Origin of the sequence: Actinoplanes auranticolor (assembly GCF_018332655.1) — a bacterium.
Classification (GTDB): domain Bacteria; phylum Actinomycetota; class Actinomycetes; order Mycobacteriales; family Micromonosporaceae; genus Actinoplanes; species Actinoplanes auranticolor.
The window spans coordinates 168,807-284,149 of the sequence record NZ_BOQL01000026.1 but is presented as its reverse complement, the minus strand read 5'-3'; the positions used below and the strand labels follow the sequence as shown (position 1 = coordinate 284,149).

Annotated in this window: 95 protein-coding genes and 1 pseudogene (1 of these 96 only partly in view); 34 read left to right on the top strand and 62 right to left on the bottom strand. The window is 72.1% G+C overall.

Annotation, left to right across the window (positions count from 1 at the left end):
• The 3 genes in view from Aau02nite_RS17055 to Aau02nite_RS17045 are tightly spaced (each overlapping or abutting the next) and all read right to left on the bottom strand, a layout consistent with a single transcriptional unit that may run on beyond the window.
• On the bottom strand, positions 1 to 1,526 hold the 5' portion of the coding sequence (locus tag Aau02nite_RS17055; RefSeq protein WP_212989400.1) for an HAD-IIIA family hydrolase. It extends 67 nt beyond the left edge of the window; 1,526 of the gene's 1,593 nt are visible here — the first part of the coding sequence; its start codon is at positions 1,524 to 1,526; the stop codon falls past the left edge of the window.
• The gene (locus Aau02nite_RS17050; RefSeq protein WP_212989399.1) at positions 1,490 to 2,488 is read right to left on the bottom strand and encodes a glycosyltransferase family 2 protein; all 999 of its coding nucleotides are present in this window, start codon (positions 2,486 to 2,488) and stop codon (positions 1,490 to 1,492) included. The genes Aau02nite_RS17055 and Aau02nite_RS17050 overlap by 37 nt, the downstream gene beginning before the upstream one ends.
• The gene (locus Aau02nite_RS17045) at positions 2,485 to 4,128 is read right to left on the bottom strand and encodes a carbamoyltransferase family protein (RefSeq protein WP_212989398.1); all 1,644 of its coding nucleotides are present in this window, start codon (positions 4,126 to 4,128) and stop codon (positions 2,485 to 2,487) included. The genes Aau02nite_RS17050 and Aau02nite_RS17045 overlap by 4 nt, the downstream gene beginning before the upstream one ends.
• Before the next feature lie 151 nt (positions 4,129 to 4,279).
• Between Aau02nite_RS17045 and Aau02nite_RS17040 the strand changes: the two genes are divergently transcribed.
• Positions 4,280 to 5,686, top strand: a complete 1,407-nt coding sequence (locus Aau02nite_RS17040) for an aldehyde dehydrogenase family protein (protein ID WP_212989397.1) — start codon at positions 4,280 to 4,282, stop codon at positions 5,684 to 5,686.
• Positions 5,687 to 5,706: 20 nt separating this feature from the next.
• Here the strand turns inward: Aau02nite_RS17040 and Aau02nite_RS17035 are convergent, their stop codons facing one another.
• From Aau02nite_RS17035 to Aau02nite_RS17015, 5 genes are all read right to left on the bottom strand, one after another.
• Complete coding sequence (locus tag Aau02nite_RS17035) at positions 5,707 to 6,537, bottom strand: glycosyltransferase family 2 protein (RefSeq protein WP_212989396.1); 831 nt, start codon at positions 6,535 to 6,537, stop codon at positions 5,707 to 5,709.
• A gap of 43 nt (positions 6,538 to 6,580) precedes the next feature.
• Positions 6,581 to 7,537, bottom strand: coding sequence for a TIGR03557 family F420-dependent LLM class oxidoreductase (locus Aau02nite_RS17030; protein ID WP_212989557.1), 957 nt, complete (start codon positions 7,535 to 7,537; stop codon positions 6,581 to 6,583).
• An 85-nt stretch (positions 7,538 to 7,622) separates the two neighbouring features.
• Entirely contained in the window at positions 7,623 to 8,294 is a 672-nt protein-coding gene (locus tag Aau02nite_RS17025; protein WP_212989395.1) for a DUF3618 domain-containing protein, read from the bottom strand.
• Positions 8,270 to 8,698, bottom strand: coding sequence for a phage holin family protein (locus tag Aau02nite_RS17020; RefSeq protein WP_212989394.1), 429 nt, complete (start codon positions 8,696 to 8,698; stop codon positions 8,270 to 8,272). Before Aau02nite_RS17020 ends, Aau02nite_RS17025 begins: the two co-directional genes overlap by 25 nt.
• Positions 8,695 to 9,549: a hypothetical protein gene (locus Aau02nite_RS17015; RefSeq protein WP_212989393.1), complete on the bottom strand. Its 855-nt coding sequence runs from the start codon at positions 9,547 to 9,549 to the stop codon at positions 8,695 to 8,697. The genes Aau02nite_RS17020 and Aau02nite_RS17015 overlap by 4 nt, the downstream gene beginning before the upstream one ends.
• A 222-nt stretch (positions 9,550 to 9,771) precedes the next feature.
• Between Aau02nite_RS17015 and Aau02nite_RS17010 the strand changes: the two genes are divergently transcribed.
• Positions 9,772 to 11,013: a sulfite oxidase gene (locus Aau02nite_RS17010; RefSeq protein WP_212989392.1), complete on the top strand. Its 1,242-nt coding sequence runs from the start codon at positions 9,772 to 9,774 to the stop codon at positions 11,011 to 11,013.
• Between the two features lie 4 nt (positions 11,014 to 11,017).
• Here the strand turns inward: Aau02nite_RS17010 and Aau02nite_RS17005 are convergent, their stop codons facing one another.
• Both Aau02nite_RS17005 and Aau02nite_RS17000 read right to left on the bottom strand, forming a co-directional pair.
• The gene (locus tag Aau02nite_RS17005) at positions 11,018 to 12,751 is read right to left on the bottom strand and encodes an ABC transporter ATP-binding protein (RefSeq protein WP_246595209.1); all 1,734 of its coding nucleotides are present in this window, start codon (positions 12,749 to 12,751) and stop codon (positions 11,018 to 11,020) included.
• Complete coding sequence (locus Aau02nite_RS17000) at positions 12,748 to 14,367, bottom strand: ABC transporter transmembrane domain-containing protein (protein WP_212989555.1); 1,620 nt, start codon at positions 14,365 to 14,367, stop codon at positions 12,748 to 12,750. The genes Aau02nite_RS17005 and Aau02nite_RS17000 overlap by 4 nt, the downstream gene beginning before the upstream one ends.
• A gap of 248 nt (positions 14,368 to 14,615) precedes the next feature.
• On the opposite strand from Aau02nite_RS17000, the gene folP reads away from it, so the two are divergent.
• Positions 14,616 to 15,413, top strand: coding sequence for a dihydropteroate synthase (gene folP, locus Aau02nite_RS16995; RefSeq protein WP_212989554.1), 798 nt, complete (start codon positions 14,616 to 14,618; stop codon positions 15,411 to 15,413).
• A 77-nt stretch (positions 15,414 to 15,490) separates the two neighbouring features.
• Here folP and Aau02nite_RS16990 read toward each other — a convergent pair whose 3' ends face one another.
• The 3 genes from Aau02nite_RS16990 to Aau02nite_RS16980 are packed head-to-tail and all read right to left on the bottom strand — an operon-like array spanning position 15,491 to position 17,525.
• Positions 15,491 to 16,396: an LLM class flavin-dependent oxidoreductase gene (locus Aau02nite_RS16990; RefSeq protein ID WP_212989391.1), complete on the bottom strand. Its 906-nt coding sequence runs from the start codon at positions 16,394 to 16,396 to the stop codon at positions 15,491 to 15,493.
• A 44-nt stretch (positions 16,397 to 16,440) separates the two neighbouring features.
• The gene (locus Aau02nite_RS16985) at positions 16,441 to 16,917 is read right to left on the bottom strand and encodes a MarR family winged helix-turn-helix transcriptional regulator (protein ID WP_212989390.1); all 477 of its coding nucleotides are present in this window, start codon (positions 16,915 to 16,917) and stop codon (positions 16,441 to 16,443) included.
• 35 nt (positions 16,918 to 16,952) lie between these two features.
• The gene (locus tag Aau02nite_RS16980) at positions 16,953 to 17,525 is read right to left on the bottom strand and encodes a TetR/AcrR family transcriptional regulator (protein WP_212989389.1); all 573 of its coding nucleotides are present in this window, start codon (positions 17,523 to 17,525) and stop codon (positions 16,953 to 16,955) included.
• 72 nt (positions 17,526 to 17,597) lie between these two features.
• Between Aau02nite_RS16980 and Aau02nite_RS16975 the strand changes: the two genes are divergently transcribed.
• Positions 17,598 to 19,043: an MFS transporter gene (locus tag Aau02nite_RS16975; protein WP_212989388.1), complete on the top strand. Its 1,446-nt coding sequence runs from the start codon at positions 17,598 to 17,600 to the stop codon at positions 19,041 to 19,043.
• Between the two features lie 188 nt (positions 19,044 to 19,231).
• Positions 19,232 to 20,905 carry a glycoside hydrolase family 99 protein gene (locus Aau02nite_RS16970; RefSeq protein ID WP_246595207.1) on the top strand — a complete coding sequence of 558 codons (1,674 nt, stop codon included), beginning with the start codon at positions 19,232 to 19,234 and terminating at the stop codon, positions 20,903 to 20,905.
• Positions 20,906 to 21,000: 95 nt separating this feature from the next.
• On the opposite strand, the gene Aau02nite_RS16965 is transcribed toward Aau02nite_RS16970, so the two are convergent.
• From Aau02nite_RS16965 to Aau02nite_RS16950, 5 genes and pseudogenes are all read right to left on the bottom strand, one after another.
• On the bottom strand, positions 21,001 to 21,864 hold the full coding sequence (locus Aau02nite_RS16965; RefSeq protein WP_212989387.1) for an MBL fold metallo-hydrolase: 864 nt from the start codon (positions 21,862 to 21,864) through the stop codon (positions 21,001 to 21,003).
• Positions 21,865 to 21,935: 71 nt separating this feature from the next.
• Positions 21,936 to 22,811 carry a helix-turn-helix domain-containing protein gene (locus Aau02nite_RS16960; RefSeq protein ID WP_212989386.1) on the bottom strand — a complete coding sequence of 292 codons (876 nt, stop codon included), beginning with the start codon at positions 22,809 to 22,811 and terminating at the stop codon, positions 21,936 to 21,938.
• A gap of 92 nt (positions 22,812 to 22,903) precedes the next feature.
• Complete coding sequence (locus Aau02nite_RS16955; protein ID WP_212989385.1) at positions 22,904 to 24,712, bottom strand: LamG domain-containing protein; 1,809 nt, start codon at positions 24,710 to 24,712, stop codon at positions 22,904 to 22,906.
• 122 nt (positions 24,713 to 24,834) lie between these two features.
• Positions 24,835 to 25,410: a neutral/alkaline non-lysosomal ceramidase C-terminal domain-containing protein gene (locus Aau02nite_RS46475; RefSeq protein WP_281420994.1), complete on the bottom strand. Its 576-nt coding sequence runs from the start codon at positions 25,408 to 25,410 to the stop codon at positions 24,835 to 24,837.
• Positions 25,384 to 26,681: pseudogene (locus Aau02nite_RS16950) on the bottom strand (neutral/alkaline non-lysosomal ceramidase N-terminal domain-containing protein); the annotation flags it as partial. The pseudogene Aau02nite_RS16950 and the gene Aau02nite_RS46475, both read right to left, overlap by 27 nt.
• 282 nt (positions 26,682 to 26,963) lie before the next feature.
• Here Aau02nite_RS16950 and Aau02nite_RS16945 point away from each other — a divergent pair.
• The 9 genes from Aau02nite_RS16945 (at position 26,964) to Aau02nite_RS16905 (ending at position 38,682) form a co-directional block, all read left to right on the top strand.
• On the top strand, positions 26,964 to 27,971 hold the full coding sequence (locus tag Aau02nite_RS16945) for a LacI family DNA-binding transcriptional regulator (RefSeq protein ID WP_246595206.1): 1,008 nt from the start codon (positions 26,964 to 26,966) through the stop codon (positions 27,969 to 27,971).
• A gap of 20 nt (positions 27,972 to 27,991) precedes the next feature.
• The gene (locus Aau02nite_RS16940; protein WP_212989382.1) at positions 27,992 to 29,737 is read left to right on the top strand and encodes an acyl-CoA dehydrogenase; all 1,746 of its coding nucleotides are present in this window, start codon (positions 27,992 to 27,994) and stop codon (positions 29,735 to 29,737) included.
• Positions 29,728 to 30,501, top strand: a complete 774-nt coding sequence (locus Aau02nite_RS16935; RefSeq protein WP_212989381.1) for a glycerophosphodiester phosphodiesterase family protein — start codon at positions 29,728 to 29,730, stop codon at positions 30,499 to 30,501. The genes Aau02nite_RS16940 and Aau02nite_RS16935 overlap by 10 nt, the downstream gene beginning before the upstream one ends.
• A gap of 89 nt (positions 30,502 to 30,590) precedes the next feature.
• A complete protein-coding gene (locus Aau02nite_RS16930; protein WP_212989380.1) occupies positions 30,591 to 33,134 on the top strand; it encodes an alpha-L-arabinofuranosidase family protein in 2,544 nt (847 codons plus the stop codon).
• Entirely contained in the window at positions 33,131 to 34,528 is a 1,398-nt protein-coding gene (locus Aau02nite_RS16925) for a family 43 glycosylhydrolase (RefSeq protein ID WP_246595205.1), read from the top strand. The genes Aau02nite_RS16930 and Aau02nite_RS16925 overlap by 4 nt, the downstream gene beginning before the upstream one ends.
• A gap of 14 nt (positions 34,529 to 34,542) precedes the next feature.
• The gene (gene lpdA, locus Aau02nite_RS16920) at positions 34,543 to 35,943 is read left to right on the top strand and encodes a dihydrolipoyl dehydrogenase (RefSeq protein WP_212989379.1); all 1,401 of its coding nucleotides are present in this window, start codon (positions 34,543 to 34,545) and stop codon (positions 35,941 to 35,943) included.
• A gap of 215 nt (positions 35,944 to 36,158) precedes the next feature.
• A complete protein-coding gene (locus Aau02nite_RS16915; RefSeq protein ID WP_212989378.1) occupies positions 36,159 to 36,728 on the top strand; it encodes a TetR/AcrR family transcriptional regulator in 570 nt (189 codons plus the stop codon).
• 15 nt (positions 36,729 to 36,743) lie between these two features.
• Positions 36,744 to 37,538 carry a DUF6807 domain-containing protein gene (locus tag Aau02nite_RS16910; protein ID WP_212989377.1) on the top strand — a complete coding sequence of 265 codons (795 nt, stop codon included), beginning with the start codon at positions 36,744 to 36,746 and terminating at the stop codon, positions 37,536 to 37,538.
• Between the two features lie 253 nt (positions 37,539 to 37,791).
• A complete protein-coding gene (locus Aau02nite_RS16905; RefSeq protein ID WP_212989376.1) occupies positions 37,792 to 38,682 on the top strand; it encodes a nitroreductase/quinone reductase family protein in 891 nt (296 codons plus the stop codon).
• Between the two features lie 31 nt (positions 38,683 to 38,713).
• Here Aau02nite_RS16905 and Aau02nite_RS16900 read toward each other — a convergent pair whose 3' ends face one another.
• The 8 genes from Aau02nite_RS16900 to Aau02nite_RS16865 all read right to left on the bottom strand — a co-directional run bounded on the left by Aau02nite_RS16900 (position 38,714) and on the right by Aau02nite_RS16865 (position 47,264).
• The gene (locus tag Aau02nite_RS16900) at positions 38,714 to 39,064 is read right to left on the bottom strand and encodes an immunity protein TriTu family protein (protein ID WP_212989375.1); all 351 of its coding nucleotides are present in this window, start codon (positions 39,062 to 39,064) and stop codon (positions 38,714 to 38,716) included.
• Between the two features lie 14 nt (positions 39,065 to 39,078).
• Positions 39,079 to 40,050 (bottom strand): hypothetical protein, encoded by a 972-nt coding sequence (locus tag Aau02nite_RS16895; protein WP_212989374.1) that lies wholly within the window; start codon positions 40,048 to 40,050, stop codon positions 39,079 to 39,081.
• Positions 40,051 to 40,166: 116 nt separating this feature from the next.
• Entirely contained in the window at positions 40,167 to 40,514 is a 348-nt protein-coding gene (locus Aau02nite_RS16890; RefSeq protein ID WP_212989373.1) for a DUF1330 domain-containing protein, read from the bottom strand.
• A gap of 59 nt (positions 40,515 to 40,573) precedes the next feature.
• The gene (locus Aau02nite_RS16885; RefSeq protein WP_212989372.1) at positions 40,574 to 41,728 is read right to left on the bottom strand and encodes a Gfo/Idh/MocA family protein; all 1,155 of its coding nucleotides are present in this window, start codon (positions 41,726 to 41,728) and stop codon (positions 40,574 to 40,576) included.
• On the bottom strand, positions 41,725 to 43,212 hold the full coding sequence (locus Aau02nite_RS16880) for a mannitol dehydrogenase family protein (protein ID WP_212989371.1): 1,488 nt from the start codon (positions 43,210 to 43,212) through the stop codon (positions 41,725 to 41,727). The genes Aau02nite_RS16885 and Aau02nite_RS16880 overlap by 4 nt, the downstream gene beginning before the upstream one ends.
• Positions 43,203 to 44,504: an enolase C-terminal domain-like protein gene (locus Aau02nite_RS16875; protein WP_212989370.1), complete on the bottom strand. Its 1,302-nt coding sequence runs from the start codon at positions 44,502 to 44,504 to the stop codon at positions 43,203 to 43,205. Before Aau02nite_RS16875 ends, Aau02nite_RS16880 begins: the two co-directional genes overlap by 10 nt.
• Positions 44,501 to 45,904 (bottom strand): glucuronate isomerase, encoded by a 1,404-nt coding sequence (uxaC, locus tag Aau02nite_RS16870; protein ID WP_212989369.1) that lies wholly within the window; start codon positions 45,902 to 45,904, stop codon positions 44,501 to 44,503. Before uxaC ends, Aau02nite_RS16875 begins: the two co-directional genes overlap by 4 nt.
• Before the next feature lie 40 nt (positions 45,905 to 45,944).
• Positions 45,945 to 47,264: a Gfo/Idh/MocA family protein gene (locus tag Aau02nite_RS16865; protein ID WP_281420993.1), complete on the bottom strand. Its 1,320-nt coding sequence runs from the start codon at positions 47,262 to 47,264 to the stop codon at positions 45,945 to 45,947.
• Positions 47,265 to 47,503: 239 nt separating this feature from the next.
• Between Aau02nite_RS16865 and Aau02nite_RS16860 the strand changes: the two genes are divergently transcribed.
• The 5 genes from Aau02nite_RS16860 to Aau02nite_RS16840 are packed head-to-tail and all read left to right on the top strand — an operon-like array spanning position 47,504 to position 52,305.
• On the top strand, positions 47,504 to 48,556 hold the full coding sequence (locus Aau02nite_RS16860; RefSeq protein ID WP_212989368.1) for a LacI family DNA-binding transcriptional regulator: 1,053 nt from the start codon (positions 47,504 to 47,506) through the stop codon (positions 48,554 to 48,556).
• Between the two features lie 5 nt (positions 48,557 to 48,561).
• The gene (locus Aau02nite_RS16855; protein WP_212989367.1) at positions 48,562 to 49,899 is read left to right on the top strand and encodes an ABC transporter substrate-binding protein; all 1,338 of its coding nucleotides are present in this window, start codon (positions 48,562 to 48,564) and stop codon (positions 49,897 to 49,899) included.
• A 38-nt stretch (positions 49,900 to 49,937) separates the two neighbouring features.
• Entirely contained in the window at positions 49,938 to 50,894 is a 957-nt protein-coding gene (locus Aau02nite_RS16850) for a carbohydrate ABC transporter permease (RefSeq protein WP_438841144.1), read from the top strand.
• Positions 50,894 to 51,724 carry a carbohydrate ABC transporter permease gene (locus tag Aau02nite_RS16845; protein WP_212989366.1) on the top strand — a complete coding sequence of 277 codons (831 nt, stop codon included), beginning with the start codon at positions 50,894 to 50,896 and terminating at the stop codon, positions 51,722 to 51,724. Before Aau02nite_RS16850 ends, Aau02nite_RS16845 begins: the two co-directional genes overlap by 1 nt.
• On the top strand, positions 51,721 to 52,305 hold the full coding sequence (locus tag Aau02nite_RS16840) for a DUF624 domain-containing protein (protein ID WP_212989365.1): 585 nt from the start codon (positions 51,721 to 51,723) through the stop codon (positions 52,303 to 52,305). The genes Aau02nite_RS16845 and Aau02nite_RS16840 overlap by 4 nt, the downstream gene beginning before the upstream one ends.
• Before the next feature lie 44 nt (positions 52,306 to 52,349).
• Here Aau02nite_RS16840 and Aau02nite_RS16835 read toward each other — a convergent pair whose 3' ends face one another.
• The 8 genes from Aau02nite_RS16835 to Aau02nite_RS16800 all read right to left on the bottom strand — a co-directional run bounded on the left by Aau02nite_RS16835 (position 52,350) and on the right by Aau02nite_RS16800 (position 61,546).
• The gene (locus Aau02nite_RS16835; protein ID WP_212989364.1) at positions 52,350 to 53,177 is read right to left on the bottom strand and encodes a carbon-nitrogen hydrolase family protein; all 828 of its coding nucleotides are present in this window, start codon (positions 53,175 to 53,177) and stop codon (positions 52,350 to 52,352) included.
• 36 nt (positions 53,178 to 53,213) lie between these two features.
• Positions 53,214 to 54,491, bottom strand: coding sequence for an alpha/beta fold hydrolase (locus tag Aau02nite_RS16830; protein ID WP_212989363.1), 1,278 nt, complete (start codon positions 54,489 to 54,491; stop codon positions 53,214 to 53,216).
• 75 nt (positions 54,492 to 54,566) lie between these two features.
• Positions 54,567 to 55,217: a response regulator gene (locus Aau02nite_RS16825; RefSeq protein ID WP_212989362.1), complete on the bottom strand. Its 651-nt coding sequence runs from the start codon at positions 55,215 to 55,217 to the stop codon at positions 54,567 to 54,569.
• Between the two features lie 8 nt (positions 55,218 to 55,225).
• Positions 55,226 to 56,377, bottom strand: a complete 1,152-nt coding sequence (locus tag Aau02nite_RS16820; protein ID WP_212989361.1) for a sensor histidine kinase — start codon at positions 56,375 to 56,377, stop codon at positions 55,226 to 55,228.
• A gap of 35 nt (positions 56,378 to 56,412) precedes the next feature.
• Positions 56,413 to 56,850: a CBS domain-containing protein gene (locus tag Aau02nite_RS16815; RefSeq protein ID WP_212989360.1), complete on the bottom strand. Its 438-nt coding sequence runs from the start codon at positions 56,848 to 56,850 to the stop codon at positions 56,413 to 56,415.
• Positions 56,851 to 56,924: 74 nt separating this feature from the next.
• Positions 56,925 to 58,703: an FAD-dependent oxidoreductase gene (locus Aau02nite_RS16810; RefSeq protein ID WP_212989359.1), complete on the bottom strand. Its 1,779-nt coding sequence runs from the start codon at positions 58,701 to 58,703 to the stop codon at positions 56,925 to 56,927.
• Positions 58,700 to 60,589 carry a maleylacetate reductase and hydroxyquinol 1,2-dioxygenase domain-containing protein gene (locus tag Aau02nite_RS16805; protein WP_212989358.1) on the bottom strand — a complete coding sequence of 630 codons (1,890 nt, stop codon included), beginning with the start codon at positions 60,587 to 60,589 and terminating at the stop codon, positions 58,700 to 58,702. Before Aau02nite_RS16805 ends, Aau02nite_RS16810 begins: the two co-directional genes overlap by 4 nt.
• 75 nt (positions 60,590 to 60,664) lie before the next feature.
• Entirely contained in the window at positions 60,665 to 61,546 is an 882-nt protein-coding gene (locus Aau02nite_RS16800; RefSeq protein WP_212989357.1) for a helix-turn-helix domain-containing protein, read from the bottom strand.
• A 60-nt stretch (positions 61,547 to 61,606) separates the two neighbouring features.
• Here Aau02nite_RS16800 and Aau02nite_RS16795 point away from each other — a divergent pair, with 60 nt between their 5' ends.
• Positions 61,607 to 63,679: a serine/threonine-protein kinase gene (locus Aau02nite_RS16795; RefSeq protein ID WP_212989356.1), complete on the top strand. Its 2,073-nt coding sequence runs from the start codon at positions 61,607 to 61,609 to the stop codon at positions 63,677 to 63,679.
• Here the strand turns inward: Aau02nite_RS16795 and Aau02nite_RS16790 are convergent.
• From Aau02nite_RS16790 to Aau02nite_RS16780, 3 genes are all read right to left on the bottom strand, one after another.
• On the bottom strand, positions 63,676 to 64,686 hold the full coding sequence (locus Aau02nite_RS16790; RefSeq protein WP_212989355.1) for an aldo/keto reductase: 1,011 nt from the start codon (positions 64,684 to 64,686) through the stop codon (positions 63,676 to 63,678). The genes Aau02nite_RS16795 and Aau02nite_RS16790 overlap by 4 nt on opposite strands.
• Positions 64,687 to 64,750: 64 nt before the next feature.
• Positions 64,751 to 65,983 carry a glycoside hydrolase family 3 N-terminal domain-containing protein gene (locus Aau02nite_RS16785; RefSeq protein ID WP_246595204.1) on the bottom strand — a complete coding sequence of 411 codons (1,233 nt, stop codon included), beginning with the start codon at positions 65,981 to 65,983 and terminating at the stop codon, positions 64,751 to 64,753.
• Between the two features lie 51 nt (positions 65,984 to 66,034).
• Positions 66,035 to 66,955: a lytic polysaccharide monooxygenase auxiliary activity family 9 protein gene (locus Aau02nite_RS16780; RefSeq protein WP_212989354.1), complete on the bottom strand. Its 921-nt coding sequence runs from the start codon at positions 66,953 to 66,955 to the stop codon at positions 66,035 to 66,037.
• A 157-nt stretch (positions 66,956 to 67,112) separates the two neighbouring features.
• Between Aau02nite_RS16780 and Aau02nite_RS16775 the strand changes: the two genes are divergently transcribed.
• Positions 67,113 to 67,481 (top strand): FKBP-type peptidyl-prolyl cis-trans isomerase, encoded by a 369-nt coding sequence (locus tag Aau02nite_RS16775; RefSeq protein WP_212989353.1) that lies wholly within the window; start codon positions 67,113 to 67,115, stop codon positions 67,479 to 67,481.
• Between the two features lie 120 nt (positions 67,482 to 67,601).
• On the opposite strand, the gene Aau02nite_RS16770 is transcribed toward Aau02nite_RS16775, so the two are convergent.
• From Aau02nite_RS16770 to Aau02nite_RS16750, 5 genes are all read right to left on the bottom strand, one after another.
• Positions 67,602 to 68,480 carry a hypothetical protein gene (locus Aau02nite_RS16770; protein WP_246595203.1) on the bottom strand — a complete coding sequence of 293 codons (879 nt, stop codon included), beginning with the start codon at positions 68,478 to 68,480 and terminating at the stop codon, positions 67,602 to 67,604.
• A gap of 152 nt (positions 68,481 to 68,632) precedes the next feature.
• Complete coding sequence (locus Aau02nite_RS16765) at positions 68,633 to 69,502, bottom strand: carbohydrate ABC transporter permease (RefSeq protein ID WP_212989351.1); 870 nt, start codon at positions 69,500 to 69,502, stop codon at positions 68,633 to 68,635.
• Entirely contained in the window at positions 69,499 to 70,458 is a 960-nt protein-coding gene (locus Aau02nite_RS16760) for a carbohydrate ABC transporter permease (RefSeq protein WP_212989350.1), read from the bottom strand. The genes Aau02nite_RS16765 and Aau02nite_RS16760 overlap by 4 nt, the downstream gene beginning before the upstream one ends.
• 14 nt (positions 70,459 to 70,472) lie before the next feature.
• The gene (locus Aau02nite_RS16755; protein ID WP_212989349.1) at positions 70,473 to 71,846 is read right to left on the bottom strand and encodes an ABC transporter substrate-binding protein; all 1,374 of its coding nucleotides are present in this window, start codon (positions 71,844 to 71,846) and stop codon (positions 70,473 to 70,475) included.
• A gap of 143 nt (positions 71,847 to 71,989) precedes the next feature.
• Complete coding sequence (locus tag Aau02nite_RS16750; protein ID WP_212989348.1) at positions 71,990 to 72,196, bottom strand: RNA-binding S4 domain-containing protein; 207 nt, start codon at positions 72,194 to 72,196, stop codon at positions 71,990 to 71,992.
• An 81-nt stretch (positions 72,197 to 72,277) separates the two neighbouring features.
• Between Aau02nite_RS16750 and Aau02nite_RS16745 the strand changes: the two genes are divergently transcribed.
• On the top strand, positions 72,278 to 73,108 hold the full coding sequence (locus tag Aau02nite_RS16745; protein ID WP_212989347.1) for a DUF1775 domain-containing protein: 831 nt from the start codon (positions 72,278 to 72,280) through the stop codon (positions 73,106 to 73,108).
• Positions 73,109 to 73,331: 223 nt separating this feature from the next.
• On the opposite strand, the gene Aau02nite_RS16740 is transcribed toward Aau02nite_RS16745, so the two are convergent.
• Complete coding sequence (locus Aau02nite_RS16740; RefSeq protein WP_212989346.1) at positions 73,332 to 74,270, bottom strand: exopolyphosphatase; 939 nt, start codon at positions 74,268 to 74,270, stop codon at positions 73,332 to 73,334.
• A gap of 159 nt (positions 74,271 to 74,429) precedes the next feature.
• On the opposite strand from Aau02nite_RS16740, the gene zwf reads away from it, so the two are divergent.
• Positions 74,430 to 75,926 carry a glucose-6-phosphate dehydrogenase gene (zwf, locus tag Aau02nite_RS16735; protein WP_212989345.1) on the top strand — a complete coding sequence of 499 codons (1,497 nt, stop codon included), beginning with the start codon at positions 74,430 to 74,432 and terminating at the stop codon, positions 75,924 to 75,926.
• Positions 75,927 to 75,969: 43 nt separating this feature from the next.
• Here zwf and Aau02nite_RS16730 read toward each other — a convergent pair whose 3' ends face one another.
• Entirely contained in the window at positions 75,970 to 76,440 is a 471-nt protein-coding gene (locus tag Aau02nite_RS16730; RefSeq protein WP_246595202.1) for a peroxiredoxin, read from the bottom strand.
• 137 nt (positions 76,441 to 76,577) lie between these two features.
• On the opposite strand from Aau02nite_RS16730, the gene Aau02nite_RS16725 reads away from it, so the two are divergent.
• On the top strand, positions 76,578 to 76,910 hold the full coding sequence (locus tag Aau02nite_RS16725; protein WP_212989343.1) for an STAS domain-containing protein: 333 nt from the start codon (positions 76,578 to 76,580) through the stop codon (positions 76,908 to 76,910).
• Between the two features lie 57 nt (positions 76,911 to 76,967).
• On the opposite strand, the gene Aau02nite_RS16720 is transcribed toward Aau02nite_RS16725, so the two are convergent.
• Both Aau02nite_RS16720 and Aau02nite_RS16715 read right to left on the bottom strand, forming a co-directional pair.
• Entirely contained in the window at positions 76,968 to 78,926 is a 1,959-nt protein-coding gene (locus Aau02nite_RS16720) for a PPC domain-containing protein (RefSeq protein WP_212989342.1), read from the bottom strand.
• Between the two features lie 155 nt (positions 78,927 to 79,081).
• A complete protein-coding gene (locus tag Aau02nite_RS16715) occupies positions 79,082 to 80,128 on the bottom strand; it encodes an ROK family protein (protein ID WP_212989341.1) in 1,047 nt (348 codons plus the stop codon).
• Positions 80,129 to 80,242: 114 nt separating this feature from the next.
• Here Aau02nite_RS16715 and Aau02nite_RS16710 point away from each other — a divergent pair, with 114 nt between their 5' ends.
• Genes Aau02nite_RS16710 through Aau02nite_RS16700 form a run of 3 tightly spaced genes read left to right on the top strand, consistent with a single transcriptional unit; the run spans position 80,243 to position 83,426 of the window.
• Positions 80,243 to 81,781: a DUF1800 domain-containing protein gene (locus Aau02nite_RS16710; RefSeq protein WP_212989340.1), complete on the top strand. Its 1,539-nt coding sequence runs from the start codon at positions 80,243 to 80,245 to the stop codon at positions 81,779 to 81,781.
• A 5-nt stretch (positions 81,782 to 81,786) separates the two neighbouring features.
• Complete coding sequence (locus Aau02nite_RS16705) at positions 81,787 to 83,058, top strand: DUF1501 domain-containing protein (protein WP_212989339.1); 1,272 nt, start codon at positions 81,787 to 81,789, stop codon at positions 83,056 to 83,058.
• 23 nt (positions 83,059 to 83,081) lie between these two features.
• Positions 83,082 to 83,426 carry a hypothetical protein gene (locus tag Aau02nite_RS16700; protein ID WP_212989338.1) on the top strand — a complete coding sequence of 115 codons (345 nt, stop codon included), beginning with the start codon at positions 83,082 to 83,084 and terminating at the stop codon, positions 83,424 to 83,426.
• A gap of 63 nt (positions 83,427 to 83,489) precedes the next feature.
• On the opposite strand, the gene Aau02nite_RS16695 is transcribed toward Aau02nite_RS16700, so the two are convergent.
• The 8 genes from Aau02nite_RS16695 to Aau02nite_RS16660 form a co-directional block, all read right to left on the bottom strand.
• A complete protein-coding gene (locus Aau02nite_RS16695; RefSeq protein ID WP_212989337.1) occupies positions 83,490 to 84,968 on the bottom strand; it encodes an endo-1,4-beta-xylanase in 1,479 nt (492 codons plus the stop codon).
• Between the two features lie 261 nt (positions 84,969 to 85,229).
• Positions 85,230 to 86,468, bottom strand: a complete 1,239-nt coding sequence (locus Aau02nite_RS16690) for an MFS transporter (RefSeq protein WP_212989336.1) — start codon at positions 86,466 to 86,468, stop codon at positions 85,230 to 85,232.
• Positions 86,469 to 86,591: 123 nt separating this feature from the next.
• Entirely contained in the window at positions 86,592 to 87,848 is a 1,257-nt protein-coding gene (gene mmsB, locus Aau02nite_RS16685; RefSeq protein ID WP_212989335.1) for a multiple monosaccharide ABC transporter permease, read from the bottom strand.
• Between the two features lie 5 nt (positions 87,849 to 87,853).
• On the bottom strand, positions 87,854 to 89,383 hold the full coding sequence (mmsA, locus tag Aau02nite_RS16680; protein WP_212989334.1) for a multiple monosaccharide ABC transporter ATP-binding protein: 1,530 nt from the start codon (positions 89,381 to 89,383) through the stop codon (positions 87,854 to 87,856).
• Between the two features lie 75 nt (positions 89,384 to 89,458).
• Positions 89,459 to 90,592 carry a multiple monosaccharide ABC transporter substrate-binding protein gene (gene chvE, locus Aau02nite_RS16675; RefSeq protein WP_212989333.1) on the bottom strand — a complete coding sequence of 378 codons (1,134 nt, stop codon included), beginning with the start codon at positions 90,590 to 90,592 and terminating at the stop codon, positions 89,459 to 89,461.
• A gap of 103 nt (positions 90,593 to 90,695) precedes the next feature.
• Positions 90,696 to 92,186, bottom strand: a complete 1,491-nt coding sequence (gene araA, locus Aau02nite_RS16670) for an L-arabinose isomerase (protein WP_212989332.1) — start codon at positions 92,184 to 92,186, stop codon at positions 90,696 to 90,698.
• Positions 92,187 to 92,232: 46 nt separating this feature from the next.
• Positions 92,233 to 93,867 (bottom strand): ribulokinase, encoded by a 1,635-nt coding sequence (gene araB / locus Aau02nite_RS16665; protein WP_212989331.1) that lies wholly within the window; start codon positions 93,865 to 93,867, stop codon positions 92,233 to 92,235.
• A gap of 146 nt (positions 93,868 to 94,013) precedes the next feature.
• Positions 94,014 to 95,027 (bottom strand): LacI family DNA-binding transcriptional regulator, encoded by a 1,014-nt coding sequence (locus Aau02nite_RS16660; protein WP_246595201.1) that lies wholly within the window; start codon positions 95,025 to 95,027, stop codon positions 94,014 to 94,016.
• A gap of 140 nt (positions 95,028 to 95,167) precedes the next feature.
• On the opposite strand from Aau02nite_RS16660, the gene Aau02nite_RS16655 reads away from it, so the two are divergent.
• On the top strand, positions 95,168 to 96,598 hold the full coding sequence (locus Aau02nite_RS16655; RefSeq protein ID WP_212989330.1) for a DUF2252 domain-containing protein: 1,431 nt from the start codon (positions 95,168 to 95,170) through the stop codon (positions 96,596 to 96,598).
• Positions 96,599 to 96,671: 73 nt separating this feature from the next.
• A complete protein-coding gene (locus tag Aau02nite_RS16650; protein WP_212989329.1) occupies positions 96,672 to 97,106 on the top strand; it encodes a pyridoxamine 5'-phosphate oxidase family protein in 435 nt (144 codons plus the stop codon).
• On the opposite strand, the gene Aau02nite_RS16645 is transcribed toward Aau02nite_RS16650, so the two are convergent.
• Positions 97,072 to 98,031, bottom strand: coding sequence for a hypothetical protein (locus Aau02nite_RS16645; RefSeq protein WP_212989328.1), 960 nt, complete (start codon positions 98,029 to 98,031; stop codon positions 97,072 to 97,074). The two genes, Aau02nite_RS16650 and Aau02nite_RS16645, sit on opposite strands and share 35 nt — an antisense overlap.
• Positions 98,032 to 98,161: 130 nt before the next feature.
• Between Aau02nite_RS16645 and Aau02nite_RS16640 the strand changes: the two genes are divergently transcribed.
• The 4 genes from Aau02nite_RS16640 (at position 98,162) to Aau02nite_RS16625 (ending at position 107,640) form a co-directional block, all read left to right on the top strand.
• Positions 98,162 to 99,526, top strand: a complete 1,365-nt coding sequence (locus Aau02nite_RS16640; RefSeq protein WP_212989327.1) for an acyltransferase family protein — start codon at positions 98,162 to 98,164, stop codon at positions 99,524 to 99,526.
• Complete coding sequence (locus Aau02nite_RS16635) at positions 99,513 to 100,457, top strand: pirin family protein (protein WP_246595200.1); 945 nt, start codon at positions 99,513 to 99,515, stop codon at positions 100,455 to 100,457. Before Aau02nite_RS16640 ends, Aau02nite_RS16635 begins: the two co-directional genes overlap by 14 nt.
• 108 nt (positions 100,458 to 100,565) lie before the next feature.
• Positions 100,566 to 101,000, top strand: coding sequence for a hypothetical protein (locus Aau02nite_RS16630; protein WP_212989326.1), 435 nt, complete (start codon positions 100,566 to 100,568; stop codon positions 100,998 to 101,000).
• Positions 101,001 to 102,078: 1,078 nt separating this feature from the next.
• Positions 102,079 to 107,640 carry a tetratricopeptide repeat protein gene (locus Aau02nite_RS16625; RefSeq protein WP_212989325.1) on the top strand — a complete coding sequence of 1,854 codons (5,562 nt, stop codon included), beginning with the start codon at positions 102,079 to 102,081 and terminating at the stop codon, positions 107,638 to 107,640.
• Here the strand turns inward: Aau02nite_RS16625 and Aau02nite_RS16620 are convergent.
• The 5 genes from Aau02nite_RS16620 to Aau02nite_RS16600 are packed head-to-tail and all read right to left on the bottom strand — an operon-like array spanning position 107,612 to position 112,851.
• Complete coding sequence (locus Aau02nite_RS16620) at positions 107,612 to 108,685, bottom strand: GGDEF domain-containing protein (protein WP_212989324.1); 1,074 nt, start codon at positions 108,683 to 108,685, stop codon at positions 107,612 to 107,614. The genes Aau02nite_RS16625 and Aau02nite_RS16620 overlap by 29 nt on opposite strands.
• 50 nt (positions 108,686 to 108,735) lie before the next feature.
• Complete coding sequence (locus Aau02nite_RS16615) at positions 108,736 to 109,617, bottom strand: EamA family transporter (protein ID WP_212989323.1); 882 nt, start codon at positions 109,615 to 109,617, stop codon at positions 108,736 to 108,738.
• Positions 109,614 to 110,798 carry an ABC transporter permease gene (locus Aau02nite_RS16610; RefSeq protein ID WP_212989322.1) on the bottom strand — a complete coding sequence of 395 codons (1,185 nt, stop codon included), beginning with the start codon at positions 110,796 to 110,798 and terminating at the stop codon, positions 109,614 to 109,616. Before Aau02nite_RS16610 ends, Aau02nite_RS16615 begins: the two co-directional genes overlap by 4 nt.
• Entirely contained in the window at positions 110,795 to 111,511 is a 717-nt protein-coding gene (locus Aau02nite_RS16605; RefSeq protein ID WP_438841141.1) for an ABC transporter ATP-binding protein, read from the bottom strand. Before Aau02nite_RS16605 ends, Aau02nite_RS16610 begins: the two co-directional genes overlap by 4 nt.
• The gene (locus Aau02nite_RS16600) at positions 111,508 to 112,851 is read right to left on the bottom strand and encodes an efflux RND transporter periplasmic adaptor subunit (protein ID WP_246595199.1); all 1,344 of its coding nucleotides are present in this window, start codon (positions 112,849 to 112,851) and stop codon (positions 111,508 to 111,510) included. The genes Aau02nite_RS16605 and Aau02nite_RS16600 overlap by 4 nt, the downstream gene beginning before the upstream one ends.
• Before the next feature lie 279 nt (positions 112,852 to 113,130).
• Between Aau02nite_RS16600 and Aau02nite_RS16595 the strand changes: the two genes are divergently transcribed.
• Positions 113,131 to 113,319, top strand: coding sequence for a hypothetical protein (locus Aau02nite_RS16595; RefSeq protein WP_212989320.1), 189 nt, complete (start codon positions 113,131 to 113,133; stop codon positions 113,317 to 113,319).
• Between the two features lie 68 nt (positions 113,320 to 113,387).
• On the opposite strand, the gene Aau02nite_RS16590 is transcribed toward Aau02nite_RS16595, so the two are convergent.
• Positions 113,388 to 114,143, bottom strand: coding sequence for a L,D-transpeptidase family protein (locus Aau02nite_RS16590; RefSeq protein ID WP_246595198.1), 756 nt, complete (start codon positions 114,141 to 114,143; stop codon positions 113,388 to 113,390).
• Positions 114,144 to 114,278: 135 nt separating this feature from the next.
• Positions 114,279 to 115,196 (bottom strand): CAP domain-containing protein, encoded by a 918-nt coding sequence (locus Aau02nite_RS16585; RefSeq protein ID WP_212989319.1) that lies wholly within the window; start codon positions 115,194 to 115,196, stop codon positions 114,279 to 114,281.
• Between the last annotated feature and the right edge of the window lie 147 nt (positions 115,197 to 115,343).

Sequence of the window (115,343 nt, the reverse complement as noted above, 5' to 3'; positions counted from 1 at the left end):
GCCGGGTCGATCCGGGTCAGGCACGGGTGGCCGGGCACGGGGCAGACGGCGGCGCGGGTGTCGCGGCAGGCGGCGGCGGGATCGCCGAGGCGGACGCAGGGCACCCGGTACGGGCCCCACTGGCCGAAGGGGACGGTCGGGGCGTACAGGCTGACGACGGGTGTGCCGACGGCCGCGGCGAGGTGGGCCGGGCCGGTGTTGCCGACCACCACGCAGGAGGCCCCGACGATGATCCGGGTCAGCTCGGCGAGGCTGGTCGCGCCGGCGGGCGTCCCGACGGCGGCGGCCAGCTCCTGCTCGTCCGGGCCACCGGTCACGACCACCCGGTGACCCGCACGCTCCAGCGCGACGACGATCGCCCGCATGGTCTCCGGCGGGCAGGCCCGCGCGTCCACCGAGGCGCCGGGGTGCACGACCACGTAGTCACCGGCGGTGTCCGGCGCGTCCACCCGGACCCGCAGGGCGCCGTCGTCGCCGTCCGGCAGGGCGAAACCGGCGGCGGCGGCGACCGAGCGGGCCCGCTCGGCCTCGGGCACCCCCACCGGTACGCGGTGCCGCACGTCCAGCAGCGAGCCGGGATAGTCGTCACTGATCGCCGTGATCCGCGCGACCCCGGCCGTGCGCAGCAGCAACGCCAGCGGCAGCGCCGACTGGTGGAAGGACGTGAACACGACGGCCTCGTCGGCACCGACGGCGGCGAGCCGGGCGACCAGCTCACCGGCGAAGTCCGGGCCGACCGGCGCCGGCTGCGGGTCGATCCACGGCAGCCGGGCCTCGATGATCTCGTCGACGCCGGGCAGCAGCTCGGCGGCGGCCCGCCCGCGCGGCCCGCAGAGCAGCACGACCCGGTCGGCCCCGGCTGCGACGGCCCGGATGCCGGGCCCGGTGAGCAGCACGTCCCCGGCCGAGTCGGACCGCACGACCAGCACGGTGCCACCGGGGCGGCGCGGCTCGCGCGGGGTGACCAGCGCCTGACGCTCGAGGATCAGATCGACGGCACCGGTCAGGTCGGCGGCTCGGGCGGGCGCCGCGGCGACCTCGGGACTCAGCGTCACGGCGGTCGGCACGATGATGCCGGTGGCGCCGGCCGCCCCGGCCGCGACCATGTCCCGGCCGATGTCGCCGACGACGACGCAGCGGGCCGGGGTCGTACCCAGTGCTTCGGCGGCACCGAGCACGAGGCCGGGGGCGGGCTTGCGGCAGGCGCAGCCCGCGGTGTCGTCGTGCGGGCACACCTGCCAGGTGTCGAACGGGCCGAGCAGCTCCTCGACCCGGGCGTTCACGGCGGTGAGCTGCTCCGCGGTGAAATAGCCCCGGGCCAGGCCGGACTGGTTGGTCACCACGCCCAGGCGCAGCCCGGCGGCCCGCAGCCGGTCACACGCGGCGCGGGCGCCCGGCATCGGCTCCACCAGCGCCGGGTCGCCGTTGTAGGGAACGTCGGCAATGAGAGTGCCGTCCCGGTCGAACAGGACGGCATCGAAGAGAGCAGTCACAGCGCGGTCTCCAGCGGCCGCGCGCCCCGCCATCGCCACCAGCCGCGCAACCAGTGCGCGACCGCGGCGGGCGGGATCGCGGCACTGGTGACGAGCATCGTGGCCACCTCGCGGCGGTCCCGCGGACCGGGCTTGATCCGGGCGGCGGCGAACTCGGCGGTGCCGGCGCTCCAGGCGGTTGCCGCGGCGGCGGCCACGGTCAGCGCACCGCGGCGCCGGGTGAGCAATGCGGTGGCCAGCGCCCCGGCGGCGAGGGTGCCGGCGGCGGTGACCGCCAGGTGCCGGGGGCGGCGACCGGGCGGGATGTCGAGCTTGCTGCGCCAGTCCGGGCCGTACAGGCGGCGCAGGAGCGCGTCGTCGGCGTTGCCGCGCTGGGTGCGCACGCTGACCCAGCGGTCCTCGGGACGCACCGGGTGGGTGACCGTACGCGAGCCCCGGACCAGGTCCCAGCCTGCCGCCCGCACCCGGTACGCCAGCTCCGCGTCCTCCCGGAAGGCGCGTGGCAACCGCTCGTCGAAGCCACCGGTCGCCTCCAGCGCCGACCGCCGGTACGCCATGTCGGCGGTGATCCACGCGCCGTCGGAGAGCGCGGCGGTGACCCGTTCCCAGTCGGTGGGCCGCCGGCCGTCCGGCAGCGGCACGCGCAGCCGGCCCTGCACTCCCCCGGCCGACGCGACGGCGCCGGTGAGGTCGGCGGCCAGCCGGACGAACCAGTCCGGATCGGGCAGCACGTCGTCGTCGAGGAACGCCACCCACTCGTGGCTCGCGGCGCGCCAGCCGATGTTGCGGGCGGCGGCCGGACCGGCGGCCCGGCCGGTGAGGATCTTCGCGTCGACGCCCGGCGGGAGCTCGAGCTCGCCGGCCGGGGCGGGACGGTCGTCGACCAGCAGCAGCTCCACCGGCAGCGGGGCCGGGGCGCCGGCGGCCAGGGCGCTCAGCAGGGCGGTGAGGCTGGGCCGGCCGAGGGTCGGGACGACGACGGAGACTCCGGTCATCGGCCGCCCCCGAAGGCCGTGGCGCGGTGCACCGCGAACGGCCCGAGGGCGAGCAGGTCCACCGGGGCCGAGCCGAACAGCTCCATCGCCTCGCGCGGAGTGTCCACCATGGGCCGCCCGGCGGTGTTCAGCGACGTGTTGACCACCACCGGCAGGCCGGAGAGCCGCTCGAACTCGGCCAGCATCTCGGCCACCAGCGGCTCGGTCCCGGTGTGCACGGTCTGCACCCGGGCGGTGCCATCGACGTGCACGACCGCCGGGATCCGGTCCCGCCACTCGGGCTTCACCTGGTGCACGAAGAGCATGTACGGGCTCGGGTAGACCCCGTCGAAGATGTCGGCGAAGCGCTCGGCGCGGACCATCGGCGCGATCGGACGGAACTGCTCGCGGCCCTTGACGTTGTTCATCCGGGTCTGCGTGTCCGGGTCACCGGGATGGGCGAGCAGCGAGCGGTGCCCCAGGGCGCGCGGGCCGTACTCGCTGCGGCCCTGGTACCAGGCCACGATGCCGTTGTCCGCGAGCACGCGGGCGGCCTCGGCGGCGATGGACTCCGGCCGGGTGTACGGCAGAGCGGCCCGCTGCAGCTCCGCCTCGAGCTCCTCGTCGCTCCAGCCCCGGCCCAGGTCGGCACCGGTGAACGGGACGACCGGACCGGCCTCGCGGGAGACACTGAGCGCGGCGCCCAGGGCGGTGCCGGAGTCACCGGCGGCCGGCTGGACCCACACCCGCTCGTACGGGCCCTGCGCCGCGATCCGCGCGTTGGCCACGCAGTTGAGCGCGGTGCCACCGGCCATGGTCAGCGTCTTCGGGCCACCGGCGGCGTCGTACGTCCAGCGGGCCAGGTCGAGCATGACCTCCTCGAGCCGGGCCTGGACGCTGGAGGCCAGGTCGGCGTGCGCGTCGGTCATCTCGCCCTCGGCGCTGCGGGCCTTGGCCAGCGCGGACCAGTCGATGCGCTCGACGGTGAAGCCGCCGTCGTCGTTGGCGTGCACCAGCTCGCGCAGCAGCGGCAGGAACTTCGGCGTGCCGAAGGAGGCCAGCGCCATCACCTTGTACTCGTCGCTGGAGTGCAGGAAGCCCAGGTGCCGGGTCAGGTCCTCGTAGAGCAGGCCGAGCGAGTGCGGCAGTCCCTGTCCGGCGAGGACGGTCAGCTCACCGTCGCGGTAGACGCCGGAGAGGTGGCTGGCGACCTCCCCGCGCCCGTCGAGGACCAGCACGGCGCTGTCCTCCTCGACGGCGAGGCCGGCCGAGGCGGCGTGGGCCACGTGGTGCGGGACGAAGCGGACCTGCTCCGGGTCCAGCCCGGGCAGCGCGGCGGCCAGGAACTGCGGCGCCCGCCGGGCGTAGTCGACGCGCAGGTGGTCCCACGGGTCGGCCAGGCCGAGCTCGGCGGCGTCCCGGGTCAGGCCGGGGTCGAACGAGTAGGCGACCGCGTCCAGGTCACCGGGCTTGAGCCCGGCGCTCTCCAGACACCAGGCGGCGGCCAGCTCGGGCAGCTCCCAGGCCGAGAACGGCACCGGTCGCTTGCCGTGCTTGCGGCGGCTGAACCGCTCCTCCTCCGCGGCGGCGACCACCTGGCCGTCGACGACCAGGGCGGCAGCCGGATCGTGGAAGATCGCATTGATACCGAGGACACGCATGGTCGGCCGGGTACCCGCGGTCTTTTGAGTTATTCGCTAGATCACCGACTTCTTCACATCTTCTTCAGTACTTCTTCAGCGGCCCGCGACCTGCACTGATAAAGAAGGACGCCGCGGTTTGCGAGGCCGCCGCGGGGGCAACCGGCGAGGTATGTATGACGTCGGACAACTCATCGGTGGAACCTGGACACCCGGCAGTGGCAGCGCCCGGCTGACCGTGCTGAACCCCGCGGACAGCACCCCCGTCACGACGCTCGCGGTCGCCACGGAGGCCGACGCCGCCGCCGCGGTGAAGGCCGCGCGGGACGCCGCCCCGCTCTGGAGCCGGACCCCGGCCGGTGCCCGGGCGGCTGCCCTGCACGCGGCGGCGGACGCGGTCGAGGCCGCGGCGGACGAGCTCGCCGGGATCATGAACGCGGAGATGGGCAAGCCCGTCGACGGGGCGAAGGACTCGATCGGCGCGGGCGTCGGCACACTGCGGCAGTACGCCGAGCTCGGTCCCACCCACCGGGGCCGGACGCTGGCGGGCGACGACGAGGCGATCGACCTGATGGCGTACGGGCCGCGCGGAGTGGTCGCGGTGGTGACGCCGTGGAACGACCCGGTCGCCGTGTCGTGCGGCCTGCTCGGTGCGGCCCTGGTGACGGGCAACACCGTCGTGTACAAGCCCAGTGAGCGCACCCCGGCCACCGGCTGGCGCCTCGCGCAGCTGCTCGCCCCGCACTTCCCGGACGGGGTGTTCTCGCTGCTCAGCGGCGACGGCACGGTCGGGGCGGCGCTGGCCTCGGCGGAGGTCGACGTGGTCGCGCACGTCGGCTCGACCGCGACCGGCCGGGCCATCGCGGCCGCCTGCGCCTCGACCGGCGCCAAGGCGCTGCTGGAGAACGGCGGCAGTGACCCGCTGATCGTCGACGCGGACGTCGACCCGGCGTGGGCGGCGCAGCAGGCGGCGCTGGGCTCGTTCGCCAACTCGGGGCAGATCTGCGTCGCCGTGGAACGGATCTACGCGCACCGCGACATCGCGGACGCGTTCCTGCGCGAGCTGGCCGAGCAGGCGAAGACCTGGGCCGGCGACATCGGGCCGCTGGTCGACACCCGGCTCCGCGAGGCGGTGCACGCGCAGGTCAGTGCGGCGGTGCAGGACGGCGCGCGGGTGCTCTCCGGCGGCGAGGTGCCGGACGGGCCGGGCGCGTACTACCCGCCGACCGTGCTGGCCGACTGCACCGACGACATGGCGGTGCTGCGGGAGGAGACCTTCGGCCCGGTCGCGCCGGTCGTCGTCGTCGACTCGTTCGGCGAGGCGCTGGCCCGGGCCGCGGAGTCACCGTACGGGCTGGCCGCGACGGTGCTGACCGGCTCGATGAGCCACGCCCAGCAGGCGTGGCGCGAGCTGCCGGTCGGCACCGTCAAGGTCAACGCGGTCTTCGGCGGCGCCCCCGGCGGTGCGGCACATCCGCGCGGCGGCAGCGGTCAGGGCTTCGGGTACGGCCCCGAACTGCTCGACGAGATGACCGTCATGAAGGCGGTCCACCTGGAGGCCCCGCCCACCGGGTGGTGAGACCTACCGGGTGGTGAGACCTACTGGTTGGTGAGGACGCGCAGGGCGTCCTCCACAGTGTCCGGGAGGGGCCGGCGCCGGCGCAGCGCCCACGGGAGCAGGCGCGCGGCGTCGGCCACACCCCGCCGATCGTCCCGCCAGGCCGCCACGGCCGTCCGCGCGACCACGGCCGGCGGGCGGCGCAGCAGGGCGGTGAGCACCCGGTTGCGGGCCTCGATGCGGTGCCGGGCGCCGTTGTCGCGGCCGGCGGGCAGCGGCAGGTGGCGCACGGTGAGCTCCGGCGCGTAGGTCTGCAGCCAGCCGGCGGCGGCCAGGTCCATGGCCAGCAGCGCTTCCTCGCCGTACACGTGCAGCTTGGGGTTGAAGCCACCCACCTGCCGGAACGCCTCGCGCCGGACCGCGACCGAGCAGGCCAGGAAGCCCAGCACGGCCGGTCCGGGCGCGCCCTCGGGGATCCCGAGCGGCGCTGCGGCCATGGCCTCGGACACCGGATCGACCCGGGCCTGCGGTCCGACCAGGACCCGGGCGCTGAGCAACCCGACCCGCGGGTGGTCGCGCAGCAGCGCGGCGGCGCCGGCGAGCGAGCCGGGCTCCCAGTACGAGTCGTCGTCCGCGAACGCGACATACGGGGTACGAGCCAGCTCCACGCCGGCGTTGCGGGCCGCGGCGCCCCGGTTCTCCCCCAGCCGCACCACGGTGACCTGCGGGAAAGCGGCCTCGATGGCCTCGGGGCTGCCGTCGTCGGAACCGTTGTCGACCAGGATGACCGGGCCCTCGTGGTGCGGGATGGTCTCGAACAGCCGGGCGCGCCGGTTACGGGTGGCCACCACGACGGTGACTTCGCTGATCATCGCAGCGGCCTACCCCACCGGCCCGGGGACGAAACGGGAACCTTCACCGGCGCTGGAGCTTGTCGTGCAGCTCCTTGGCGAAGAAGTCGATGAAGCCGTCCGGGTCGGGGCCGGCGTTCTGCAGGACAATGTGGTCGAAGCCCGCCTCGGTGTACTTGCGCACCGCCGCCACGTACGGCTCGGCGTCCGGGCCGAGCGCGAACTGGCCGCGGACGTCCTCCTCGCGCACCGTCTGTGACGCCGCGTCGAAGTTCACCGGGTTCGGCAGCTCGCTCATCACCTTCCACCCGGTCAGCGCCCAGCGGGTGGTCCTGAGCACCTCCTGCACCCCGGCCTCCTCGGTGGGGGCCCAGGCCATCGGCACCTCGGCATAGCGGGGACCGGAGCCGCCGGCGCCGGTGTAGCTCTCGACCAGGTCGGTCCGCGGCTCGGTGGCGAACAGCCCGTCACCGAGCTCGGCGGCCATCGTGGCCGCGCTCTTGCCGCCGGCCGCGACGGCGATCACCGGGAGCTCGTCCGGCAGGTCGAAGACGCGGGCGTCCTCCAGCTGCAGGTGCTTGCCCTCGTACGACTGGTAGCCGCCCTGCCAGAGCAGTTTGATGATCTCCAGCGCCTCGCGCAGCCGCTCGTGCCGGCCCCGCACGCTCGGGAAGCCCTGCCCGACGACGTGCTCGTTGAGCCGCTCCCCGGCGCCGATGCCGAGGGTGAACCGGTTGTCCGACACGATCGCCAGCGTCGCGGCCGCCTGGGCGATGATCGCCGGGTGGTACCGCACGGTCGGGCAGGTCACGCCGGTGGCCAGGCCGATCCGCTCGGTACGCGCGGCGATGGCGCCGAGCACGGTCCAGGCGAACGGCGAGTGGCCCTGCACGTCCAGCCACGGGTGGTAGTGGTCGCTGATCTCGACGAAGTCGAAGCCGGCCTGCTCGGCCCGCACCGCCTGCGCGATGAGCTCCTTGGGGCCGAAGCCCTCGGCGGACAGCTTGTATCCGAACTTCAAAGTCATGCGATTCCTGTGCCCGGGCGCGGAACCGACAAACGCCGGGCTTGCCCCCTTCGGGGCAGCCCGGCGTCGGTCGTACGGGTCAGGACCGCGCGTCGCTGACCGCCTGCTTGCTCTGGTCCTTGGCGTCCTGCGCCGAGGACTGGGCCTGCTGCTTGGTGGTCTGCGCGGCGTCGGCGGCGGTCTCCTTGACCTGGCCGACCGCCTGCTGCACCGTGCCCGAGACGTCGTCCTTCATCTCGGCCGCGACGTCCTTGACCTTGTCGGTCAGGTCGCCGCTGTGCTCCTTCAGCTGCTGGCCGGCCCGCTTCTCCGCGTCGGTGACGGGGATCAGCGTGGCGGCGAGCATGCCGACACCGAAGGCGATGATGCCCGCGGCGAGCGGGTTGCCCTGCGTCTGCTGGGCCACCGCCTGCGGCGCGCCCCGCACCGCGTCGGCGGCGCTGTGGGCCTTGTCGCCGGCGGCGTCGGTCAGGTTCGACGCCTTGTCCTGCACCGTGCCCAGGGCCGAGGAGGCCTTGTCCTGCACGGTACCGGCGGCCGACGAGGCCTTGTCCTGCACGGTGCCCGCGGCGTTGCCCGCCGAGTGCCTCGCGTGCTCCGAGCTACCCATGACCTTCTCCTTCACGGCGCTCCAGCGACGCTGGGCGGCCTTGGTAGGGCTGGTCTTCTCCGCCAGCAGATCCACGTGGCGGGTCATGGAGGCGCGCGTCGCCTCGATGTCCTGCCTCAACCGGTCGGGTTCTTCAGCCATTGCGCGTCCTCCTTGAGGGTGTCGACGGTGCGCCGCGGGGTCGGGTCCACGGTCTTGAGCTTCTTGCGGCCGTTGCTGTAGAGCACCGCGCCGACGATCCCCCAGAGCACCGCGACGATCAGTGCGGCCCAGCCGGGATCCATGACGTTGCTGAGGGCGGCCACCAGCGCGAAGCTGAGCAGCACCAGCACCAGGTAACCGGCGAAGGCGGCGGCGCCGAGCATCCCGGCGGCCTTGCCGGCCTTGCCGGCCTCCTCCTTCAGCTCGACCTTGGCCAGCTCCACCTCCTGGCGGAACAGCGTGGACAGGTCGTTGCTGATGTTGCCGATCAGCTCACCGACGGAGGTCTCGCCGACCTCTTCGGCGTGGTCACGTGAGTGACCGGTGGGGTAGGGCGCGGTCATCGCGTGCCGCCCGGGTAATCCCGTGTGGTCCCGGCGACGTACTCCTCCTCGACGACGACCGGCGTGCCGGTGCCCGTCGAGGCGTACTCGGTGGTGGCCGCCGGGTAGCCGGTGGTCGTGTTGACCGCAGGGTCCACGTAGCCGGTCGTCCCGGTCGTGTAACCGGTCGTGGCCGGGGTGGTGTAGCCGGTGTCGTAGGTGCCGGGGTTGGACACGAACGAGTCGCTGGCGGGCTTGTCCGACGACAGGTCGTCGGCCTTGGCCACGCCCTTGCCGAGCCGGGCCACCACGAAGCCGGCGGCCAGCGCACCCGCCAGGAACGCGCCGGGACGACGCCGGGCGAAGTCCTGGACCTCACGCAGCACGCCCTCGGGCCCGTTGGTCTCCAGGTAACCGGCGAGCTGCCGGCCGCTGTCGGCGACGCGGGAGACGATCTGGGTCGCGGGCGAGTCGGAACGGTCGCCGCGCATCTCCTCGAGGTGGTCCGCCATCTCGCGGATGCTGCCGACGAGCTTGTCGTTCTGCGTACGGGCCTGCTCGCTGACCTTGCCGCGGACCTCGGAGGCCACGTTGCGGACCTGGGTCTTGGCCTCGGAGCCGACCCGCTGGGCCTGCTGCGTGGCGGTGTCCTTGACGTCGCTGGCGGCCTGACCTGCGGCCTGGGCGCTCTGACCGGCGGCCTGCTTCACCGCCGACTGGTCGCCGCCCGAGGAGTCCTGACCGGTCGCCGGGTACGTCTCGGCGGGGTAGGTCGTCTCGGGATATGTCGTCGCCGCGTAGGTCTCGGTGACCGGGGCGTCGGCGAGGGGGGTGGTGTCCGGCGCGCGGGCGCCCGCAGACGGGTCACTCATTGCTGCCTCCATCGTGGTTCGTTCGTCCGTTGGTGCTTCGCGATATTGGTTACCCGCAGTCGCCTCGGCTAACGCGTAAAAATGCCAGACAATGAGCTGAATTCTTTCCGCATAGATCCGTTTCCAGCGGGTACTCACCTAGACCCCCTTTTCCTACAGCGCCCATCGGTTTACCATGCTGTGGACGATCGAGACCGGTCAGTGCCGCAGAGGAGCACCCTGATGGACGACATGCTGGACGAGGCCACCTACGACCGGCGCCGGCTGGCCCAGTGGCGGGCCGGTGAGGCAGCCGGCTTCTCCCGCCGGGACCTGCTCAAACTCACCGCCGCGGCGGGCGCGGGCCTGGCCGGGGTGACGGCCACCGGCACCGCCGCCGCCGCTGCGGCACCCGGGCCGATCCGCAAGCCACTGCCCCCGGAGCTGTTCACCGTGCTGGGCACCAACGCCGAGACGCGCTGGTCCGCGCTGGCCGATCAGGGCTATCTGGTGCCCATCGACCGTTTTTTCGTCCGCAACCACACCAGCACGCCGATCATCGATGCAGCGGATTGGCAGCTGCGCGTCTTCGGCGCCGGACTACGGCACGGACCGGTCACATTAAGGTATGACGAATTGCGCCGGCTGCCGAGCGAAACGGTCACCGTAACGGTGGAATGCGCCGGCAACGGCCGCAGCTACTTCACCACCCAGCAGGGTCAGTCGGTCTCGGGCACGGCTTGGAAGCTCGGCGGCGTCGGCGTAGCCCGCTGGCGCGGCGTACGGCTGTCCACCGTGCTGCGCCGCGCCGGCCTGAGCCGCCACGCGGTGGACGTGCTGCCGGCCGGGCTCGATGCGAACTTCGTCAGTGGCGGAGTGGACCTCGGCCCGGTCCGCCGGCCGCTGCCGGTGCGCAAGGCACTGCACGACGTGCTGCTGGCGTACGAGATGAACGGCGAACCGCTGCCGGCCGACCACGGCCACCCGGTACGCCTGATCGTGCCGGGCTGGATCGGCATCGCCTCGATCAAGTGGCTGGGCAGCATCGAGGTCAGCGACGTCCCGCTGTTCTCACCCTGGAACACCCGGTTCTACCGGCTGTTCGGCCCGGACCACCCGACCGAGGGCGAGCCCTTCGACCGCCAGGTGGTCAAGAGCGCCTTCGAGCTCGACCCGGGCGCGCAGGTGCCCGCGGGCCGGCACGTGCGGCTGCGCGGCCGCTCGTGGTCGGCGGCCGGGGCGATCCGGCACGTGGACGTCAGCACGGACGGCGGCGGGACCTGGCGCCGCGCGCGCCGGGTCGGCGGCAGTGAGGGCGCGGCCTGGCAGCGCTGGGAGCTGGACTGGCGGCCGGCCGCGGGCGCGCACGAACTGCTGGCCCGGGCGACCGACGTCCGCGGCAACACCCAGCCGGACGTGGCGGAGTACAACGAACTGGGCTACCTGTTCGACGCCGTGGTCCGGCACCCCGTGGTGGCCGCCTGACCGCTCAGCCGTGCCAGGTGCGCCACAGGGCCGCGTACGTGCCGTCCGCCGCGACCAGTTCGTCGTGCGTGCCCAGCTCCACCAGCCGTCCACCGTCCATGACCGCCACCCGGTCGGCGTCGTGCGCGGTCTGCAACCGGTGGGCGATGGCGATCACCGTACGGTCGTGCAGCACCGCGGCCAGGGACCGTTCCGCGTCCCGGGCCGTCGTCGGGTCGAGCAGCGCCGTCGCCTCGTCCAGCACCACCGTGTGCGGGTCGGCCAGCACCACCCGGGCCAGCGCCAGCTGCTGGGCCTGCGCCCCGTCGAGGACGAAGCCGTCCCCGCCGAGGCGGGTGTCCAGGCCGTCGGGCAGGTCGCGGACCCAGTCCGCGCCGACGATGGCCAGGGCCGAGCGCAGGTCGTCGTCGGACGCGTCGGGGGCGGCCAGGGTCAGGTTGTCGCGGACCGCGTCGCGGAACACGTGGTGCTCCTGGGTGACCAGTACGACCTGGCGGCGCAGCAGGCTCGGCGGCAGCTCGGCGATCGGCACCCCGCCGACCGTCAGCGTGCCGGACCGGGGGCGGTCGACGCCGGCGAGCAGCCGGCCGAGGGTGGACTTGCCGGCGCCGGACCGGCCGACCAGGGCGAGCCGCTCCCCCGGGCGCACGGTCAGGTCCACGCCGCGCAGCACGTCGCGGCCGCCGTCGTAGGCGTACCGCACGCCGCGCGCCTCGATCCGGTCCCCGGCGGGGGCGCGGCGTTCGGTGACCACCGCCCGCGGGATCACCGCCAGCCCCTCGACCCGCGCGAACGACGCCCCGCTGCTCTGCAGCTGCTCCAGCCAGATGAGGATCGCGTCCAGCGGCACGGCGAGCTGGCGCAGATAGAGCGCGGTCGCCGCGACGGCACCCAGTGACAGCAGCCCGTTGACGTACAGGGTGCCGCCGACGAGCAGCACGGCCACCACCGGCACCACGTACGAGACGTCCACCGCGGGGAACAGCACGCTGCGCAGGAACAGGGTGCGCAGCCGGGTCCGCCGGGCCCGGGTGATCGCGGCGTCGCCCACCGCCCGGCGGCGTTGCTGCAGGCTCAGGGCCTCGACGGTACGGGTGCCGGCGATCGTCGAGGCCAGTTCGTCGGCCAGCGCGGAACCGGCCGCCCCCTCGTCCAGGTAGGCCGCCGGGGCCCGGCGCAGGTACCACCGGGTCGCCAGCGGGATGGCCGACAGCCCGGCCAGCGCCACCACACCGAGCAACGGGTCGAGCAGGAAGACGGCGACGATGACGAACAGGGCCTGCGCGGAGGCGATGAGCACCTCGGGGATCGCGTCGCGCAGCGTCACGGCGACCGTGCTGACATCGCCGGTTCCCCGGGCGGCGAGGTCGCCGGTGGGCACCCGTTCCACCACGGAGGCGGGCAGGGCCAGGGCCCGGTCGACGAACCGTTCGCGGACCCGGGCCGCGGTGCGCTCGCCGAAGCGGTAACCGACGGCCAGCGCCGAGCGGGCCAGCAGGGTCTGCGCGACCGTGCACAGCAGGATCGCGCCGGCCAGGCGGTCGACGGCGTGCACGGAGGCGTGGCCGGTCAGCACCGTGTCGACGATGCGGCCCAGCAGCCACGGGCCGGCCAGCCCGGCGATCGCCGCGAGGGCGTTGAGCGCGACCATCAGCACGACGGCCCGCCGGTCGTCGCGGATCAGCCGGATCGCGGCCCGGCGGACGTGGGCCCCGCCGGCGACCGGCAGGGTGGTCACCGCACGACCTCCGGCGTCGCGGCCTCCCCCGCCACCCGGGTGACCAGCGCGCGGTAGCCCGGCTCGGTGTCCAGCAGGGCGCGGTGCGTCCCGGTGGCCGCCAGCCGGCCGTCGACCAGGTAGTGCACGATGTCGGCCCGGTCCAGCAGCGCCGGCGAGGTCGTCGCCACCAGCGTGGTCCGGCCGGCCCGGGCGAAGGTCAGGCGTTGCGCGATGGCGGCCTCGGTGTGGGCGTCCACGGCCGAGGTGGGCTCCACGGCGAGCAGGATCTCCGGGTCGGCGTACAGGGCGCGGGCGAGCCGGATGCGCTGGCGCTGGCCGCCGGAGAGGTTGCGGCCCTGGGTGTCGACGATCGACGCGGTGCCCTCGCCGAGACCGTCCACGATGTCACTCGCCACGGCCGCGGTCAGCGCCCGGATCACGGCCGCGTCGTCCACCGGCGACCGGCCCGCGACGATCTCCCCCAACGTGCCGGTGAACAGGTACGCCTCGTTGTCCGCGACCAGGATCCGGTCCCGGACCGCGATCCCGTCGACCCGCATCGCGTCCCAGGTCGCCCGGGTCGGCCCGTAGCGGCCGAGCCGGTCCACCACGGCGGCGGCGTCGGCGGGCCGGGCGCTGGCCAGCACGGTGAACCGGCCCGGCACCAGCACCACACCGGACTCGGGATCGCGCAGCACCGCCGGGCCGTCGGGGCCGGGCCGGGCCGGTTCCGGATCGGCCGGCAGGCGCAGGAAACCGACCACCCGGCCCCCGGCGACCAGCGCGCGGCTGATGTCGAACCCGCCCTCGATGAAGAAGGCGACCGGCACGACGAGCACGGCCGCGTACCCCCAGACCGCGACCAGTTCCCCCACGGTGATCTGGCCCAGGGCGGCCATCCGCGCGGCCAGCCAGATCACCACGGCCAGGAACAGCGCCGGCAGGCCGACGCCGAGCGCCTGGATCCAGCTGGTCACCGCGCCGACCAGGTAGCCCTCCTCGGCGACCCGCTGCGAGTCGCGCCGGTAGCGGCGGGCGTAGGCCTCCTTGCCGCCGAGGCCGTTGAGGATGCGCAGGCCGGACATGATGTCGACGAGCCGGTCGGCGAGCGCGCCCTGGTGATCCCGGTAGCGGGCGCCGGCCCGCTGCAGCCGGCTGAGCATCGGGCCGACCACGATGGCCAGCACCGGCACGCCCGCGAGCACCACGACCGCCAGCAGCGGCGAGATCTTCAGCAGCAGCACGGCCACCACGACGTAGGCGACCACGGCGCCGAGGCCGGGCCCGGTCACCGTGAGGGCCTGGGCCAGCACCCAGACGTCGGCGATGCCGATGGTGACGATCTCGCCGGCGCCGATGCGCCGCGGCAGCGCGGCGCCGAGCCGGGTGGCGTGCGCGATGACGGCCCGCACGGTGCGGAAACCGCCGTCGAGCCGGATCTTGGTCATGGTGCGGTGCCGCAGGATGGCCAGCAGCGCGTTGACCGCGCCGACCACGAAGAGCACGGCCACCCAGCCGGCCAGCGCGGGCAGATCGCGCCGCTGCAGGCCGCGGTCGATGGCCTGGGAGAGCAGGTACGGCGGGAGCGTCAGCCCCACCATCCACAGCGACCCGAGCACCGCGCCGGCGGTGATCCGCAGCTTCTGGCGCCGTACGAGCCACCACAGGTACGGCAGCGGACCACGCACGTCGGCAACCGCGTGTCCTGCTTCCGTCACACGTTGCACCTTAGAGCAGCAGCGATCATCGGCGGGAGCCCGAATTCGGGCGATGTTCACGGCCCGGTTAGTCTCCGGGCGTGACTGCCTTCGCACCCCCGCTGATCTGCGCCGAACGCGTCATCGGGGGCCGCCCGCACGACTTCTCGCGCCGGGTGACGGTGATGGCGATCGTGAACCGCACCCCGGACTCGTTCCACGACCGGGGCCGCACGTTCGCCCTGGAGAAGGCGGCCGAGGCGGTGCGCACCGCGGCGGACGCGGGGGCGGACTGGATCGACATCGGCGGGGTGCCGTTCGCGCCCGGGCCCGAGGTCAGCGCGGCCGAGGAACTCAACCGGGTGCTGCCGGTCGTCGAGGCGGCGCGCGGGCTGGCCGTGGTCTCGGTCGACACGTACCGGCCGGAGGTGGCCCGGGAGGTCATCGCCGCGGGCGCGGGCGTCATCAACGACACCTCGGGCCTGCGCGACCCGGCGATGGCCGACGCGGTGGCGGGCACGGCCGCGTCCCTGGTGATCACCCACAGCCTGGCGGCGCCGCGCACCCTGCACCCGAGCCCGCAGTACGCCGACGTGACCGCGGAGGTGTCCGGCTTCCTGCGCGAGCGGGTGGCCCTGGCCCTGTCCCGCGGTGTCCGCCCGGACCAGATCATCATCGACCCGGGCCACGACCTGAACAAGAACACCCACCACTCCCTGGAGCTGACCCGGCGGCTCAGCGAGATCACGGCGATCGGCTACCCGACCCTGGCGGCGCTGAGCAACAAGGACTTCATCGGCGAGACCCTGGACCGCCCGCAGCAGGACCGCCTGGTGGGCACGGTCGCGGCGGTGACCTTCTGCGTGACACAGGGCGCCCGGATCGTCCGGGTCCACGACGTACGCGCGGCGGTGGACGCGGTCCGGATGACCGAGGCGATGCTCGGATTGCGCGCCCCGGCCTACGTCCGCCACAACATCTAGCGTCCTCCAGAGCTCGAGTCTGGTCGAGACCGATCCGGTGAGCGGCTCGACGCGCTGGCATCCGTTCCCGCCGGACACTAACCGGCGACCGCCGCCCGGACCGCCGGGGCGATCTCCTCGGCCCAGCGGCCCAGGGACATCTCGTCGGCCGGGCCGTGGCCGGCCGCGAAGAGGGTGAAGCCCGACGCGCCGTGCTCCAGCACCGCCCCGGTGAGCTCGTCGATCCACTGTTGCACCGAGCCGCCCAGCCAGCGCCCGGCGTCGTCGCGGGTGGCCCGCAGCGGGTGGTCGGTGATGGCCCCGGGCAGGTTGAAGACCGTGCGGATCTCGCGCGGATCGCGGCCCGCCGCGGCCGCGGCCTCGTCGATGACCGGGCGTGAGCTCCGGTAGCGGCCGCTGAGCCAGTCCGCCGCGTGCCCGGGGATCCAGCCGTCGGCGACCCGCCCGGTCGCGGCCAGTGACTTCGGGCCGACCGAACCGGTCCACACCGGTGGGGCGGGCACCGGTGCCGGTTCCAGCTCGTGCACCCGGTAGTGCGGGCCGTCGTGGGTGACCGGCGGACCGCCGCCGGAGAGCTTCCTGATCAGGACGATCGCCTCCTCGAACGCGTCGACGGCGGCCCCCGGGGACAGCGGTGGCACGCCGAGCTGCGTGATCCGGTCCCACAGGCCGCCGGCGCCGATGCCGAGTACGACGCGCCCTTCGGAGAGCGCCGCCAGCGACGTCACCGTGCGGGCCAGCATGGGAGCCGGCCGGGTCGGCAGGTTGGTCACGTTGGCCAGGGCGGCGAGCCGCTCGGTGCGACCGAGGATGAAGCCGACCGCGGCGTACGCGTCCAGGCGGGCGCCGAAGTAGGGGTGGTCGGACAGTGAGACGAGGTCGAGCCCGGCCCGGTCGGCCTGCCGGGCCGCCCGCACCAGGGCGGGTCCGTCGTGGATGCCGTGGTGGGCGCCGAAACCGAAGACGACCCGGGGTACGGACATGGCCCTGCCTCCCCAACCGACAATAGTTCGTGTGACGAACTGTATTAGTTCGTGTAACGAACTGCAATCTCCGGCTCCAGGAAGATCTCGGGCACCCGGTTGTCCCGCACGACCGCGCCGAGCAGACCGGCCAGGGCGTCGCGTTCGGCCGCGCCCAGCCCGGCGGCCAGCTGCTCCACCCGGCGACAGGTCTCGGCATAGAAATCCGCCGCCAGCCGGCTGCCGTGCGGGGTCAGCGCGACCCGCACCGCCCTCGTGTCGCGCGGGTCCGGCTCGCGCCTGACCAGGCCGTTGCGTTCGGTGCGGTCGACCAGGCCGGTGAGGCTCGACTTGGCCAGCGCCAGCATCGCGGTCAGCTCGCCCATCCCGCGCGGGCCGGCCATCAGCACACACAGCAGCTGCCCCTGCTGCGGGGTGAGGCCGTGCTCGCGCCCCGATTCGGCGTACACCGCATTGACCAGGAACGTGGCGCGCACCAGGGCGGTCACCACCGACATCCGGCCGTCGTCCGTACTGTCCACCGCACCAGTGTAGGACTGGTAATTCGTGGGACGAACTATTCGGGCGCCGGCCCGAGCCAGTCCTTCTTCTCGTTGTGGACGCCGATCAGCTCGGTCATCCACGGCTCGCGGGCCACGGCGTCCGGCCCGATGATCTGCAGCACCCCCAGCACGGTGAGCAGCATGCCGGACGCCAGGAAGCCGCGGGCCTCATCCTCGTCCGCGCCGGTCAGCTCCCGGACCGTGCGGTAGATCCGGCCGAAGCAGGCGCGCACCGTGGGCCCGAGCGCCGGATCGGCCCCGGCGGCGAAGGCGTGCAACAGCATCGTGAGCAGGTCCCGCTCGGCCAGCAGATCGTCGTAGGCGATGCCCAGGCTCTCCAGATCGGCCTGCTCGGCGGCGGCCCGGCGGAAGCGCTGCTCGACGCGGCCGGTGGCGTGCTCGGCGGCGGCCAGGAACAGCGCCTGCTTCGTGCCGAAGAGCCGGATCACGTACGGCTGCGAGACGCCGGCCAGCCGGGCCACCTGGTCGGTGGTGGTGCCGGCGTAGCCGCCGCGGGCGAAGGCGGTGACTGCAGCGGCCACCAGCTGCTCGTGGCGTTCCTCGGCAGTGAGACGGGTCCTGGTCACGTTGACAGGTTATCAGTTGATAACTACGGTGGCCTCAGCTAGTTATCAGTGAATAACAACTAGGGAGATCCGATGTCCACCCAAGCGGCTGCACCCGGCCGGTCCCGCCCTCTCGCCGCGGTCCTGGCCGCCGTCGGCATCCCGGTTTTCATGGTCACGCTGGACAACCTGGTGGTCACCACGGCCCTGCCGGTGATCCGCGCGGATCTGGGCGCCTCCGTCACCGACCTGCAGTGGTTCGTCAACGCGTACACGCTGCCGTTCGCCGCCTTCCTGCTCACCGCCGCCGCCATCGGCGACCGGATCGGCCGCCGCCGGATGTTCGTGGGCGGCATCGTGCTGTTCACGCTCGCGTCGGCCGCCGCGGCGCTGAGCACCGAGTCGTGGATGCTGACCGCGTCCCGCGCGGTGCAGGGACTGGGCGGCGCCGCAGTCGCCCCGCTGTCGCTGACCCTGCTGGCCCAGGCGGTCCCGGACCGGCTGCGCAGCGCGGCGGTCGGGATCTGGGGTGGCATCAGCGGCCTCGGGGTCGCGGTCGGCCCGGTGGTCGGCGGCGCGGTGGTCGAGGGCCTCGACTGGTCCTGGATCTTCTGGCTGAACGTGCCGGTCGGCGTCGTGGCCGTGGTGCTGGCCACCACCGTGCTGCGTGAGTCGCGCGGCGGGGCGGTCCGGCTCGACCCGCTCGGCCTGCTGCTCTCCGCCACCGGCATGCTGCTGCTGGTCTGGGGCGTGGTGGACGGCCCGGATCACGGCTGGTCCTCGGTCCGCGTGCTGTCCATGCTGGGCGGTGGGGCCGTGCTGCTCACCGCGTTCGTCGCCTGGCAGCGCCGCAACAGCGCGCCGATGCTGCCGCTGTCACTGTTCCGCTCGCGCGGTTTCACGCTGGTCAACATCGTCACGCTGACCTTCTCGGCCGGCACCTTCGGCGCGGTCTTCCTGCTGGCCCAGTTCTTCCAGGTGGTGCAGGGCCTCAGCCCGCTGGACGCGGGCATCCGCACGCTGCCCTGGACGATGGCGCCGATGGTGGTGGCCCCGCTGGCCGGCATCTTCGCCGACCGCCTCGGCGTCCGGAACCTGATCGTGGCGGGGCAGGCGCTGCTGGCCGCGGGCATCCTGTGGATCGCGCTGGCCAGCACGACCGACGTGAGCTACGGCGACCTGGTGATCGCGTTCGCGCTCAGCGGTGTCGGGATGGGACTGACCTTCGCACCGATCAGCACCATGGCGCTGGCCAGCGTCACCGCCCGCGAGCGCGGCGTCGCCTCGGGAGCGAACAACACCATCCGCGAGCTCGGGGTGGCCGTCGGCATCGCGGTGCTGGCCTCCATCTTCAGCTCCACCGGCGACTACACCAGCCGCCAGGCCTTCGTCGACGGGCTGGTTCCCGCGGTCGTCGTCGGCGCCTGCATCGTCGCGGTCGGTGCCATCGTCGCGCTGTGGCTGCCCAGCCGCCCGGCACCCGTGGCCGACGAGGTGCCGCCGAGCGTGCCGGAGGCCGTCCCGGCGCTTCAGCACTGACCGCTCCGCCGGCTGCGCCGGGGTCCGATCGTGGGCTCCGGCGCAGCCACGCGTCTTCTTGCGGTGCGAAATCGCGAATGTTTCAGAATTCGGTCCAACTATTGCGGGAGTGTGTCGTGCGCTGTCACGATGACCGTCGATCCGACATCCCCCTCCACCCCTAGGTCGGATCGGATCGGAGCATCCCCGTGCCCGTCTCCCGCCGTACCCTGCTGTCCACGATGGCCGCCGGCTCCGCCGCGGCCGCCTCCCCCGCCCTGTTCACCCGCCCGGCCGGCGCCGCCTCCCCGCCGGGCGACGTCGTCGGCAAGATCACCGTCGGCTACCAGGGCTGGTTCTCCTGCCCCGGCGACGGTGCCCCGATCGGTGGCTGGTGGCACTGGAGCCGCGACCGCTTCCAGCCCCCGTCGCCCGCCAACACCACGATCGTGTCCTGGCCGGACCTCACCGACCTCCGGCACAGCTACCCCACGGCGTACCCGGAGCTGGGCAACGGCCAGAGCGCCCGGCTGTTCTCGTCCTACGACCAGCAGACGGTCGACACGCATTTCCGCTGGATGCGTGACTACGACATCGACACGGCGGCGCTGCAGCGCTTCAACCCGACCGGGGACGAGGGGCCGACCCGCGACGCCATGACGGTCAAGGTCCGCGGCGCGGCCGAGGCGACCGGCCGCAAGTTCTACATCATGTACGACGTCACCGGCTGGACCGCGATGCAGCAGGAGATCAAGAACGACTGGCTGACGAAGATGGCGGCCCACACGGCGTCGCCCGCGTACGCCCGCCAGAACGGCAAGCCGGTCGTCTGCATCTGGGGCTTCGGCTTCGACGACCCCGGCCGTCCGTTCACCCCCGCCCCCTGCCTGGACGTCATCAACTGGTTCAAGGCGCAGGGCTGTTACGTCATCGGCGGGGTGCCGACGTGGTGGCGCCAGGGCATCAACGACTCGCGCCCGGGCTTCGCCGAGGTCTACCACGCCTTCCACATGATCTCGCCGTGGATGGTGGGCCGGGCGGCGACCCCGGCCGACCTGGACTCCTACTACGCCAACGCCAACGTCGGGGACTACGCCGACTGCCAGGCGCACGGGATCGACTACCAGCCCTGCGTGCTGCCGGGCGACCTGTCGTCCGGGCACCGCCGGCACGGCGACTACTACTGGCGCAGTCTCTACAACATGATCCGGCTCGGCTCCCAGGGCCTGTACGTGTCCATGTTCGACGAGTTCAACGAGGGCAACCAGATCGCCAAGACGGCCCCCACGGCGGCGTTCGTGCCGGCCGGTTCGGGCATCCGCGCCCTCGACGAGGACGGCACCGCCTGCTCGGCCGACTACTACCTGCGGATCACCGCCGACGGCGGCCGGATGCTCAAGGGCCGGCTCGCCCTGACCGCGACCCGGCCGACCCCACCGGTCGTCGGCGGCGGGCCGGGCCCCGGCCCGGCGCGCGACCTGGCGGCGGGCCGGCCGACCGCGGCCAGCAGCCACACCCAGGTGTACGGCCCGGGCCACGCCGTCGACGGCAACCCGGACTCCTACTGGGAGAGCGCGAACAACGCCTTCCCGCAGTGGCTGCAAGTCGACCTCGGCGCCGCCACGGCGGTGTCCCGGCTGGTCCTGCGCCTGCCGCCGGGCTGGGAGACGCGCGCCCAGACCGTCGCCGTGCAGGGCAGCACCGACGGCGGCGCGTTCACCACGCTGTCCGCCGCGACGGGGCGTACGTTCAACCCGGCCAGCGGCAACCAGGTGACCGTGACCTTCCCCGGCGCCCCCGTGCGCTACGTCCGCGTCACCGTCACCGGCAACACGGGATGGCCGGCCGGTCAGCTGTCCACGCTGGAGGCGTACGCGGAATAGCCAGGTCCCTGCGGCTTCCATCCTCAGCCGCAGGGGCCGGGGTGGAGGACCGGCGCGCGCTGGCGCCGGCCTCCCACCCTCCCCGGCGATCGACGTCAGTACCGGGGGAAGGACGCCCACTGCTTGACGGCGAAAGCCGCGCCACGGTGGGTCACCTCGAAGGCGCTGTGCCCGCTGATGTGCGCCGGCAGCACCAGCGCGCCGGAGTCGGCGGCCCACCCCAGCAGCCGGCGGCGGCTGGCCCGGGCCTCGGCGGGGTCCTCGCAGAAGCAGCTGTTGTGCTCCGGGTGCAGCAGCTGCAACGGCGTGTGCAGCAGGTCGCCGGCGAACAAGGCCCGGTCACCGCCCGAGCTGAGCTTGATGACGCCGGAGCCGGGAGTGTGCCCGGGCGCCGCCTCCAGACGCAGGTTCGCGTCGATCACGTACGTGTCCTCCCAGAACTGTGCCTGGCCGGACTCGTGGACCGGGACGACGCTGTCGGAGAAGGCGTCGCCGGGCGTCCGGGGCTGGTAGTCGGCGCGGGGCATCACGTAGGTGGCGTTCGGGAACGTCGGCACCCACTGCCCGTCCACCAGCCGGGTGTTCCAGCCGACGTGGTCGGCGTGCAGGTGGGTGTTGACGACGAGGTCGACGTCCTCCGGGCGTACGCCGGCCGCCGCCAGCCGGTCCAGGAAGTCCCGGTCCAGGTGGTCCCACATCGGCACCGACGGGCGGGTCTTGTCGTTGCCGACGCCGGTGTCGACCAGGATCGTGCGGCCCTCGCTGCGCAGCACCCAGGTCTGCATCGCCGCGTGCACCCGGTCGTCGTCGGCCCCGAGGTGGTCGGGCACCAGCAGGTCGCGGTGCTCCTGCCAGGCGTCGGCCGGCAGCTCGGGGAAGAAGGCACTGGGCGCCATGATCGGGCCGTGCATCTCCTCGACGCGGGTCACGATGACGTCGCCGAGTTTGATCTCGTGCATGGTCGCTCCTGAGGGGTTGAGGGCGTGCGGGGTCCGGCGCTCTCGTCGGAGCACCCGCGGGGAGGGGAAAGTCAGTCGTTGACCCGCTCGGCCGGCGCGCTGCGGCTCGTCGCCGTGCTGTGCGCCAGTAACGTCAGCGCCGCCCGGGACGGCGACCCGGGCTCGGTGGTTGCGATCACCAGGGCCTGGTCGTTCTCCGTGCGCAGGGTCTGCTGGGTGACGGTCAGGGCCCCGACCAGCGGGTGGCGCATCTCGTAGACCGCGTCGCCGAGGGCCTTGACCCGGTGGTCGGCCCACATCGCGGCGAAGCGTGCGCTCTTCATCGACAGCTCGCCGACCAGTCCGGCGAACAGCGGGTCGTCCGGGAAGCAGCCGGAGGCCATCCGCAGCGTCCCGACCACGGCGCGGGCCTTGGCCGGCCAGTCGGCGTACAGCTCGCGGGTGTGCTCGTCGAGGAAGACGAGCCGGGCCAGGTTGGGTCGCTGCCGACTGTCGGGGGCGGCGATGTCCAGGTGCCCGGCGAACAGCGCGTGCCCGGCGGCGTTCCACGCCAGCACGTCACTGTGCCGGCCCATCACCACCACCGGTACGTCGCCGAGCGCGGTCACCAGCTGCCGCACCGCGGGCGTGACCCGTTCCGGGGGCCGGCGCCGGGTCGTGCCACCACGGGTTCCGGCGGCCAGTTCCCGCAGGTGCTTGCGTTCGGCGTCGTCGAGCCGCAGGGCCCGGGCGATCGCGTCCAGCACCTCCGGTGAGGCGTTGGACGACTGGCCCTGCTCCAGGCGGGAGTAGTAGGACGCGCTGACCCCCGCCAGCAGTGCCAGCTCCTCGCGGCGCAGGCCCGGCACGCGGCGCCGGTCGCCGTACGTGGCCAGCCCCACGTCCTGCGGCCGGAGCTGCGAGCGGCGGGTCTGCAGGAACTCGCCGAGCTGTCGTTTCGCGTCCATGGCACCGAGTATGGGCAGCGCTCCGGGGGCGCAGCCACACCCTGCCGGTGGGAGGCACGGCGGTGGGATCCGCCGTGCCTCCCGCGCGGACGTCAGCCGACGCTGATCCAGACGTCGTCGAGGCTGCCGTGGAACTGGTCGTTGTTGACGCCCGTGCCCTTGCCGCCGATGCTCAGCGGCTGCGGGGTGACGACCTCCAGCGTCGCCGGCACCGTCGCGCTCGCGCTCTCCTTGTCGTCGACCAGGATGCTCAGCGTGGTGCCGGTCCGCCGGCACTCGATGGTGTGCCAGTCGCCGTCCGCGACGGACGTCTGGCTCTTGGCGACGTGGATGGCCGGGTCGGTCTTGTCGCTCATCACGCAGCTGGGCTTGCCGGAGATGCCGTCGACCTGCAGCTTGTACTGGCCGCCGGCGGTGGAGTAGCCCTTCTGCATGATGTTCTCGCCCGAGGAGGTCTCGGCCGGTGAGAGCAGCACGTCGGCGCCGTACCGCAGGTTCTTGGCCCCGGGGTTCAGGTCCGGCACGTCGGTGGCCTGCAGGACGACCCGGGCGCACGCGGTGCCGGCGCACTTGGCCGGGAAGGCGATGCCCTGGCCGGCGCCGTGCGGGACGGTCCTGACCGCGCCGCCGTTGACCGCCAGCGCCTTGAGCAGGTGACCGTTGCCGGAGCCGTCGTCGAACGTGCCGTCGGTGACGGTGGAGTCGAAGTTGTACGACGCCACGTACGGCGATTCCGGCGCGACCGGCCCCGCCTCGGGCGAGTTCGGGCCCCCGAAGGCGGCGTAACGCTTCTGCGCGGAACCGGCCAGCGTGGTGAAGTCGCCGCCGACGCTGAGCAGCCCGAGCGCCGGGTTCGCGGCCAGGGTCCGGACCCCCACCACCCCGTTGCCCTGCGGCGCCCAGTCGGTCAGGTTGCCCGCGCCGTCCACGGCGGCGAGCTTGACCCGCGGCACGGAACCGTCGGTGCACACGCCCTTGACCCCGTTGTTGGTCGTCGTGCACGCCTTGTCGAAGTGCCCGCCGACGTACGTGGTGCCGTCCAGGGTGGCGATCGCCTGCGCGTCGCCGTCGAAGACCCGAGTCCAGCGGGCCGCGCCGCCGAACGTGTACGCGATGGCCCGGCCGCCCTGGCCGCCGAGCGCGGCGTACACGCCGTTGGCGTCGGCGGTCAGCGCGAACACCTGGGAGACCGGCTTGGGCAGGAAGCTCTTGTCCAGCACCGCGGTGGTGCCGTCGACCGCGGTGAGCCGCAGCGTCGAGCTGACCCCGTTGGTCTTGTGGAACCCGCCGCCGAGGTAGACCCGGTTGCCGTACACGGCCAGCGCGTTGACGGTGTTGTCGGTGGTCGGCGCCCAGCCGTCCAGCGCACCGGTGGCCAGCGAGAACGCCGCCAGGTTGGTCCGCGGCGCCCCGTCGACGGCGGTGAGCCGGCCGGCCACGTAGAGCCGGCCGTTGCCGACCGCGAGGGCGTTGGGCTGGCCCAGCACGCTGTGCTTGAGGGTGGTCGGTTTGCCGGTGCTCGCGTCGACCCCGGCGACGGCGTCGCGGGCCATACCGGCGACCCGGTCGAAGTCGCCGGCGGCGTAGACGGTGGCGCCGTCGACGGCGAGGGCCCGCACGGTGGCGTCGGCCCCGGGGTTCCAGGCCAGCAGGGCACCGGTCCGTGCGTTGTAGGCGGCGAGCCGGGGCCGGGCGACGGACTTGCCACCGACCAGGGCACTGGTGAAGTTGCCGCCGACGTAGACCACGTCGCCGCGGTGGGCGATCGCGTACACCGGGCCGTTGAACGACGGCGACGGCGTCGGTCTGCCCGACACCACCTCGGCGAGGGCGGCGCCGCCCACGGCGACGACGACGGTGGAGACGCCGACGAGGGCGAGCCGGCGTACTACAGATTTCATGCCAATTCGGTTATTACGCACAACGAAAGCTAACGGCGCCCGCGCCCAAAGGACGCGAGCGCCGATCCGGCGATCGGCTCAGATAACCGGCCGAAAGGCTGCAAAAGGTACGGTAATCACCTCTACGGAGTGACGGTGAACGTCCGGCTCGCTCCGGTGAAGGGCCGGATCGCCCCGGTCAGGCTCCGGGCGTCGCCGTGATGCACGATCCGGTACGTGCCCGCGGTCGCGTCCCCCGGCACGGTCCAGGTGATCTGCGCCGTCGAGACGCCGAGGTATTCCCGCTTCCAGCGGTACAGCGTCTGCCACTGCGAGTCGGTGGCCACCGTCTGCCAGGCCCCGCCGACCTGCCGCTGGACCTCGACGTAGGTGCCCCCCGTGCGCACGTTGTTGTTCGGGTGCCCGGTCACGAAGTCGGCCCGCACCGCGGCGCCGCGGGCGTACGCGGCCGCGGGCTGGGTCAGCACGCTGCCGAAGGACCTGCCCAGCGGCGGGGAGTCCAGGACGACGCCCGGCCGCACGCTGATCCTGTTCTGCGGCAGCGCGGGCGGCCGCACAGCGCTGGGCGTGGCCTGCCCGTCGCGCAACGCCGCCGCCAGCCTGGCCAGCTCCTGCGCGTACGCGGACTGCGTGTAGCGGCCGAAGTGGGTCGCCGCGCCCTCGTAGTGCTGCAGGTCGTACTCCTCCGGCGTGGTCACGTAGCCCGCGTACGCGTTGGCGTAGCCGGCCAGGATGTGGCGCGTCGCCACGCCGGTGAGCTGCGCGGCGACCGCGTCCCGGACCCGCTGGCCGGCGACGATGGTGAACTCGCCGGGCGCGGTGGTGACCGCGAGCTGGCCGATCCGCAGCACCTGCAACGGCATGACCTGCGGGGTCCACGGCGGCTGCTGGCTGCCGGTACCCAGGAACACGTCCTTGGGTGCCTGGCAGGCGCGGACCGCGGCCGGCGTCGGGTTGACCACGATGCCGGCCACCAGCAGCAATGGGTTGGTGCTGAGGTCGCCCTCGTCGACGATGTCCGGGCCGGGACCGTCTTCCGCCCCGGCGGTGAAGTTCTGCCCGAGCGCGCCCGGGCAGGTGCGATGAGCCTGCCCGTCCGGGGTGTACGCGCCTGCCACCGGCACGGCGGAGAAGTCGACGTACCGGCCGCGGGCGTCGATCGGGCCGCTCAGCACCTCGGTGGCCCCGTCGAAAAGCTGCCGCGCCTTGTCGGCCTGCAGCTTGCCGATGATCCGGGTGTTGGCGAACTCGTCATCCGTCGGGCCCTGAGCGCCACCGTTGCGCAGGTTGGGTGACATGTCCCCGGCGCTGGTCTGCGCGAAGGCGGCCACGAAGTCGTCGCCGTACCCGCCCCGCTCGATCAGGTGCGCCGCGTAGCCCTTGTTGTCGGCGCTGATCAGATGGTTGTGCTGGGTCATCGAGGTGCCGTGGGTGGCGAAGAAGTTCAGCAGCCCGATCGGCCGGCCTGCTCGAAGCGCAACACCGTCATCCGCGTGTCCACCGCGTCCGGGAACCGCGCCCGGTCGGCGGCGGGGTTGGCCCGGAACGGCTCGATCGAGCGGTTGACGTTCGCCCCGCTCAGGGTGCCCTCGGCGATCTTCACGGTGCCGGGGGCCAGGTCGGCGTGGGCCGCGTCGACCGAGCGGACGATGCCGGCCACGATCGCCTCGAACACCGGGGCCTCGAAGCCGAGGGTGGTCAGGTTGTAGAGGACGTGCTCGTCGAAGCCGCCCGGCCCGGAGTGGGTGTGGGTGGCGGTCAGCACCAGGTTCTGATCGGTGTACGCGGTGCCGTACCGGGCCTGGAGGCGCTTGAGCACCTCCACCTGCACGGCCTGGGTGATGAAGTCGACCTCGGCACTGACGAGAGCGACCCGCTTGCCGGCGCCGTCGGCGACGACGAAGGCCCGGGACCACAGCCGCGACGCGAGGCCCGCGGTGGTCTGGGCGGGGTCGGCGTAACCGAGCATGCCGACCTCGGCGACACCGGCGGTGATGTCGGCGATCCCGGCTCCGACCCGGTAGCCGGCGGGTGCGGGAGCGGCGGCTGCGACGGGCCGGGCGGCGGCGGGCTGGGCCGGGATGAGCAGGAGCAGGACGGCGGCGAGGGCGGTGAACGGACGGGACATGGGCACCTCCGGGGGGACACCGAGGCCGATCGATATTCGCAGATGTTAATCCCTTTCATGTTTTCCGCCGAGGACTGTGGAATACTTCCGAAAACTGCATCCGAAACTTACGAGGAGACGCCAGTGGCCCGCGTGACCATCGCCGCGATCGCCCGCGAAGCCGGAGTCTCGGTACCCACGGTCTCCCGCGTGCTCAACGGCCGCGCCGACGTGTCGCCGCAGACCCGCGAGACCGTGGAGAACCTGCTCAAGCAGCACGGATACCGGCGGCGGGCCTCCCGCCAGCAGGCCGGCAAGGCGGCTCTGGTCGACCTGGTCTTCAACGACCTGGACAGTCCGTGGGCGGTCGAGCTCATCCGCGGCGTCGAGGACGTCATGCACACCTCCGGGGTCGGCACGGTGGTCTCGGCGGTCCACCGCCGCAGCACCGCGACCCGGCAATGGCTGCAGAACCTCTACGCGCGGGCCTCCGACGGCGTGATTTTCGTAACATCCGACGTGAGCACGCCGGTCTACGCGGAGCTGCAGCGGCTGAACATCCCGGTCGTGGTGATCGACCCGGCCGGCGGCGCCATGGTCGACGTGCCCACCATCGGGGCGACCAACTGGGCCGGTGGCCTGTCGGCGACCCAGCACCTGGTGCAGCTCGGCCACCGCCGGGTCGGCTTCGTCGCCGGCCCGAAGAACCTGCTGTGCAGCCGGGCCCGGCTGGACGGCTACCGGGCCGGCCTGGAGGCCGCCGGGCTCACCCCGGACGAGAGCCTGATCCGCCAGGGCGACTTCCTCTACGACTCGGGCTTCGCCGGGGGCGCGTCGCTGCTGGCCATGGCCGACCCGCCGACCGCGATCTTCGCCTCCAGCGACACCATGGCGCTGGGCGTGCACGAGGCGGCCCGGCAGCGCGGCATGCGGGTGCCGGATGACCTGAGCGTGGTCGGCTTCGACGACCTGCCGGAGGCGCGCTGGGCGTCCCCGCCGCTGACCACGGTCCGCCAGCCGCTGGCCGAGATGGGCGGGCTCGCCGCCCGCAGCATCCTGCGGCTGGCCCGCGGCGAGGAGATCCAGGCGCCCCGCATCGAGCTGGCCACCGAGCTCATCGTCCGCGACAGCACCCGCCCGCCGCGCGGTTGACCGGCCGTTAGGGTGGGCTGATGGCGTCCAGCATCCTCTCGCAGCGCGACCTCGAGTTCCTGCTCTACGAGTGGCTCGACGTGGCCGCCCTGACCACCCGGCCCCGTTTCGCCGAGCACTCCCGCGAGACGTTCGACGCCTTCCTGCAGGTCTCGGCGCAGATCGCCGAGCGCGAGTTCGCGACCCACAACCGGCGCAACGACGCCGAGGAGCCGCGCTTCGACGGCGGCCGGGTGCACATCATCCCCGAGGTCAAGGCCGCATTGACCGCGTTCAACGACACCGGGCTGCTGGCCGGCTCGATGGATGAGGCGGTCGGCGGGCTGCAGCTGCCGCACGTGGTGGCCCGGGCCTGCTTCGCCTGGTTCCAGGCCGCGAACATCGCCACCTCGGCGTACCCGCTGCTGACCATGGCGAACGCCAACCTGCTGCTCACCCACGCCGCCGAGGAGCACGTCGCGCGGTTCGTCGAGCCGATGCTCGAAGGGCGGTTCACCGGCACGATGTGCCTGTCCGAGCCGCAGGCCGGCTCGTCACTGAGTGACGTCACCACCCGCGCCGTGCCGGCCGGCGACGGCAGCTACCGGGTCACCGGCAGCAAGATGTGGATCTCCGGCGGCGACCACGAGCTCAGCGAGACGATCGTGCACCTGGTGCTGGCCCGGGTCACCGGGGCACCGGCCGGGGTGAAGGGCCTGTCGCTGTTCATCGTGGGAAAGCACCTGGTGGGCGGCGACGGCCGGGTGGGCGAGCGCAACGGCGTGGAGCTGGCCGGGCTCAACCACAAGATGGGCTTCCGGGGCACGACCAACGCGGTGCTGTCGTTCACCGACAGCGAGGCGTACCTGGTCGGCGAGGAGGGCCGCGGCCTGGCCTACATGTTCCAGATGATGAACGAGGCGCGCATCGGCGTGGGAGCCGGCGCGGTGGCGCTGGGCTACACGGGCTATCTGCACGCGCTGGCGTACGCCCGGGAGCGCCTGCAGGGCCGCCCGGTGGCCGGCAAGGACCCGGTGGCCCCGCCGGTGCCGATCATCCGGCACCCGGACGTGCGCCGGATGCTGCTGGCGTCCAAGACCTACGTCGAGGGCGGCCTGGCCCTGGTCCTGTACGCGGCCAAGCTCGTCGACGAGCAGGAGACCGGCGACGCGGCGGAGGCGGCGCTGCTGCTGGACGTGCTGACGCCGATCGTCAAGGCCTGGCCGGCGCAGTGGTGCCTGCTGGCCAACGACCACGCCATCCAGGTGCACGGCGGCTACGGCTACACCCGGGAGTATCCGGTCGAGCAGTTCTACCGCGACAACCGGCTCAACCCCATCCACGAGGGCACCGACGGCATCCAGGGCCTGGACCTGCTGGGCCGCAAGGTGGTCATGCGCGACGGGGCCGGCCTCAAGCTGCTGGTCCGCACGATCCGCGAGGCCGCCGGGCGCGCCCCGGCCGAGTTCGCCGGCTACGCACGGCTGCTGGAGGCGGGCTGCGAGCGGCTGGCCGAGGTCACCGCCAAGCTGTGGTCGGACGGCGACCCGGAACGCGCCCTGGCCAACTCCACCGCCTACCTGAACGCGGCCGGCCACCTCGTGATCGCGTGGATGTGGCTGGAGCAGGCGACGGCCGCGGCCGGTAAGCCGGGCCCGTTCTACGACGGCAAGCGCCTGGCCGCCCGCTACTTCTTCACCCACGAGCTGCCCCGCACCACGGCCTGGTTCGAGCTGCTGGAGAGCGGGGACACGCTGCTGGCCGACCTGGACGACGCGTGTCTGTAAGGGCCCGGCTGCCCTTTCTGGACTCCCCCACCCCGCTCGCGTTCGCCCATCGCGGCGGGGCCGCCGCCGGTGACGAGAACACAGCCGAGGCGTTCGCCCGCGCGATAGCCCTGGGCTACCGGTACGTCGAGACGGACGTGCACACCACCGCGGACGGCGTGCCGGTGGTCTTCCACGACGCCTCGCTGGACCGGCTCACCGGCACCGCCGGCCGGATCGAGGACCTGCGCTGGGCCGACCTGACGACGCTGCGGATCGGCGGGGCGGGTGCGGTGCCGCGGCTCGACGAGGTGCTGGCCGCCTGGCCGCAGGTGCGGTTCAACATCGACGTCAAGGCCGACGCCGCGACCGGGCCCACGGTGGAGCTGATCCGGCACAGCCACGCCGAGGACCGGGTGCTGCTGGCCTCGTTCAGCGACGCGCGGCTGGCCCGGGTACGGGCGCTGGCCGGTCCGCGGGTGGCCACCTCGCTGGGCCGCAGCCAGGTCGCGCAGCTGCGGATGTCGTCCTGGGTGGGCATCCCGCTGCGCCTGGCCCCCTCCGCGGTGGCCGCTCAGGTCCCGGTCCGCCACGGCCGGGTGCCGATCGTGGACCGGCGGTTCGTCTCCCGGGCGCACCGGCTGGGCCTGCACGTGCACGTCTGGACGATCGACGACCCGGTGGAGATGGGCCGGCTGCTCGACCTGGGCGTGGACGGCATCATGACCGACCGCCCCGAGGTGCTGCGCGACGTGTACGCGACTCGCGGGCTCCCGCTCTCATAACAACAAGTCCGGTAACGAAGGCATTGACGGCGTGTTATGCGTCGATGATAATCGGCCTGCGTTGTTAACGTTCACATTGGAGGACGCAGATGTCCCCGTACCGTGCGCTCCTCGGTCTCGCCACCGTGACCGTGCTGCTCACCACCGTCGGTGGGGCGGCGCCGGGCCTGGCCCAGGCGCCGGCCGCCGCACCCGACTACACGATCGCCGTCGATCCGGCGGCCACCGGCCCGGAGATCGCCGACTCCATGTACGGCGTGTTCTTCGAGGACATCAACTTCGCGGCCGACGGCGGCCTGTACGCCGAGCTCGTCCGCAACCGCTCCTTCGAGTTCCTGCCCGCGGACAACGCCTCCTACAACGGGCTGACCGCGTGGACCCCGGGCGCGGAGGCCGGTGGCGCGGGCACGGCGAGCACCGCCGACGACGCGGCCCGGCTCAACGAGCGCAACCGCACCTACCTCAAGCTCGCCCTGACCAACCCGGCCGGCGGGCGCTACGGCGTCACCAACTCCGGATACAACACCGGTTTCGCGGTGAAGCGCGGGGCCACGTACGACTTCTCGGTCTGGGCCCGCAGTGACGCCCCCGGCGGCACGCCGCTCTCGGTGAACCTGCGCGACACCGCCGGCCGGCCGCTCGCCGCCCCCGTCTCGCTCACCGTCCGCGGCGACGCGTGGAAGCGTTACTCAGCCACGATCCGGGCGACCGCCGGCACCGACGCCGGCCGGCTGGCCGTGCTCGCCGGCGGCACCGGCACCCTGCGCCTGGACATGGTCTCGCTGTTCCCCCGCGACACCTACAAAGCCCGCCCCAACGGTCTGCGCAAGGACCTCGCCGACAAGATCGCCGCGCTGCGCCCCGGCTTCGTCCGCTTCCCCGGCGGCTGCCTGGTCAACACCGGCAGCATGGCCGGCTACGACGCGGCGGCCAACTACGAGCGGGCGCGCTCGTACCAGTGGAAGGACACCGTCGGGCCGGTCGAGACGCGGGCCACCAACGCCAACTTCTGGGGCTACAACCAGACCTACGGACTGGGCTACTACGAGTACTTCCAGTTCTCCGAGGACATCGGCGCGATGCCGCTGCCGGTGGTGCCGGCCCTGGTCACCGGATGCGGGCAGAACCGGGCGACCGACGACCCGGCGCTGCTGCAACGCCACATCCAGGACACCCTCGACCTGATCGAGTTCGCCAACGGCCCGGTCACCTCGACGTGGGGCAAGCTGCGCGCGGACATGGGCCACCCGAAGCCGTTCGGGCTGACCCACGTGGCCGTGGGCAACGAGGAGAACCTGCCGGACGAGTACTTCGCCAACTTCCTGAAGTTCCGCGAGGCCATCGCGGCCGAGTACCCGCAGATCGTCGTGGTGAGCAACTCCGGGCCGGACGATCAGGGGGCGACGTTCGACAACCTGTGGGCCAAGAACAAGGCCGCGAACGTGGCAATGGTCGACGAGCACTACTACAACAGCCCGGCCTGGTTCCTGGGCAACAACAAGCGCTACGACTCGTACGACCGCAACGGGCCCAAGGTCTTCCTCGGCGAGTACGCCTCCCTGGACAACAAGCTGTTCAACTCGCTGGCCGAGGCGTCGTACATGACCGGGCTGGAACGCAACGCCGACGTGGTCAAGCTGGCCTCGTACGCGCCGCTGCTGGCCAACATCGACCACGTCCAGTGGAAGCCGGACATGATCTGGTTCGACAACGACGAGTCCTGGGGCTCGACCAGCTACCAGGTGCAGAAGCTGTTCATGAACAACGTGGGTGACCGCGTCGTGCCCAGCAAATCGACCGGCAAGGTGATCCAGCCCAAGCCGATCACCGGCGCCGTCGGCCTGTCCACCTGGGCCACCGCCGCCACCTACGACGACGTCAAGGTGACCACCCCGGACGGCGCCGTGCTGTTCAGCGACGACTTCTCCGGCGGCGCCGGGCAGTGGACGCCGGTGGAGCCGCGCGGATCCTGGTCGGTCGTCGACGGCGCCTACCGGCAGAGCGACGCGGCCGCCCAGGACACCCTGGTCAAGGCGGGCAACATCACCGCCACCGAGTACGACCTGACGCTCAAGGCCACCAAGCAGGCCGGCGCCGAGGGCTTCCTGGTCGCGTTCGGCGTGCAGGAGTCGGGCGAGCTCTACTGGTGGAACCTGGGCGGCTGGAACAACACCCAGGGCGCGGTCCAGAAGGGCGCCGGCGGCGGCAAGGAGATCGTGCTGGCCAAGCCGAACACGATCGACACCGGGACCACGTACGACATCCGGATCGAGGTCCGGGGCACCCAGGTCACGCTCTTTCTCGATGGGACAGAGTGGGGCAGCTTCACCGACGACCAGGTGACCGAGCCGTTCGCCCAGGTCGTCACCCAGGACGACAAGACCGGCGAGCTCATCGTCAAGGTGGTCAACGCCCAGGACGAGCCGGCCGTGACCACGGTGGACCTCGGCGGGCGCAAGGTTGCCAAGCAGGCTCGGATGACCGTCATCACCGGCGACCCGCAGGAGCAGAACACCCGCTCGGCCGAACCCATCCAGCCGGTCACCACGACCGTCAACGGCATCTCCGCGAAGTTCACGCGCACCTTCGCACCCAACTCCGTGACCTTCCTGCGCATCCGGGAGACCTCGTGAACGACATCAGCCGCCGTACCCTGCTGCTGGGAGGGGTGGGCGCGGGCGTCGTCCTGGCCGCCTCCCCGGCGCAGGCCCGCAAGGCCCGTACCGACGCCCAGATCTACGGCGTGACCACCCGCAACCCGCTCATCGAGCAGCGCGCCGACCCGTTCATCACCCCGCGGCACCGGGGCCGTTACTACTTCACCGGCTCGGTCCCCGAGTACGACCGGATCATCGTCCGCGGCGCCACCACCATCGACGGGCTGGCCACCGCGGCCGAGTCGGTGGTCTGGCGCCGCCCGGCGACCGGGAAGATGGGCGGGCACATCTGGGCCCCGGAGCTGCACCGCATCGACGGCAAGTGGTACATCTACTTCGCTGCCGGCGACTCCGACGACGTCTTCCGGATCCGGATGTACGTGCTCGAGTCGGCGAAGGCCGATCCCACCGATCCGGCCGGCTGGACGTTGAAGGGCCAGATCGCCACCGAGTGGGAGAGCTTCTCGCTGGACGCCACCACCTTCGCCCACCGCGGGCGGCGCTACCTGGTGTGGGCCCAGAGCGAGCCGGAGATCGCGGTCAACACCAGCCTCTACATCGCCGAGATGAGCTCACCCTGGGCGCTGAAGACCAAGCCCACCCGGATCGCCACTCCCACGAAGAGCTGGGAGATCCAGGGCTTCAAGGTCAACGAGGGCCCCGCGGTGCTGATCCGCAACGGCCGCGTCTTCATGACCTTCTCGGCCAGCGCCACCGACGCCCGCTACTGCCTGGGCCTGCTGACCGCGGACGCCCGTGCGGACCTGCTGGCCAACGCGTCCTGGACCAAGACCCCGGACCCGGTCTTCGTGACCAGCACCGAGACCGGGCAGTACGGGCCCGGGCACAACAGCTTCACGGTGGCCGAGGACGGCCGGACCGACGTCATGGTCTACCACGCCCGCGACTACCGGGACATCACCGGCGACCCGCTCTACGACCCCAACCGGCACACCCGGGTCCAGCGCGTCTACTGGCATCCGGACGGCACCCCGCTGTTCGGCGTCCCGGTCGGTGCGGGTGGCCCGATCGTGCGCCTGTCCCCCGCCGACGCGCCGCGGCAGTTCGTCACCCGCCACGACACCGCGCTGGTGGTCCGTCCGCCGGATCACGCGCTCGCCACGACCCAGTTCCGCTTCGTCGCCGGCACCGGCGGCGTCGAGCACCTGCAGTCGGTGGACTTCCCCGACCGGCACGTGCGGGTCGTGGACGGCGTGGTCCGGATCGAGGCGGGCACCCCGACCGGGTTCCGCCGGGTGCCGCGGGGCCGCGGCGTCCACCTCCAGCTGGCCGACGACCCCGCCCGCTACCTGCGCCACCGCAACGGGGTGGTGACGACCGGCGCGGCGGCGGTCTTCCTGCTGGGCTGAGCGATACTCGACGCATGAGTGAGCACTACGACCTGATCGTCCTCGGCGCGGGTCCCGGCGGCTACGTCGCCGCGATCCGCGCCGCCCAGCTCGGCCTGCGGACCGCCGTGGTGGAGGAGAAGTACTGGGGCGGCGTCTGCCTCAACGTCGGCTGCATCCCGTCGAAGGCGCTGCTGCGCAACGCCGAGCTGGCGCACATCTTCCACACCCAGGCCAAGACCTTCGGCATGAGCGGGGACGTGAGCTTCGACTTCGGCGTGGCCTTCGACCGCAGCCGTACGGTCGCCGACGGCCGGGTCAAGGGCGTGCACTACCTGATGAAGAAGAACAAGATCACGGAGTACGACGGCCGGGGCGTGTTCCGCGACGCCAACTCCGTCGACGTGACGCTGAGCTCCGGCGGCACCGAGACGCTGACCTTCGACAACGCGATCATCGCCACCGGCTCGACGGTGCGGCTGCTGCCCGGCGTCGAGCTCAGCGACAACGTGGTCACGTACGAGACCCAGATCATGGACCGCGACCTGCCGTCCTCGATCGTCATCGTCGGGGCCGGCGCGATCGGCATGGAGTTCGGCTACGTCCTGAAGAACTACGGCGTGGACGTCACCATCATCGAGTACCTCGACCGGGCCCTGCCCAACGAGGACGCGGACGTCTCCAAGGAGATCGCCAAGCAGTACCGCAAGCTCGGCATCCCGATCCTGACCTCGGCCAAGGTCGAGACGGTGACCGACAAGGGCGCGTCGGTCGTGGTCGCCTACACGGCCAAGAACGGCAAGCAGGAGACCATCGAAGCGGACCGGGTGATGATGTCGGTCGGCTTCGCGCCCCGGGTCGAGGGCTACGGCCTGGAGAACACCGGGGTCAAGCTCACCGACCGCGGCGCGATCGAGATCGACGACCACATGCGGACGAACATCCCGCACCTGTACGCGATCGGCGACGTGACCGCGAAGCTCCAGCTCGCGCACGTCGCGGAGGCGCAGGGCGTGGTGGCCGCGGAGACGATCGCCGGCGCGGAGACGATGACGCTGGGCGACTACCGGATGATGCCGCGGGCGACGTTCTGCCAGCCGCAGGTGGCCAGCTTCGGCCTGACCGAGCAGCAGGCCCGCGACGAGGGCTACGACGTGAAGGTGTCGACGTTCCCGTTCACCGCGAACGGCAAGGCGCACGGCCTGGCCGAGCCGACCGGTTTCGTCAAGCTGGTCGCCGACGCGAAGTACAACGAGCTGCTGGGCGGCCACCTGATCGGCCCGGACGTCTCCGAGCTGCTGCCGGAGCTGACGCTGGCCCAGAAGTGGGACCTGACGGCGAACGAGCTGGCCCGCAACGTGCACACCCACCCGACCCTGAGCGAGGCCCTGCAGGAGGCGTTCCACGGCCTGACCGGTCACATGATCAACCTCTGATCCGCGACGAGGCCGGCTCCCCCACCGGGCCGGCCTCTCCCCGGCCGCAGCATGTATCTCTGGGCCCGCCGCAGGCCCGTGACCCCGGCCCCGGGCGACCAGGCGTTCAGCTATCCCGGCGTGGTCGCCGTCGAGCAAGTCGGTGCAGGTCGAGCCGGACGCCTTCGTCCGGGCCTGCCGGCAGGCCACCGGCGCCGAGCATGCGACCATGCGCCATGCCCAAGAAGGTTGATCCCGAGGAACGTCGCCGGCTGATCGCCGACGCGCTGATGCGCGTGGCCGCGGAGCAGGGCCTCGAATCGGTGAGCCTGCGCCACGTGGCCGCCCGGGCCGGCGTCTCGGCCGGGATGGTCCAGCACTACTTCAGCAGCCGGGACGAGATGATGTCGTTCGCGCTGACCGTCGTCCGCGAACGCAGCCAGCTCAGGGTCACCGAGGCGCTGGCCGGGCTGGGCGCCGACCCGCCACCGCGGCTGCTGCTGCGCACGATGATCGCGGCGCTGCTGCCGCTGGACGACGCGACGCGCGACAACGGCCGGGTGGCGCTGGCGTTCCTGGCGTACACGGCGGTCCGCCCGGCCGCTGCGGCCGAACTGCACGACGACACCGCCCAGATGGTCGACTTCGTGGCGGGCCTGCTGAAGGTCCCGGACCCGGTCGGCGCCGCGGCGAGCCTGCTGGCCCTGATGGAAGGGCTGGGCATCTACCTGCTCGGCGGCCAGTACACGGCCCAGCGGGCGCTGCAGGCCCTCGACGCCCACCTGGACCTGCTGTTCCCGTCCTGAGGTAACGTCCGGGGCATGCGCCTGGCAGTGGGGGACGTCGATGTCGCCGAGTACGTCACCGAGCCGGAGGTCGACCCGCTGAACGGTCCGCGGCCGTACCTGCATCCGGTGCGGACGCTGGCCGGCGTACCGGTGACCGATGTCCTGCCGGAGGACCACCGCTGGCACCTGGGCGTCTCGGTCGCGATGCAGGACGTCAACGGCGTCAACCTGTGGGGCGGCCGCACCTACGTGCGCGACCAGGGCTACACCTGGCTCGACGACCACGGCCGGATCATCCACGCGCAGTGGCTGGCCCAGGCGGCCGGCGGTTTCAGCGAGCGGCTGCGCTGGCTGGGCACGCAGGACGAGACCCTGCTGACCGAGACCCGGACGGTGGCGGCCCGGGCGGTCCCGCTGGGCTGGGAGCTCTCCTTCTCGTACGCCCTCAGCGCCGCCGGCTCGGTCACCCTGGGCAGTCCCGCCACCAACGGCCGCCCCGGCGGTGCCGGCTACGGCGGTTTCTTCTGGCGGGCCGCCCCCGGTCCGGCCACCGCCTTCACGGCGTCCCGCGACGGCGAGGAGGCGGTCAACGGCAGCGACGAGCCGTGGGTGGCGATCACCGGGCCGGGACCGTACACCCTGGTCTTCCGCGGCCTGCGCGGCGACGACCGCTGGTTCGTCCGCACCGGCGCCGGCGGGTACAACGGGGTGTGCGCCGCCCTGGCCTTCGACAAGACGATCGCCGTGACGCCCGGTGCCCCAGTGGAACGGGACCTGACCGTGCTGGTGGCCGACGGCGCCCTGACCCGGGAGCAGATCACCGGTTGAGGTGGTCATTGCGGAACCCGTCCGGAGCTGGTTAAGGTCTTCGGGTGCCCCGTATGGGCCTACACCGGAGGTAGTGGCTCAGCCATAGAGAGATCGGCGCAGTTCCGTCTCTTGTACCGCCCAATGCTCACCATGACCGCGTAATCGCGGCGCATTGTGGCGTCCCTCCGGTGTTGAGTCACCGGCATACGGATCACTGTGCCCGTCCCTCGTGCTGCCGCCCTCCGGAACCACCACCGGACGGAAGGACCGCATGACCGAGACAGGTTTCGACTTCAACGCTTTCCAGCGACAGGTGATCGAGGAGTTCCGGGCCAACGGCGGACGCGTCGGCGGCCCGTTCGAGGGCACGGAGCTGGCGCTGCTGACCACCATCGGCGCCCGCACCGGCAAGCTCCGGACCACCCCGCTGGCCTACCTGACGATCGACGGGCAGCCCGCGGTGGTCGCCTCGGCGATGGGCGCCGACAAGAACCCGGACTGGTACCACAACATCCTGCGGAACCCGGCCGTCACCCTGGAGACCGGCACGGAGACCTACGAGGCGATCGCCGCCGCCCCGGCCGGTCCCGCCCGGGACGCGCTGTTCGCCGCGGTGGTGGCCGCCGACGCCGGATTCGGCGACTACCAGCGCAGGACCTCCCGGCCGATCCCGGTCGTCACTCTGACCCGGATCGACACCTCGGGGGTGACCTGGACCCGCGGACTCGGCGACTTCCTGGTCGAGGCCCACGACTGGCTCCGCGCGGAACTCGGCACGCTGCGCCGGCACGCCGACGAACTCGTCGCCGGCGGTGACCGGGCGCCGGAGACCGACCTGCGACGGCACTGCCGGGAATTCTGCGCCGCGCTGCGGCAGCATCACACCGGCGAGGACCGAGGCGCCTTCCCGATACTGGCGCAACGCTTTCCCGGGCTGGCGCCCGTCCTGCACCGCCTCGGCGAGGAGCACCGGGAGGTTGTCCGGCTCCAGGCCGAGCTCCAGGTCCTGATCGACGGGTACGAGCCCGGCCAGGACGATGCCGTCCGGCTCCGCCGCGACCTGGAGAGCCTGGCCACCCGGCTGGAGGAGCACTACCGCTACGAGGAACGGACCATCGTGGGGGCGCTCAACTCCGTGGGGCCGGCCCCCGAGATCGGCTGATGACCGCCGGGCAGCATGGTCTCCGCCGGCCTCAGACCGGGTGGCTCGGGTATCGGCTGACCATCGCGGCGTCCGGCACGGTGCCGTCGGTCAGGAGCAGCACCAGCTCGTCGAGCAGGACCCCGAGGTCGTCGACCGTGGTCAGGTCGTAGTGCTTGTTGACGACCCGGTCGTCGGTGAGCCGGATCGTGCTGAGCTCCGCCTCGCCGCTGACCCAGATCATGAGGTCACCAACCAGCCCGGCCGACTCGAACTCCGCCTTCACCACCGGCTTGTCCCCGTTCGCCCGCACCGGCCCGATGGTCCAGGCGAACCCGAGCACCTGCCAGGTCCGGGCCCTGGCCGTCAGGGCCGGAGCCAGCTCCCGCAGCGGAAAGTCCACGCCAGCACTATTGGTCAGGGCCGGTTCCACCGCAACTGTTCGCAGGCCAGGGCCACCGCCGTGCCCGTGGTGGGGACCCGGGTCAGGCCGGAGTTCAGCTCGGTCTCGCTGCGGGCGTCGAGGTCGGCCGCGAAGGTCTGGTCGATGTCGTACAGGCAGGCGGCGTACGTGAAGCTCGACTCCTGGCCGTTGTCGCTGCCCACGTGGACCTTGCCCGACCAGCGGCTGCCACTCACCAGGCCCTTCGAGCCCGGGTAGTGCCGCCCGTCCGGCGCCTGGACGAACAGCATGAGCTGATGGCCGCCGGCCGGCGCACCGTTGAACGCGCCGCCCAGCGCCATGATCTTCTCCGACGTCTCGCACGACGACGGGGTGCAGTTCATCGACGCGGACACCGCCGCCTTCCTGGCGGGTGCCTTGGTCGACGGCCGGGAGGTGGGCCTGGAGGTGGTCGTGCGCACCGTCGGCTGTTCTGGTGGGGTCACCGGCTCGACCACGGGGTCGACGGTCACGGCGGTGGGCTTCACCGACTTACCAGAGGCGGCCGGGACCGACCGGCTCGCCGGCAGTCCGGAGGAGGACGACGGTCCCGGCGCGGCGGCCCCGGCCGATGCGGGTTCGCCCTTCAGCCGGTCGGAGAGCCCGACCCCGGCGAGCGTGCCGCAGACGATGACGGCACACGTCGCGGCGATCACCCGTGGGATCGACTGCCGGTACTTCGCCTGTCCCGGCCCGAACAGGGCGATCAGGCCGAGGACGACGATGACGATGTTGACCACGAAGAGCAGGTCGCTGCGGGCCAGGGTGGCGACCTGGGCGACGTTGGCGAACACGCCCAGCAGCTGCGGGACCGCGGTCGCCCCCGCGGCCGTGGCCACCACCCCGGCGATGGCGGTGCTGGCCGGCGCGGCTCCCGCACGCCCGGACCGCTGACCGTCGGGCCCGGCCCGGTCCTCGACGTCGACTGCCCTTCTCACGATGCGCACGCCCTCTCCGCGGTGGCCGTCGTACCCGGATGGCCACCGGGTGTGCCGGGGCCATCAACTGGTACGTCCGTACCGGCCGTCCGGTCGAAGATCACCTGGTGGAGCAGCGATCCGGACTATCGGACATCCGACAGAGCGCGCAGCTTCGCGGCGGTCGTCCGCGGGTGGTAGTCCGGGCCCACCCCGTCGACGACGATGACATCGCCGGGGACGTTCGCGGTCCGGAGCGGGAGGATCTTCTGGTACGGCGCCGACGCATACCAGTCCTGGATCACCGTCAGGTCGGGAAACTCGATGATGACCACCGTGCCGGGCCAGTTTCCCTCCATGACCTCGACCTCCGCGCCGTGCACGAGGAAGCGGCCGCCGTAGGGATCCATGGTCTCCTGGATGGCTTCGATGTAGTCCAGTACCTCGTCGTTGACGGTGGAGGGGCGCAGGTGGGCGAGTGCGTAAGCAGCCATGCCCCCACCCTGGCCCAGCGACCGCCGGCAGGCGATTACCTCACGGGTAACCAGCCGGGCTATCCGTGGCCCGGCACGTCCACCGTGTACGCCGGCACCGCCCACGCCACCCCCGACTCCGACGGCAGCTTCAAGGACTCGGCCGCTTCCCGCAGCACCGCGTTGATCCCGCGGATCACCTGCACCCGCTCCGGCCCGGCTCCCACCGGCTCCACGAACGAGTCGTCGAGCAACGCCGGCGGCGCCGCCCCCGGGCCGGTCAGCGCCTGCACCACCGCGGTGAAGGCGGCGGTCCGTTCCAGCGGCGCGACCAGCGCGACCCCGGCCCGGTCCCGGCGGTGCGCGACCAGATTCTCCAGCAGATCGATGCGTCCCGGCGGTCCGGTGATGCCCGGCAGGTCGAGTCGGTCGGTCGGGTATTCGAGCACCCCCCGCCCCTGCGAACCGGTGACGATCACCTCGCCGGCGATGAAGTCCTCCCCCGCCAGCGTCGCCGCGGCCAGCAGCCGCAACCCGCCGCTGAACGTGATCCGGGCGAACGCCGTGTCGTCCACCTCGATGTCGCGCGTGCGGTACCGCTCGGCCTCCAGCAGCACCGGCTCGCCCGCCCCCGCGGCAGCCGCGACCGCGAGGCTCTGCATGACCGCGTGGGCCAGCGGGTTGACCAGCGCGCCGTCCAGCACCGGCCGGCCGTCGACGATGCGGCGGCCGGACCACGGCGCGCGGGCGTAGTAGGCGTCGTCGCGCCGCCAGGACGCGACCGTCGCCACGTTCCCGATCGTGCCGAGCCGGCCCGCGCGCACCGCGTCGAACAGGGTCTGGGCGGCCAGCGAGCCGAGCGCCTGGAAACCGACCTGGCACGACCGGCCCGAGGACCGCACGGCCGCCTGCAGCGTCACGTGCGCCTCGACCGTGGGCACCGGCGGCTTCTCCAGCAGCACGTCGCAGCCCGCCGCCAGGGCGTCCAGGGCGATCGGCAGGTGGGTGTGCGGCGGCGTGCAGATCACCACCACGTCGGGGGTCGCGGCCGCGAGCAGCTCGCGGTGGCCGGTGAAGACCGCCGCGCCGGGCGGGACCGGCGGGTCCGGGTCTATCGCCTGTACGTCGGCCAGCGCCACCAACCGCACCGACCCGGTCCGCTCCAGCTCAGCGATCCGCCGCCGGTGCGACCGCCCGTGCCCGTTGGCCCCGATCAACGCCACTTTCACTGTCATGCCACCCCTGCCAAAGTCGCCTCGACGCCGTGCCGGTCCAGCGCGGTCAGCCATTCGACCACCAGCGCCCGTACCGTGTCGTCGGCGGCCAACTCGGCCGGGAACACCGCGTCCAGCCCGAACAACGCCTCGGCCACGCCGGCCGGTGCGGACCCCGCGTCGGCCAGCCGTTCGCGGATCAGGCCGGCCAGCGGGTCGTCGAGCGGCAGCGCCTGCCCGTCGTCCGCCCGACCCTGCACGTAGCGCATCCACGCCGCGACGACCAGGGCCGCCCAGCGTGGTGACGCACCGGCTGCGCGCCGGTCGGCGATCGTGTGCAGCACCCGCTGCGGCAGCTTCTGCGTGCCGTCCATCGCCACCTGCCGGGTGCGGTGCGCGATCGCCGGGTCCGCGAACCGGTCCAGCACCGAGGCACCGTAACCGACGACCGAGACGCCGGGCGGCGGCTCGAGACTGCCGGCCACATCCTCCGCGACGAAGCGGGTCATCGCCGCGCGCATCCCGGGGATCTCCAGGGCCGCCGCGATGGTCTCGCGCCCGGCCACCGCCCCGAGGTACGCGATCGCCGAGTGCACCCCGTTGAGCGTACGCAGCTTGAGCCGCTCCCACGGTCCCGCATCATCGGTCAGCACCGCACCGGCGAGCTCCCAGGCCGGCCGCCCACCGGGGAACTGATCCTCGATCACCCACTGCCGGTACGGCTCCCCGTGCACCGCTGCCAGGTCCCGCGTACCGAGCGCCGCAGCGGCCCGGTCCAGGGTCGCCGGTGTGCTCGCGGGCACGATCCGGTCCACCATGGACCCGGGGAACGTCACGCTCGCGCCCAGCCACTCGTCGAAGCCCGCCTTCCCCGGCACCAGCGCCCGGGCCTGGGCCACCAGGCTCCGCACCCGGCGCCCGTTCGAGGGCAGGTTGTCGCAGCTGAGCACCGTGAGCGGGCCGGCGTCAGCACGGCAGCGCGCGAGCAGGCCACGCAGCAGCAGTCCGGGGATCGTCACCGGCGGCCGGTCCAGGCCCAGGTCGGCCCGCAGCTCCGCGTCGAGCATCAGCCGGCCGGTGGACGGGTCGAGCCGGTAGCCCTTCTCGGTGATCGTCAGCGTCACCACCCGTACCGCCGGATCGGCCAGCAGGGCGACCACCGCCTCGGGATCCGCGGCGGCGTGGCGGACTCCCGCCAGGGCCCCGACCACCCGGGTGCCGGCGGTCGCGCCGGACATCGTCGTGACGCTGAACAGCCGGTCCTGGGCCGTGAGGTCGGCGACGACCTGCGCGGAACGCGGCGCCACGCCGACGATGCCCCAGTCGCCACCGGCGGCGGCGATCGCCTCCTCGGTGTAGACGGCCTGGTGGGCCCGGTGGAAGGCGCCGAGGCCCAGGTGCACGATCCCGGCCGGGACAGCACCGGGGCGCACCAGCGGACGGCTCTGTTCCGGCAGCCGGCTCAGGGTGTCCAGCCCGAGCAGCGGCGTGGTCGTCACCGCCATGCCGGTCCGTCGGGGAAGGAGAACTCCGCGATCGAGGCCGGGTGCATGGTGGCGCTGTAACCCGGCTGGTCCGGCAGCAGGTAGCGGCCCTCGCGGGTGCGTACCGGATCCTCGAAGTGCTCGTGCAGGTGGTCCACGTACTCCACCATCCGGCCCTCCAGGGCCGTGCCGACCCGCAGATAGTCGAAGATCGCCACGTGCTGGACCAGCTCGCACAGCCCGACCCCGCCCGCGTGCGGGCAGACCGGCACGCCGAACTTGGCCGCCAGCAGCAGCTCCGCCAACACCTCGTTGACCCCGGCGACCCGGCACGCGTCGACCTGCATGACCCCGATCGCCTGGGCCTGGAGCAGCTGCTTAAAGATCACCCGGTTGGCCGCGACCTCACCGGTCGCCACCCGGCAGGCGCCGCCGGTGAGCTCGTCGACGGCGCGCCGGATCCGGGCGTGGCCGAGGACGTCGTCGGCGTGCGTCGGCTCCTCGATCCAGTACGGGCCGAAGGTGGCGAGCCGGGCCATCGCCGCGATCGCCTCATCCACGTCCCAGACCTGGTTGGCGTCCATCATCAGCAATGCGTCCGGGCCGATCTCCTCGCGGATGATGGCCGCGCGGCGTACGTCGTCCTCGAGGTCACCGCCCACCTTCATCTTCATGGCCCGCCAGCCCTCGTCGTAGGCCGCCCGGGCCAGCGCGCGCACCTTGTCGTCCGGATAGCCCAGCCAGCCCACCGAGGTCGTGTACGACGGGAAGCCGTCGCGGGCCACCTCGGCCAGGCGCTCGGTCAGGCCGACCCGGCCCTTGTCGAGGATCGCCGCCGCCTCGGCCGGGGTGAGCGCGTCGCTGATGTGGTGGAAGTCGACGCAGGCGACGAGCTCCTCGGTGGACATCTCGGCGAGCAGCTGCCACAGCGGCGCCCCGGCGGACTTGGCCCGCAGGTCCCACACCGCGTTGACCAGCGCCCCGGTGGCCAGCTGGATGACACCCTTCTCCGGGCCGAGCCAGCGCAGTTGCGGGTCCGCGGTGAGGCTCCGGACGAACGCGGCCGGCCCGGCGGCCAGCTCGCTCAGCGTCCGCCCGACCACGTGGTGGCTCAGCGCCCGGACCGCCGCGCAGGTCAGCTCGTTGCCGCGGCCGTTGGTGAAGGTGAAGCCGGCGCCCACGTGCGGCCCGTCGGTGCGCAGCTCCACGTACGTGGCCGAGTAGTCGCCGCGGTTGATGGCGTCGGAGCCGTCGCCGGTCCTCGAGGTCGGGAACCGGACGTCGTGCACCTCGACCTCGACGATCCGGGTCACAGCCGGAACACCTTCTTCGGCAGGTGGTAGGCGAGGTCGGCGATGGTCTCGGCGGCCTCGTCGAGCGGCAGCCGCTCCTCGGCGACCAACCGGGCCAGGTACGCCGCGTCGGCCCGCCGGGCCACCTCGTGCCGGACCGGGATGGAGCAGAAGGCCCTCGTGTCGTCGGTGAAGCCCGCCGTGTTGTAGAAGCCGGCGGTCTCGGTGACCGCGTCGCGGAACCGGCGCAGCCCGTCCGGGGAGTCCAGGAACCACCAGGGCGCGCCGAGGTAGAGCGCGGCGTACCCACCGGCCAGCGGGGCCAGCTCCCGGGTGAAGGTGTCCTCGTCCAGGGTGAAGAGCACCACCCGCAGCCGCGGATCGTTGCCGTACGCGTCCAGCAGCGGCGTCAGGGCGTGCACGAAGTCGGTCGCCTGCGGGATGTCGCCGCCGACGTCGCGGCCGTGCACGGTGTACAGGCTCTTGTTGTGGTTGCGGACCGCGCCGGGGTGCAGCTGCATGACCAGCCCGTCCTCGATCGACATCCGGGCGAACTCCACCAGCATGTGCGCGCGGAACTCCTCGGCGTCGGCCGCCGAGGCGCTGCCGCGCAGACCGCGCTCGTACAGGCGGGCTGCTTCGGCGGCGGGCAGTTGCACCGTACGGGCGGTCGGGTGCCCGTGGTCGGAGGACGTCGCACCGGCGGCCTTGAACGCCTGCCGCCGCGACCACAGCGCGGCCAGGTAGCCACGGTAGGTCGTGGTGTCCTCGCCGGTCAGCTCGCCCAGCCGGGCGATCCGCCCGGCCCAGCCCTCGAACTCCATGTCCACCACGTCGTCGGGGCGGAACGTGGTGATCACCCGGCCGCCGGGGCCGCCCCAGCCGTCGGCTTCCAGCTTGGCGTGCCGGCTCAGCTCGTCCAGCGGCGACTCGGTGGTGGCCAGTACCTCGATGCCGAACTTCTCGAACAGCGCCCGCGGCCGGAAGCCCGGCTCGGCGAGCCGGGCGGCGATCTCGTCGTAGATGGCGTCGCCGGTCGCCGGGCCGAACCGGGTGGTGACCCCGAAGACCGAGGCGAACGTGCGTTCCAGCCAGAGCCGCGACGGCGTGCCGCGGAACAGGTGCCAGTTGTCCGCGAGCAGCCGCCAGATCGCCCGCGGGTCGGTCTCCACCGGGGCACCGGTGCGGCTGGGCACGCCGAGGCGGGCTACCGGGATGCCCTGGCTGAGCAGCATCCGGGTGATGTAGTGGTCCGGCACGATGAGCAGCCGGGCCGGGTCGGGGAACGGCTCGTCGTCGGCGAGCAGGCCGGGATCGACGTGGCCGTGCGGCGAGATCAGCGGCAGGCCGGCCGCGAAGGTGTAGAGCTCGCGGGCGATGTCTCGCTGGCGGGGTTCGGCCGCGAACAGCAGGTCTGACATGGACACCTCGTCAGAAGGGGACGGGTCAGGGCAGGGCGGGTCAGGGCAGGTCGAGCAGGTCGGCCACGCGTACCGGGGCCCCGGTCTCGATGGAGCGGTTGGCGGCGAGACCGGTGAGCAGGGCGAGCGCGCCGTCGCGGGCGGTGGCGGAGCGCTCGAGGGGGTCCTTGGCCGCGCCGAACAGCACGTCGGTCATCCGCGAGTCGGCACCGCCGTGACCGGTACGGGAGTACCCCGCCGGCAACGGCAGCTCACGCGGCGGGGCCCAGAAAGGCCGCAGGGTCAGCGTGGCCCTGCCGTGTTCCTCGGCCTCGGTCACGCCGTGGATGGCGGCGCCCTTGACCTCGCCCGCACCCGCCGGGCTGACGTGGTCGCTCTCGACCACCTCCAGCTCCAGCCGGCCCCGGCTGCCGTTGACCATCAGCCGGTAGCCCTCCCAGGGCGCGTACGCGGTCAGGTGGTACGTCATCGTGGCGCCGGTGTCGTAGCGCACCAGCACCGCCATGTCGTCCTCGATCGTCACCCCGGGCGCGAAGACGTTCTGGTCCCGCCGGTAGCCGTCGTCGGCCTCCGCCTCGAGGTAGAGCTCGCGCATCCGCGGGTTGTCCTGCAGGCGCAGGGCGAACGGGTCGCCCTCGGCCGCCGGGTCGCCGTGGGCCCGCTCGTAGTCGCGGGCGTAGCCGTGCCGGTGCCCGGTCTCGCCGTAGAAGAAGAGCCGGCCGTCCGCGTACACCTGGGCCGGCTCGGCGCCGAGCCACCAGTTGACCAGGTCGAAGTGGTGGCCGGACTTGTGCACGAGCAGGCCGCCGGAGTTGGCCTTGTCGCGGTGCCAGCGCCGGAAGTAGTCGGCGCCGTGCCGCACGTCGAGCAGCCATTCGAAGTGCACCGACCCGATCTCACCGATCTCACCGGCGGCCAGCACCTCGCGGACGGCCTCGTGCAGCGGGTTGAAGCGGTAGTTGAAGGCCACCTGCACCCGCTTGCCGGTGCGCTCGACCGCGTCCAGGATGCGCCGGCAGCCCTCGGCGTCGACGGTCATCGGCTTCTCGGTGATGACGTCGCAGCCCGCCTCCAGCGCGGCCACCACATAGTCGGCGTGCGTCCGGTCGACGCTGGTGACCAGCACCTCGTCGACCCGTTCGGCGGCCAGCATGGTGGTGAACGCCGCCGCCGGGTACGTGGGCACCGCCGGCACCCCCAGCCCGGTCAGCCAGCGATTGTGCGCCGCCATCCGGCTCGGGTTGACGTCGGCCAGGGCGACCAGTTCCGCCGTCCCGGCGTGGTCGACGGCCAGGGCGCGCAGGAACATCTCGGCCCGGGCCCCGGTACCGACGAGTGCGTAGCGCCGTCGTGCGTCCACCGCGTCTCCTCACTGCAAACGTTTGCAGCAGAACTAAACACGTCGATCGCCCGCCGTCAAGAATTCAGGGCGCGTACGTCCGGTTTTACGCTAATTAGCGACCCCGACTCGCGCAGCCAATGCGGACAGCCGTCATGAACCTGCAACAAAAGGCCGTTGACACAGCTACAACCGTTTGCATTAATTGGCCCCCAGAGTGACCCCGACCACAGGGTTATCCGATCGAGGGAAGGGCCGGCGTGCCAGCCACGATTCGCGACGTCGCACGGGAGTCCGGAGTCCACATCTCCACGGTCTCCCGCACGTTCTCGGCGCCGCACCTGGTCAACCCGGACACCCGTACCCGCGTGCTGGCCTGCGCCGAGCAGCTCGGCTACCGGCCCAACCGGGCCGCCCGGGCGCTGATCACCGGCCGTACCTACAACGTCGGCCTGATCGTGGCCGACATCGCCAACCCGTTCTTCCCACCCCTGATCAAGGCGGCCGAGAGCCAGGCCCGGCAGCGCGATTACCACATCTTCGTCGCCGACTCCAACGAGGACGCCGCGGTGGAGGAGGACCTGGTCCGCGCCCTGGCCAAGCAGGTCGACGGCATCCTGCTGTGCAGCCCGCGAATGAGCAACAGCCTGATCGAGCTGCTCAGCCGCGAGGTGCCCCTGGTGGTCATCAACCGGCAGATCACCGGCCTGCCCACCGTCGTGATGGACGTGGCGCAGGGCGCCGGGCTCGCCGTGGACCACCTGGTCGGCCTGGGCCACCGCCGGATCGGCCTGATCGCCGGGCCGCGCGGCTCCTGGACCAGCAAGGAGATCCGGCGTTCGGCGGCCCTGGCCGCCCGGGCCGGGGGCGCCGAACTCACCGTGTTCGGCCCCAACCCACCCACCGAGCCGGGCGGCGCCGCCGTCGCCGAGCAGGTCCTGCGCAGCGGGGTCAGCGCCGTGCTCGCCTACAACGACCTCATGGCCATCGGCCTCATCGAGGGCCTGCACGCCCAGGGCGCGCGGGTCCCGGCGGACATCAGCGTGGTCGGCATCGACGACATCGCGCTGAGCCGCCTCATCCATCCCAAGCTGACCACGGTGGCCACACCTGCCGCCGCCGCGGGAAGAGCGGCCGTCGACATGCTCCTAGCGCACGGAGACGACCGTCGTACCACTGCCCATGCGAGCCTTCAGACCGAGTTGGTCATCCGCGACTCGACGGGACCGGGCCCGGATCCGCACAGCCATGCGGATCCGGGCGACGCGGCTGCCGCCGCCCCCAGAGCTGTCGCCTCCTACGCCAAGGAGTGAGCACCATGTACCCCGACAAAGCCCCGCCGACGGACGTGCGAACCACGCGCCGCCACGGTACCGCGACCCGACGGCGGCTTCTCGCCGCGGCCCTGGTCATACCCCTGGCTCTCGGTGCCGCCGCCTGCGGCGGCGACGACGAGTCCAGCGACCCGAACAAGCCCGTCGAGCTGTCCTTCTTCTGGTGGGGCGCGGAGAACCGCGCCACGCTGACCGAGAAGGCGCTGAACCTCTACACCCAGAAACACCCGAACGTGACGTTCAAGAAGACCTGGCAGGCCAACCAGGGCTACTTCGACAAGCTGGCCACGCTCACCGCCGGTGGCAACGCCCCCGACGTGTTCCAGATCGACGACAACTTCATCGCCGAGTACGCCGGGCGCAACGTCACCCTCGACCTCACGCCGTACGCGGGCGACGGCCGGCTGGACCTGTCGAAGTTCCCGCCCGGCCTGAAGGACTACGGCATCGTCGACGGCAAGCTCGCCGGCGTGGCCTTCGGCGAGAACACCCAGGGCCTGGTCTTCAACAAGACCCTGCTGGACAAGTTCAAGCTCCCGGCGCCCACCACGGGCATGAGCTGGGAGGACCACATCGCCTGGGCGGAGAACGTCTCCAAGGTCGCCAAGGTGCCCGGCACCCAGGACGCCAGCGCCGTCTACCAGGCGTTCTGGGTCTGGCTCCGGCAGCAGGGCAAGGATCTCTACCAGGGCAAGGAGCTCGGCTTCACCGAGCAGGACGTCACCGCGTGGTTCGACCTCTGGAAGGGTGCCCGCGACCGCGGTGCCACCCCGACCCCGGACGTCATCCACGAGGGCAACGCCACCGACATCAGCAAGCAGCTGGTGGTCACCGGCAAGGCGGCGACCTCCTGGGTCTGGGCCAACCAGATGCCCGAGCTGAAGAAGAACACCAAGGACGAGCTCGGCGTGGTGGCCTACCCCGGCGACCAGAAGGCCCAGTGGGCGCGCGCGTCGATGTACTTCTCGGTCTTCCGCGGCAGCCCGCACAAGGAGCAGGCCGTGGACGTGCTGAACTTCCTGGCCAACGACCCGGAGGCCGGCAAGATCCTGGGTACCGACCGGGGCCTGCCGTCCAACCTCGAGGTGCGCCAGGTGGTGGCCGACAGCGTCACCGACCCGAGCATGAAGCAGACCATCGCGGTGCAGACCGAGCTGGGCAAGACCTTCGGCTCGGCGCCGGCCGTACCGGTCAAGGGGCACAGCAAGGTGCGCAGTGAGCTGATCCGGATCGCCGAGGAGGTCCAGTACGGCCGCCAGACGCCGGCCCAGGGTGGCACCGCGTTCATCGCCGCTGCCAAGGCCGCGATCGGTCAGGGCTGACGATAGTCGTGACTACGGTGCGAACGGCCCAAGGCCGGATCGACCCCGCCGGCCCGGGCCCTGCCGACCAGCAGGGCCCGGGCCACCGGCGCGGGAAGCGGCACTCCGAGAACCTGCCCGGGTACCTGTTCCTGTCCCCGTGGCTGATCGGGCTGCTCGCCATCACGGCTGTCCCGATGCTCCTCTCGCTCTACCTGAGCTTCACCGACTACGACGTGCTCACCCCGCTGTCGGAGGCGAACTGGGTCGGCTGGGACAACTACCGGCAGATGTTCACCGAGGATCCGACCTACTGGCACGCGGTCCAGGTCACCCTGACGTTCGCGCTGGTCGCCGTGCCGCTCAAGCTGGCGGCCGCGCTCGGCGTGGCCCTGCTGCTGAACCGGGCCATGCGCGGCATCGGCGTGTTCCGCGGGCTGTTCTACCTGCCGTCGCTGCTGGGCGGCAGCGTGGCGCTGGCCATCGTGTGGGTCAGCATGTTCAACCGCGACGGCGCCTTCAACTCGTTCCTGGGGTTGTTCGGCATCGAGGGCGCGCCCTGGGTCAACGACCCGCGGTGGGCCCTGGAGACCCTGATGCTGCTGGCCATCTGGCAGTTCGGCGCGCCGATGGTGATCTTCCTGGCCGGGCTCAAGCAGGTGCCGACGGAGCTGTACGAGGCCGCCTCGGTCGACGGCGCCGGGCGGTGGCGGCAGTTCCGCAACGTCACCCTGCCGATGCTGTCCCCGGTGATCTTCTTCAACCTGGTGCTGGAGACGATCAACGGCTTCCAGGGCTTCACGTCCGCCTTCGTGCTGAGCAACGGCACCGGCGGGCCGGTCGACTCCACCCTGATGTACACGCTGAACCTCTACATCAAGGGCTTCGTCGAGCTGGACATGGGTTACGCCTCGGCGATGGCCTGGGTGTTCCTGCTCGCGATCGGCCTGATCACGGTGGTGCTGTTCCGCACCGGCCGGTTCTGGGTCCACTACTCCGACGCCGAGGAGCACTGATGCGCGGCCGGCTGCGCCTGCTCGCCCTGATCCTGATCCTGCTGGTGGTGCTCTACCCGCTGATCTGGATGGTGGGGACGTCCTTCAAGTCACCCGAGGAGATCGCCAGCAACATCGGGCTGCTGCCGGAGACCTTCACGCCGGGCAACTTCAGCTCCGGCTGGCAGAAGTTCGACGTCAACTTCGGCCGGTTCTTCCTGAACAGCGCGATGGTCTCCGGGCTGACCGTGCTGGGCAACACGATCTCCTGCCTGCTGGCCGCGTACGCCTTCGGCCGGCTGCGGTTCCGGATGCGCAAGTTCTGGTTCTCGATCATGATCGCGACCCTCCTGCTGCCCGGGCACGTGCTGATCATCCCGCAGTACATCCTGTTCCGGAACCTCGGCTGGGTCGGCGGCGACTGGCCGTACCTGCCGCTGCTGGTGCCGCAGTTCCTGGCCACCGAGGCGTTCTTCGTGTTCCTGATGGTGCAGTTCATGCGGGGCATCCCGCGCGAGCTGGACGAGGCCGCCAAGATCGACGGCGCGTCGCCGTACTCGATCTTCCAGCACGTCATCCTGCCGCTGAGCCGGCCGGCCCTGGTGACCACGGCGATCTTCTCGTTCATCTGGACCTGGAACGACTTCTTCCGGCAGCTGGTGTTCCTGTCGGAGCTGGAGGACTACACGGCACCGGTGGCGCTGACGCTGTTCATCGACTCGACGAGTGAGAGCTCGGTGGGCCCGATGTTCGCGATGTCGCTGCTGTCGCTGGTCCCGGTCTTCCTGTTCTTCGTGGCGTTCCAGCGCATGCTCGTCGAGGGCATCAACACCAGCGGGCTCAAGGGATGAGACGCGACTGGCGCGAGACCGTCCGGATCGCCACCGACCTGGCCCTGCTGGGCTTCCTGGTCACGCTGGCGACGCTGCCGCTGGTCACAGCGGGCGCCGCGATGGCCGCCGGCAGCGCGGCGGTGCACCACCATCTGGAGCACGACCGGTGGCCGACCGCCCGGGCGAGCTGGGCCACCTTCCGGCGCGCCCTGGTGCCCGGCCTGCTCGCCGGGCTGGCCGCCGCGACGGCCGCGCTGCTGGTGGTCGTCGACGTGCTGGCCGTCCGCAACGGCACCGTCCCCGGCGGCGCACCGCTGGTGGCGCTCACGATGGTTCTCGCCGCGGCGGGGGCCGGCTACGGCGCCCTGGTGATCGTGGCGGTGGGCGCGGACCCGGAGCACAGCTGGCGGGCGGCTCTGGCTGCGCTGCCGGGTCACGGCCGGGCGGCCGCGGCGGTGGGCGGGGTCGTCGTCCTGGCCACGGTGCTCGCCCTCATGGTGCACCCGGCGCTGGTGCCGGTGCTGACCGGCTACGGGCTCTTCGCGGTGCACGTGGTGACCCGGCGGATGTCCCCCGTGGAGCCGCTGAACGCGCTGTGAGACGGGCCGGCCCGGGGGCGTACGCGTCCCCGGGCCGCTCCTTCTCAGATGAGCGTCCGGTCGCTGCTGCGCGGGTCCTCGACCCGCCGGCTGCGGTAGATGTCGCCCTGGTCGGCGGCGGCCCGCCAGGGGCGGGCGAGGTCCAGGGCGATGTGGAACTCGGGCGCCGCGCGATCGAGGACGGCGGTGGCCGGCTGCTCCGGAGCGGTCACGGCGGTCAGTTCGCTTCCGTCGGGACCGAAGATCGCCGACGGCATCAGCTCCACGCTCTGCGCGGGCACCGACAGGCTGAGCCAGTAGTTGTTGATCGCGGCATGCGCCTGCGCCTTGCGGAAGAAGATCTCGTCGATGGGCCAGGCGGACAGCAGCAGGCAGTCCACGCCGAGGCGGTCGTACTCGGCGAACAGCTGCGGGAAATTGACCTCGATGCAGATGGCCAGGCCGAACCGGTAGCCGTCGACGTCGAACACGACCGGCTCGAAGCCCGGGCTGTAGAAGCTCGTGATCTCGGTGTGCGAGCAGAAACGCTTGTCGTAGCGGGTGACGACCCGGCCCTGATCGGAGATCACGTAGAGGCTGTTGTGCGGGCGGTGGGGCGGGATCAGCGGGTGCGCCGAGCCCAGCACCACCCACATCCCGAGTTCGCGGGCCAGGTCGGCTATCGAACGCAGCTCGTCGCGGGCGGCGTCCCAGTCGACGTCGGCCCAGTCGGCGATCTGCTCCTTGGCGTACCCGGACAGGAACCCCTCGGGGAAGTGGATCAGCCGGACGTCCGCCGCGGCGGCCCGCCGCATCAGGTCGCGGACGATGCGACCGTTCTCGCGGGCGTCGGTGGTCCCGGCGGGCTGGGTGGTGGCAACCTTCAGCGTCACCGCCGCATCTTGCCACGATCGCTTCCTGGTCGCCTCTCACCGTCGCCACGGCGTCTCGGCGGCGGTGTACGGCTTGGCGGGCAAGGGTTCTCCGGTCAGGAAGGCGGCAACGGCCGTACCGGTCTCGGCCGGCTTGTCGGCCAGAACGGAATGTCCGGCGCCGTTGACGGTCAGCATCGTCGCTCGGGGGAACGTGTCGCGGTATTCGCGGGTCACCTCCCAGCGCAGGTAGTCGCACTGGGCCCGCAGCACCAGCACGGGGGTGCGGTTGTGGCGCAACGCCGGCCGGGGGTCGGCGGCCCTCGACGCCGAGGCGGCGGTGGCGATGTTGACCCAGAGGCCGTACCCGGCGGTGGCGTCGGCGGGCCGTTCGACCGCGGCGGCGTCAGGACAGCCGGAGCTCATGTTCAGGCTGCGGACGAACTGCTGATAGAGCCCGTCGGCCGTCTGGTCGGACATCAACGTCCCGGCCGCCGGCAGTCCGCCCGCCTGGCCCAGGAAGTATGTCGCCGCGAAGCGAGTGTGCGCGGCCAACCGGCTGTCCTGGTCGGTCCGGCCGGTCGGTGTCAGGCTGCCGTCGCTGACGGAGTCGTCCGACATGGCCCCGGGACTCGCGACGACGGCCTTCGCGACGGTGTCCGGGTGCGCGGCGAGGTAGTGCGCGATGAGCTCCCCACCCCACGATGAGCCGATCAGCACCACCTTCGGGGCCCTCAGCTGCTGCCGGATGGCATCGAGGTCGGCGACATGCCGGGCCACGGTGTACTCCCGCGGATCGAGCCGGCTCGACCGGCCCGCACCGACCTGCTGGTAGTTGTAGACGGCGAAGCCGGCACCGGCGAGGCGCTCGGCGAATTCGTCGTCTCTGCCGGCCGGGGCTCCGGGGCCGCCGTGGACGAGCAGCACCGGTTCCGGGCGCGTCACGGTGCCGGCGGCACGGACGTAGGCGATCCGCGAGCCGGTCGGCAGGTCCCAGTACCGTGCGGCCGGCGAGTCGGGCAACGGCGTGTAGATGGCCGGTGCCCCGAACCAGGCCCAGGACAGTCCGGCGGCCAGCGGGAGCGAAACCGCGAGGCAGACATATGCGGTCAGCTTGCTGCGGCTTCCTCGGAGCCACACCGACAACCGGGCCAGGCCGGTCGCGCACCCGATCGCGACGAGTGTGGCGACGGCGTAGGACAGCAGCGCGCTCCCGGTCGTCTGGGCGGTGACGAGCAAGGCGACGAAGAAGAACAGGACGGCGGTGAGGACCGCTGCGATCGCTACGAACCAGCCGAACGCGGCGCGGAACCAGGTTCTCGTCACTTCGATCATGGTTCGACGCTACGGAGACGGAAGGTGATCCCCATCCACCCGCGGTGCCGTCCGGCAGTGGTACTGCGGTACCACTCAGACCAGGCCGTGGCGGTGTGCCCAGATGACGGCGTGGACCCGGTCGCGGGCGCCGAGCTTGGCCAGGACCCGGCCGACGTGGGTCTTCACCGTCGACTCGGAGAGGAACAGCTCCCCGGCGATCTCGGTGTTCGACCGGCCGCGGGCGATGGCCACGAGGACCTCACGTTCCCGGACGGTCAGCTCCTCCAGGAGGCGTTCGCGTTCCGGCGGGGCGATCGGACCGGCCCGGTAGTGGTCCAGCAGCGTGCGGGTGATCCGGGGCGAGACCACCGCCTCACCGGCCGCCACCGTACGGACCGCCGCCACCAGGTCGGCCGAACGCGCGTCCTTGAGCAGGAATCCGCTCGCGCCGGCGCGCAGGCCGTTGAAGGCGTACTCGTCGAGGTCGAACGTCGTCAGGATGAGCACCCGGGTCTGCGGGCGTTGCGCCACGATCTCCCGGGTCGCCTCGATGCCGTCGAGCACCGGCATCCGTACGTCCATCAGCACCACGTCCGGCCGGTGCAGGCGGGCCAGCTGGACGCCCGCGCGACCGTCGTCGGCCTCCCCCACGATCCGCAGTCCGGGTTGCCGGCCCAGCACCATCGCCATGCCCTCGCGCACCAGCGCCTGGTCGTCCACGAGCAGCACGGTCGTCTCAGCCATCGGTTCCCTCACTCGACGAGCGGCAGGGTCACGCGGACGGCCCAGCCGTGCCCCGGCCGCGGACCGGCCTCGACCGTACCCCCGTAGAGCGCGAGCCTCTCCTTCAGCGCGACCAGTCCCTGCCGGGTGCCCACCGACGGTGCCGGCCCGGCGCCGCGCCCGTCGTCGACGACCTCGACGACGATGGGGTCGGCCCGGTAGTCCACGTCGACGAGCACCCGCCGCACGTCCACGGCGTAGCGCAGCGCATTGGTCAGGGACTCCTGGACGGTACGGAACACGGCGATGCGCAAGCTCCGGGACGTCGGCTCCGCGCCCTGCCGGCGAACCTCCACCGGTAGCCCGGCAGTACGGAAGGTGGCGGCCAGGGTGTCCAGGTCCTGGGTCGCCGGCTCGTCCTCGCCGCCGTCGCGGAGCACGCCGAGCAGCCGGCGCATGTCAGTCATCGCCTCCCGGCCGATGCCGCCGATCCGCTCCGCGGCCGAACGGGCGCGGTCCGGCTCGGTGTCCCCCACGGCGGCGGCACCGTCGGCCAGGCGCACCATCACGGTCAGGCTGTGGGCCACGATGTCGTGCAGGTCGTGGGCGATCCGCGTGCGTTCGTGCACCGCCGCCAGCTGCCCCGCCTGTTCCCGCTCCCGCGCGAGCTGGACCGTGCGGTCGAGCAACGCCTGCAGGTACCGTCGCCGGATCCGGACGTTGGCGCCGGAGAACACGGCGATCACCGCGATCACCGCGTAGAGGATTCCCTTCGCTCGCCAGTCCGCCGGGCCCGCCGGCGCAGTCACCGCGACCACGGCCAGCACCGAACCGAGCACCGCCCGGCCCGTGGACCGGTAGGCGGCGAGGGCGTACAGCGCGCAGGCGAGCGCCACACCGATGAAGTGCCCGGTCGTCAGGGCTCCACCGACAGCGACCGCCGCGACCGGCCACCACGGCCGCGTACGGCGAACCAGCATCGTGCCCGCCACGATCAGGCTGACGGCCCCCCACGCCGGATCGACCGGTTGCGGTATCCGAAGCCCCGCGCCGTCGTCGAAACTCCACAGGACGCAGAGCAAGGCGACGAGCGAGTCCACCACCCGCGGATGGCGGACCCAGAACGCGCGCACCGTACCTACCGGGTGGGGCAGGTGCGACGACTCAGCTACGACATCCATCGCCACGCATCGTTGCGCACCCGGTCCACCACGGCCTAGAAGCGTTCCCCGGTGATGTAGCCGGCCAGGGAGGAGCGCTCGGTCTCCAGCTCGCCGATGCGTTCCTTGACCACGTCGCCGATGCTCACGATGCCGTGCAGGGTGCCGTCGACGACCACCGGCACGTGCCGGAACCGCCGCTCGGTCATCAACCGCTCCACGTCCTCGATCGGGGCGTCGGGCTCGACCGTGTGCACCTCGCTGGTGTGGATGGCGGTGACCGGCTCGGCCAGCACCGCGGCACCGCGCACGGCCAGGGCCCGGACGATGTCGCGCTCACTGACGATCCCGTCGACCCTGGACCCGTCGGCGGACACCACGATGGCGCCGATCCGGTGCTCGGCCAGCACTGTCACCAGAGCGTCGACGCGCGTCTCCGGAGTCACCGTCACGACTTGCCCGCCCTTGACACGAAGAACGTCACTGATCCGCATGTTTCCTCCCCAGGCCTGGTCCCCTCCACCCTAGGCGTACGGAGGCCCACTTCCGGGTGATCCGGCGGTCCGATTTACGGCGCTGATGATCCACCGAGGCCCTGGTCGCGGCCCAGTACCCGGTGCAGCGCCGCGCCGAGGACCTGTTCCGGATCGGCGGGCAGGCCCGGGCTGCGGAACGCCACGTAGTTGTCCGGGCGCAGCAGGACGCAGCCGGTGTCGCCGACCTCGCGCAGCCGGGCCCAGTCGCCGTACAGGTCCTCGTAGCCGGCCCCGGGGCCGATCGTCGCCGCACTCAGCGGGACCCCCAGGGCGGTGGCGAGCGTGGCGGCCGCCGCCACCCACGCCTCGCCGCCGATCCCGGTCAGCAGCATGAACCGGCCGTGGCCGCCCAGATCGAGGGTGGAGATCCGCTCGGCGCCGTGGCCCAGCCAGGCGTGCGGCACCTTGGCGCCGGGCCAGGTCGTCGGGTGGTGGAACAGTTCCTCGTCGCGCGGGTTCGCCGGCGGCTGCGTACCGTCGGGGACCACCGCCGCCGAGCGGTAGCGCTGGTCCAGCTCGACGCCGTGGGTGTTGAACTCGTAGTCCTTGAACGCGATGGCCTCGCGCAGCAGCTGGCGCTGTTTCTCCGGGCCGTCGCCGGGCAGCTTGCGGGCGTCCATGTTCGCCCGCATCTGCTCCGGGTCCTCGGTCGAGAGCAGGCCCAGCGCCTGGAAGATCCGGCCGGTCTCGCCGATGCTGCGGTTGGCCCGCTCGACGATCTGCGCGCCGACCGGGGCCCGCTCGGCGCTGTAGGACTCCAGCAGCCCGGGCCCGGCTGCCCCGGACAGCACCAGCTTCAGCTTCCAGGCCAGGTTGTACGCGTCCTGGATCGAGGTGTTGGAGCCCAGCCCGTTCGACGGCGGGTGCCGGTGCACCGCGTCGCCGGCGCAGAACACCCGGCCCTGCTGGTACCGCTCGGCGTAGAGGTGGTTGACCGTCCAGGCCGAGGACGACTTGATGGTGACCGGCACCGAGTCGTCGCCGATCAGCTGGTGGGCGATGTGCCGGGCGTACGCTTCGGTGAGGTCCGGCGGCTCACCGTCGATGTCGTAGCCCCAGACGATCAGCCACTCGTGCCAGGGCCGGACGCAGCGCACCAGGCCCATGCCGATGCCGCCCACGTCGGCGCCGGTCTGCAGCACCCAGTAGAGGGTGCTGGGCCGGTGCGCGACGTAGCGGGTCAGGTCGGCCTCGAAGACGATGTTGATGCTGCCGGCCACGCCCATCCGGCCGACCATCGGCAGGCCGATGTCCTCGGCCACCCTGCTGCGCCCGCCGTCCGCGCCGATCAGGTACTTCGCGCGGATCCGGTACTCGTCGCCGCGCAGCCGGTCGCGCACGGTGGCGGTGACCCCGTCATCGTCCTGGGTCAGCGACAGGTACTCGGTGTCGTAGCGCAGGTGGGTGCCGCGGGCGGTGGCCGCCCCGGCCAGCACCGGCTCCATCAGGTGCTGCGGCATGTCACACATCGCGGTGGGCGAGGCCAGGTCGTGGTCGGCCTGCCGGGCCGGATGGGTGTACCAGGTGTGCAGCCGGCCCAGTTCCTCGCCGTTGAGCGCCGAGACGAACGGCGTCTGCCCCATCAGGTGCTGCGGGGTGGCCAGCGCGACCACCTGTTCCTCCAGGCCGGCGTCGCGCAGCACCTCCATCGTGCGCTGGTTGGTGATGTGCGCGCGGGGTGTGTCGGCCAGCCGGCTGTACTTGGTGACCATGATGTTCGGCACTCCGTACGTGCTGAGCAGCATCGCCGCCGCACTGCCGGCCGGCCCGCTGCCGACGATGAGCACGTCGGTCTCGACCACGTCTGTCACGGCTTCTCCTCGGCGATCCGGAAGGTGTACGACACCTGGTGCCACTGCTCGACCGCACGGCCGTCCGGCGGGGTGCCGGCGCCGGGAGCGAAGTCGACGATCAGCTCGTCCTTGACCCCGAACACGGTGTCGGAGTCCAGGTACGCGCCGCCGGCGACGAACAACTGGGTGACCAGGCGGCGGTAACCCGGCGCGCTGATCATGAAGTGCAGGTGCGGCGCGCGGTACTGGTGCCGGCCGGTCGCCGCCAGCATCTGCCCGACCGGGCCGTCGTCCGGGATCGGGTACTCCGACGGCAGGATCGACCAGAAGCGCACCCGGCCGTCGTCGTCGCTGGTGAACCGGGCCCGCAGCACCGGCCCGGCCTGCTCCGGGAGCTGCACGTCGTAGAAACCGTCGTCGTTGGACTGCCAGACGTCGACCACCGCCCCGGCCACCGGCCCGCCCGCCACGTCGGTGATCAGCACGTCGGCCCACAGTGGCGTGCCGGGCAGGCCACCGGCGATGTCCGCGCCGGGCGGCTCCGGCGGCGGCCCGGGCACGTAGAACGGCCCGAGCACGGCCGACGGCGTGGTCTGCGGGGTACGCGAGTTGCTCAGCAGGTCGACCATGCTCGACACACCGAGGGTGTCGGAGAGCAGCACGAACTCCTGGCGGGTGGGCGAGCAGAGCTGGCCGGTGCGGGTGAGGAAGTCGACGGCGTACTCCCACTCCTGCTGGGTGAGGTCGTTGCGGTTGGTGTAGTCGTGCAGGACCTTGACCAGGTCGGTGACCAGGGCGCGGACCCGGGGATCGGGCGCGCCGGCGAAACTGGCCAGGACCTGGCCGGTGAGCGCGCTGAAGTCCGGCACGGCGGCGGGTCCGGGCGGGCGGGTGCCCTGGTACGCGACCCCGAGCAGCGCGCGGACCCCGTCGATGTCCACCCGTCGCGCCGCGTCGTCGAGCTCGCCGGCGGTCAGGCCCAGCTCCCGCAACGAGGTCGGGCCGCCCCACGAGGTGATCAGGTCGTACAGGCCGGAGGGGGCGTCGCGGACCTTGAGCGCCTCGGCCACCACCCGCATCGCCTCCGGGGCCTTCGCGGCCTGGTGGGCCATGACCTGCGGCAGCATGACCGTGTGGGTGGGAGCGTGCGGCAGGCCGTACGAGCCGCCCAGCATGTGGCAGAGCTTGTGGTGCGGTCCCATCCGTACGGTGCCCAGGCAGATGCCGGCCAGCCAGGCGCCGGTGAGAGCGTCGGAGCGGGCGTCGACGTCCCCGGGATCGGCGACGATGCCGGGCAGCGCCCCGGCCAGCAGCGTGATCGCCCGCCGGGCCAGCGCGCCGGTGGCCGGGTTGGCGTCCGGCGAGTAGAGCGCCTCCACCGCGTGCGCCATCGCGTTGACCCCGCTGGTGACCGAGAGCGGCACCGGCAGGCCGAGGGTCAGCCGCACGTCGTACAGGACCGTCTCGGGGAGGATCTCCGGCGCCGACCGGGTCGTCTTGCCGGTCCCGTCCGTCTCGCCGAGCACCGGGGTGACCTCGGAACCGGCGTACGTGCTCGGCACGGCGATCTGCGGCAGCCCGGTGCGCACCGACAGCGCCTTACCCAGCCCGGTGGCCGAGCCGCCGCCCACCGAGACCAGGCAGTCGGCGTCGAGGCTGCGGACCAGCTCCAGCGCCTCCGCCGTGACGTCGACCGGAGTGTGCATCGCGGCGCCGGCGAAGTGCCCGGCCAGCAGCGGGCCGAGGTTCGCGGCCGCCTGCGCGGCGGCACCGGCTGTGCCCGCGCCGGAGACCACCAGCGCCCGGCTGCGGCCGAGGCGGCGCACCTCCTCCGGCAGCCGATCCAGCACCCCGGGACCGAAGACCACCCGGGCCGGGCCGGACGTGTACGCGAACGACGTCATGGTGCGAACCTCCCACGGTTGCGCCGCCGATTCCTGCACAGAACCATCGCGTGGCTGCACGAAACGACGGCCGCCTCATCCGTCGCGGCGTACCGCTGCGGGGGTGGTCTGCAGATGCCGGCGCATCACCCGGGTGAGATGTTCCTGGTGGGTGAAGCCGCAGCGGTCCGCGACCGCGGCGATCGGCATCGAGCCGGTGCGCAGCAGCCGGCACGCGGTGTCGAGCCGCAGCCGCAGCAGATACTGGTGCGGAGCCTGGCCGACGCGGGCCTTGAACTGCCGGGAGAAGTGGCTGACGCTCAGCCCGGCCGCCGCGGCCATGTCGGCCAGCGGGACCGGCTCGCCGAGCCGTTCGGTGAGCAGCTCCCGGACCCGGGCCAGCTGCCGCTCGCTGAGCCCGGCCGGCCGGCGCCCCTCGTCCGGCCCGGCCGGCGGCCGCCGGGTGCCGTGCCGGCGGGCCAGCTGCGCGGCCAGCAGACTGCCGACCTGATCCACATAGGTACGCGCGGACGGCTCCCACTGCCGCAACACCGAGTCCAGCGCCAGCACCAGCTGCTCCAGCAGCGGATCGGCCACGCCCAGCTCCTCGGCCAGGGTGACCGGCGGCCCGTCCTGCCCCCGCTGCAACGCCTCGTCGTCGAGATAGACGTGCACCGTGTCGAGGGGGCCGCCCAGCTCCACGGTCAGATCCTTGCCGGCCGGGTGCACGAAGAAGCCGCCCGGGGCGACCGTGCGCGCCCTGGTCAGGCCGAGGTGGCCGCGGCGGACGGTGACCGGCCCGTTCAGATGCAGGATGACGAGGTGGCTGCGGGCCGCGTCGAAGGCCGCCCGGTACGGCTGCTCACGCTGGGTGGACACGTAGAGACCGGACCAGCCCAGACCCGCGCTGGTCCGCTCGGGCCTGATCCACGGCTGGCGCAGGATCCCGTTGGTGTCGAGCAGCGAGAGCTCGTCCATGCCGCATCCTAACCCGCGCGGCAGGAGTGGCCGGGGCGGTGAGAGGGTACAGCGAGGCTCATGACAGTGGGCCCGGTCGTCGTCGCCAGTCGCTACCGGCTGGGTGAGACGCTCGGCGTCGGTGGCATGGGCCGGGTCTTCCTGGCCCGCGACGAGGTGCTGGACCGGGACGTCGCGATCAAGGAGATCGTGCCGCCGGACGACATCGCCGAGGGCGACCGCGACGCCGTGCAGCAGCGCACGCTGCGGGAGGCCCGGGCCGCGGCCCGGATCAGCCACCCCAACGCGGCCCAGGTGTACGACGTCATCGCAGCGGACGGCGCCACCTGGATCGTGATGGAGTACGTGAACTCGCGCTCCCTCAAGGAGGTCATCGACCAGGAGGGCCCGCTCGACCCGCGCCGGGTCGCCGAGATCGGCCTGGCCGTGCTGAACGCTCTCGACGCCTCGCACCGGGCCGGCGTCCGGCACCGCGACGTCAAACCGGCCAACGTGCTGCTGGGCGACGACGGCCGGGTGGTACTCACCGACTTCGGCATCGCCACGATCGAGGGCGACGGCATCGTGACCAGCTCGAACATGGTGCTCGGCTCCCCGCAGTACATGTCACCCGAGCGGGTCCGCGACGGCACCACGCTGCCCGCCTCCGACCTGTGGTCCCTAGGCGCGACGCTGTACACGGCGGTGGAGGGGCACTCACCGTACGAGCGCGGGTCGGTGTTCGAGACGCTGACCGCGGTCGCCTCCGACGATCCGGCCCCGGCCGTCCGTGCCGGAGTGCTGGCGCCGGTCCTCGACGGGCTGCTCCGCAAGGACCCCGTCGCGCGTGTCGACATGGAAGAGGCCCGGGAGCTGCTGGAGGAGGTCGCGAGCGGCGGAGCGGCTGCTCCGCCCCGCCCGCGATGGCCCTGGAGCGGCCGGCGCGACCGCGACCGTGACGCGCCGGTCGTGGCTGCGGCCGCAGCCACAGCGCCCGCTCCGGCCCCGGCGGCAGAACCGGACGTGCGACCCGCACCCGCCACGGCACCAGAAACGGAACCGGCACCCGCGGCGGCGATGGATGCGGCATCGGCACCGATCGTGCCCCGGCAACGGGTGCCGGAGACCGAGACCGGCTCCGCGGCCGAGACTGCAGCCGGGACCGGCACCGTAGCCGGGACCGACACCGCGGCCCAGACCGACACCGCAGCCGAGACCGACACCGCGGCCCAGACCGGGACCGCAGCCGGGAACGGCACCGCGGCCGAGACCGAGGCTGCGGCCAGGGCCCAGCCCGTCAACAAGGCCGGGGCCGGGCCCATCACCGAAGCCGAGCCTGAGGCTGAGGCTGAGACTGAGGTCGCGCCCCCGCGCGGCACCGCGACGGTCCCCGGTCCGGCAACGGCCGCCCCGCGGCGACGACGGTCCCTGCTGGCCGCGGGAGTTGCCGCCGTGGTGCTGGCCGGCGCGGGCACCACCTGGTGGACCATGCGCGACGACGGCGACGGGACACCCCGGACCGCCCCGACCGTCGCGCCGACGGCATCCGCCCAGGCCACGACCGGACCGGACACGCCGGGGCAGGGCCCGACCGGGCAGGGCACGGCACCGGCGAACCCGGGCGGCGGCGTACCGGCCGGATCGAACCCCGCCCCGAGCGGGACCCCGGCGACCAGCGCGCCCACCGGCCGGGCCGGCGCCCCGGTGGCCCGGCCGCCGCTGCCCGCCGGCTGGCGTGACTACCGCGACCCCACCGGCTTCCGGGTCTACGTCCCCGAGGGCTGGTCGAGGTCGAAGAAGGGCTCGATCGTCTACTTCCGCGACGGCAAGGGCCGCGTGCTCGGCATCGACCAGACGAACAAGCCGCAGCCCGACCCGGTGGCCGACTGGAAGGGCAAGGCCGAGTACCGGGTCCGCACCGGTGACTTCCCGGGCTACAAGGAGATCAAGATCGTCCCGGTCACGTACTGGCAGGAGGCCGCGGACTGGGAGTTCACCTTCAACGGCAGCAACCGCCGGCACGTCAACAACCGCGGCTTCATCACCTCGAAGAAGCAGGCGTACGGCATCTGGTGGGAGACCAGCGACGCCCGCTGGAAAGCCGACCGCGACGACCTTCAGCTGGTCTTCGACAGCTTCCGCCCCAAGACCTAGACCCCCGCGGCGTTCAGGCGGCGCAGCTGGTCCTCGCCGAGCTTCACGTCCAGGGCCGGCAGCGCGGCCTCGAACTGCTCCGGCGTGCGCGGCCCGACCAGCGGAATCGTCCGCGGCGACGGCTGCTGCATCAGCCACGCCAGGACGAGCTGGTTCGGCGTGACGCCGGCCTCGGCGGCCACCTCGGCCAGCACCGCGAGCCGCGCGTCGGTGTCCGGCCCGGCGTACGCCTCCATGGCCCAGTGCCCGGCCCGCTTGGCCGGATCGTCGTAGATCCCCTTGAGGATCGGCGAGTACGCCACCAGCGTCAGGTCCTCGTGCGCGTCGAGGTAGTCCAGCTGCTCGGCGCCGACGATGGACACGCTGTCGTTGCCCGGCCGGGGCCGCAGGTACGAGTGCTGCTGTTGCAGGGCCACCGGGGCCGGCCAGCCGTACCGGTCGCACAGCTGCCGGATCCGCTCCAGCCGCCAGGTCCGTACGTTCGACCAGCCCAGGTACCGGATCTTCCCGGCCTGCACCAGGCCGGCCAGCGCCTCCAGGGTCTCCTCCAGCGGGGTGGCCCGGTCGTCGACGTGCACGTAGTAGAGGTCGACGTGGTCGGTGCCGAGCCGCCGCAGGCTGCCGTCGAGGGCGTGCCGCAGCGTGTCACCGCCCGCGCCGGCGAAGGTGCGCCGGGCCAGGTCCCAGTCCGCCGTGCCGTCGGCGGCCCACAGTTGCGGCGAATACTCCGGCAGCGCGCTGCCCTTGGTGGCCAGGAAGACCTGGTCGCGCCGGCCGCCCCGGCTCAGCCAGCGGCCGAGCAGCTCTTCGCTCTCCCCGCCCCGGCTGTCCCGCCTCGCCCACCACTCGTAGCAGTCCGCCGTGTCGATGAACGACCCGCCGGCCTCGAGGTAGCGGTCCAGGATGTGCACCGAGTCCTGCTCGTTCGTGGCGTTGCCCATCTGCATGGCACCGAGCGCGAGCCGGCTGACCTGCTGCCCGGTGGTGCCCAGTTCGATCGTCTGCATGCCCACGACGCTATGACCTGGAGCGCGCTCCAGGTCAACACCGCGATGCGGATCCCGGGCGGGGTCAGCAGGTCAGCAGGCCGGCGCGGTCCTTGGCCTGCAGCACGTGCCGGGCCGCCTCGGTCAGCCGGGTGGCGAACGGTGCCGACGTGCGGGCCTCCGCGATCAGCGACGCGGCCATCGGCGCCGCGTCCTGCGGCCGGATCGTCAGCACCAGGTCGCCGCCCGCCGCCACGAACCGCACCGCGCGCTCGCCGACGGGCAGCGACGACGCCGAGTCGGCCGCGCCCAGGTCGTCGGACATCACCAGCCCGGTGTAGCCGAGCCGCTCGCGCAGCAGCCCGGTGACGATCGGTTTCGAGAACGCCGCGATGGACGAGCCGTCGAGCTTCGGGTACGTCGCGGACGAGATCATCACCCCGGCGGACCCGGCCTTGATCCCGGCCACGAACGGCTTCAGGTACGGGTCGTCCACCGTGGCCGTGTTGTCGACGACCCGCACCGCCGTGTCGGTGTTGGCGCGGACCCGGCCCAGCCCCGGGAAGTGCTTGAGGATGGTCAGGACCTCCGCGCCCTGCGAGGCCGCCACCACCGTGGCGACGTCCTCCGCGACCGCGTCCGGGTCGGAGCCGTACTGGCGGTGGAAGCCGCCGATGGGCGGGTTGCCCTCCCCCAGCTTCGCCGGGACCGTGTCCGCGACCGGGGCCAGGTTGACGGTCACGCCGATGCCGGCGAGGCGCTGGGCGGTGTCGCGTACGGTGCCCCGCAGTTTCGCCGGGGGCCCCGCACCGAGCCGCTGCGCCGACGGCATCAGCGGGAAGTCACTCCCCTTGAGGGTCTGCACGCTGCCGCCCTCCTGATCGAGGGCGACCAGCAGCGGCGTACCGGCCCGGCGTTGCAGGGCGGCGACGTCGGCGCGCAGGCCTGCCGCGGACCGGGAGCTGCGCCCGGCCAGGAAGACCCCGCCGAGATCGTGCCGGGCGACCACCGAGCCGAGGTCGCGCGGGCTGCCGACCGGGGTCCCGATCATGAGTACCTGGCCGGCCCGCTCGGCCGGCGACAGCCCGGCGAGGATCGTGTCGACGCAGCCCTGGAGACTCGGCGGCGCGCTGGCCGGCAGCGCGGGAGCACTGGGCGCGGAGGAAACGCTGGGCAGTGTCGATGCGCTGGGTGGGGGCGGCGCGGACGACAGGGCGCGCGGCGCGGGGGTGTCGGCGACAGCTCGCCGGATCACCCACCCCGCGATCACGATCAGCAGGACCACTCCGGCACTCAGCCACCGCACTCTGCTCGTCATCGCCGCCCACGCTATCGAACGCGCGACAGGCGCCCGCGGGCCGTGCGAGTGCTACCGCCGGCGGAACCGTTTGAAGCCGGCGGCCGCGAGCACGCCTGCGATCACGATCAGCGCCGCGATGATGATCTGGTGACCCAGGGCCACCCGGTCGAGCGTGTCCGGCGACTGCGCCGCGGCCGGGCGCAGCCAGGTCTCGTCGCTCTGCTGCGGCACCCCCGCGGCGGCCGGACCGGCGGCTTCCTGCGGAGAGGCGACCACGCCGGGCTCGGCCGAGCGGGACACCTTCGGCTTCGGCGCCGTGGCGGCCTTGCCGGGCTTGGTCGCGGCGACCACCGCCGGGGCCTTGAGCTGCAGGTCCGAGCATGAGTAATAGGTGTCGGGCGTGCTGGAGGTCTGCCAGACCGTGTAGAGCACGTGCCGTCCCGTACGGTCCGCGGGCAGCTCGGCGCTCATCCGGTACGCACCCGCGCGCAACGGCGGGTCCTGCACCGTCAGGATCGGCTCGCTGCCCAGGTCGTCCCAGCCCAGCGGCTGCTTCGGGTCGTAGCCGGGCTTGGTCAGGTAGACCCGGAAAGTGCCCTGGTGCGGGATCGTGGCCCGGTACTTGATGGCCAGCGTGCCGCCCGCAGCCACCTTGGTCGTCGGCCAGTCCGTGCGGGGCAGGTCCAGGCCCTGGAATTCCGGCAGGTCACCGCTGCACAGGTTGCCGTCCGGGATGAACTGCTTGTCCTTGCCGTTCACGCCGGGCACCCGCACGTTGTCGAAGGTGCCGAAGGACCGCCCGTTCGCCGCGAGCGCCGCTTTGCACGCCGCGGAGCCCGCGTGCTCGCCGCCGGTGGCACACGCCGCGGTCCGGCTCAGCGGCTGGGTCGGCGCGCCGTGGGCGAGCACCGGTGCCGCCGGGAGCAGGGTCGCGACCGCGGCGATACCACCGGCCACCACCAGGGCAGCGGTACGGCGTACGACGGTCATGCGATCTCCTCGTGCTCGCGGGCGCGGCGGCGGACCAGCCTCCCGGCGAAGAGTACGGAGATCGGCGCCCAGTCGTTCACTACCGTGGGTGGCGCTGCCCGGAAAAACATCACGCTGTGGTTGCATGGCCATGCAGTCACACAACTCAGGAGGACACATGGAGAAGCCCGACGTCGGCCCCATCGCGGGTGAGCCGCCGGCCGAGCTGGTCGTGGAGGATCTGGTCGTCGGTGACGGCGACGAGGCCAAGCCGGGCCACCAGGTCACCGTCCACTACGTGGGGGTCGCGTTCTCCTCGGGCAAGGAGTTCGACGCGTCGTACAACCGGGGCGAGGCTTTCGACTTCGGCCTGGGCGCCGGTCAGGTCATCGGCGGATGGGACCAGGGGGTGGTCGGCATGCGCGTCGGCGGCCGCCGCAAGCTGACCATCCCCCCGCACCTCGGCTACGGCGCCCGGGGCGCCGGTGGCGTGATCAAGCCGAATGAGACCCTCATCTTCGTGGTGGATCTGCTCGGGGTGCAGTAAGCCAGGGCCGACAGGCCGCGCGGGCCGGTACGGGCGTCGCCCGTCCCGGCCCGCTGCTGTCCGCCGGCCGCGCGTCGCCGGGCCGGCCCGGCGACGGGTCGAAGGGCTCGCCGATGGGGGTCATCGCGCCGCCTTCAGGTCGGCGCAGCCCGTCTCGTCCGGCAGCAGCGGGCGCAGGAGCACCGACCAGCTCTTGTCGGCCCAGACCCAGGGGCTGATGGCAGTGGCGTCCTTGGCGGCGGCCAGCACGGCGTCAGCCTGCTCGCCGGTGGCGGCCACGCAGCTGAGCTTCAGATCGGGGTTCATCGGCTCGCCCGGCAGCGCGGGGCCGGGCCACGGCACGGCACGCGGGCGTCCCGGCTGGTCCTCAGGCTCCACGTACGGCTGCACGATCCCGGCGATGATCTCCGGCCGGTACTGCTGGGGCTCGCCGGTCATCAGCCTGGTGGTCAGGTCGCCGAGCTCGTCGACGAACGCGCGCAGCTTCGTCCGGGCCTGCTGCTGAGCCTTGGTGAGCTGCGGGTCGTCCGGCTGGGCCTCGCGCAGTGCCACCGCGCCGACGGTCCGCTTCCCCGCGGCGGTCACGACGGTGACCTCGGTGGTCGGCGCGTCGGCGACCCCGGGCTGACCGAAGTCGATGCCGGGCCGGACGCCGGCCGCGACGGCCTTGTCGAGCAGCTGTTGCAGGGTGGCCGGGGAGATCGTTCCCCACTGCAGGTTGGGCAGCGCGGGGCCGGGATAGCTCAGCGTGACCGGGCCGTTGAAGATCACCCGGCCGTCGGCGTACACGCTGGTCTCGGGGAGCCGGCCGACGATCGCGCTCGGCGGCACGAAGCCACCGGCAGACGAGACCCGGAGCACCAGCGCGTCGCCGGAACCGCCGGTGGCGGGGGCCGAGGAGGTCTCCGGGGACGGGCCGGGGCCCGGGGTGCCGGCGGCGGTCTGCTGGGCACAGGCGCTGAGCAGGAACAAGGTCACGGCGGCAGCGGCCGTCCACAAGCCGCGAAGTCTGGTCATAGGCGGTCAGACGTACCCCGGACCGCACCGGTTCCTACCCCTTTCGGGGAAAAGATTCGGTCTCCGGACGCAGTGACCGGCCCCAGGCTCGGGGCCGGTCACCTCTATCGGGGCGGAGTGTGGATCAGGGGCGGCTACTTGACCGAGCCCAGCGACAGGCCCTGCACGAGCTTGTCCTGGGCCGCGAAGCCGGCGACGAGCACGGGCAGCGAGACGACGAAGGCTGCCGCGCAGAGCTGGGCCAGGAACAGGCCCTGGCTGGTGACGAAGCTGGTCAGGAACACCGGCGAGGTCTCCGCCACGGTGGCGGTGAGGACCCGGGCGAAGAGCAGCTCGTTCCAGCTGAAGATGAAACAGATCAGCGCCGTCGCCGCGATGCCGGGCATGACCACGGGCGCGATCACCGAGCGCAGGGTCTTGGCCAGGCTGGCGCCGTCCATGGAGGCGGCCTCGAGCATCTCCACCGGCACCTCGGACAGGAACGACCGCATCATCCAGACGGCGATGGGCAGGTTCATCGAGGTGTAGAAGACGATCAGCAGCCAGATGTTGTCCAGCAGGCCGGTGTTCTGCGCGAACAGGTACAGCGGCAGCAGGCCGGCGACGACGGGCAGCATCTTGGTGGACAGGAAGAAGAACAGGACGTCGGTCCACTTCTTCACCGGCTTGATCGACAACGCGTACGCCGCCGGGAACGACAGCAGCAGCACCAGCAGGGTCGAGATCACGCTGGCGGTCATCGAGTTGAGCAGCGGCGGCCACGGGCTCGCGCCGCCGGAGAAGAATTCCCGGTAGCCCTCCAGGGTCAGCGGGGCGACCACGGCGGGCGGGTTGGTGGCGGCGTCGGCCTCGCTGTGGAAGGAGGTCAGCACCATCCAGACGACGGGCAGCACGAACAGCAGGCCGACCACCCAGGCGAGCAGCGACAGCCAGGGCCCGCCGCGGTCCTTCTTCTTCGGTACGGCCTGGTGGCCCGGCGTGGTGCGGGTCAAGGTGGTGGTCATCGGCCCGGGTCCTCCTTGAACAGCGACGAGACCGTCCGCAGGGCGAACGTCGCGATGATGATCGTGCCGATCACGACCACGACGGCGGCGGCGGAGGCCCGGCCGTAGTCGTGGGCCTGGTAGAAGATCTGGTAGATCGTGTACGGCAGGTTCGCCGTGCCGAGGCCGCCGGACGTGATGGTGAAGACCGCGTCGAAGTTCTGCACGATGTAGATGGAGCCGAGCAGCGCGCCGAGTTCGAGGTACTGGCGCAGGTGCGGCAGGGTCATGCTGCGGAAGATCTGCCAGGTGTTGGCGCCGTCGATCCGGGCCGCCTCGATGACGTCCAGCGGGCGGCCCTGCAGACCGGCCAGCAGGATCAGCATCATGAACGGCGTCCACTGCCAGACCAGCGCGAAGATCACCGACCAGAGCGGCATGTTGCTGATCCAGTCGGGCTGCGGCGGGCTGTCCGAGCCGAACAGCCCCCACACCCAGGTCAGCGCGCCGTTGAAGAGGCCGTACTCGGGGTTGTAGAGGGCGTGCTTCCAGAGCAGGGCGGCGGCGACGGGCACGACGAGGAACGGGGCGATCATCATCGTCCGGACGGCGCCGCGGCCCCGGAACTTGCGGTCCAGCAGCAACGCGATGCCGAGCCCGAGCACCAGGCTGATCAGTACCACGCCGACGGTCAGCAGGATCGTCGTCCAGACCGCGTCGCGCATGTTGACGTCGGTGAAGACCCGCCGGAAGTTGTCGAATCCGGCGAACCCGCGCTCGTCGGGGTAGTACGCGTTCCAGTCCATGAACGAGATGACCAGCGTGGCCACGAACGGCAGCTGGGTGACCACGATCATGAAGATCAGCGCGGGCAGCAGCGGTGCCCGCCGCGCCCAGCCGGCGGCCCGGCGGGCCGCACCGGGTGGGGTCGGCGTCAGGCCGGTCCTGCCGGCGGTCTTCTCGGCCACGGATGTCATCGCCGTCGCCCCCTTCAGCCGTTCTCGCGCGATCGGTACCGTTCCGCGACGTCGTCGGCAAGCCGCTGGCCTCGTTTCAGCGCCTCGTCGACCGTCATCTGCCCGGCGATCGCGGAGCTGACGTACTGCGAGACCTGAGTGCCCAGGTCGGTGAACTCCGGGATGTCGACGAACTGGATGCCGAGCGCCGGGCGCGGCTGCACGCCGGGATTGCGCGGATCAGCGCTGGAGATGGCCTGCTCGGTCGGCCCGGCGAAAGCCGACGCCTCCTCGAGGTAGTCCGGGTTGGCGTAGGTGGAGGCGCGCTTGCCGGCCGGCACCCGGGACCAGCCCAGCTGACCACCGACGAGTTCCTCGTACTGCCGGCTGGAGGCCCAGGAGATGAACTTCCAGGCGTTGTCCTTCTTCTCGCTCGCCTGCTGGATGCTCCACGACCACGCGTACAGCCAGCCGGAGCTCTGCGTCTTGACGACCGGCGCGGCGACGTACCCGATCTTGCCCTTGACCGGGGAGTCCGCCGCCTCCAGCGTGCCCGCCGCGCTGGTCGCGTCGTACCACATGGCGGCGTTGCCCTGCACCAGGTTGTTCAGGCACTCGGTGAAGCCGGCCTGCGGGGCGCCGACCTCGCCGTGCGCCCGTACCAGGTCCACGTAGAACTGGGTGGCCTGCTTGAACTCCGGCGCGTCCACCCGGGCGTTCCAGTCCTTGTCGAACCAGGTGCCGCCGAACGTGTTGACCACCGTCGTGAGCGGCGCGAACACCTGGCCCCAGCCGGGCTGGCCGCGCAGGCAGATGCCGGCCATGCCGGGCTGCTTGCCGTCGACCCGGGCTGCGATGTCCGCCACCTGCTGCCAGGTCGGCTTGGCCGGCATCTGGATGCCCTGGGCGTCCAGCACGTCCTTGCGGTACATCAGGAACGAGGACTCGCCGTAGAACGGCTCGCCGTAGAGCTTGCCGTCGTCGGCGGTCAGCGACTTGGTCATCGGCGGGAGGATGTCCGCCTGGTTGAACGCGGTGTCCGCCGCCACGTACTCGTCCAGCGGGGCGATCCACTTGCTCTTGGCGTAGATCGGGATCTCGAAGTTGCTCAGCGAGGCCACGTCGTACTGCCCGGCCTGGCTGGAGAACTCCTGGCTGATCTTGTCGCGGACGTCGTTCTCCGGCAGCACCGTGAAGTTGACCCTGATGCCGGTCTGCCGGGTGAAGTTGGCCTCGGTGAGCCGCTGCAGGTCGATCATCTGCGGGTTGTTCACCATCAGCACGTCGATGCTGTCGGCTCCGCCCGAACCGGCGCTGTCACCACCCCAGCCCGCACATCCCGCGAGTGACACGGCCAGCAGGGCTGCGGCGGCTCGGACGAGAACCGCGCGGACATGTGCACGAGACATGGAGCCTCCCCGGCGAGGCGGATGGAACTCCGGCATCTGTGACGCCGGTAACACCGGACTCAGTAGATGCCTGTGATCGACAGGATGTCAACCACTGGTCACACAGTGCTGCATATATGAGTATCGAAGTTGCCCGGAGGTCCTCAGGCGACCCGGGCCGACCGTCCCCGCACGACCACCACGTCCCCCGGCCGCAGCTGCCGCCCGCGCCGGGTGTCGACCTCCCCGTTGACCGTCACGTCCCCCGACGCGATCAGGATCTTCGCTTCTCCGCCGGTGTCGATGAGATCGGCGAGTTTGAGAAACTGTCCGAGTCTGATCATGTCGCTGTTGATGGCCACGTCACGCATGCCGACCATCATGCTCCAACTCGTCGGAAAGAAAGTCCGGCACGGTTGAACCATTGACGCCTCCCAGCCGAACTACCCGTCGTGAGGAACCTCGAGAAGCACCGCCGGGCGGGCGTCCTGGCCGCCGCCGTCGCCGCGGGTGTGTTCTGCGCGGCGTCCCCCGCCGCCGCGGACGTCACGGTCAGCCCGCCCAGCGCACCGCAGGGCAGCGGCACCAACGTGACGTTCAAGGTGACGAACACGGCCAAGAGCCCGATCACCAAGGTCAAGCTGATGCTGCCGGCCGAACTGCCGGTCGCCGAGGCGTACCCGCTGTCGGTCGACGACTGGGCGCCGCTGATCACGACCAGATCGCTGGCCACCCCGATGGACGGCATCCACGGCGAAGCGATCTCCGAGACCGCCGCGGACATCACCTGGACCGCGATGCCGGGCAAGGCGCTCGCCCCCGGCAAGTCAGCGGACCTGCCGGTCGCGATGGGCCCGATGCCGGCCTCGGCCCAGATGAGCTTCGCCGTCCAGGCGACGTACGCGGACCCCGCCAAGGGCGCAGCCCTGCCGCCGGTCGTGCTGACCCTCACCCCGGCAGCACCCGGCCAGCAGGCGGCACCGCACTCCGGCGGACACAGCGGTACGGGCACCACCGACACCGGTGACGCCGACGCGGCCACCTTCGCCGCGCTGATCGAAGCCAACGACGGCCCCGGCTTCTGGACCATCGCCGGCTGGGTCGTCGCCGCCCTGGCCGCCGCCGCGGGAACCATCGCGGTGCTGCGCTCGCGCCGCCGCCCGTCCGAAGCCGCCGCGACGGAAGAGCCCCGAGCCGAGCAGGACGACGACAAGGAACTCGTCGGCGCGGCCAAGACCCCCCGGGTCACGTCCTGGAGCTACAAGGACGGCCCGACGGAGTGACAGACGTCCCGCGCAGGTGGGCGCGGGTGTGTCGTGCTGATGCGCGTGGGGCGCGGAACACGACCGGCGGGTGGGGTCCAGGGCAAGACCCACGACCTGCAACTTGGCGGGGCGGGAAGGTTCGGCTTCCCGCCCCGCTGTATTTAATGGCCTTCGCCTTCGGCTCGGCGGGATTTGCGCCCACGAGGTCGGTGTCGAGGGCGCAAATCCGACTTGGTCGCGGTTACACCGAGACTGGGCGGGGGGTTTTGAGGGCTTGGATGATTTCTTGGAGGACTCGTTCGGAGTCTTCGTGGGGGATTTGGCAGGTTCCGGCGGCTTGGTGGCCGCCGCCGGCGTAGCGGAGCATTACTTCGCCGATGTCTACCGGGGAGGTGCGGTCGAGGATCGACTTGCCGCAGGCGAAGACGGTGTTGAGTTTCTGGCGGCCCCAGATGATGTGGATCGAGACGCGGGCCTCGGGGTAGAGGGCGTAGACCATGAAGCGGTTGCCCGCGTGGATCGTCTCCTCCTCGCGCAGGTCGACCACCACCACGTCGCCGTCCACGTGGCTGACCCGGTGCAGCTGCTCCACGAACATCGCCGAGCAGTCGCGGTAGAGCTCCGCGCGCTCGCGGACGTCCGGCAGCTCGAGGATCTCGTCGACCGTCTGCAGCTGTAGGCAGGCGTCGATGAGCAGCATCATCAGCTGGTAGTTGGAGATCCGGAACTCCCGGAACCGGCCCAGCCCGGTGCGGCTGTCCATCAGGAAGTTGAGCAGCGTCCAGCCCTGCGGGTCGAGGATGTCGTGCAGGGCATAGTCGGCCGAATCCGCCTGGTCGACGGCGCGCATCAGCTCGTCGGAGATCTCCGGAAAGCGTTCCGCACCGCCGAAGTAGTCGTAGATGACCCGGGCGGCCGACGGCGCGTCCGGGTCGATGACGTGGTTCGACCGGTCGCCCTTGTTACGCAGCGTCTCCGAATGGTGGTGGTCGAACACCATGTAAGCGCCCGGAGCGAACGGCAAGTTCGTCAGGATGTCACGCTCAGTGATGTCAACGACGCCGTCCTGCACGTCCTTCGGGTGCACGAAGGTGATCTCGTCGATCATGTCGAGCACGCGCAGCAGGACGGCGCAGACCAACCCGTCGAAGTCGCTGCGGGTCACGAGCCGGTACTTCACGAGCAATCTCCCTCTGCCGATTGGCACCTTACTCTCCAGTTTGCCACTTTTGCGGCTATGGGCCTGGTCGCATCGGCGTACCGGTTTGATCCGGTGGGAGCCCGCGCTGCGTAAAGTTCTCACGGAAGCTCACGTACGCGGTCGGAGGAAGACCTGACGATGGACACCGTTCCCCAGCTCGCACAGGACCGCAACGCCCCGCCCGCCACTCTGGTGATCTTCGGCGCGTCCGGCGACCTCACCCGGCGCAAGCTGCTGCCGGCCGTGGAGAGCCTCGCCCGGCACAACCGCCTGCCCGGCGAGTTCGCCCTGGTCGGCGTCGCCCGTACGGCGATGGAGGACCACCAGTTCGCCGAGAGCGCGCTCGGCGGGCGCAGTCTCGCCGACAAGCCGCAGCTGCAGGGCGGTGGCATCCGCTACGTCTCCGGCGGCTACGACAACCCGGAGACCTACAAGCGGCTGGCCGAGGTGCTCGACGAGCTCGACGCCACCCGCGGCACCGCCGGCAACCGGATCTTCTACCTCTCGACCCCCGCCGAGGCCTTCCAGCCGGTGATCAACGGGCTGGCCGGCGCGGGGCTCAACCACGCCCGCGAGGGCTCGTTCGCCCGGCTCGTGATCGAGAAGCCGTACGGCAACGACCTGCGCACCGCCCACGAGCTCGACGGCATCGTGCACGCCGCGTTCGACGAGCCCCAGGTCTTCCGCATCGACCACTACCTGGGCAAGGACACCGTCCAGAACGTGCTCGCCCTGCGCTTCGCCAACGCGATCTTCCAGCCCATCTGGAACCGTTCCTGGGTCGACCACGTGCAGATCACCGTGGCCGAGACGCTCGGCGTGGGCACCCGCGGCGGCTTCTACGAGCACGCCGGCGCGATGCGCGACATCGTGCAGAACCACGTGCTCCAGGTCCTCGCGCTGGCCCTGATGGAGCCGCCCGCCTCGTTCGACGCCGAGGGGCTGCGCAACGAGAAGGTCAAGCTGCTGCAGGCCATCCGGCTGCCCACCAACCGCGACATCGCCGACCTGGCGGTCCGCGGTCAGTACACCCGCGGCGGCACCCGCGACGACCTGATGGCCGGCTACCGCGACGAGGTCGGGGTCGACCCGCTGTCGCGCACGGAGACGTACGCGGCCATGCGGCTCAACGTCGACAACTGGCGCTGGGCCGGGGTGCCGTTCTACGTGCGTACCGGTAAGCGGCTGCCCGCCCGGGTCACCGAGGTGGCCCTGCAGTTCCAGCGGCCGCCGCACCTGCCGATCCCGACCAACCAGCTCACCGAGCTGGACGCGGACGCGCTGATCCTGCGGATCCAGCCCAACGAGGGCATCTCGCTGCGCTTCGGCGCGAAGGTCCCGGGACACTCGTTCCGGGTGCGCACGGCCAGCATGGACTTCTCGTACGAGCAGACGTTCCGCGAGGAATCGCCGGAGGCCTACGAGCGGTTGCTGCTCGACGCCCTGCTCGGCGACCCCACGCTGTTCATCCGCACCGACGAGGTCGAGCAGTGCTGGCGGATCGTGGACCCGATCATCGAGCACTGGAAGAACGACATGTCGCCGATCCCGACCTACGAGGCCGCCTCGTGGGGCCCGACGGACGCCGACCGCCTGATCGGCCGCAGCGGCCGCAAGTGGCGCAACGCCGTCTGACGAACTGAGCCTACCCGCGGCGGAAAACCCATAAAAAGGGCGTTCAGCGCGCCGCCCGGGCCTTGACGACGTCGAGGGCCCGGTCGGCGTGTTCGTTCATGTCGCGCTCGCTGTGGATGACGTCGAGCACCGTACGGTCGATGTCGATCACGAAGGTCATCCGCTTGATGCTGAGCGGACCGAGCGGCAGCCGGCGCTTGATGCCGTACGCCTCGGCCGCCGTGCTCTCCGGGTCGGAGAGCAGCGGGTAGTCGAAGCCGTGCAGATCCGCGAACTCCTTCTGCTTGTCCACTTTGTCCCGGCTGATGCCGACCCGCTGCGCGCCGGCCGCGGCGTACTCCGCGCCCAGGTCCCGGAAGTTGCAGGCCTCGGCCGTACAGCCGCTGGTCATCGCGGCCGGGTAGAAGAACAGCACCACGGGCCCGTCGGCGAGCATCGTGCTCAGCCGTCGCGCGGTGCCGTGCTGGTCGGGTAGTTCGAAGTCCGGGGCGACGTCACCCTTGTCGATGCTCACGTGATCAACGTACTCCGGGCTGAGTCTGCCGCCGAGCGCGTCCTCGCCTAGGGTGGAGACACCCACCTGTCCTGTCCGCCCCGACCCCTGACTGACCTGACTGACCCCTGCCCGCCCCCGACGAAAGCGACACCGCCATGCAGGTCTCGGTCGCGCACCACCCGCCCAACACGGCCGTTCTGACATTGCGCGGCTCCCTGGACATCGACACCGCGCCGTCGCTGAAAGCCAATCTCAGCCGCCTCGTGGAACGCCCCAGCCCTCGCATCATCGTCGACCTGTCGGGACTCGACTTCTGCGACTCGATGGGCGTCGGCGTCCTGGTGACAGCCCACGGCCGCGCGATGGAGCGCGGCGGCTGGGTCCGGCTGGCCGCCCCCTCGGGCTTTCTGCGACGCCTGCTCGACACCCTCGGCCTGATCGACTATCTGTCGCTGCACGCCGACGTCGAGACCGCGATGAAGGACTGACCGCACAGCCGGCAGGGGCGCCCCGGATGTCCGGGACGCCCCTGCCGTGGTTGAGGGTCAGCTGGTCAGGCCGAAGACGATCCGGCCCAGCGTGTCCTCCGTACCGACGAAGCCTTCCGCCGGGCTGAACTGGCTTTCGCCGAAGTCGACGTCGGCGTCGTCCGCCGTGCCGCCGACGCCGTCCGGGCCGACGCCGAAGAGCACGTCGAAGTTGGCGCCGCCCGAGTCCATCAGGTTCGGCGTCTCGTCGGCGTTGTCGGTGTGCCAGTCACCGAAGAAGTGACCCGCCTCGTGGGCGGTCACGTTGCCCACCGCCTGGCCGACGAAGGCCACCCGGTTGCTGGCCGGGGTCAGGTACGTGTTCAGCGAGGCCGGCCCCCCGGCCGGGTCACTGAGCACGTCCTGCAGCACGAGGGCGGTCTCCTCGGTCTCGAAGTTGCCCGGGTCGATGCTCTGCGCGATGCCGATGGTCTCGACCCCGGACTCGGCGATGGTGCCACCGAGCACGATGCGGCTCACGTTGGCCTGGCCCCACGGGTCGGCGTGGTCCTTGCTGTTGAGGATCTTCAACCGGAACTTGCTGTTGAGACCGCTCTCGATCAGATCGTGCTTGATGCTCTCGGTGACGCTCGCGACCACCGCGTCGATCACCTCGTCCTCCTGTACGCGCGGGATGCCCCACTTGGCGAGGAAGGCGGAGAACGGGCTGAGCGTCACGTTGCCGGTGCCGCCGAAGACGCCGGTGTTGACCCGGGCGCCGTCGAAGTCCAGGAACAGCGTCTGCACGGGCTTGGCGCCCTGCAGCACCGGCCGGTACGCCTCGACGGTGATGTCGTAGCGGCCGGAGCCGCGGGCCACGCCCACGTAGTGCCAGCCGGCCTTGGTCGCCACGTAGTCGGTGGCCGCGTTGCCGCCGCCGGGCAGCGGTGAGTCCACCGGGTAGATGTAGGTCGCGTCCTGGTCCGACCCGTGCACCTCGCGCGGGTTGGTGTCGTAGACCGTCAGGTACGACGGCGCGCCCTTGGCCGAGGCGCCGAGCACGTCACCGGCCCTGAGCTTGATCGCGAAGAAGTCCTGGTCGTCGGAGGCGGCCGAGATGGTGACGGTGTACGGGCCCTCGCTGGCCCCGCCGTCGCCGCTGGCCGGATCGAACGGATCGGCCGGCAGCCCGCTGTACGCCGCGACGACCGCGTAGTAGGTGCCCGCGGCCGGAACCTTGTACTGCAGCAGGCTGTCGAACGAGCCGGCCGCGTCGTCGTTGCTCGCCACGATCGTGCCGTCCGGCTTGTAGAGCGCGACCAGCGTGTCCAGCGCGCCCGTCGGGGTGGCCGTCTGCACGGTCACCACCTGCCCGGCGGTGGCCTGCACCGAGTAGAAGTCGAAGTCGTTGGTGCCCGTACCGGCGGAACCGTGCGGGCCGTCACCGATGGCGGCGGTGGTGACGATCGCGCGCCGGGCGGCGCCGATGCCGGTGTCACCGGCGAGCGGGATCGACCCGTCGTCCTCCGGGGTGGCGGCCCGGGTGGCCGGGGTGAAGGTCTCGGGGGTCAGCGCACCGAGGATGCGGATCGCCGGGTTCTGCCCGCTGCCGGTGCCGAAGTTCCTGATGAGCTGGGCGGAGGCCGGGTCCTCGTTGGACCCGCGGGTGCCCGCGGGCTCGTCCTCGTCGACGACCACCGCGGCCGCTGCGGCCTTGGCCGCAGCCGACGACGGTGCCGCGGCGAGGGCCTTCTGGCGGGCGGCGGCCTTGGCCGAGGCCTGCTTCTTCATGTACGCGGCCCAGCCGCTGTAGTCGGCCTTGGCCGGGTCGGGCAGGATCGCCAGGAACGGGTTGACCCCGGCGGGCTTGGCGCCGGGCTTGGCCTTGGTGGCCACCGGTAATCCGGCGTCGACGGACGCCTGGTCGGCAGGGCTCAGCCCCGGATCGGGTTGGTGTGGAGCGGCCGGCGTCGCGCCCGGGGTGAGCGCGACGATTCCGAGCACGAGTGCTCCGACGGTCGCGATGCTACGTCGCATCAGTGATCCCCCTTCGGTGCGTCCGGGCCCCCGCCACGGACTGCACAGGGGACGCTACCGAGCGAGTCGATCAATATCTAGGGGTGTCGATGCATCGTCACAGGTGTTAGGAGCAGCGGAGAATATGCAGTGGACGCACGGTCTGCGGTACCCGATCAGCCGGCCGGGCGGACGGTCTCCAGCGCGGCGACGGCTGCTCCCCGGGCCCCGGCCATGTCGAGGTCGGGCACCAGGGCGAAGGTCGCCGCGGCCTGCTGCTCGGCCCGCAGCTGGGTGTGCTCGCGGACCGTGTTGAGGAACCACTGGCGGAAGTGCGGCGCCGCCTCGACCACGCCGCCACCCAGGAAGTACGCGGCCGGATCGGTGAAGTTGGCCGCGATGGTGAACAGCTTGCCGATCGCCTTGGCCTGCTGCGCGAACACCGCCAGCGCGAGCGGGTCCTGCTTCTCGCCGTACCCGCGCAGCAGTTTGGCCGCTCGGCCGATCGGCTCCTGGGCCAGCGGGTGGTCCGGGTACCGCTTCAGCCAGTACGGCAGCAGGTTCTTCGCGATGCCGGTCAGCGATGCGATGCTCTCCACGTCGCCCGCGAAGCCGCAGTTGCACTCCGGCACCGGCTGGTCGTCCTCCAGCACGCCGTGCAGCGGGATCTGCACGTGGCCCAGCTCGCCCGCCATGCCGGCCGCGCCGCTGACCACCCTGCCCAGCTCGACGACTCCCCCACCCAGGCCGGTGCCGACGATCGCCGCCACGGACGACTTCTCCATCGCGTCGGCGCCGAAGTGCCGGTGGTGGGCGTAGAGCGCGGCCGCGTTCGCGTCGTTGTTATAGACCACCGGCAGGCCGATCCGCGCCTGCAGGGCGCCGCGGATGTCGAAGCCGTGCCAGGAGACCTGCGAGAAGTTGGTCGAGCCCTTCGACGAGATGACGCCGTCGGCGCTGGCCGGGCCCGGGGTGTCCAGCCCGACCGCGCGCACCAGCGTCAGCGGCGTGCTGGTCAGCGTCAGGATGCCGGTGAAGGCCGCGGCGAGCTGCTCGACCGCGGATTCCGGGCCCTCGGTGACCAGGCTCGGGTTCTCCACCAGATGATCGACGAGGAACTGGCCCGTCGCGTCCAGCACCGTCGCGTTGTTGCAGGTGCCACCGTTGTCGAGGCCCACCACGACCCACGAGGCCGGGGTCCGTACCGCATCGATCTGATCCACAGCCCGAGCGTACGTGCCGGGGCCCCGGGAAGCGACGGGTGCAAGCGCATTGCGAGTGGTGAGCGTCCGGTTGCGGCAGCGATCCGGGCCCCGGATCGCGCCGAAGGACCTGGCATGCAGACGAAGCCTGAGCCGACCCGCCGCGCCGTTCTCGGTGGTGCCGCCGCCGTCGCCGTGACCGCAGCCGGGGGCCTCGCCCTCGACGTGGCACTGGCCGCGCCGGCCGCCGCAGCCGCCGTGCCGACCGAGCTCGTCTCCGCCGACCCGCTCGCGCACCTGCTGCGCCGGGCCACCTTCGGTCCCACCCCCGCGGCCCTGGCCGAGCTGGCCAAGCTGGGCGTGCCGGCCTGGCTGGACCGCCAGCTCGACCCGGCCAGGATCGACGACTCGGCCCTGGACGCGCTGCTCACCCGGCTGCCGCTGGCCGGCGCCGACATCGCGACGGTACGCGCCAAGCTGCCCAAGCACTCCTACGAGGCGTTCGGTCAGCTGGGCCGGGCCGCGGTGGCCCGGGCCATCTGGAGCAAACGGCAGCTCTTCGAGACCACCGCCGCGTTCTGGGCCAACCACCTGCACGTCTCGGCGCCGTCCAGCGGTGTCTGGGACAGCCGCAGCGACTATGACAAGACGGTGACCCGCAAGTACACGTTCGGGCGCTTCGCCGACATGCTCAAGGCCTCGGCCCGGCACCCGGCGATGCTGACGTACCTGGACAACCGCTCGTCGACCAAGGCGCTGCCGAACGAGAACTACGCCCGCGAGCTGATGGAGCTGCACACCGTCGGCATGATCTACACCGAGGCCGACGTGCAGGCCGCCGCGAAGCTGCTGACCGGCCTGACCGTGACGACCACGGGGACGTACACGTACACCGCGGCCAAGCACGCGACCGGCGCCGTCCGGATCCTGGGCTTCAGCCACGCGAACGCGACCGCCGAGGGCGGCGAGGCGGCCGCGCTGGCGTTCCTCGACTACCTGGCCAAGCACCCGGCGACCGCCGAGCGGCTGGCCACCAAGCTGTGCCTGCGCTTCGTCGCCGACGAGGCCCCGGCCACCCTGGTCGCCAAGCTGGCCAAGGTGTACCTGGACAACGACACGTCGATCGTGCCGGTGCTGCGGACCCTGTTCACCTCGCCGGAGTTCGCCGCGTCGATCGCCCAGAAGGTCCGCACGCCGTTCGAGGACCTGGCCGCCACGGTCCGCGCCCTCGGCCTCGGCCCGGAGACCTCGGGCGTGAAGGCCCTCGACGCGCTCTACAACAACCTGGTCAACGCCGGGAACGCGCCGTTCCGCTGGAGCCCGCCGAACGGTTTCCCGGACGTGGCAGCGGCGTGGGCGTCGCCGTCGGCGTTCCTCATGCGCTGCAACAGCCACTTGAACCTCGCCACCGGCTGGTACCCCAGGCAGCTCACCCGTCCCGCTGATCTGCTCACGGCCCTCGTGCCGGTGCTGCCCAGGACGTACGGCGCCCTGGTCGACGCGCTGGCCCGGCGGCTGGTCGGCACCCCGCTGCCGGCCGATCACGTGGCGGCCGTGCTAAGCGTCGCGGGCAAGCTGCCGACGAGTTCTCTGACCAGCAAGGAGTCGGTCGCCGGGAGTCTGCCGTACCTGATCGCTCTCGTCCTCGACTCGCCCTCCTTCCAGCTGAGGTGACTTCCATGACGGCACAGGTCTGCTGCGACGAGAACAAGAAGCTGCTCACCCGCCGGGGCGTGCTCGGCCGCGGCCTCGCCGCCGGGGCCGCCGGCGCGCTGGCCGGCCTGGTCGGCGAAGGGCTGTCCACCCGGCTGGCGTACGCCGCCGCCGGCTACACCGGCGACACCCTGGTCGTGCTGTCCCTGCGCGGCGGCTTCGACGGCCTGTCGGCGATCGCCCCGATCGGCGACCCGGACTACTCCAAGGCCCGCCCGACCATCGCCCTGCCCAAGAGCCAGGCGATCGGCGGCAACAGCATGTTCGGCCTGCACCCGGGCCTGGCGCCGCTGCTGCCCATGTGGAAGAACGGCAGCCTGGCCGCGGTGCACGCGGTCGGCCAGCCGAACCCGACCCGCTCGCACTTCGCCGCCATGGAGGAGATGGAACGCGCGGCCGCCGGCACCTCCCTGCGCAGCGGCTGGCTCGACCGGATGCTGGGCCTGACCGGCGCCACCGGCCCGCTCGCCGCGGTCTCGATGGGCAACGCGATGCCGGCCCGGCTGTTCGGCGGCGCCTTCTCCGACGTGTCGATGGCCTCGGTCGACGGCTTCACGCTGGCCGGCGAGAGCGCCAACCGCCCGATGGCCGCGTCCCTGCGCAAGATGTACGCGACCGCGCCGGGCCTGCTGGCCGGTCCGGCCCTGGCCGCGGACGCGGCGCTGACGGCCACGGCGGGTCTGCGCGCCACGGCGTACACACCGGCGAACGGGGCGGCCTACCCCGCCACGCCGCTGGGCAACGCGCTCAAGGACGTGGCCCGGCTGATCAGGGCCAAGGCCGGCCTGGCCGCGGCAGCTGTCGACTGTGGTGACTGGGACATGCACGAGGGCCTGGGCACGGCGGTCAAGGGCCAGCGCATGTACGACAACCTGCTCGAGACCTCGACGGCGCTGGCGGCGTTCGCGGCCGACCTGGGCCCGGCCGGCATGGCATCGGTGACGGTGGTGACGGTGAGCGAGTTCGGCCGGCGCGTGACGGAGAACGCCTCCCGCGGCGTCGACCACGGCCACGGCAACGCGATGCTGCTGATGGGCGGCGGCGTCCGGGGCGGCACGGTGTACGGCACGTGGCCGGGGCTGTCGGCGGGCGCACTGGTCGCCGGTGACCTGGCGGCGACGACGGACTACCGCGCGGTGATCGGCGAGATCCTGCAGAAGCGGTGCGGCTTCGGATCGCTGGCCGAGGTCTTTCCGGAGGTCGCACCGGCCTCCTTCGGCCTGGCCGCAGCCCGCTGACCGGAGCCGCTACCGTCTTCGCCGTGACAGGTCATCAGGGCGCCGTCTGGACGCTGCACCGCCGGGACGACGGACGGCTCATCGCCGAGCTCGCCGTGACCACTGCTGATTTTCCTTGGCTGTACGCCCGGATCGATGCCCGGGAGGGTCTCGCAGAGTTCGCAGCGTTGTTCGCCGAGGAACTGAGCCGCTCGGACCGGATCGACGACGATGCCGAGGCATGGGAACGGGCACACGAGGCTGTCCGGAAGGCCGTGCAACTGCGGTATCCGAACGGCGACGAGGTCCCGGAATTCCTGCTCCACATCAGCGCCGACGAAGCCTGGTGGCGCTGGAGCGACGAGGAGTTCCAGGACGCGGAGGGGTAAGACCGACGGCGCGGGTGTGACGGCCGGTTGCTGCCGCCACACCCGCGAACGTCCCCCGTCGGGTCAGCTCAGGCTGAACCGCTGGTTCGCCTGGCCGGTGCAGTCGTAGAGCTGCACCTGCTGGCCGTTGCCGGTGCCCCACACGTCCAGGCAGCGTCCCGATTGCACGCCCGTGATGGTGCCGTTGCTGTTGACGTTCCACTGCTGGTTCGTCTGTCCGTGGCAGCTGTAGATCTGGACGGCCGCGCCGTTGGCCGAGCCCGCCGCGTCCAGGCACCGGTTGCCGTACACGGTCAGTTGCCTGCTCGAGTTCAGGGTCCAGGTCTGGCTGGTCCCGCCGTTGCAGTCGTACAGCTGGACCCGCGTGCCGTTGGTCTGGGTCGCGTTCGGTACGTCGAGGCACCTGCCCGACTGGGCGCCGACGATCCTGCTCGCCGGGCCCGGCGGGGTCGAGGGCGTCGGGGAACCCGGGCCGGCGGTCGGCGAGGACGGCGTGACCGGGCCGGCCGCGTTCAGGGCGTTGAGCACCGAGGTGTACGCGGCCTTCTTGTTGCCACCACCGTCGAACAGCAACGGATTCTCGTTGGCACGCCAGGAGTCGCTGTCCCGTACGCCCCACACGGTGATGCCGACGCAGCGGGGCACGTTCAGGCAGGCCTGGGTCAGACCGGCGTACTGCGTCGTGGACGAGTTGGTGACGTCGACCTCGGTCAGGGTCACGTCCACACCCAGGGCGGCGAAGCTCGACAGCGTCTGCTGGAAGTTGCCCGGCAGCGAACTACCGCCGGTGAAGTGGGTCTGCAGACCGACACAGTCGATCGGGACGCCGCGGGCCTTGAAGTCCCGGATCATGTTGTAGACGCCCTGCGTCTTGCCGTACGTCCAGTTCTCGATGTTGTAGTCGTTGTAGCAGAGCTTGACCGCAGGATCGGCGGTGCGCGCGGCCCGGAACGCCGCCTCGATCCAGTCGTTGCCGGTGGCCTGCAGGTTGGAGTTGCGGCGGCTGCCGTTCTCCTCGAAAGCCTCGTTGACCACGTCCCAGGCGTAGAGCTTGCCCTTGTAGTGGGCCATCACGCCGTTGATGTGGTCGATCATCGCCTGGCGCAGGGCGCTGCCGCTGAGGCTCCGCCACCAGCTCGGCTGCTGGGCGTGCCAGGCCAGGGTGTGCCCGCGGACCTTCAGGCCGCGCTGGGTCGCCCAGTTGTAGATCTGGTCGCCGGCGCTGAAATTGAACTGGCCGCGCTGGGGCTGGGTCGCGTCGGGCTTCATCTCGTTCTCGGCGGTGATCATGTTGAACTCGCGCGCGGCGATCGTGGAGTACGTCGCGTCACCGAGCCGGTTCGCGGCGATCGCCGTCCCGAAGTACCGGCCCGACTGCGCCGCCGCCGCGCCGAGGGTGCCGGCGGCGGCGTTCGCGTCCGGCATCAACGCGACCGCACCGGCCGCCGCGACGACGGCGACGGCCCCGGCGATCAGCGTTCTCGCCCGCAACGACCGGCTCGGCGGGGCGCCGGCGGAGTGGACCGGAGGACTGGTTGCCACGATGGCCTCCTGACCAGAGAACGATGGGTTTCGATGCCATCGTCATGGTGGCATGGCAACATCCCGGAAACAATGGATCCCGGAACACTTCCGGAATTTGTTACCGCGCACATGAGCACCTAAGTCCGTATTTAGAGGGTCTTACTGCACCGTCCGGGAGAGATGCTGGCCCCAGCCGGGCTGGCCGGAACCGAAAGTTTCGGGGTTCCGGCGGCTCGGCTGGCGTCTCCCGGCGGGCCCGGCTCGGCGACCCGCCATCCGTCAGACGCGCTCCGGCTGGCGCGGCCCGTCGACCGCGCGCCGCGGCTGCAGCACACCGGCCAGGACGACCACGAGGAGACCGGCGACCGGCACCACGAGCAACCCGGCCCGCAAGCTGGTGGCGTCCGCGACCGCTCCCACCACCGGCGGGGAGAGCAGGAAACCCAGGCGCATCAGCCAGGAGACGACGGTCAGGCCGGTACCGGGCTTGAGCCCGGGCAGCTCGTCGGCCTCGTGCATCGCGGCCGGCACCAGGGTCGCGATGCCGAAGCCGGCGGCGGCGAACCCCACGATGGTCCCGGCCACCGTCGGGACGGCCAGCGCCAGGCCCATCCCGGCCGCCACGATGACCCCGCCGGCCCGGGCCACCGCACGCTGGCCGAAGCGGTCCACGAGCCGGTCACCGACCAGCCGGCCGACGAACTGGGCCCCCACCAGGGCGATGAAGCCCCACGCGGCGACCGCGGCGGTGGCCTGCAGCGATCCCGAGAGGTAGACCGCCGCCCACGAGTTCCCGGAGTCCTCCACGATGGAGCCGCCCATGGCGATCAGGACCAGCGCCGCGACGATCAGCCAGGTCCGCGTCCCGGCCGCGGCCCGGCGAGCCGCCGGTGCGGGGCCGTCGGCCCGTTCCGGGCCCGGCTCGGGCTCACCTTCCGGGCCGGGCAGGCGGAAGCGCCACGCGAGCACCGCCACGGCTACGAACAACAACCCCGAGAACCCCAGATGCAACCCGAGCGGTACGTCGAGAGCGATGGCACCGGCGGCCATCGCCCCACCGGTGACCGCGCCGATCGACCAGACGGCGTGGAAGGAGTTGATGATCGACCGGCCGTAGCGGCGCTGCACCCGCAGGCCGTGGGCGTTCTGGGCCACGTCGGTGATCGCGTCCATCGCTCCGGCCAGGAACAACGCGCCGGCGAAGGCGATCACCGACGGCGCCAGGCCGGCGATGAGCACCCCGGCCGCGGTCAGCAGGGTGCCGGCGACCGCCACCGTCGCCGAGCCGAACCGGCGGACGAACACCCCCGCCGCCAAGCCCGCCACGATCGCCCCGGTGGGGAACGCCGCGACCGACAGGCCGTACGCCGCGTTGCTGAGGCCCAGGTCGGCCTTGATCTGCGGGTAGCGCGGGATGAGGTTGGCGAACAGCGCGCCGTTGGTGAAGAACAGCGCGGCGACCGCGACCCGGGCCCGCCGGATCGTCTCGCCCGGCGCAGCGAGGGTGGAGGAACTCATGCGTACGATCGTACACATCGTTGTGTACGGCTGTACATAAGGCGGCCGTAGATACGAGACGGCGGCGGTCCCCCCAAGGGCCGCCGCCGCCTCTCCCCTATCACCCGTCGCCCGGAGCCTCCCTCAGCGGGAGGCGCCGGCGCGGCGCTTGCTCCAGACGTCGAAGGCGACCGCGGCCAGCAGGACAGCGCCCTTGACCAGCATCACCGTTTCGCTCTGGGCACCGATCAGCGACATGCCGTTGTTGATGACACCCATGATCAGACCACCGGTGATGGCGCCGACCACCTTGCCGACGCCACCCTGGACCGCCGCGCCACCGATGAAGGCCGCCGCGATCGCGTCCAGCTCGAAGCTGGCGCCCGCCGTGGGGTTGGCCTGATTGAGCCGGCCGGCGAAGATGACGCCGGCCAGCGCGGCCAGCACGCCCATGTTGACGAAGATCCAGAAGATGACCGACTTGACCTTGACGCCGGACAGCGTCGCGGCCTGCAGGTTGCCGCCGACGGCGTAGATCTGCCGGCCGAAGACCGCCCGGTTGGTCACCAGCGAGTACGCCAGCACCAGGAACGCCAGCAGCACCAGCACCCAGGGCAGGTTCTTGAATCGAGCCAGCTGCACGATGACGGCGATGACCAGCAACGAGGCGATGGCGATCCGGCCGATGAACAGCGGCAGCGGGTCGACCACCTGGCCGTACTGCTGCCGCGCGGTCCGGGTGCGCCACTGGGTGTAGACGATGCCGGCGACCGCGATCACGCCGATCAGCAGGCTGAACAGGTCGGCGCCGCCGAGCGCGCCGAGGCCGACGTTGCCCAGGTAACCCTCGGTGAAGCCGTTCGACAGCGTGCGGACCTCGTCCGGGAACGGGCCGATGCCGCGGTTGCCCAGGATGGTCAGCGTCAGCGCGCGGAACAGCAGCATGCCGGCCAGCGTGACGATGAACGCCGGGATGCCGAAGTACGCGATCCAGTAGCCCTGCCAGGCGCCGATGAGGCCACCGACGACCAGCGTGATCAGCAGTGCCAGCGGCCACGGTAGGTCGTAGTTGACCATCAGCACCGCGGCCACCGCGCCGCAGACCGCGACCACCGAGCCGGCGGACAGGTCGATGTGCCCGGCGATGATGATCAGGATCATCCCGATCGCGAGGATCAGGATGTAGGAGTTCTGCACGATGATGTTGCTGATGTTCTGCGGCGCCAGCAGGTCACCGCCGGTGAGCACAGTGAACAGCACGACGATCAGCGCGAAGGCGATGTAGATGCCGCTCTGGCGCAGGTTCAGGTTGTACCGGCGGGGTGAGTCCCCCGTCGGGCCGGCCGGCGCTGCCGGTGTCTCGGCCACCGCGTAGTCGGCGTTGGTGGGTGCGACAGACATCGCGGTTACTCCGTTCCCTTGGTCATCAGCGTCATCAGGTTCTCCTGGGTGGCCTCGGCGCGGGGCACCTCACCGGTGATCCGGCCCGCCGAGAGCGTGTAGATCCGGTCGCAGATCCCGAGCAGCTCGGGCAGCTCGGAGGAGATGACCAGCACCGCCTTGCCCTCGTCCGCGAGCCGGTTGATGATCGTGTAGATCTCGTACTTGGCGCCGACGTCGATGCCGCGGGTGGGCTCGTCGAGGATCAGCACGTCCGGGTTCGTGAAGATCCACTTGGACAGCACGACCTTCTGCTGGTTGCCCCCGGAGAGCTTGCCGGTGATGCTCAGCACGCTCGGCGCCTTGATGTTCATGCTCTTGCGGAAGCCGCCGGCGGTCTTGAACTCCTCGTTCTCGTCCACCCAGCCGCGCTTGGCCAGCTTGCCCAGGGCGGCCGCGGAGATGTTGCGCTTGATGTCCTCGATGAGGTTCAGGCCGTACCGCTTGCGGTCCTCGGTCGCGTACGCGATGCCGTGGTTGATCGCGTCGCGCACCGAGCGCAGGTGGATCTCCTTGCCGTCCTTGATGATCCGCCCGCTGATGCCGGTGCCGTAGGAACGGCCGAAGACGCTCATCGCCAGCTCGGTCCGGCCGGCGCCCATCAGCCCGGCCAGCCCGACGATCTCGCCGCGGCGCAGGGTCAGGTTGGCTTTGCTGACCACCACCCGGCCGTGCTGGGTGGGGCTGTGCACGGTCCAGTCCTCGATCCGCAGCACCTCCTCGCCCACGTGCGACTCGTGCGGCGGGTAGCGGTGGTCCAGGTCCCGGCCCACCATGCCGGAGATGATCTTGTCCTCGGTGACCTCGTCGGTCGCCAGGTCCAGGGTGGAGATCGTGCGGCCGTCGCGCAGGATGGTCACCCGGTCGGCGATCGCCATGACCTCGTTCAGCTTGTGCGAGATGATCACGCAGGTGATGCCCTCGTCGCGCAGCCCGCGCAGCAGGCCGAGCAGGTGCGCGGAGTCCTCGTCGTTGAGCGCGGCGGTCGGCTCGTCGAGGATGAGCAGCCGCACCTCCTTGGACAGGGCCTTGGCGATCTCGACGAGCTGCTGCTTGCCGACGCCCAGCTCCAGGATCGGGGTCACCGGGCTCTCGCGCAGGCCCACCCGTTGCAGCAGCTGACCGGCGGCGTGGTTGGTGCGGTTCCAGTCGATCAGGCCCCGGGTGGCCTGCTCGTTGCCCAGGAAGATGTTCTCCGCGATGGACAGCTGCGGGGCCAGCGCCAGCTCCTGGTGGATGATGACGATGCCGCGGTGCTCACTGTCGCGGATGCCGGAGAACCGGCACTCCTCGCCCTCGAAGGTGATCTCACCTTCGTAGGAGCCGTGCGGGTAGACCCCGGACAGCACCTTCATCAGGGTCGACTTGCCGGCGCCGTTCTCGCCGCAGATCGCGTGGATCTCACCGCGACGTACGGTCAGGTTGACGTCCTGGAGCGCTTTGACCCCGGGAAACGTCTTGGTGATGTCCTGCATCCGCAGGATGGTGTCGCTCATGGAACTCCCCAGGGTCACACACGCGCGAAGGAGGCGGTGCCCGCCGCCGGGTGGGGCGGCGGGCACCGGTACGGATTACTGGAGGTCCGACTCCTTGTAGTAGCCCGAGTCGACGAGCTCCTTCTTGTAGTTGCTCTTGTAGATGATCACCGAGTCCAGCAGCTGGGCCGGGACGACCTTGACACCGTTGTCGTAGTCCTTGTCGTTGTTCGTCGTGGGCTTCTGGCCCTTGAGAACGGCGTCGGCCATCTGCACGGTGGTGTCGGCCAGCTTGCGGGTGTCCTTGTAGATGGTGGCGAACTGCTCACCGGCGATGATCGACTTGACCGACGCCTGCTCGGCGTCCTGGCCGGTGACGACCGGGTACGGCTGGCCGGCGGTGCCGTAGCCGTTGCTCTTGAGCGCGGACAGGATGCCGATGCTCAGGCCGTCGTACGGCGACAGCACGCCGTCGACCTTGGTGCCACCCTTGTACGTCGAGGTCAGCAGGTTCTCCATGCGGTCCTGGGCGACGGCCGGCTTCCAGCGCAGGATCGCGACGGTCTTGAAGTCGGTCTGGCCGCTCTTGACCACCAGCGTCTTGTCGTCGATGTACGGCTTGAGCACCGACATCGCGCCGTTGAAGAAGAAGGTCGCGTTGTTGTCGTCCGGGGAACCGGCGAACAGCTCGATGTTGAACGGGCCCTTGGCGTCGCCCTTGGTGGTGCCGTCCTCCTTGAGCAGCTTCAGGCCGACCAGCAGCGAGGTCGCCTGCTGGACGCCGACCTTGAAGTTGTCGAAGGTGGCGTAGTAGTCCACGTTCGGGCTGTTGCGGATCAGCCGGTCGTAGGCGATGACCGGGATGTTGTTCTCCTTGGCGCTCTGCAGCTGCGTGGTGATCGCCGTGCCGTCGATCGACGCGATGATCAGCAGCTTGGCGCCCCGGGTGATCTGGTTGTCGAGCTGGTTCACCTGGGTCGGGATGTCGTCCTCGGCGTACTGCAGGTCGACCTTGTAGCCCTTGGCCTCGAGCTGCTTCTTCAGGTTGTCGCCGTCACCGATCCACCGCTCGGAGGAACGCGTCGGCATGGTCACGCCGATCAGCGCGCCGCTGTTGTCCGCGGCACCGGACGCCTGCTGGTCGGCGGTCTTCTCACTTGAGCCACAGGCGGCGAGAGCCACCGAAAGCGTCATGGCCGTGGCCACTGACGCGAGCCGGGTCAACTTCATCGTTCTCTCCTTGCGATGGTGGGCGCACGACCGGGCAACTTTCCCGCACGTGCGATCATAAGTAAACATTTCTCGACACTGTTGTTACGCAGGCGATACGCACTTACCGCGGGTATTGCCGGTAATACGCCTGGTTCCAACGAACGCGATCGGCGAAGTCGTGCGTGGTCGTGTTCTCGTCGATCAGCAGAAGTTCAGTGTTGAGCATCGTGGCGAAGTCGCGCAGCGGCTCCGCCCCGACAGCCTGGGTGAGCACGGTGTGGTGCGGCCCGCCGGCGGTCAGCCACGACTCGGCCGAGGTGGCCAGCGACGGGGCCGGCTTCCACACCGCCCGCGCGACCGGCAGCTTGGGCAGCGGCTCGTCCGGCGCGGTGACCTCGATGGCGTTGGCGACCAGCCGGAACCGGTCGCCGAGGTCGGCCATGCCGATCACCACGCCCGGGCCTTCAGCGGCGTCGAAGACCAGCCGCACCGGGTCCTCGCGACCGCCGATGCCCAGCGGGTGGATCTCGCAGGACGGCCGGTCGGCGGCGATGCTCGGGCAGACCTCGAGCATGTGCGCGCCGAGGATCTTCTGCTCACCCGGGCCGAAGTGGTAGGTGTAGTCCTCCATGAACGAGGTGCCGCGGCCGGTGCCCGTACCCATCGCCTTGACCGCCGCGAGCAGCGCGGACGTCTTCCAGTCGCCCTCGCCGCCGAAGCCGTAGCCGTCGGCCATCAGCCGCTGCACGGCCAGGCCGGGCAGCTGGCGCAGCCCGCCCAGGTCCTCGAAGTTGGTGGTGAAGGCGCCGAAGCCGCCCTCGGTGAGGAACTGCCGCAGCCCGGCCTCGATCCGCGCGGCGTACCGCAGCGACTCGTGCCGGTCACCGCCGCGGGCCAGCTGCGGGTCCAGCGTGTAGACGTCCGCGTACTCGGCCGCCAGCGCGTCGATCTCGCTGTCCGGGACCGCGTCGACCACCGCGACCAGGTCGTTCACGCCGTACGTGTTGACCGAGACGCCGAAGCGCAGCTCGGCCTCGACCTTGTCGCCCTCGGTGACGGCCACGTCGCGCATGTTGTCGCCGAAGCGGGCCAGCCGCAGGCTGCGCAGGCGCTGCACGCCCGCCGCGGCCCGCACCCAGCCGTCGATCCGGGTGACCACGGAGGGGTCGGCCGCGTGCCCGGCGACGGTCTTGCGGGCCACGCCGATCCGGGTCTGGATGTAGCCGAACTCGCGGTCACCGTGCGCGGCCTGGTTGAGGTTCATGAAGTCCATGTCGATGGACGCCCACGGCAACGCCTGGTTGAGCTGGGTGTGCAGGTGCAGCAGCGGCTTGCGCAGCGCGTCGAGCCCGGTGATCCACATCTTGGCCGGCGAGAACGTGTGCATCCAGGCGATCACGCCGAGGCAGGCCGGGTCGGCGTTGGCCTCGAGCATGACCGTACGGATCGCCGTGCTGTCGGTGAGCACCGGCTTGCTGACGATCTCGGCGGAGATGCCCCCGGAGGTCGTCAGCAGCTGCTGGATCTGCTGCGACTGGGAGGCGACCTGGTCCAGGGTCTCGGGCCCGTAGAGGTGCTGGCTGCCGGTGAGGAACCAGATCTGGGGCTTCATCGGGTGGACTCCTGTCCGTAGGCGAGCTGGTGGCGGGAGAAAGGGTTCACCGGGCGGCGACCCGGCGCTGGACGGCCCGCAGGTTGCGCATGACCTTGTTGGCGCCGCGGCCGAAGTAGTCGTGCAGCTTGGTGTACTCGGCGAACAGCTCGTCGTAGACCTCGGCCGCGGCCGGATCGGGCTGGTACACCGCGGTCCGCTTGCGGCCCATCGCGGCCGCGGCCGTGCGGACGTCCGGATACGCGCCCGCGGCGGCCGCCGCGTGGATCGCCGAGCCCAGCGCCGGGCCCTGGTCGGAGCCGATCACCGACAGCGGCATCCGCAGCACGTCGGCGTAGATCTGCATGAGCAGGGGGTTCTTGACGAGCCCGCCGGCCGCGACGAACTCGCGCACCGGCACGCCGGCGGCGTTGAACGTCTCGACGATGGTCCGGGTGCCGAACGCGGTCGCCTCGATGAGCGCCCGGTAGACGTCCTCGGGGCGCGTCGCCAGCGTCTCGCCGACCAGCAGGCCGGACAGCTCGTGGTCGACCAGCACCGAGCGGTTGCCGCTGTGCCAGTCCAGCGCGATCAGGCCGTGCTCGCCGGGCCGCTGCCGGGAGGCCAGCTCGGTGAGGTGTTCGTGGGTGAACTCCGGGGCGAGATAGCGCAGGTAGTGGGCGAAGATGTCGCCGACGCCGCTCTGGCCGGCCTCGTAGCCGTACAGGCCCTCGACGATGCCGCCGTGCACGACGCCGCACATGCCGGGCACCTCGGCGACCTCGGCGCCGTTCATCACGTGACAGGTCGAGGTGCCCATGATGGCGACCATCTGGCCCGGCTCGAGGGCCTGGGCGGCGGCCGAGGTGACGTGCGCGTCGACGTTGCCGACCGCCACGGCGATGCCCTCGGGCAGGCCGGTCCAGGCGGCGGCCTCGGCGCTCAGCGTGCCGGCGGCCGCGCCGAGCTGCCCGATCGGCTGGTCCAGCTTCTCGGCGACGAAGCCCGCGAAGCCGGGGTTGAGCTCGCCCAGGAACTCCGGCGACGGGTAGTGCCCGTCCTGGCGGATGCCCTTGTAACCGGCCGTGCAGGCGTTACGGACGTAGGAGCCGGTGAGCTGCCAGATGATCCAGTCGGCGGCCTCGACCCAGCGGTCCATCCGCGCGTACAGCTCGGGGTCCTCCTCCAGCAGCTGCAGCGCCTTGGCGAACTCCCACTCCGAGGAGATCAGGCCCCCGTAGCGCGGCAGCCAGGTCTCGCCGCGCTTGGCGGCGAGCTGGTTGATCCGGTCGGCGTGCGGCTGGGCGGCGTGGTGCTTCCAGAGCTTGACGTACGCGTGCGGCCGGCCCGCCAGGCCCTCGACCTCGCTCAGCGGGGTGCCGTCGGCCAGCGTGGGCACCATCGTGCACGCGGTGAAGTCGGTGCCGATGCCGACGACTGCGGCCGGGTCGATGCCGGCGGCGCGCACCGCGGCGGGCACCGCCTGCTGGAGCACCTCGACGTAGTCGCCGGGCACCTGCAGCGCCCAGTCGTGGCCGAGCGGGGTGCCGTCGGGCAGGGCCTCGGTGAGCACGGCGTGCGGGTATTCGTGGACGGCCGAGCCGAGCTCGGTGCCGTCGGACACCCGGACGACGACGGCCCGGCCGGAGAGGGTGCCGAAGTCGACGCCGATCACATAGGTCTCGGACGGAGCGACGGGCATGACTGAATACCTCCGGGAAGGGGGATCCGGCGTTTCGCCGGCGTGTCTCAGACCACACGACAGGCGGCGTGGGATCGAGTGTGAGCGCTAACATTTCCGATGTCAACGGGTGCGTGGTTACAACGCGGCAACCTTGACGAAACCGTTCACGCAGGTGGGGCCACGCTTGCCCGTTCGACCAGGGACGGGGCGATGACCACCCGGTTCGGCGGGGTGGCCGGATCCGCGATCTGGGCCAGCAGCAGGTCCAGGCCGGCCTGGGCCACCGCGTCGAAGGACGGTCGCACGGTCGTCAGCGGCGGGATGAAGAAGGCCGCCTCGGGCACGTCGTCGAAGCCCACCACGCTGACGTCGTGCGGCACCCGGCGGTCGTGCTCGCTGAACGCCCGCAGCAGACCGAGCGCCTGATGGTCGTTGGCCGCGAAGACCGCGGTCACCTCCGGCATCCGGGCCAGCATCCGCCCGGCGTCGTAGCCGGAGGCCGCCGACCAGTCGGCGTTCACCAGCGGGGGCACCTCGGCGCCGGCCTCGTGCAGGGCGGCGCGCCAGCCCTCGATCCGCCAGGCCGCGTCGTACCACTCGGGCGGACCGGAGATGTGCCAGACCGTACGGTGCCCGGCGGCGAGCAGGTGCCGGGTGGCGGCACGCGCCCCGGCGGACTGGTCCACCGTCACCAGAGTGTGCGACCGCTGCGGATCGCCGTCGATGGTCACCAGCGGCACCCCGGCGGGCATGCCCTCGAGGGCGTCGTCGGCCGACTTCACCGGCGCGATCACCACCAGCCCGGCGACCCGCTGGTCCAGGTGCCGCTCGACGGCACCCGCGATCGACTCCCGGTCCAGCCGCCCCACGCTGCCCACGCTGACCGCGAACCCCGCCTCGGCCGCGGCCTGCTCGAAAGCCGCCAGCAGCGAGGCCGGGCCGTAGAGAGTGCTGTTCTGCGCGACGATGCCGATCAGCTGGGAGCGGCCGGTGACCAGCGCCCGGGCCGCCCGGTTGGGCCGGTAGCCCAGCTCGGCGATGGCCGCGCGCACCCGCAGGCGGGTCTGTTCGCGCACATTCGGATGGTCGTTGAGGACCCGGGACACGGTCTGGTGCGAGACTCCGGCCAGCCGGGCGACGTCGGTCATGGCGGGGCTGCGCGCCGCGTGCACATCCATCGCCGCACCTCATCCCGTAGCGCACCACCATGCCGTGGGTGTCCCGGAGTGTGGGCCCGACGGTCATTGTTAGCGATAACAAGACCAGCGTCAACAGCCCTGTGCGCCCGATCCGGGGCGGACCCGTACGCTCGGCGGTGATGGACGCAGCACCGTTTTCCCCGCCGCCGAGCGGCCCCGTCAGCCTCGACCCCCGTCGTGACCACGGCTTCGCGTCGCTGCGCAAGTCCGCCCCTTCGCGCGCCGAGCGGTACGGGCTGGGCCGCTCCCTGCGCGAGCGGTCCCCCCGCTCCGATCTCGCCCACTGGACCCCGGCGCCGGAGCGCGTCGACCCCGTCGAGCAGATCGTCGCGGCGCACGAGGGCCGGCTGCCCTGGCTCGTCCCGGTCCGCGTGGGCCGCATGACCGCCTCCCCGTACGCGTTCCTGCGCGGCTCGGCCAACATCATGGCCGACGACTTCGCCCGCCTGCCGCACACCGGCATCGCCCCGGTCATCTGCGGCGACGCCCACCTGGGCAACTTCGGCTTCTACGCCTCACCGGAACGCGAGCTGGTCTTCGACCTCAACGACTTCGACGAGGCCCACCCGGGCGCCTGGGAATGGGACCTGCGCCGGCTGGTCACCAGCGTCTGGGTGGCCGGCCGGCAGAACGGCTTCCGCGAGCACGCCTGCGCCGAAGCGGTGCAGCACTGCGTCGAGGAGTACCGCGAGCAGATCGGCCACCTCGCCGAGCTGCCGCTGCTGGCCCGCTCGTTCGCCGCCCTCGACGTGGACGACCTGCGCCGGGCGGCCACCAAGCCGGGCTTCCGCGACGAGATCGAACGGGCCGCCCGCCGGGCCCGCCGGCGCACCAGTGACCGGGCACTGCCGCGCTTCACCGAGCACCGCGACGGCACGGTGCGGCTGGTGCAGGAGCCGCCGCTGATCACCCGCCCGAGCGACAAGGAGCTCGACCACCTGGCCGCGGCGCTGGACGGCTATCTGAACACGCTGCCACCGCACTGGGCGCGCATCCTGGCCGGCTACCGGATCGTCGACATCGCGCACAAGGTGGTCGGCGTGGGGTCGGTGGGGCTGCGGGCGTACGTCGCGCTGTGCGAGGGCAGCAGCCCCGACGACGTGGTGTTCCTGCAGCTCAAGCAGGCCCGCCGCTCGGTCGTGGCGCGACACCAGCACGGCTCGGTCGCCTGGCACCGGCACCAGGGCCAGCGGGTGGTCGAGTACCAGCAGGCCCTGCAGACGGTCAGCGATCCGCTGCTGGGCTGGACCACCGTGGGCCGGCTGCAGTTCTACGTGCGGCAGTTCCGCGACATGAAGGGCGCGATCCTGGTCGAGGACATCAACGCCGGCGCGCTGGGCGACTACGCCGGCATCTGCGGCTACCTGCTCGCCAAGAGTCATGCCCGGACCAGCGGCGCCTCCATGATCGCCGGTTACATCGGCAGCAGCGACAAGCTCGACGACATGCTCTGCAAGTTCGCCCGCGCGTACGCGGACCAGGTCGAGAGCGACCACCAACGCCTGGTCGCCGCGGTGCGCCAGGGTCACCTACCGGCGGAGCAGGCATGAGCGGGCTTGCGAGCGAATCATCAAATCAGCGCCCGACGAATGTCATCGCCGGAGCGCCAGCGGAGGCGATGACATGAGCGGCCCTTTGTCCCTGTCCTCGCCCGCGGTCCTGGAGTTCTGGACCGAGCGGCATCTCTGCACGCTGACCACGCTGCGGGCCGACGGCTCCCCGCACGTCGTGCCGGTCGGCGCCACCGTCGACCCCGCGGCGGGCCTGCTGCGGGTGATCGCCTCCGGCGGCTCGGCCAAGGTCCGGCAGATCCGTGCCGGCGGCGACCGGGTGGCGATCTGCCAGGTCGACGGGCCCCGCTGGAGCACGATCGAAGGCCGGGCGGTGGTCCGCGACGACCCGGAGTCGGTGGCCGAGGCCGAGCGCCGCTACGCCGAGCGCTACCGCCGGCCCCGGCCGAACCCGCAGCGGGTGGTCATCGAGGTGACGATCACCCGGGTGCTGGGCTCGGCCAGCCTGGGCGCTACTGGAAGCTCACCAGTTCCGGAACGGGCTTGAACCGCAGGACGTCGGCGGCCCGGTAGCGCTTGACGTCCTCGTCGTAGAACAGCTTGTAGCCGAGGTGGAACTGCTGCGGGCGGCGCAGCCTGTTCCAGGTGGCGTCCTTCTCGGCCCGGGTGCCGAAGCCGTCGACGTGCTGCACCAGCGCCAGCCCGGGCCGCTCGGTGATGCCGGCGACGTCCGGCAGCATCGAGGCCCGGAACTGGTGCAGCACGAACAGCTTCTCCGGCAGCTTGTGTGCCGCGACGAGTCCGGACAGGTAGGCGGAGACGCGGTTGACCTCGGCCGCGCTGACCCGCCCGATGGCCTTGCCCGGCACCTTGCCCTTCGGCATCCGCCATTCGGGGTCCAGGGCCAGCCCGACGTGCGGCTGCACCAGGAACCGTTCCAGCTGCCGCGCCTGGGGCAGGAAGTCGCCGCGGCCCGGCTGCAGGTCCAGGACGACGAGGGCCTTGTGCCGGCGGGCGTGGTCGACGTACTGCTGGATGCGGCTGAGCGGGATCATCCGGCTGTAGTCGCCGTCGGCGCCCGGGGCGGCCTGCGCGACGCTGGCGATCAACTCGTACGCGATCTGCACCTTGCGGCCACCGGCGAACGGCTTGGCCGCGGCCCGCAGCTTCGGCAGCATCTTGTCCGGGCTGCCCTCGCCGAGCACACCGAGGGTGCTGTTGCCCGCGGTGCCGTAGTAGGCGACGACCCGGTACGCCGGGAAGATCTTGGTGCCGCCCTGAGGCAACTGCGCCGGGGCCCGGGCAGCGGGCGGGGCGCCGGGTGTCGTCGCCGCCCCGGCCGTCGACGCGGCGCTGGGCTTGGACGCGGCGCTGGGCGTCGCGGCACCGGGCGGGCTCGCGACGGGCTCGGGCTCGTCGGCGCCGCAGCCGGCCAGGGCCGCGACGAGCAGGACAGCGAGTACGGGACGCACGTCCACCTCCCGGTCGGAGCAGCAGCGGCCACCGTACTGCCGCCGGCGCGCGATGTCAGCGCCGGTACCCGGAACGAGTTGAGTACGCGCACCCATCCGCCCAGGTCACCGGCCCGGCAGGGTATCGGCCATGACCTCCACCACCGTGTCCGGCGCCTCCGCCGAGGCCCTCGCGGCAGCGACCCCGCCCGGCCGCGACCGCTACGTCGACCTGCTCCGCGTCGCCTCGCTCGGCGTGGTGATCGCCGGGCACTGGTTGATGGCCGTACCGGTGCCCGGCGCGGACGGCGGCATCCACGTCACCAACCTGCTGGCCCTGGTGCCCCGGCTGCAGCCGGTCACCTGGCTGTTGCAGGTGATGCCGGTGTTCTTCCTGGTCGGAGGCTTTGCCCACGCGACCGCGCTGGCCTCGATCCGGCGCCGCGGCGGCGGCTATGCGGACTTCACCCGCTCCCGCACGGCCCGGCTGCTGCGGCCGACCGCGGTCTTCCTCGGGGTGTGGCTGGCGCTGGCCCTCGGCGTGGCGCTGGCCGGTCAGGACCAGGGCCTGGCTCGGGTGGCCCTCCGGACGGCGGTGCAGCCGCTGTGGTTCCTCGCCGTCTACCTGGGACTCGTCGCGCTGGCGCCGGTGATGTGGCGCCTGCACCAGCGCTTCGGGGTCAGGGTGCCGATCGTGCTGCTGACCGTGGCGATCGGCGTGGACGCGCTGCGCTTCGCCGGGCACCCACGGATCGCCGTGCTCAACCTGCTGGTGGTCTGGGCCGGCGTGCACCAGCTCGGCTTCTTCTACGCCGACGGGACACTGCAGCGCGGGGGCCGGCGGCTCGCCCTGCTGCTCGCCGGGGGCGGGCTCGGTTCGGTGGTGTTGCTGACGACCGTGGGGCCGTACCCGATCTCGATGGTCGGTGTCCCGGGCGAGACGGTGTCCAACATGTCGCCGCCGACCGTGGCCCTGGCAGCCCACGCGGTCTGGCTGACCGGACTGGTGCTGCTGATGCGCGGGCCCGCCACCCGGCTGCTGGACCGGGCCCGGGTGTGGCAGGCCGTGGTGGCGGCGAACGGACTGGCCATGACCGCGTTCCTCTGGCACCTCACGGCGGCGTTCCTCGTGCTGCTCGCGACCCGCGGCCTGGCCGCCGGAACACCCGGATCGGCCGGCTGGTGGGCCACCCGGCCGCTGTGGCTGGCCGCAGCCGGGCTGGTCACCGCCGTCCTCGTGCTGGCCTTCCGCCGCTTCGACACACCCCGGCCCACACTGATCACCACGGGATCGCCCGCACGGGCCGCGGTCGGAGCGGCGATGTGCACGCTGGGCGTGCTCGGCGTCTCGATCGTCGGGTTCGGCGGGCTGCTGGAGGGCCGCACGGCGACACTGCTGGTCGTGCCGGTCACTGCCCCGCTCGCCCTGGCTCTGGTGGCGCTGGGCGCGAGCCTGCTGCGAGCCGCTCCGCTGAGCGCGGGAACGGCGGTAACTTTCAACGGTGAGCATTCCTGACGCGACGACGTCCCCCGCCGGGGTGGAGATCCTCGACGCCACCCCGGTCGCCCTCGGCGGGCCGCGCGGGCTGGAGGTGACGCGGACCCTGCCGAGCAAGCACCGGCGGATGGTCGGGGCGTGGTGCTTCCTGGACGCGTACGGGCCGCACCGGCTCGCCGGGTCCCGCGGGATGCGCGTCGGACCGCACCCGCACATCGGGCTGCAGACCGTCAGCTGGCTGGTCGCCGGGGAGATCCTGCACCGCGACAGCCTCGGCAGCCGGCAGGAGATCAGGCCGGGCCAGCTCAACCTGATGACCGCCGGGCGCGGCATCTCGCACTCCGAGGAGACCCCGGCCGCCCACAGCGGCGTCCTGCAGGGCGTTCAGCTCTGGGTGGCCCTGCCGGACGCGACCCGCAACGGGCCGCCGGCCTTCACCCAGCACGCGCAGCTGCCGGTGCTCACCGACGGCGGCCTCACCGCGACCGTCCTCATGGGCGACCTGGCCGGGGCGGTCTCCCCCGCCCGCTGCGACACTCCCCTGCTGGGCGCGGAAGTCACCCTGACTGCCGGGAGCCGGGCCACCCTGCCCCTGCGGCCCGATTTCGAGTACGCGGTGCTGGTCATCGACGGCGCGGTGACCGTGGCGGACGTGCCGGTCCAGCCCGGGCCGCTGCTCTATCTCGGCGAGGGGCGCACCGAGCTGCGGCTGGCCGCCGGACCGGACACGCGGCTGATGCTGCTGGGCGGCGAACCGTTCACCGAACGGTTCGTGATGTGGTGGAACTTCGTGGGCCGTGACCACGACGAGATCGTGGCGGCCCGGCAGGCGTGGGAGGACCGCGCGGGCGGCGGCCCGTACGGCGTGGTCCGCGGCTACGACGGCCCGGACATCCCGGCCCCGCCGATGCCGATCACCCGCCTGGTCGCCCGCGGCCGGACCCGCTGAGCTGCGGAGATCCACTTCAGGCAGTCGCACAAATCCGGCTTGACGGTGGTCGCGGGCGAGCGGATCGTCAGAGAGGTGTCCATGCACGCGGGCTGAAGGAGTTGCACCGTGAGCCTGCTCGACGTGGGGAAGCTCGCCCTCATCACCGTCACGCCGACCCTGATCGGCGCCATCGTCATCTACACGCCGCGCTGGTGGGCCGCCCTGGCCCAGGCCTGGCCCGGCCGCGCCGAGGAACCGCAACCACTCGGGCCGCCGATCGAACAACTCGCCGCGGACCTGCGCCGGCTGCTGCGACTGCACGAGGAACTGACCCGCTCGGCGCACATCGCGATGCTGGCCCAGCGGCTGTGGGCGGTCGAGGCGGCGATCGGCGCGCGGGCGGTGGAAGCGGCGCGGGCGCTGGACGTGCCGCACCGCGAGCCGGAGCTGCTGGAGATCCTCCCCCGGGCGGAGCTGGCGCGGTTGCTGCACGACCTGTCGCGGGCGGGCCTGACGCTGCCGGCGCCGGTCGCACCGTTCAACAGGGACGGCCGGTTCTGAACGACCGGCCGTGAGGCGGCCGGCCGTGAGGCGGCTCGAGTCTGAGCGGCCCGGCTCCCGGCCGCCGGTTATGGGCGGCCCCGCCCTGGGCTTGCGGCTACAAGCCGACCGGCTCGGGGCACTCGGCTCCGAGCGGCCAGCTCCAGGCGGCCCGGCCCTGCCGATTCGCGTCTCGCGACCCGGTCCGGGCCGCCGGACTTTCTTGCGGCCCTGCCCTCATGGGCCGGGCTCGGCCGGTTGGATCGAAACGGCGGCGGGTGCACCCGCCGCCGTTCCTGGGCCCCGGCGGATGGCGGCCTACAAACGGGGGCGTCGGCCGCCGGCCGGGGAGTTCATCGTGGACAGGGTCCAGGAGTCCAGACGGCGCAGGGCCGTCCGGCAGGTGGCGCGTACGGCGCCGAGGTCGAGGCGCGGCATGATCCGCCCCCTTCCGTTCGGTGTCGTCTTTCTGTCACATCCCGGTCGCGCCGCCGCATCGGGCAGCGCGCCGCGGGCCGGCACAGCGCCGGACCGGCCCGTGCTCCCACCGTGACATCCCGGGCCGCCATGATCCGTGAACACGCGACGTGTCGCACGCCACGGTCACATTGAGTGAGCACGACCCGGCCGCCACCGTGCCATTCTTCGGCCCTTTCCTCAGCGGGCCATTAAGAATGACTTAAATTCCGTGGCCTGCCACAGCGGCGAAACGATGAGAACGGTTCATGAATGTGGAAGTACCGCCACCGCCACCGTCACTCAACGTCAATTCTCAAAAACCTTGTGTTCTCCTGCTCCCGGCAATGAACCGCTGGGCGTCCGCATCCGTACTGTCCGTCGACGGAACTCTCCCGGCGGGCCGCGGCGCCGGGACGGCTCCGGGCGGCAGGGGCGCCCGGCGGCCGGGTGAAGCGCTCCCGCGGGCGGTAGCGCTCCCCGCAAATCCGTGGTTAACCTTCCATCTCGTACGGCGGGGGAAGGGCTACCGGGCGCGGGTGATGCGTGCGCGGCAGCGAGAACGGGGGGTACGGATGCGGCAGCGGGCCGACGCGACGCAGCCACTGTCGTGCCCCGCCGCGGGTCGTACCGGGGTGACCCGATGAGCTTCGAAGACGACGAATACTGGGAATCCGAGTACGACGACAACCCGAAACGGCCGTACGGGGACACCACCGCGACCGCCCGGGACCCGTACGCGGACGCCGTCGCCGCCCGCTGGGGCGCCGATACCCGCCGTCCCCCGGCCCGCGCCCGATACGTCGAAGAAGACGAATTCGACGACATTCCCGAAGCCCCGCAAAACCCGGTGATCCCCCTCGATCCGGGCATCGACGAACTGGCCGAGCGCCGCCGCCAGCGCCGCCAGGACGGCTACCAACGGTCACCGAACCGCGACAAGCGGATCAAGCAGGCCTTCGACGGTGAGCGCCCCGGCTGGCTCGACGACCCCGCGTTCGCCCCGGCCGACCTCGACGCCGCCCCCGTCTCGCCGCCCGGCGCCGAGGGCTGGCAGCGCCGCAGCCTGGACTTCGATGAGCTCGAGTACGACGACCGCGACTTCGACGAGCGGGACTGGGAGGAGCAGCAGCGCTACACCGCGTCGCGCCGCTCCCGCGTCATCGAGAGCTGGGACGACGCCCCGGCCGACGAACCGGTCCGGCGCGGCCGCCGGGACGACATCCCGCAGCCGGTCAGCGGACGCGCCCGGGTGTCGCCGCCGGTGCCGGACGAGCCCGAGGAAGAGGTCGTGGCGGACCTCTACCGGCCGCGGCGCGACCAGGGCTTCGACCCGCTGGTGGACGACCTGCGCGAGGAGGACCTGCTCCCCTACGAGCGCCGGGCCGCCCCGGGGCGGGACCCCCGGCCGTCGCGGACCACGTGGGACATGCCGGCTGCGTCCGTACCGGATGAGGAGTCGCGGATCGCCCCGGCCGAGCCGTGGTCCGAGCGGCCCGCCGCCGAGGCGCCCCGCCCGGCCGCGGCCAGGGCCGGGGAACCGGAGACGCCGGAGGACGGCGAGACCCCGCGGGTGCTGAGCAAGGCCCCGCCGCCGGTGGTCCCGCGCGTGCTGAGCAAGGCGAAGCCGCCCGCGCCGCCGCGCGTGATCAAGAAGGCGGACCCGCCGGCGACGCCGCGGGTGGTCAAGGCGGCGCCGCAGACCGCGACGCCGCGGGTGGTGACGCCCGCGCTGCCGAACGTGCCGAAGACGCCGGCCGCTTCGGCCTCCGCACCCGCGGTCTCCGCGCCGGCGACGCCCGGGACGCGGCGGCCGGACGTGAGCCCGGCGGCGTTCGATCAGGGTCAGGCGGAGGCGGCCGGGTTCGAGCGGCGGCCGGGGGGTGCTGCTCCGGCTGCGTTCGATCAAGGGCGGGCGGCGCCTGGTCCCGGTAGTGGGCCGCGTAGGCCGCGGGTCGGGTTCGTGTCGTCGTCCGGGGTGACGGATGAGACGCCGGTCAGTCCGGCCGGGTTCGATCAGGTACGGCCGGGGTCGCCGGCTGCGGCGGGGCGGGCTCCGGTCAGTCCGGCCGCGTTCGACCGAGCCGCATCAGATTCTCCCGCTGCGTTCGACCGGTCCGCGCCAGTTTCCCCGGCTGCGTTCGACCAAGCCGCGCCGGTTTCTCCCGCCGCCTTTGATCAGGGGCGGTCTGCGCCTGATCAGAGGCGGTCTGCGCCGGGTGTTGCCGGGCGGGCTCCCGTCAGCCCGGCTGGGCCGGTTCACGATTCGGACACTGCCGGTTCGCGGCCCGGGGCCTCAGCGGGTTCCCGGCCCGGGGCCGTGGCGCCGCCCGGTCGGCGGGCTGCCGCAGCGCCGCCGGTCAACCCGGCGGAGCCGCGGAACCGGCCGCCTGTCATGCCGGCTGCCGCGCCTCCGCCGGTCCCGCCGTCCGCGCCCACGCCCATCTGGCGGCCCGCGATCGGTGAGTCGCCGCAGAGCCCGGCGGGACCGCAGACCCCGGCGGCCTTCACCCCGTGGGCCGACGGCGATGCACAGCACCACGATCCGCACGGCGCGTCCGCGCACGGTTTCCCGGCCGTGACCGATCCGCGCGGCGTTCCGGTGCACGACCCGCGGTTCTCGCCGCCGGCGGACGCGCAGGGCGCTGTGCCCGGGCAGGATTCCCGGTTCGTTGCGCCTCAGCATCCGCAGAGTGCCGGGGCGGGTCAGGACCCGCGGCTGGTCTCGCCTCAGGCGTTCGCCACGCCCGGGCTCGCCGACACAGATCCGCGGCTCGTGTCGCCCCAGCGACCGCTAGGCGCCGAGACCGACCCGCGGCTCGCTCGGCCTCAGCACCCGCAGGACCCGCGGCTCGTATCGCCTCAGGCGTTCGCCGCGCCGGGACCCGCCACCACGGACCCGCGGCTTGCTGCGCCGCAGAACGGTGGGCTTTCCCCGGCGGCGCCCGGCCCCGGCGGAACCGATCCGCGTGGTGTGCCGGTGCACGATCCCCGGTACACGTCGCCGCAGGACACGGACTCGCGCCTCGCGGCGCCGCGCGGGCGGCGGGCCGGGCCGGGCAATCCGCCGGCTGGTAACGGGACGCGCAGCCGGGCTTCGTTCGATGACGGGTCGACCGCGGAGACGCCGATCGTCGGTGGGCCGCGCACCGCGATGATTCTCTCCACGGGTACGCCGACCGCCGTACCGCCTTCGCAGCGGCCGCCGTCGCGTACCGCTCCGACCGTCGGTTCGCCGCAGCCTGCTGTCACCGCGTACGACCGGCCCGTCAGCAGCATCCCCGCGCAGGTCAGGCCCGTCACCGGGGTGCCGGTCCCGCCGGCGGCGGTCGAGGGTGAGGTTCTTCCGGCTCGCCACAGCACCGGCGGCCCGATGTCGCCGGCGGAGATGCCTACGGTCGGCATGGTGCGGCCGGGCTCCCCTGCTCCCGCCGGTAGCGATCCTTTCCCTGGCGACCCGGCGGCCTACGCCGACGTACCGGGCCAGCACCGCAGCCCGCAGCAGCCTCCCGCCGACCGGGCGATCCAGGTGCCCGCTCAGCGGCCGGCCGAGGGGGATGTTCCGCAGCAGGTTGCTCAGAGTTACCTGGCCGGGCAGGGCTACCTCGCCGATCCCGGCACTCAGGCCCGGCCCGGTCAGCCTCGGCACGGCAGCGGCCCGGCTCAGGGGGAGCCTGTGCTGCCGGTTCGCCCGATGGGTGCGCCTCCGCAGCCGCGCCACGGCGATCCCGCCGTCCAGCACCGGTCAGAGGAAGCAGCTCGCCGGGCCGCCGCACAGCAGGCGGAGGCCGCCCGCCAGGCTGAGGCAGCGCGCCAGGCCGAGGCTGCCCGTCAGGCTGAGGCAGCGCGTGAAGCCGAGGCCGCCCGGCAGGCTTCCCGCCAGGCTGACGCAGCCCGCCAGGCCGAGGCGGCACGGCAGGCTGACGCAGCCCGCCAGGCCGACGCAGCCCGCCAGGCCGACGCAGCCCGGCAGGCCGAGGCGGCACGCCAGGCCGAGGTCGCGCACCGGGCTCAGGTAGCTGCCCGGCAGGCTGAAGCCGCACGCCAGGCCGAAGCAACACGCCAAGCTGAGGCAGCACGGCAGGCCGACGCCGAACGCCAGGCCGAGGCAGCGCGCCAGGCCGAAGCAGCGCGCCAGGCCGAAGCAGCGCGCCAGGCCGAAGCAAGGCGGCAGGCGCAGATCGCCGCCCGGCAGGCCGAAGCGGCCGCCCAGCAGGCCGAGGCGGCACGCCAGGCCGAGGTGGCACGCCAGGCTGAGGCCGCGCGACGAGCGGAAATCGCGGCGCGGCAGGCGGAAGCGGCTGCCCGGCAGGCCGAGGCGGCACGCCAGGCCGACGCCGCACGCCGGGCCGAAGCAGCGCGCCAGGCGGAGGAGGCGGACCGCCAGGCCGAAGCGGTACGCCAGGCGGCTATCGCTGCCCGCCAGCTCGAAGCGGATCAGCACGCCGAAGCGGTTCGGCAGGCCGAGGCCGCGCGGCAGGCCGAGGAAGAGCGCCGGGCCGCGGAACTCGCCCGGCAGGCCCAGGCGAAACAGCTCTCCGAGGCGGCCTTCCGCGCCGGTGGGGTGCCGGCCGGCCGTCCCACCGCCGCGCCGCAGGCTGCCGGCGCAGCCGCGGAGGTCGTGCCGCTACGCAGTCCGAACGCCGGTGCGGGCAGTGCCACGCCGGTCTCACCGGTGCCTCCGGCCACCCGGCCCGGTCCGAACCCCGCCGCGAACGCCGCGCCGATCGGTCGCCTGATCACCTCCGGGCCGTCGGAGCCGCGCAAGTACGCCGATCAGGAGCTCGGACCCACCTGGTTCGGCGGCAAGCCGAAGGCCGGCGCGCCGGCGCAGGACGACGCCGCGGCCGAGGGCACGCCGACGCCGCAGCCGGGTTCGGAGCCGCACCACACATCAACGGAGCAGGACCAGGCCGCCGCGTCGAACGGGTCGGCGCCGCGGCACGGCCACCCGGCCCAGGCCGAACCGGCGCCCGCGTCCGCGCCGCCGGTCGACGCCCGGCCAACCGACCCGGGCCCGGCCCAGAACGGCTCAACCGGCCCAGCCCCGGCTCAGAACGGCTCAACCGGCCCGGTCCCCGCGCCGCCGGTCGACGCCCGGTCAGCCGCCGCCTCGGCCAACCCGGCCCACGGCCAGAACGGCTCAGCGCCCGCACCGCCGGCCGACGGGGTCGTGCTGAACCTGGACATCACCGGCCTGATGAACGGCATCGTCGGCGCCGCGACGACCATGACGCCGGAGCGGACGTCCGCCACGCCGGAGTCCCAGCCGGGCGGTCGGCATCACCCCGCGTCCCAGCCGAGCGAAGCCACCCAGCCGGGCGGCCGGCTCCAGCCGGCGACTCAGCCGAGCGAAGCCACCCGCCCGAGCGAGGCCGAGTCGACCGCCGGAGCCTTCCCGGCGCCCGGACCTGCGCAGTCGGCCATCGCGGTGCAGACGCCTGGTCAGCATCAGGTGACCGACCCGGAGCCGGTCGTCGACGGGCCGCTCGGCGAGGACCCCGGTGCTGCGACCGCCGAGGCGATGCTCGTACCCGGGCCGGAGCCCACCGAGATCAAGCCCTCTGCCCCCGCCCGGCCCAAGCCCCTGGGTCCGGAGGATCTGGCCGCGATCCGGTGGCGGCTGGACGGCGCCACCCTGCGGGAGGTCGTCGACGACCGGGATGCGCTGCGGGAGCTCGGTGAGCGGCTCGACGGACCGCTCGCCGACGAGCAGGACAATGTTGCCCGGGCCGAGCTGCTCAGTGTGCGGGCCGAGGTCTACCGGCTGCTCGATGAGCTCGGTATGGCCGCGGCCGCGAGCCGGCTGGCGCTGGCTCATGCCGAGTCGGCCGGGGATGTGCAGGCCACTGTCATCGCTCAGGCCGAGCTGGCGCATGTGCTGCGGTTGCGGGGGGACTACGCCGAGGCCGACCGGTTGTTCGAGCAGGCCGCCAGTTCCGAGGCGCCGGAGCTGCTGCGCAGCGTGGTGCACGAGAACGCCGGGCGCAGTGCCTTCGACCAGGGGCGGCACATGGAGGCGCTCGATCATTTCGCCCGGGCTGTGCGGCTGGGGCTGCCTGACGATCAGGAGCTCGTGCAGCGCATCGATGTGGCGCTCGAGGCCATCTACATCCATGTGCTGCGGGACGGCTGGGGTCCGTACCCGCGGTTGCGACGGGAGATTCTCGGCCTGGTCAGAGCCGCGGATCAGGAACGAAGCTAGGCATCTGGTCGACGTTGTGGCGCTCGCCGGCCACCGACACCCGGCCACGGCCCGACGTCTTCGCCTCGTAGAGGGCCGCGTCCGACGCGGCGACCAGGTCTTCGACCGTGCTCACGTCGCCGGGCAGCACCGCGATGCCGATGCTCACGCCGGGCGCGCCGCCCAGCAGGTCGGTGCGGTCCGCGATCGCTGAGCGCAGGGCGTCGGCGACACCCACGGCGGCGCGGCGTCCCATCCGCCGCAGCATGACGAACTCGTCGCCGCCGAGCCGGGCCGCGACGCCGGTCTCGCCGGCGACCTTGCGCATCGCGTCGGCGACGGCCTGCAGCACCCGGTCGCCCTCGGCGTGGCCGAAGGTGTCGTTGATGGCCTTGAAGTGGTCCAGGTCGATCGTGAGCAGGGCCAGGGACCCGTCGGTCCGCCGCGCCCAGGCGCCCTCGGCGACCAGCGCGTCGTCGAAGTAGCGGCGGTTGGCCAGGCCGGTGAGGTGGTCGGCGTTGGCCTGCCGTTCCAGGACGTCGCGCAGCCGGTCGGCGCGGGCCCGCAGGCTCTGCACGACCGTGGCCGACATCGTCATGGCCAGCACCATGGCGACCCAGTCGGAGGCGCCCCGCCGGGGTCCGAGGACCGCGAACACTGTGGCCGCGTCGCCCGCATACACCAGGAGCAGGTTGAGGATGAGCACGCGGCGGCTGAGGAAGTTCGCCGCGTACAGGATGGGCCAGAGGTAGAAGAGCTGCGAGCCGGTGGAGGCGTCGTGGGTGGCGAAGTTCAACCCGGCGACCACCGAGGTGGCCAGGATCGGGGCGATGAACCAGCTCACCCGGGGTACGGCCGTGGGCCGGCGAAAGCACAGCACACTGGCGAAGGCCATCAGGACGCTGATGACCCCGGCGACGATCAGGGTGATCAGGTTGACGCCCGGGTCGATGTACGACGTCACGAAGACGTACGGTGCCGCGGCCAGCGTGAGGTACGCGACCGCGCGAGAAGCTCCGTGCAGGTCGCGTAGCTCGTATGCGGGGGCTCGGACCCTGAGCGACACGTTCTTTGTTCGGCCTCCGCAGCCCCGACATGAGCTTTTGGCGCCGCCGCTCAGGCGGGAGAGGCCGGTGGGGGTGCCGAATCGCGCTGGGCCAGAGTGACGCCCAGGCTGGCCAGGCTCACCAGCAGCAGCGCCACCACCTCGCGCAGGCCGAGCCGCTGATGCAGCACCACGAGACCGGCGACGGCCGCGGCAGCCGGCTCCAGGCTCATCAGGATGCCGAAGACCCGGGTGGGCATCCGCCGCAGCGCGTTGATCTCCAGACCGTAGGACAGAACCGAGGACAGCAGCGCGACCGCGGCCGCGCCGGCGAGCAGGGACGGATGATCCAGTACGGCGGAAGCACCGCTAGCGCCGAACGGCAGGACGAGCACCGCCGCCACGGCGAGGGCCACCGCCAGGCCGCCCGTACCCGGAACCAGGGTGCCCAGGTGGGCACTGGCCAGGATGTAACCCGCCCAGCAGAGCCCGGCCGCGAACGCCAGCAGCAGCCCGCCCAGCGGCGCCGTGAAACCGGAGCCCAGGCCGAGCAGTGCGACTCCCCCAGCCGCCAGCAGCGCCCACAGCAGGTCGACCAGCCGGCGGGTCTGCACCAGGGTGAGCAGCAGCGGCCCGAGGAACTCGACCGTCACGCCGACGCCGAGCGGGACCGTTTGCAACGCCAGGTAGAAGAGCAGGTTCATGCCGGCCATCGCCACGCCGAGCAGCACGGCGGCGCGCCAGGCGGCAGCGGACCAGCCGCCGATCCTGGGCCGGAACGCGACGCCGAGGATGACGGCCGCGATCAGCAGGCGCAGCAGTGTGACGCCGGCGGCGCCGAGGTCGTCGAACAGCGTGCGGGCGACGGCGCTGCCGATCTGGACGGACGCGATGGCGGTGAGGACGAGCAGTGGAGCCGGCACGGTACGGCGCTCGCGGACAGTCGTGGTCATTCTGTCCGCAGGGCGACGACGGGATCGAGGCGCCCGGCCCGTTGCGCGGGCACCACGCCGAAGACGATGCCCACCAGCGCGGACACCCCGAACGCCAGGGCCAGCGACCACCAGGTGACGGCGGCCGGCACCGGGGACAGCCGGTCGACGAGCAGCGCGGCGGAGATGCCCAGCGCCATGCCGATGACGCCGCCGATCGTGGTGAGCAGGACGGCTTCGAGCAGGAACTGCAGGCCGATGTCGCGGGGCCGGGCGCCGACCGCCTTGCGCAGGCCGATCTCCCTGGTGCGTTCCCGGACCGAGACCAGCATGATGTTGGAGACGCCGACGCCGCCGACGAGCAGGCTGATCCCGGCGATGGCGGCCAGCACGCCGGTGAGCACGCCCAGGATGTCGCCCAGCACGCCGAGGATCTGCTCCTGGGTGACCGCGCTGAAGTCGCTCTCGGGGTGACGCTTGCTGAGGGCCGCGACGATGTCGGCGCCGAGGGTGTCGATGCGTTCCCGGTCGGGGGCGCGGATCGCCAGGGCGTCGATGCGGTCGGTGCCGAGCAGCCGCTGCGCGGCGGTGACCGGGATGTGCACCTCGCTGTCGCGGTCCACGCCGAGGCTCTGGCCGAGCTGTTCGAAGGTGCCGATCACCCGGAACCGGACGCCGCCGATGGTGATCTGCCGGCCGATCGGATCACGGTCGCCGAAGAGCTGGGTGGCCACCCCCGCACCCAGGACGGCGACGCGGCGGGCGGTGTTGACGTCCGAGCGGGTCAGGTAGCTGCCGCGGTCCAGGCGGCGGACGAACACGCTGGGGGTGGTCTCGAGGACGCCCTGCATGCTGGCGAACGAGGTGCGGCTGCCCGCCCGTACCGTCTCGCCGGAGGCCACCGTCACCGCGACCCGGTTGCGGTCGCCGACGACCCGGGAGACCGCCTCGACGTCGTCCAGGGACAGCGTCGACACCGAGGGCGCGGAGCCGGCCTCGAGCCGGCCCGGCACGACGATCAGCAGGTTGGAGCCGAGCCCCTCGACCTGCTGCTCGATCTGCTGCTTGGTGCCGGTGCCGATGGCCACGAGCGCGACCACGGCGGCGACGCCGATGACCACGCCGAGCATGGTGAGCACGCTGCGCAGCCGGTTGGCGCGCAGGGCGTCCAGAGCGACCCGCCAGGCCTCGGCCAGCCTCACGCGGTGCCGTCCCCGGCGTCCGGCGCGAGCGGGGCGGGCTCGACGATCAGGCCGTCGCGCATCACGATCTGCCGGTGGGCCCGCTCGGCGACCTCCCGGTCGTGGGTGACCAGGACGACGGCCACGCCGTCGGCGTTCAGCGATTCCAGCAGGGCCAGCACCGACTGGCCGGTGGTGGTGTCGAGATTGCCGGTGGGCTCGTCCGCCAGCAGCACCGAGGGGCCGGTGACCAGCGCGCGGGCGATGGCCACCCGTTGCTGCTCGCCGCCGGACATCTGGTTGGGCCGGTGGTCCATGCGGTGGGCCAGGCCGACGCGCTCGAGCATCTCGCCGGCCCGGGCCCGGCGCTCCCGGCGGCCGATGCCGCGGTAGACCAGCGGCAGGGCCACGTTGTCCCGGGCCGTGGTGCGGGTGAGCAGGTGGAACGACTGGAAGACGAAGCCGATCGTCTCGTTGCGGAGCCGGGCCATCTCGGGCGGGGTCAGCGTGGCGACGTCGCGCCCGCCGATGAGCAGGGTGCCGCCGGTGGGCCGGTCGAGACCGCCGAGCAGGTGCATGAGGGTGGACTTGCCGGAGCCGGACGTGCCGACGATGGCCAGGTAATCGCCGTCGGTCACGGTCAGGGACACCCCGCGCAGGGCGGTGACGGAGACGCCGTCCAGCTCGTACGTCCGCGAGACGTCCGTGGCCACGATGGCCGGGATGTCGCTCACGACACGGTCTGCCCGGGACTGACCTGGTCGGCACCGCCCACGATGATCTGCTGGCCGGCGCCGACGCCGGAGACGACCTGCACGACGTCCTCGCCCTGGACCCCGATCGTGACGGGCACCCGCTCGGCCTTGCCGCCGCGGACGGTCCAGACGGTGTCGCGGCCGTCGGCGGACACCACGGCCGACGCCGGCACGGTCACCGCGTCCTCGGCCTCGCGCACCTGCAGCCGGACGATCGCGCTCATGCCGGGCCGGGGCGTCGGCGCGGCCCGGCCGTCGGCATAGCGGCCCTTGCCCAGGCTGAGCCGCACGCGGTAGGAGACGCCGCCCCGCGCCGAGGTGGTCGGCAGCAGATCGACGGCACGCACGCCGGCCTCATAGGTCGCGCCGGTGGCGGCGTCGAGCTCCGCGGTCGCCTTGCCGCCGGCCTGCACGAGCAGCACGTCGGTCTCGTCGACCTCGGCGGCCAGGCCGAGCCGGCCGGTGTCGACGATGGTCAGGATCGGCGTGCCCGCGCCGACCGTCGCGCCCTGCGGGACGGCCGAATCCACGCCCGCCACGGGAGCCTGCGCCGGCGCACCGGCCGCGGCGGCCGAGGCCGGGTCGGCGAGCAGGTCGGTGAGCGCGGAGGTGCCGCCCGGGGCGGTGCCGCCGAGCTGAACGACGCCGGAGACGGGAGCGCGCAGGGTGAGCGCGTCGACGGCCGCTTCGGCCAGGTCGTACGCCTGCTGGGCCTGCAGCCGCTGGGCCGTGCCGAGGGCGTTGACCGCCTGGCCCAGGCCGGCGACGCCGCGCTGCACCGAGCGCAGGGCGGCACCGGCCGCGTCGGAGGCGGCCTCGTACTGCTGCTGGGCGGCCTTCACCTGGGCCAGCAGGGCGGTCTTGAGCTCGGCGTCGGTCACCTTCTCCGCGGCGTCGCGGGCGTCGGTGAAGGCCTTGTCGGCGCGCTGGTCCGTGCGGTGCTGGGCGGCGGCGAACCCGGCAGTGCCACCGGTGGACGGCACGCCGCCCGAGGACGCGGCGTCCAGGGCCCGGGCCGCCTGCTCGAGGCGGCGCTCGGCGGCCGGTGAGTCGACCACGGCGACCACCTGGCCCTTGCGGACCTGGTCACCGGCGTCGAAGCGCAGCTCGGCCAGCGTGCCCTCGGCGGGCGAGGTGACCGTGGCGGCGGCGCGGGCGGTGACCGAGCCGGAGGCCTCGACGATCTCGGCGACGGTGCCCATCGCGGCGGCGCCGACGGTGAGGGCGGACGGCTCGTCGCCGCAGGAGGCCGCGGTCAGGGGTGGCAGCAGAACGAAAGCGACCAGCAGAGTGCGGGCGCGGCGGTGGGGGCGGGACACGAGCGCCACTCTATGCCGGGACACCGATCAGAAAACCGGGCCGATCGGACAGCTGATCTATATCGGTCGGAAGGATTTGCCACCCGGGTCGTGTCGGTTATCCGCCCGACAGCCGACCTGTGGGCGACTGCGCAGGTCAACGCTGGACGGGAGGCTTACTGGAGGGCCTGGCCAACGGGCCTGCCCCGAGGCACAATCGGCCGACGGATTGAACCGGGCGCCGTACGGCAGCCGTAATCCAGGTCACGTGCCCCATCTGCGTACGCGAAGGACGGGACCATGCTGCGCGCCGACGAACTGACGATCGTGCACCACGACGACACGGTGAGCCACTTCACCGACGTGACGTACACGCTGAACCGGCAGGGACTGCGGGTGTTCACCGCGACCGGCGACGAGAAGGCTTTCCCCGGTCACGACGTGCTCACCACGCATGCCCGGACCAGCCACCAGGAGCTCGCGGCCTGACCCCCGTACCGGAAAAAGACGGCCCACCGGCTCAGGCCGGCGGGCCGTCTCTGCGCTTGCCTACCTGATCAGGTGCCCGGCCGGCGGCCGATGAGCTTGACCGTCATGCCGATCTTGCCGATCTTGTAGTACTTCTTGGCGTCCGCCGGCAGCAGGTTGACGCAGCCGTGCGAGCCCCGCCACGCATCGTGGATGTACGTGGTCGTCTGGTGGAAGCCCTTGCCGCCGCTGAAGCGCTGCCAGTACGGCAGCCACACCTCGTACGGGTCGGACCATTCCTTCTTGGTGCGCTTGTTGATCTTGAAGGAGCCCGCCGGCGTGCGGTACCCCTTCATGCCGGTCCGGGTGACCGTCGGCTTGGCGTAGACCTTGCCGCTCTTCATCACCCAGGTGGTCTGGTTCGTCAGGTCCACGCAGAACGTGTAGCCCGACTTCTTCGCCTTGCACTTCGACGTCTTCGTGGCGGCGAGCCGCTTGGCCACTCCGTGCGTCGTCGGACCGGCCAGTCCCGCGGCCGGCTTGATGCCGAAGCGGGTCTGGAACTTCTTGATCGCGGCACAGTCCTTGGCCGACTGCTTGCCGTCGACCGTGACCGTGCCGTAGCCGCCGATCTTCTTGAGGTAACCCTCGACCTGCTTCTGGTACTTGCCCGTCGAGCACGAAGCCGCGGCGGCCTTCGTGACGACGACGGCGGTCATCGGTGTGGCGCTCACCGTCCGGGTCGCGGCACCGGCCGCGCCCGGGGACAGCACCACGGCGCCGAGCCCACCGCCGACCGCTACCGCCAGCACGGCGGTGGCGAGGCGTGCGGAAACCCGCTGCACTCCCAAAATCGTCCTCCCCAGGAGATGTGTCCGCACATCGAAGCACACCCGCGCTTCCGGGAAGGTCCGCCGGACGACTGTGGCATCAATCCGGTAGGTCACATACTGCGGTCGTCGCTCAGCGTTTTCGCCCGGTCACTGCGGGGTGGCGAAGTCCTGCACCCAGTACGGCGTACGGTCGGCACTGAAGGCCAGGCCCACGCCCACCTCGCGCAATGCGCAGTCCATGATGTTCTCGCGGTGCTCGGGGCTCTTCATCCAGCCGTCGACGACCTCGGCCACGCTGTCCTGGCCGCGCGCGATGTTCTCGCCGTAGCGCGACCACTGGTAACCCGCGTCCTCGACCCGGTCGCCGGCCCGCTGCCCACGCAGGTCCTCGTGGGCGAAGTAGCCGCGCCGGGCCATCTCGGCGGCGTGCCGGTTCGCCGCCACGATCAGCCGCCGGTCGACGGTGAGCTTGTCGCAGCCCCCGCGCCGCCGGTTCTCGTTGACCAGCGTCAGCGCCTGCTGCTGGACGCTGCCGCCGGGGTCGGTGGAGAGGGCCTGGCTGGTGGTCACGTCCCGCTGGGCGGCCGAGAAGGCGTTCGGCTTGCCACCGCGGACGGGCCGGTCGGCCGCCGGCTTCGCGTCGGCCCGGTCGTCGGGCTTGACGTCGGGCTTGGCGGCCGCCGGGGAACCGGCAGCCGGGCGGGTCGCCGCATCGGCAGCCGGGCGGGCAGCTGTCGTCGCCGCGCCGGGCGCGGCCGGCTGATCCGCCGCCGGCTTCGCCGGATCGACCGCACCCCCGGGCCGGGCGGGGGCATGAGCGCCGGTGGCGGGCGTCAGCTGACCGGCGGGAGCAGCCGGATCACCGGGTACGGCGGGCAGCCCGGCAGTCGCCGGTACGCCGGCATCGGCCGGAAGTTGCGGAATGGCCGGCAGGTCGGGCAGAACCATCGACGGCGCCGCCGGCGTGGCCGGAGTCTCCTCCGCACCCGCGGTGGTGGCCACCATGATCCCGCCGGCCAGCACCGCCGAGACCGCGGCGGTCACTACGACAGCAGGCTTGCGCATCCCGTGTGTCTCCCTTTGCCTCTCGGGCCGCGCCCGTGCACGCCGCCTCCGAGGTGGACCAACGTCGGCACCACCCAACGGTGACTACCGCAGGTTTCGGCCGGTTCTCCCCCACAACCCGGCGACAGGGCCACTGACCTGCGGCTT

Coding starts and splice junctions, on each gene's coding strand:
- Aau02nite_RS17025 (WP_212989395.1), bottom strand. CDS start 8,294: ATGGCTGAAGAACCCGACCGGTTGAGGCAGGACATCGAGGCGACGCGC.
- Aau02nite_RS16905 (WP_212989376.1), top strand. CDS start 37,792: ATGACCGAGACAGGTTTCGACTTCAACGCTTTCCAGCGACAGGTGATC.
- Aau02nite_RS16820 (WP_212989361.1), bottom strand. CDS start 56,377: ATGGATGTCGTAGCTGAGTCGTCGCACCTGCCCCACCCGGTAGGTACG.
- Aau02nite_RS16660 (WP_246595201.1), bottom strand. CDS start 95,027: ATGGATGTGCACGCGGCGCGCAGCCCCGCCATGACCGACGTCGCCCGG.
- Aau02nite_RS17015 (WP_212989393.1), bottom strand. CDS start 9,549: ATGAGTGACCCGTCTGCGGGCGCCCGCGCGCCGGACACCACCCCCCTC.
- araA (WP_212989332.1), bottom strand. CDS start 92,186: ATGAAGCCCCAGATCTGGTTCCTCACCGGCAGCCAGCACCTCTACGGG.
- Aau02nite_RS17040 (WP_212989397.1), top strand. CDS start 4,280: ATGTATGACGTCGGACAACTCATCGGTGGAACCTGGACACCCGGCAGT.
- Aau02nite_RS16960 (WP_212989386.1), bottom strand. CDS start 22,811: ATGGACGCGAAACGACAGCTCGGCGAGTTCCTGCAGACCCGCCGCTCG.
- Aau02nite_RS16785 (WP_246595204.1), bottom strand. CDS start 65,983: ATGACGAGCAGAGTGCGGTGGCTGAGTGCCGGAGTGGTCCTGCTGATC.
- Aau02nite_RS16795 (WP_212989356.1), top strand. CDS start 61,607: ATGACAGTGGGCCCGGTCGTCGTCGCCAGTCGCTACCGGCTGGGTGAG.
- Aau02nite_RS16800 (WP_212989357.1), bottom strand. CDS start 61,546: ATGGACGAGCTCTCGCTGCTCGACACCAACGGGATCCTGCGCCAGCCG.
- Aau02nite_RS16780 (WP_212989354.1), bottom strand. CDS start 66,955: ATGACCGTCGTACGCCGTACCGCTGCCCTGGTGGTGGCCGGTGGTATC.
- chvE (WP_212989333.1), bottom strand. CDS start 90,592: ATGAAGTTGACCCGGCTCGCGTCAGTGGCCACGGCCATGACGCTTTCG.
- Aau02nite_RS16805 (WP_212989358.1), bottom strand. CDS start 60,589: ATGACGTCGTTCGCGTACACGTCCGGCCCGGCCCGGGTGGTCTTCGGT.
- Aau02nite_RS16890 (WP_212989373.1), bottom strand. CDS start 40,514: ATGGCTGCTTACGCACTCGCCCACCTGCGCCCCTCCACCGTCAACGAC.
- Aau02nite_RS17035 (WP_212989396.1), bottom strand. CDS start 6,537: ATGATCAGCGAAGTCACCGTCGTGGTGGCCACCCGTAACCGGCGCGCC.
- mmsA (WP_212989334.1), bottom strand. CDS start 89,383: ATGAGCGACACCATCCTGCGGATGCAGGACATCACCAAGACGTTTCCC.
- araB (WP_212989331.1), bottom strand. CDS start 93,867: ATGCCCGTCGCTCCGTCCGAGACCTATGTGATCGGCGTCGACTTCGGC.
- Aau02nite_RS16765 (WP_212989351.1), bottom strand. CDS start 69,502: ATGACCACCACCTTGACCCGCACCACGCCGGGCCACCAGGCCGTACCG.
- Aau02nite_RS16845 (WP_212989366.1), top strand. CDS start 50,894: ATGCGCGGCCGGCTGCGCCTGCTCGCCCTGATCCTGATCCTGCTGGTG.
- Aau02nite_RS16615 (WP_212989323.1), bottom strand. CDS start 109,617: ATGACCACGACTGTCCGCGAGCGCCGTACCGTGCCGGCTCCACTGCTC.
- Aau02nite_RS16940 (WP_212989382.1), top strand. CDS start 27,992: ATGGCGTCCAGCATCCTCTCGCAGCGCGACCTCGAGTTCCTGCTCTAC.
- Aau02nite_RS16585 (WP_212989319.1), bottom strand. CDS start 115,196: ATGCGCAAGCCTGCTGTCGTAGTGACCGCCGCGGTCTCGGCGGTGCTG.
- Aau02nite_RS16965 (WP_212989387.1), bottom strand. CDS start 21,864: ATGCACGAGATCAAACTCGGCGACGTCATCGTGACCCGCGTCGAGGAG.
- Aau02nite_RS16885 (WP_212989372.1), bottom strand. CDS start 41,728: ATGACAGTGAAAGTGGCGTTGATCGGGGCCAACGGGCACGGGCGGTCG.
- Aau02nite_RS16775 (WP_212989353.1), top strand. CDS start 67,113: ATGGAGAAGCCCGACGTCGGCCCCATCGCGGGTGAGCCGCCGGCCGAG.
- Aau02nite_RS16760 (WP_212989350.1), bottom strand. CDS start 70,458: ATGACATCCGTGGCCGAGAAGACCGCCGGCAGGACCGGCCTGACGCCG.
- Aau02nite_RS16690 (WP_212989336.1), bottom strand. CDS start 86,468: ATGAGTTCCTCCACCCTCGCTGCGCCGGGCGAGACGATCCGGCGGGCC.
- Aau02nite_RS16625 (WP_212989325.1), top strand. CDS start 102,079: ATGAGCTTCGAAGACGACGAATACTGGGAATCCGAGTACGACGACAAC.
- Aau02nite_RS16720 (WP_212989342.1), bottom strand. CDS start 78,926: ATGCGACGTAGCATCGCGACCGTCGGAGCACTCGTGCTCGGAATCGTC.
- Aau02nite_RS16755 (WP_212989349.1), bottom strand. CDS start 71,846: ATGTCTCGTGCACATGTCCGCGCGGTTCTCGTCCGAGCCGCCGCAGCC.
- Aau02nite_RS16595 (WP_212989320.1), top strand. CDS start 113,131: ATGCTGCGCGCCGACGAACTGACGATCGTGCACCACGACGACACGGTG.
- Aau02nite_RS17010 (WP_212989392.1), top strand. CDS start 9,772: ATGGACGACATGCTGGACGAGGCCACCTACGACCGGCGCCGGCTGGCC.
- Aau02nite_RS16915 (WP_212989378.1), top strand. CDS start 36,159: ATGCCCAAGAAGGTTGATCCCGAGGAACGTCGCCGGCTGATCGCCGAC.
- Aau02nite_RS16750 (WP_212989348.1), bottom strand. CDS start 72,196: ATGCGTGACGTGGCCATCAACAGCGACATGATCAGACTCGGACAGTTT.
- Aau02nite_RS16790 (WP_212989355.1), bottom strand. CDS start 64,686: ATGCAGACGATCGAACTGGGCACCACCGGGCAGCAGGTCAGCCGGCTC.
- Aau02nite_RS16705 (WP_212989339.1), top strand. CDS start 81,787: ATGACGGCACAGGTCTGCTGCGACGAGAACAAGAAGCTGCTCACCCGC.
- folP (WP_212989554.1), top strand. CDS start 14,616: ATGGCGATCGTGAACCGCACCCCGGACTCGTTCCACGACCGGGGCCGC.
- Aau02nite_RS16825 (WP_212989362.1), bottom strand. CDS start 55,217: ATGGCTGAGACGACCGTGCTGCTCGTGGACGACCAGGCGCTGGTGCGC.
- Aau02nite_RS16840 (WP_212989365.1), top strand. CDS start 51,721: ATGAGACGCGACTGGCGCGAGACCGTCCGGATCGCCACCGACCTGGCC.
- Aau02nite_RS17020 (WP_212989394.1), bottom strand. CDS start 8,698: ATGACCGCGCCCTACCCCACCGGTCACTCACGTGACCACGCCGAAGAG.
- Aau02nite_RS16830 (WP_212989363.1), bottom strand. CDS start 54,491: ATGATCGAAGTGACGAGAACCTGGTTCCGCGCCGCGTTCGGCTGGTTC.
- uxaC (WP_212989369.1), bottom strand. CDS start 45,904: ATGTCAGACCTGCTGTTCGCGGCCGAACCCCGCCAGCGAGACATCGCC.
- Aau02nite_RS16640 (WP_212989327.1), top strand. CDS start 98,162: ATGACCTCCACCACCGTGTCCGGCGCCTCCGCCGAGGCCCTCGCGGCA.
- Aau02nite_RS16930 (WP_212989380.1), top strand. CDS start 30,591: ATGTCCCCGTACCGTGCGCTCCTCGGTCTCGCCACCGTGACCGTGCTG.
- Aau02nite_RS17045 (WP_212989398.1), bottom strand. CDS start 4,128: ATGCGTGTCCTCGGTATCAATGCGATCTTCCACGATCCGGCTGCCGCC.
- Aau02nite_RS17050 (WP_212989399.1), bottom strand. CDS start 2,488: ATGACCGGAGTCTCCGTCGTCGTCCCGACCCTCGGCCGGCCCAGCCTC.
- Aau02nite_RS16910 (WP_212989377.1), top strand. CDS start 36,744: ATGCGCCTGGCAGTGGGGGACGTCGATGTCGCCGAGTACGTCACCGAG.
- Aau02nite_RS16815 (WP_212989360.1), bottom strand. CDS start 56,850: ATGCGGATCAGTGACGTTCTTCGTGTCAAGGGCGGGCAAGTCGTGACG.
- Aau02nite_RS16655 (WP_212989330.1), top strand. CDS start 95,168: ATGGACGCAGCACCGTTTTCCCCGCCGCCGAGCGGCCCCGTCAGCCTC.
- Aau02nite_RS16990 (WP_212989391.1), bottom strand. CDS start 16,396: ATGTCCGTACCCCGGGTCGTCTTCGGTTTCGGCGCCCACCACGGCATC.
- Aau02nite_RS16855 (WP_212989367.1), top strand. CDS start 48,562: ATGTACCCCGACAAAGCCCCGCCGACGGACGTGCGAACCACGCGCCGC.
- mmsB (WP_212989335.1), bottom strand. CDS start 87,848: ATGTCTGTCGCACCCACCAACGCCGACTACGCGGTGGCCGAGACACCG.
- zwf (WP_212989345.1), top strand. CDS start 74,430: ATGGACACCGTTCCCCAGCTCGCACAGGACCGCAACGCCCCGCCCGCC.
- lpdA (WP_212989379.1), top strand. CDS start 34,543: ATGAGTGAGCACTACGACCTGATCGTCCTCGGCGCGGGTCCCGGCGGC.
- Aau02nite_RS16710 (WP_212989340.1), top strand. CDS start 80,243: ATGCAGACGAAGCCTGAGCCGACCCGCCGCGCCGTTCTCGGTGGTGCC.
- Aau02nite_RS16975 (WP_212989388.1), top strand. CDS start 17,598: ATGTCCACCCAAGCGGCTGCACCCGGCCGGTCCCGCCCTCTCGCCGCG.
- Aau02nite_RS16880 (WP_212989371.1), bottom strand. CDS start 43,212: ATGGCGGTGACGACCACGCCGCTGCTCGGGCTGGACACCCTGAGCCGG.
- Aau02nite_RS16725 (WP_212989343.1), top strand. CDS start 76,578: ATGCAGGTCTCGGTCGCGCACCACCCGCCCAACACGGCCGTTCTGACA.
- Aau02nite_RS16955 (WP_212989385.1), bottom strand. CDS start 24,712: ATGAAATCTGTAGTACGCCGGCTCGCCCTCGTCGGCGTCTCCACCGTC.
- Aau02nite_RS16650 (WP_212989329.1), top strand. CDS start 96,672: ATGAGCGGCCCTTTGTCCCTGTCCTCGCCCGCGGTCCTGGAGTTCTGG.